The organism is Pseudomonas sp. MDT1-85 (assembly GCF_054898065.1).
Map to the genome: position 1 here is coordinate 624,006 of NZ_CM142715.1, position 115,343 is coordinate 739,348.

101 protein-coding genes and 2 pseudogenes (2 of these 103 cut by a window edge) are annotated in these 115,343 nt (G+C 59.2%); 53 read left to right on the forward strand and 50 right to left on the reverse strand.

Annotation, left to right across the window (positions count from 1 at the left end; genetic code table 11):
• The 5 genes from ntrC to glnA form a co-directional block, all read right to left on the reverse strand.
• A protein-coding gene (ntrC, locus tag ACYZT2_RS02910) for a nitrogen regulation protein NR(I) (protein ID WP_461969968.1) crosses the window boundary here: on the reverse strand, positions 1–1,431 show its 5' portion. Its footprint begins 6 nt before the window's first position; the window shows 1,431 of its 1,437 coding nt (coding positions 1–1,431); its start codon is at positions 1,429–1,431; its stop codon lies beyond the left edge, outside the window.
• On the reverse strand, positions 1,428–2,513 hold the full coding sequence (glnL, locus tag ACYZT2_RS02915) for a nitrogen regulation protein NR(II) (RefSeq protein WP_461969970.1): 1,086 nt from the start codon (positions 2,511–2,513) through the stop codon (positions 1,428–1,430). Before glnL ends, ntrC begins: the two co-directional genes overlap by 4 nt.
• A gap of 229 nt (positions 2,514–2,742) precedes the next feature.
• Positions 2,743–3,363 carry a DUF4124 domain-containing protein gene (locus ACYZT2_RS02920; protein WP_461969972.1) on the reverse strand — a complete coding sequence of 207 codons (621 nt, stop codon included), beginning with the start codon at positions 3,361–3,363 and terminating at the stop codon, positions 2,743–2,745.
• Complete coding sequence (locus tag ACYZT2_RS02925; RefSeq protein ID WP_461969974.1) at positions 3,360–3,875, reverse strand: DUF4124 domain-containing protein; 516 nt, start codon at positions 3,873–3,875, stop codon at positions 3,360–3,362. The genes ACYZT2_RS02920 and ACYZT2_RS02925 overlap by 4 nt, the downstream gene beginning before the upstream one ends.
• A gap of 298 nt (positions 3,876–4,173) precedes the next feature.
• Entirely contained in the window at positions 4,174–5,580 is a 1,407-nt protein-coding gene (glnA, locus tag ACYZT2_RS02930) for a glutamate--ammonia ligase (protein ID WP_461969976.1), read from the reverse strand.
• Positions 5,581–5,911: 331 nt separating this feature from the next.
• On the opposite strand from glnA, the gene thiI reads away from it, so the two are divergent.
• Together thiI and typA are read left to right on the forward strand one after the other, a co-directional pair.
• A complete protein-coding gene (thiI, locus tag ACYZT2_RS02935; RefSeq protein WP_461969978.1) occupies positions 5,912–7,366 on the forward strand; it encodes a tRNA uracil 4-sulfurtransferase ThiI in 1,455 nt (484 codons plus the stop codon).
• A gap of 139 nt (positions 7,367–7,505) precedes the next feature.
• Positions 7,506–9,326: a translational GTPase TypA gene (typA, locus tag ACYZT2_RS02940; protein ID WP_283182578.1), complete on the forward strand. Its 1,821-nt coding sequence runs from the start codon at positions 7,506–7,508 to the stop codon at positions 9,324–9,326.
• A gap of 219 nt (positions 9,327–9,545) precedes the next feature.
• Here typA and ACYZT2_RS02945 read toward each other — a convergent pair whose 3' ends face one another.
• On the reverse strand, positions 9,546–9,983 hold the full coding sequence (locus ACYZT2_RS02945) for a YkgJ family cysteine cluster protein (protein ID WP_461969981.1): 438 nt from the start codon (positions 9,981–9,983) through the stop codon (positions 9,546–9,548).
• 256 nt (positions 9,984–10,239) lie between these two features.
• Here ACYZT2_RS02945 and ACYZT2_RS02950 point away from each other — a divergent pair, with 256 nt between their 5' ends.
• The 5 genes from ACYZT2_RS02950 to ACYZT2_RS02970 all read left to right on the forward strand — a co-directional run bounded on the left by ACYZT2_RS02950 (position 10,240) and on the right by ACYZT2_RS02970 (position 19,682).
• A complete protein-coding gene (locus ACYZT2_RS02950) occupies positions 10,240–12,690 on the forward strand; it encodes a glycogen/starch/alpha-glucan phosphorylase (RefSeq protein WP_461969983.1) in 2,451 nt (816 codons plus the stop codon).
• A gap of 171 nt (positions 12,691–12,861) precedes the next feature.
• On the forward strand, positions 12,862–16,449 hold the full coding sequence (locus ACYZT2_RS02955; protein WP_461969985.1) for a DUF2339 domain-containing protein: 3,588 nt from the start codon (positions 12,862–12,864) through the stop codon (positions 16,447–16,449).
• Positions 16,446–17,813, forward strand: coding sequence for a DUF3999 domain-containing protein (locus ACYZT2_RS02960; RefSeq protein WP_461969987.1), 1,368 nt, complete (start codon positions 16,446–16,448; stop codon positions 17,811–17,813). The genes ACYZT2_RS02955 and ACYZT2_RS02960 overlap by 4 nt, the downstream gene beginning before the upstream one ends.
• A 252-nt stretch (positions 17,814–18,065) precedes the next feature.
• Complete coding sequence (locus ACYZT2_RS02965) at positions 18,066–19,076, forward strand: class 1 fructose-bisphosphatase (protein ID WP_461969989.1); 1,011 nt, start codon at positions 18,066–18,068, stop codon at positions 19,074–19,076.
• 3 nt (positions 19,077–19,079) lie between these two features.
• Positions 19,080–19,682 (forward strand): DUF924 family protein, encoded by a 603-nt coding sequence (locus tag ACYZT2_RS02970; RefSeq protein WP_461969991.1) that lies wholly within the window; start codon positions 19,080–19,082, stop codon positions 19,680–19,682.
• Between the two features lie 115 nt (positions 19,683–19,797).
• On the opposite strand, the gene ACYZT2_RS02975 is transcribed toward ACYZT2_RS02970, so the two are convergent.
• Complete coding sequence (locus ACYZT2_RS02975; RefSeq protein WP_370694726.1) at positions 19,798–20,562, reverse strand: methyl-accepting chemotaxis protein; 765 nt, start codon at positions 20,560–20,562, stop codon at positions 19,798–19,800.
• Between the two features lie 141 nt (positions 20,563–20,703).
• Positions 20,704–21,690, reverse strand: a pseudogene (locus ACYZT2_RS02980) (cache domain-containing protein); the annotation flags it as partial.
• A 281-nt stretch (positions 21,691–21,971) separates the two neighbouring features.
• Here ACYZT2_RS02980 and ACYZT2_RS02985 point away from each other — a divergent pair.
• Complete coding sequence (locus tag ACYZT2_RS02985; protein ID WP_461969993.1) at positions 21,972–22,226, forward strand: hypothetical protein; 255 nt, start codon at positions 21,972–21,974, stop codon at positions 22,224–22,226.
• A gap of 33 nt (positions 22,227–22,259) precedes the next feature.
• Positions 22,260–22,829, forward strand: a complete 570-nt coding sequence (locus ACYZT2_RS02990) for a lipocalin family protein (RefSeq protein ID WP_461969995.1) — start codon at positions 22,260–22,262, stop codon at positions 22,827–22,829.
• Between the two features lie 120 nt (positions 22,830–22,949).
• Here the strand turns inward: ACYZT2_RS02990 and ACYZT2_RS02995 are convergent, their stop codons facing one another.
• Complete coding sequence (locus ACYZT2_RS02995) at positions 22,950–24,314, reverse strand: formimidoylglutamate deiminase (RefSeq protein ID WP_461969997.1); 1,365 nt, start codon at positions 24,312–24,314, stop codon at positions 22,950–22,952.
• Between the two features lie 200 nt (positions 24,315–24,514).
• Here ACYZT2_RS02995 and hutC point away from each other — a divergent pair, with 200 nt between their 5' ends.
• The 18 genes from hutC to mdoH all read left to right on the forward strand — a co-directional run bounded on the left by hutC (position 24,515) and on the right by mdoH (position 47,746).
• Entirely contained in the window at positions 24,515–25,183 is a 669-nt protein-coding gene (gene hutC, locus ACYZT2_RS03000) for a histidine utilization repressor (protein WP_461972975.1), read from the forward strand.
• A 10-nt stretch (positions 25,184–25,193) separates the two neighbouring features.
• The gene (locus ACYZT2_RS03005) at positions 25,194–25,763 is read left to right on the forward strand and encodes a HutD/Ves family protein (protein ID WP_461969999.1); all 570 of its coding nucleotides are present in this window, start codon (positions 25,194–25,196) and stop codon (positions 25,761–25,763) included.
• A gap of 469 nt (positions 25,764–26,232) precedes the next feature.
• A complete protein-coding gene (gene hutU / locus ACYZT2_RS03010; protein WP_461970001.1) occupies positions 26,233–27,915 on the forward strand; it encodes a urocanate hydratase in 1,683 nt (560 codons plus the stop codon).
• Positions 27,916–28,056: 141 nt separating this feature from the next.
• Positions 28,057–29,529, forward strand: a complete 1,473-nt coding sequence (locus tag ACYZT2_RS03015) for a purine-cytosine permease family protein (RefSeq protein WP_461970003.1) — start codon at positions 28,057–28,059, stop codon at positions 29,527–29,529.
• 68 nt (positions 29,530–29,597) lie between these two features.
• Positions 29,598–30,566 (forward strand): ABC transporter substrate-binding protein, encoded by a 969-nt coding sequence (locus ACYZT2_RS03020; RefSeq protein ID WP_461970005.1) that lies wholly within the window; start codon positions 29,598–29,600, stop codon positions 30,564–30,566.
• Between the two features lie 70 nt (positions 30,567–30,636).
• The gene (locus tag ACYZT2_RS03025) at positions 30,637–31,488 is read left to right on the forward strand and encodes an ABC transporter permease (protein WP_461970007.1); all 852 of its coding nucleotides are present in this window, start codon (positions 30,637–30,639) and stop codon (positions 31,486–31,488) included.
• Entirely contained in the window at positions 31,485–32,336 is an 852-nt protein-coding gene (locus tag ACYZT2_RS03030) for a quaternary amine ABC transporter ATP-binding protein (protein WP_461970009.1), read from the forward strand. The genes ACYZT2_RS03025 and ACYZT2_RS03030 overlap by 4 nt, the downstream gene beginning before the upstream one ends.
• Before the next feature lie 140 nt (positions 32,337–32,476).
• Complete coding sequence (gene hutH, locus ACYZT2_RS03035; RefSeq protein WP_461970011.1) at positions 32,477–34,000, forward strand: histidine ammonia-lyase; 1,524 nt, start codon at positions 32,477–32,479, stop codon at positions 33,998–34,000.
• A 114-nt stretch (positions 34,001–34,114) separates the two neighbouring features.
• Positions 34,115–35,647, forward strand: coding sequence for a histidine ammonia-lyase (gene hutH / locus ACYZT2_RS03040; protein ID WP_461970013.1), 1,533 nt, complete (start codon positions 34,115–34,117; stop codon positions 35,645–35,647).
• A gap of 110 nt (positions 35,648–35,757) precedes the next feature.
• Positions 35,758–37,167: an amino acid permease gene (locus tag ACYZT2_RS03045; RefSeq protein WP_461970015.1), complete on the forward strand. Its 1,410-nt coding sequence runs from the start codon at positions 35,758–35,760 to the stop codon at positions 37,165–37,167.
• A 17-nt stretch (positions 37,168–37,184) separates the two neighbouring features.
• The gene (hutI, locus tag ACYZT2_RS03050; protein WP_461970017.1) at positions 37,185–38,390 is read left to right on the forward strand and encodes an imidazolonepropionase; all 1,206 of its coding nucleotides are present in this window, start codon (positions 37,185–37,187) and stop codon (positions 38,388–38,390) included.
• 10 nt (positions 38,391–38,400) lie between these two features.
• Entirely contained in the window at positions 38,401–39,204 is an 804-nt protein-coding gene (hutG, locus tag ACYZT2_RS03055) for an N-formylglutamate deformylase (protein WP_461970019.1), read from the forward strand.
• A 252-nt stretch (positions 39,205–39,456) separates the two neighbouring features.
• Complete coding sequence (locus ACYZT2_RS03060) at positions 39,457–40,404, forward strand: choline ABC transporter substrate-binding protein (protein WP_461970021.1); 948 nt, start codon at positions 39,457–39,459, stop codon at positions 40,402–40,404.
• A 210-nt stretch (positions 40,405–40,614) separates the two neighbouring features.
• Complete coding sequence (locus ACYZT2_RS03065; protein ID WP_461970023.1) at positions 40,615–41,535, forward strand: alpha/beta hydrolase; 921 nt, start codon at positions 40,615–40,617, stop codon at positions 41,533–41,535.
• A gap of 115 nt (positions 41,536–41,650) precedes the next feature.
• Positions 41,651–42,622: a prolyl aminopeptidase gene (gene pip, locus ACYZT2_RS03070; protein WP_008068824.1), complete on the forward strand. Its 972-nt coding sequence runs from the start codon at positions 41,651–41,653 to the stop codon at positions 42,620–42,622.
• Entirely contained in the window at positions 42,619–43,056 is a 438-nt protein-coding gene (gene dtd / locus ACYZT2_RS03075) for a D-aminoacyl-tRNA deacylase (protein ID WP_461970025.1), read from the forward strand. The genes pip and dtd overlap by 4 nt, the downstream gene beginning before the upstream one ends.
• A gap of 321 nt (positions 43,057–43,377) precedes the next feature.
• A complete protein-coding gene (locus ACYZT2_RS03080) occupies positions 43,378–45,183 on the forward strand; it encodes a glucan biosynthesis protein G (RefSeq protein WP_461970027.1) in 1,806 nt (601 codons plus the stop codon).
• Positions 45,176–47,746, forward strand: coding sequence for a glucans biosynthesis glucosyltransferase MdoH (mdoH, locus tag ACYZT2_RS03085; protein ID WP_461970029.1), 2,571 nt, complete (start codon positions 45,176–45,178; stop codon positions 47,744–47,746). The genes ACYZT2_RS03080 and mdoH overlap by 8 nt, the downstream gene beginning before the upstream one ends.
• 128 nt (positions 47,747–47,874) lie before the next feature.
• Here the strand turns inward: mdoH and ACYZT2_RS03090 are convergent, their stop codons facing one another.
• From ACYZT2_RS03090 to ubiE, 10 genes are all read right to left on the reverse strand, one after another.
• Complete coding sequence (locus ACYZT2_RS03090; RefSeq protein ID WP_461970031.1) at positions 47,875–49,791, reverse strand: methyl-accepting chemotaxis protein; 1,917 nt, start codon at positions 49,789–49,791, stop codon at positions 47,875–47,877.
• 187 nt (positions 49,792–49,978) lie between these two features.
• Positions 49,979–50,686, reverse strand: coding sequence for a 16S rRNA (uracil(1498)-N(3))-methyltransferase (locus tag ACYZT2_RS03095; RefSeq protein ID WP_461970033.1), 708 nt, complete (start codon positions 50,684–50,686; stop codon positions 49,979–49,981).
• Positions 50,683–51,477, reverse strand: a complete 795-nt coding sequence (gene tatC / locus ACYZT2_RS03100; RefSeq protein WP_461970035.1) for a twin-arginine translocase subunit TatC — start codon at positions 51,475–51,477, stop codon at positions 50,683–50,685. The genes ACYZT2_RS03095 and tatC overlap by 4 nt, the downstream gene beginning before the upstream one ends.
• Positions 51,474–51,899 carry a Sec-independent protein translocase protein TatB gene (gene tatB, locus ACYZT2_RS03105; protein WP_461970037.1) on the reverse strand — a complete coding sequence of 142 codons (426 nt, stop codon included), beginning with the start codon at positions 51,897–51,899 and terminating at the stop codon, positions 51,474–51,476. Before tatB ends, tatC begins: the two co-directional genes overlap by 4 nt.
• Positions 51,900–51,909: 10 nt before the next feature.
• On the reverse strand, positions 51,910–52,188 hold the full coding sequence (locus ACYZT2_RS03110; RefSeq protein ID WP_461970039.1) for a twin-arginine translocase TatA/TatE family subunit: 279 nt from the start codon (positions 52,186–52,188) through the stop codon (positions 51,910–51,912).
• 25 nt (positions 52,189–52,213) lie between these two features.
• Positions 52,214–52,546: a phosphoribosyl-ATP diphosphatase gene (locus ACYZT2_RS03115; RefSeq protein WP_007899279.1), complete on the reverse strand. Its 333-nt coding sequence runs from the start codon at positions 52,544–52,546 to the stop codon at positions 52,214–52,216.
• Positions 52,539–52,940 (reverse strand): phosphoribosyl-AMP cyclohydrolase, encoded by a 402-nt coding sequence (hisI, locus tag ACYZT2_RS03120; RefSeq protein ID WP_007899278.1) that lies wholly within the window; start codon positions 52,938–52,940, stop codon positions 52,539–52,541. The genes ACYZT2_RS03115 and hisI overlap by 8 nt, the downstream gene beginning before the upstream one ends.
• A 90-nt stretch (positions 52,941–53,030) precedes the next feature.
• Complete coding sequence (gene ubiB, locus ACYZT2_RS03125; RefSeq protein WP_461970043.1) at positions 53,031–54,635, reverse strand: ubiquinone biosynthesis regulatory protein kinase UbiB; 1,605 nt, start codon at positions 54,633–54,635, stop codon at positions 53,031–53,033.
• Complete coding sequence (locus ACYZT2_RS03130; RefSeq protein WP_461970045.1) at positions 54,632–55,255, reverse strand: ubiquinone biosynthesis accessory factor UbiJ; 624 nt, start codon at positions 55,253–55,255, stop codon at positions 54,632–54,634. Before ACYZT2_RS03130 ends, ubiB begins: the two co-directional genes overlap by 4 nt.
• A complete protein-coding gene (gene ubiE / locus ACYZT2_RS03135) occupies positions 55,255–56,025 on the reverse strand; it encodes a bifunctional demethylmenaquinone methyltransferase/2-methoxy-6-polyprenyl-1,4-benzoquinol methylase UbiE (protein ID WP_461970047.1) in 771 nt (256 codons plus the stop codon). Before ubiE ends, ACYZT2_RS03130 begins: the two co-directional genes overlap by 1 nt.
• Positions 56,026–56,178: 153 nt before the next feature.
• Here ubiE and ACYZT2_RS03140 point away from each other — a divergent pair, with 153 nt between their 5' ends.
• The 3 genes from ACYZT2_RS03140 (at position 56,179) to ACYZT2_RS03150 (ending at position 57,896) form a co-directional block, all read left to right on the forward strand.
• Positions 56,179–56,454, forward strand: a complete 276-nt coding sequence (locus ACYZT2_RS03140; RefSeq protein ID WP_461970049.1) for a polyhydroxyalkanoic acid system family protein — start codon at positions 56,179–56,181, stop codon at positions 56,452–56,454.
• 247 nt (positions 56,455–56,701) lie between these two features.
• Complete coding sequence (locus ACYZT2_RS03145) at positions 56,702–57,124, forward strand: phasin family protein (protein ID WP_253546992.1); 423 nt, start codon at positions 56,702–56,704, stop codon at positions 57,122–57,124.
• 10 nt (positions 57,125–57,134) lie between these two features.
• The gene (locus ACYZT2_RS03150; RefSeq protein WP_461970051.1) at positions 57,135–57,896 is read left to right on the forward strand and encodes a phasin family protein; all 762 of its coding nucleotides are present in this window, start codon (positions 57,135–57,137) and stop codon (positions 57,894–57,896) included.
• A 178-nt stretch (positions 57,897–58,074) separates the two neighbouring features.
• Here the strand turns inward: ACYZT2_RS03150 and ACYZT2_RS03155 are convergent, their stop codons facing one another.
• From ACYZT2_RS03155 to ACYZT2_RS03200, 10 genes are all read right to left on the reverse strand, one after another.
• Positions 58,075–58,695, reverse strand: coding sequence for a TetR/AcrR family transcriptional regulator (locus ACYZT2_RS03155; RefSeq protein ID WP_461970053.1), 621 nt, complete (start codon positions 58,693–58,695; stop codon positions 58,075–58,077).
• Positions 58,696–58,754: 59 nt separating this feature from the next.
• Positions 58,755–60,437 carry a class II poly(R)-hydroxyalkanoic acid synthase gene (gene phaC, locus ACYZT2_RS03160; RefSeq protein ID WP_461970055.1) on the reverse strand — a complete coding sequence of 561 codons (1,683 nt, stop codon included), beginning with the start codon at positions 60,435–60,437 and terminating at the stop codon, positions 58,755–58,757.
• Between the two features lie 129 nt (positions 60,438–60,566).
• The gene (gene phaZ / locus ACYZT2_RS03165; protein WP_030129227.1) at positions 60,567–61,421 is read right to left on the reverse strand and encodes a poly(3-hydroxyalkanoate) depolymerase; all 855 of its coding nucleotides are present in this window, start codon (positions 61,419–61,421) and stop codon (positions 60,567–60,569) included.
• Positions 61,422–61,555: 134 nt separating this feature from the next.
• Complete coding sequence (gene phaC, locus ACYZT2_RS03170; protein WP_461970058.1) at positions 61,556–63,235, reverse strand: class II poly(R)-hydroxyalkanoic acid synthase; 1,680 nt, start codon at positions 63,233–63,235, stop codon at positions 61,556–61,558.
• Positions 63,236–63,491: 256 nt separating this feature from the next.
• The gene (locus ACYZT2_RS03175) at positions 63,492–63,863 is read right to left on the reverse strand and encodes a gamma-butyrobetaine hydroxylase family protein (protein WP_461970060.1); all 372 of its coding nucleotides are present in this window, start codon (positions 63,861–63,863) and stop codon (positions 63,492–63,494) included.
• Between the two features lie 143 nt (positions 63,864–64,006).
• Entirely contained in the window at positions 64,007–65,347 is a 1,341-nt protein-coding gene (gene hslU / locus ACYZT2_RS03180) for an ATP-dependent protease ATPase subunit HslU (protein ID WP_253546978.1), read from the reverse strand.
• Between the two features lie 54 nt (positions 65,348–65,401).
• Positions 65,402–65,932 carry an ATP-dependent protease subunit HslV gene (gene hslV / locus ACYZT2_RS03185; RefSeq protein ID WP_007899242.1) on the reverse strand — a complete coding sequence of 177 codons (531 nt, stop codon included), beginning with the start codon at positions 65,930–65,932 and terminating at the stop codon, positions 65,402–65,404.
• Positions 65,933–66,161: 229 nt separating this feature from the next.
• Positions 66,162–66,869 carry an SPOR domain-containing protein gene (locus tag ACYZT2_RS03190; protein WP_038978602.1) on the reverse strand — a complete coding sequence of 236 codons (708 nt, stop codon included), beginning with the start codon at positions 66,867–66,869 and terminating at the stop codon, positions 66,162–66,164.
• Position 66,870: 1 nt separating this feature from the next.
• Positions 66,871–68,607: an arginine--tRNA ligase gene (gene argS / locus ACYZT2_RS03195; protein ID WP_052965061.1), complete on the reverse strand. Its 1,737-nt coding sequence runs from the start codon at positions 68,605–68,607 to the stop codon at positions 66,871–66,873.
• A 213-nt stretch (positions 68,608–68,820) separates the two neighbouring features.
• Entirely contained in the window at positions 68,821–71,040 is a 2,220-nt protein-coding gene (locus ACYZT2_RS03200; protein WP_461970063.1) for a primosomal protein N', read from the reverse strand.
• 286 nt (positions 71,041–71,326) lie between these two features.
• Here ACYZT2_RS03200 and rpmE point away from each other — a divergent pair, with 286 nt between their 5' ends.
• From rpmE to ACYZT2_RS03215, 3 genes are all read left to right on the forward strand, one after another.
• The gene (gene rpmE / locus ACYZT2_RS03205; RefSeq protein ID WP_282379923.1) at positions 71,327–71,560 is read left to right on the forward strand and encodes a 50S ribosomal protein L31; all 234 of its coding nucleotides are present in this window, start codon (positions 71,327–71,329) and stop codon (positions 71,558–71,560) included.
• Between the two features lie 14 nt (positions 71,561–71,574).
• Positions 71,575–72,375 carry a thermonuclease family protein gene (locus ACYZT2_RS03210; protein WP_461970065.1) on the forward strand — a complete coding sequence of 267 codons (801 nt, stop codon included), beginning with the start codon at positions 71,575–71,577 and terminating at the stop codon, positions 72,373–72,375.
• Between the two features lie 183 nt (positions 72,376–72,558).
• Positions 72,559–73,827 carry a malic enzyme-like NAD(P)-binding protein gene (locus tag ACYZT2_RS03215; RefSeq protein WP_461961664.1) on the forward strand — a complete coding sequence of 423 codons (1,269 nt, stop codon included), beginning with the start codon at positions 72,559–72,561 and terminating at the stop codon, positions 73,825–73,827.
• Positions 73,828–74,048: 221 nt separating this feature from the next.
• Here ACYZT2_RS03215 and ACYZT2_RS03220 read toward each other — a convergent pair whose 3' ends face one another.
• A complete protein-coding gene (locus ACYZT2_RS03220; RefSeq protein WP_461972977.1) occupies positions 74,049–76,493 on the reverse strand; it encodes a penicillin-binding protein 1A in 2,445 nt (814 codons plus the stop codon).
• A gap of 219 nt (positions 76,494–76,712) precedes the next feature.
• On the opposite strand from ACYZT2_RS03220, the gene ACYZT2_RS03225 reads away from it, so the two are divergent.
• The 11 genes from ACYZT2_RS03225 to hemE all read left to right on the forward strand — a co-directional run bounded on the left by ACYZT2_RS03225 (position 76,713) and on the right by hemE (position 92,504).
• A complete protein-coding gene (locus ACYZT2_RS03225) occupies positions 76,713–77,777 on the forward strand; it encodes a pilus assembly protein PilM (RefSeq protein ID WP_461970067.1) in 1,065 nt (354 codons plus the stop codon).
• Positions 77,777–78,343, forward strand: a complete 567-nt coding sequence (locus ACYZT2_RS03230) for a PilN domain-containing protein (RefSeq protein ID WP_253546965.1) — start codon at positions 77,777–77,779, stop codon at positions 78,341–78,343. Before ACYZT2_RS03225 ends, ACYZT2_RS03230 begins: the two co-directional genes overlap by 1 nt.
• Positions 78,340–78,963: a type 4a pilus biogenesis protein PilO gene (gene pilO / locus ACYZT2_RS03235; protein WP_461970070.1), complete on the forward strand. Its 624-nt coding sequence runs from the start codon at positions 78,340–78,342 to the stop codon at positions 78,961–78,963. The genes ACYZT2_RS03230 and pilO overlap by 4 nt, the downstream gene beginning before the upstream one ends.
• Complete coding sequence (locus ACYZT2_RS03240) at positions 78,960–79,487, forward strand: pilus assembly protein PilP (protein WP_461970072.1); 528 nt, start codon at positions 78,960–78,962, stop codon at positions 79,485–79,487. Before pilO ends, ACYZT2_RS03240 begins: the two co-directional genes overlap by 4 nt.
• Positions 79,488–79,500: 13 nt before the next feature.
• Positions 79,501–81,576 (forward strand): type IV pilus secretin PilQ, encoded by a 2,076-nt coding sequence (gene pilQ / locus ACYZT2_RS03245; protein ID WP_461970074.1) that lies wholly within the window; start codon positions 79,501–79,503, stop codon positions 81,574–81,576.
• A gap of 4 nt (positions 81,577–81,580) precedes the next feature.
• The gene (aroK, locus tag ACYZT2_RS03250; protein ID WP_032830073.1) at positions 81,581–82,099 is read left to right on the forward strand and encodes a shikimate kinase AroK; all 519 of its coding nucleotides are present in this window, start codon (positions 81,581–81,583) and stop codon (positions 82,097–82,099) included.
• Between the two features lie 150 nt (positions 82,100–82,249).
• Positions 82,250–83,350, forward strand: a complete 1,101-nt coding sequence (gene aroB, locus ACYZT2_RS03255; RefSeq protein WP_461970077.1) for a 3-dehydroquinate synthase — start codon at positions 82,250–82,252, stop codon at positions 83,348–83,350.
• A 10-nt stretch (positions 83,351–83,360) separates the two neighbouring features.
• Entirely contained in the window at positions 83,361–84,947 is a 1,587-nt protein-coding gene (locus ACYZT2_RS03260) for an AAA family ATPase (RefSeq protein WP_461970079.1), read from the forward strand.
• A gap of 350 nt (positions 84,948–85,297) precedes the next feature.
• Positions 85,298–89,743: a glutamate synthase large subunit gene (gene gltB, locus ACYZT2_RS03265; RefSeq protein WP_461970081.1), complete on the forward strand. Its 4,446-nt coding sequence runs from the start codon at positions 85,298–85,300 to the stop codon at positions 89,741–89,743.
• Between the two features lie 33 nt (positions 89,744–89,776).
• Positions 89,777–91,195, forward strand: a complete 1,419-nt coding sequence (locus ACYZT2_RS03270; protein WP_461970083.1) for an FAD-dependent oxidoreductase — start codon at positions 89,777–89,779, stop codon at positions 91,193–91,195.
• 241 nt (positions 91,196–91,436) lie between these two features.
• Complete coding sequence (gene hemE / locus ACYZT2_RS03275; RefSeq protein WP_429431622.1) at positions 91,437–92,504, forward strand: uroporphyrinogen decarboxylase; 1,068 nt, start codon at positions 91,437–91,439, stop codon at positions 92,502–92,504.
• A gap of 150 nt (positions 92,505–92,654) precedes the next feature.
• Here hemE and ACYZT2_RS03280 read toward each other — a convergent pair whose 3' ends face one another.
• The gene (locus ACYZT2_RS03280; RefSeq protein WP_461970086.1) at positions 92,655–93,929 is read right to left on the reverse strand and encodes an MFS transporter; all 1,275 of its coding nucleotides are present in this window, start codon (positions 93,927–93,929) and stop codon (positions 92,655–92,657) included.
• 119 nt (positions 93,930–94,048) lie between these two features.
• On the opposite strand from ACYZT2_RS03280, the gene ACYZT2_RS03285 reads away from it, so the two are divergent.
• On the forward strand, positions 94,049–94,942 hold the full coding sequence (locus ACYZT2_RS03285; protein ID WP_461970088.1) for a LysR family transcriptional regulator: 894 nt from the start codon (positions 94,049–94,051) through the stop codon (positions 94,940–94,942).
• Positions 94,943–95,034: 92 nt separating this feature from the next.
• Positions 95,035–95,478, forward strand: a complete 444-nt coding sequence (locus tag ACYZT2_RS03290) for a DUF2846 domain-containing protein (RefSeq protein WP_461970090.1) — start codon at positions 95,035–95,037, stop codon at positions 95,476–95,478.
• Between the two features lie 105 nt (positions 95,479–95,583).
• Here ACYZT2_RS03290 and ACYZT2_RS03295 read toward each other — a convergent pair whose 3' ends face one another.
• From ACYZT2_RS03295 to ACYZT2_RS03315, 5 genes are all read right to left on the reverse strand, one after another.
• A complete protein-coding gene (locus tag ACYZT2_RS03295) occupies positions 95,584–95,832 on the reverse strand; it encodes a bacteriocin immunity protein (RefSeq protein WP_461970092.1) in 249 nt (82 codons plus the stop codon).
• Positions 95,833–95,879: 47 nt separating this feature from the next.
• Positions 95,880–96,131 (reverse strand): bacteriocin immunity protein, encoded by a 252-nt coding sequence (locus tag ACYZT2_RS03300; protein ID WP_461970094.1) that lies wholly within the window; start codon positions 96,129–96,131, stop codon positions 95,880–95,882.
• The gene (locus ACYZT2_RS03305) at positions 96,131–97,456 is read right to left on the reverse strand and encodes an S-type pyocin domain-containing protein (protein ID WP_461970096.1); all 1,326 of its coding nucleotides are present in this window, start codon (positions 97,454–97,456) and stop codon (positions 96,131–96,133) included. The genes ACYZT2_RS03300 and ACYZT2_RS03305 overlap by 1 nt, the downstream gene beginning before the upstream one ends.
• 319 nt (positions 97,457–97,775) lie before the next feature.
• Positions 97,776–98,030 (reverse strand): hypothetical protein, encoded by a 255-nt coding sequence (locus tag ACYZT2_RS03310; RefSeq protein WP_461970098.1) that lies wholly within the window; start codon positions 98,028–98,030, stop codon positions 97,776–97,778.
• A gap of 37 nt (positions 98,031–98,067) precedes the next feature.
• Entirely contained in the window at positions 98,068–98,451 is a 384-nt protein-coding gene (locus ACYZT2_RS03315) for a DUF6124 family protein (RefSeq protein WP_461970100.1), read from the reverse strand.
• A 399-nt stretch (positions 98,452–98,850) separates the two neighbouring features.
• Between ACYZT2_RS03315 and ACYZT2_RS03320 the strand changes: the two genes are divergently transcribed.
• Positions 98,851–99,453, forward strand: a complete 603-nt coding sequence (locus ACYZT2_RS03320) for a helix-turn-helix transcriptional regulator (RefSeq protein ID WP_461970102.1) — start codon at positions 98,851–98,853, stop codon at positions 99,451–99,453.
• Positions 99,440–100,318: a queuosine precursor transporter gene (locus tag ACYZT2_RS03325; RefSeq protein WP_461970104.1), complete on the forward strand. Its 879-nt coding sequence runs from the start codon at positions 99,440–99,442 to the stop codon at positions 100,316–100,318. The genes ACYZT2_RS03320 and ACYZT2_RS03325 overlap by 14 nt, the downstream gene beginning before the upstream one ends.
• 54 nt (positions 100,319–100,372) lie before the next feature.
• On the opposite strand, the gene queC is transcribed toward ACYZT2_RS03325, so the two are convergent.
• Positions 100,373–101,068: a 7-cyano-7-deazaguanine synthase QueC gene (gene queC, locus ACYZT2_RS03330; RefSeq protein WP_461970106.1), complete on the reverse strand. Its 696-nt coding sequence runs from the start codon at positions 101,066–101,068 to the stop codon at positions 100,373–100,375.
• Positions 101,069–101,211: 143 nt separating this feature from the next.
• On the opposite strand from queC, the pseudogene ACYZT2_RS03335 reads away from it, so the two are divergent.
• Positions 101,212–101,328 (forward strand): annotated as a pseudogene (locus ACYZT2_RS03335) (LysR family transcriptional regulator); the annotation flags it as partial.
• 13 nt (positions 101,329–101,341) lie between these two features.
• Here ACYZT2_RS03335 and ACYZT2_RS03340 read toward each other — a convergent pair.
• Genes ACYZT2_RS03340 through ACYZT2_RS03350 form a run of 3 tightly spaced genes read right to left on the reverse strand, consistent with a single transcriptional unit; the run spans position 101,342 to position 102,877 of the window.
• Complete coding sequence (locus ACYZT2_RS03340; RefSeq protein ID WP_461970108.1) at positions 101,342–101,620, reverse strand: DUF6953 family protein; 279 nt, start codon at positions 101,618–101,620, stop codon at positions 101,342–101,344.
• 29 nt (positions 101,621–101,649) lie between these two features.
• Positions 101,650–101,961 carry a (2Fe-2S) ferredoxin domain-containing protein gene (locus ACYZT2_RS03345; RefSeq protein WP_461970110.1) on the reverse strand — a complete coding sequence of 104 codons (312 nt, stop codon included), beginning with the start codon at positions 101,959–101,961 and terminating at the stop codon, positions 101,650–101,652.
• A gap of 19 nt (positions 101,962–101,980) precedes the next feature.
• Positions 101,981–102,877, reverse strand: coding sequence for a DMT family transporter (locus tag ACYZT2_RS03350; RefSeq protein ID WP_461972979.1), 897 nt, complete (start codon positions 102,875–102,877; stop codon positions 101,981–101,983).
• Between the two features lie 900 nt (positions 102,878–103,777).
• Here ACYZT2_RS03350 and ACYZT2_RS03355 point away from each other — a divergent pair.
• From ACYZT2_RS03355 to ACYZT2_RS03370, 4 genes are all read left to right on the forward strand, one after another.
• Positions 103,778–104,686: a LysR family transcriptional regulator gene (locus ACYZT2_RS03355; RefSeq protein WP_461970112.1), complete on the forward strand. Its 909-nt coding sequence runs from the start codon at positions 103,778–103,780 to the stop codon at positions 104,684–104,686.
• A gap of 148 nt (positions 104,687–104,834) precedes the next feature.
• Positions 104,835–105,278: a DUF2846 domain-containing protein gene (locus ACYZT2_RS03360; RefSeq protein ID WP_461970114.1), complete on the forward strand. Its 444-nt coding sequence runs from the start codon at positions 104,835–104,837 to the stop codon at positions 105,276–105,278.
• A gap of 267 nt (positions 105,279–105,545) precedes the next feature.
• Positions 105,546–105,851, forward strand: a complete 306-nt coding sequence (locus ACYZT2_RS03365) for a type II toxin-antitoxin system RelE/ParE family toxin (RefSeq protein WP_461970116.1) — start codon at positions 105,546–105,548, stop codon at positions 105,849–105,851.
• Positions 105,848–106,135 carry an addiction module antidote protein gene (locus ACYZT2_RS03370; protein ID WP_461970118.1) on the forward strand — a complete coding sequence of 96 codons (288 nt, stop codon included), beginning with the start codon at positions 105,848–105,850 and terminating at the stop codon, positions 106,133–106,135. Before ACYZT2_RS03365 ends, ACYZT2_RS03370 begins: the two co-directional genes overlap by 4 nt.
• 357 nt (positions 106,136–106,492) lie before the next feature.
• Here the strand turns inward: ACYZT2_RS03370 and ACYZT2_RS03375 are convergent, their stop codons facing one another.
• From ACYZT2_RS03375 to ACYZT2_RS03420, 10 genes are all read right to left on the reverse strand, one after another.
• Positions 106,493–106,939 (reverse strand): excinuclease, encoded by a 447-nt coding sequence (locus tag ACYZT2_RS03375; protein ID WP_461970120.1) that lies wholly within the window; start codon positions 106,937–106,939, stop codon positions 106,493–106,495.
• Positions 106,940–106,968: 29 nt separating this feature from the next.
• Positions 106,969–108,195: a beta-ketoacyl-ACP synthase gene (locus ACYZT2_RS03380; protein WP_461970122.1), complete on the reverse strand. Its 1,227-nt coding sequence runs from the start codon at positions 108,193–108,195 to the stop codon at positions 106,969–106,971.
• Positions 108,195–108,923 carry a 3-oxoacyl-ACP reductase FabG gene (gene fabG, locus ACYZT2_RS03385; protein ID WP_461970124.1) on the reverse strand — a complete coding sequence of 243 codons (729 nt, stop codon included), beginning with the start codon at positions 108,921–108,923 and terminating at the stop codon, positions 108,195–108,197. Before fabG ends, ACYZT2_RS03380 begins: the two co-directional genes overlap by 1 nt.
• Complete coding sequence (locus tag ACYZT2_RS03390; RefSeq protein ID WP_007899158.1) at positions 108,923–109,381, reverse strand: hotdog family protein; 459 nt, start codon at positions 109,379–109,381, stop codon at positions 108,923–108,925. The genes fabG and ACYZT2_RS03390 overlap by 1 nt, the downstream gene beginning before the upstream one ends.
• The gene (locus tag ACYZT2_RS03395) at positions 109,378–110,574 is read right to left on the reverse strand and encodes a beta-ketoacyl-[acyl-carrier-protein] synthase family protein (protein ID WP_461970127.1); all 1,197 of its coding nucleotides are present in this window, start codon (positions 110,572–110,574) and stop codon (positions 109,378–109,380) included. Before ACYZT2_RS03395 ends, ACYZT2_RS03390 begins: the two co-directional genes overlap by 4 nt.
• Entirely contained in the window at positions 110,571–111,053 is a 483-nt protein-coding gene (locus ACYZT2_RS03400; protein WP_461972981.1) for a hypothetical protein, read from the reverse strand. The genes ACYZT2_RS03395 and ACYZT2_RS03400 overlap by 4 nt, the downstream gene beginning before the upstream one ends.
• 122 nt (positions 111,054–111,175) lie before the next feature.
• Positions 111,176–111,901, reverse strand: a complete 726-nt coding sequence (locus ACYZT2_RS03405; RefSeq protein ID WP_461970129.1) for a class I SAM-dependent methyltransferase — start codon at positions 111,899–111,901, stop codon at positions 111,176–111,178.
• Complete coding sequence (locus tag ACYZT2_RS03410; protein WP_461970131.1) at positions 111,898–113,145, reverse strand: NAD(P)/FAD-dependent oxidoreductase; 1,248 nt, start codon at positions 113,143–113,145, stop codon at positions 111,898–111,900. The genes ACYZT2_RS03405 and ACYZT2_RS03410 overlap by 4 nt, the downstream gene beginning before the upstream one ends.
• Positions 113,132–114,292 (reverse strand): sodium:proton antiporter, encoded by a 1,161-nt coding sequence (locus ACYZT2_RS03415; RefSeq protein WP_461970133.1) that lies wholly within the window; start codon positions 114,290–114,292, stop codon positions 113,132–113,134. The genes ACYZT2_RS03410 and ACYZT2_RS03415 overlap by 14 nt, the downstream gene beginning before the upstream one ends.
• Positions 114,289–115,343, reverse strand: the 3' end of a protein-coding gene (locus tag ACYZT2_RS03420; protein ID WP_461970135.1) for an MMPL family transporter. 1,285 nt of this gene lie beyond the right edge of the window; 1,055 of the gene's 2,340 nt are visible here — the last part of the coding sequence; its start codon lies off the right edge, out of view; its stop codon occupies positions 114,289–114,291. The genes ACYZT2_RS03415 and ACYZT2_RS03420 overlap by 4 nt, the downstream gene beginning before the upstream one ends.

Consider the following 115,343-nt stretch of genomic DNA (forward strand, 5'->3'; position numbering starts at 1 on the left):
CTCATCCCCCTCATCATCATCCCCGCCATCCACCTTCATCCCCAACTCCTTGATCTTGCGAGTCAGGGTATTACGGCCCCAACCCAGCAAAACGGCAGCGTCGCGGCGGCGGCCGGCGGTGTGTTTGAGGGCGGTTTCGATCATGATCCGCTCAAATGTCGGCACAGCGCTGTCGAGCAGGCTCGACTGACCGCGAGCGAGAGCCTGATCAGCCCACTGACGCAACGCTTGCTCCCAGTTGGTCACCGGCGCCGAATCTTGCGGCAGGCTCAGCAGCTCTGGCGGCAGATCGCTGATGTGCACTTCGCGACCCGAAGCCATCACGGTGATCCAGCGGCAGGTGTTTTCCAGCTGACGCACGTTGCCTGGCCACGGCAGGTTCTTCAGGTATTCCTCGGTTTCGCTTTTCAGCAGCTTCGGTTCCACCGCCAGTTCTTGCGCGGCGCGGCTGAGGAAGTGCTTGGCCAGGGTCGGGATGTCTTCGCGACGGTCCGACATCCTTGGAATGTGGATGCGGATCACGTTGAGGCGGTGGAACAAGTCCTCACGGAATTTTCCGGCATGCACCAGGGTTTCCAGATTCTGGTGAGTCGCGGCGATGATTCGCACATCGACCTTCACCGGCACATGGCCGCCAACACGGTAGAACTCACCGTCCGCCAATACCCGCAGCAAGCGAGTCTGAGTGTCCGCCGGCATGTCGCCGATTTCATCGAGGAACAGCGTGCCGCCGTCAGCCTGTTCAAAACGCCCGCGACGCAGGTTGGCCGCGCCGGTGAACGCGCCTTTCTCATGGCCGAACAGCTCGGATTCCATCAGGTCTTTCGGGATCGCCGCCATGTTCAGCGCAATGAACGGCGAAGCCGCACGCGGACTGTGACGGTGCAGCGCGTGTGCCACCAACTCTTTACCGGTACCGGATTCGCCGTTGATCAGCACGGTGATGTTGGAGTGGCTCAAGCGCCCGATGGCGCGAAACACTTCCTGCATCGCCGGCGCTTCGCCGATGATTTCCGGGGTGCGGGTCAGGGCGACCGGGACTTCCAGGCCTTGTTGTTCCTGGGCGTGCTGGTTGGCGCGCTTGACCAGTGAAACCGCTTCGTCGACGTCGAACGGCTTGGGCAGGTATTCGAATGCGCCGCCCTGATAGGACGCGACAGCGCTGTCCAGATCGGAGTGCGCGGTCATGATGATCACCGGCAGCCGTGGGTGTTGTTCGCGAATCCGTGCCAGAAGGTCCAGACCGCTGGCACCCGGCATGCGGATGTCGGAGATGATCACGTCCGGCTGCTGGCGCGCCAGGCGGCTCATCACGCCATCGGCGCTGTCGAAGCTTTGCGTGGTCATGCCTTCCTGCTGCAAGGCTTTTTCCAGGACCCAACGGATAGAACGGTCGTCATCGACGATCCACACGGTTTCACTACGGCTCATGTCGATGTGGCTCCTTGTTCCAGTGGCAGAAAGATCGAGAACGTGGTGTGGCCTGGATGGCTGTCACATTCGATCAGGCCCTGGTGCTGGCTGATGATGTTCTGGGTAATGGCCAGGCCGAGCCCGGTACCGTCCGGGCGGCCGCTGACCATGGGGAAGAAGATGGTTTCCTGCAGCTCGGCGGGGATCCCCGGGCCGTTGTCGATGATTTCGATCTTGGTCACCAGGCGATGGCGCACATGGCCGATGGTGAACTGGCGCATGGCGCGGGTCCGCAAGCTGATACGGCCAAGGCGCAGCTCGTTCTGGCTGCTGATGGCCTGCATCGCGTTGCGCACGATGTTCAGGACGGCCTGAATCATCTGTTCGCGATCAATCAACACATCCGGAATGCTTGGGTCGTAGTCGCGCACCAAAGTGATGCAGCCCTGACTCTCGGCCTCCACCAACTGACCCACGCGCTCCAGCACTTCATGGACGTTGCACATGGCCAGTGACGGCAATTTGTTGGAGCCGAGCATGCGATCCACCAGATTGCGCAGGCGATCGGCTTCTTCAATGATGACGTTGGTGTAATCGCGCAGGCTTTCTTCCGGCAATTCACGGGCGAGCAACTGCGCCGCGCCGCGAATCCCGCCGAGAGGATTCTTGATTTCGTGAGCGAGGCCGCGCACCAGCATCTTGCTGGTTTCCTGCTTCGACAGCTGCGCCTCTTCCTTGGTGATCCGCAGCAAGCGGTCACGGGGGTGGACTTCCAGCAGCAGCATGGTGGCGCCGTTGGCCAGGATCGGTGTTACCGCGTAGTCGACGGTCAGCGTCTGGCCGGTGAGGGCGGTAAGCATTGCTTCGCGCTTGGTGAACGGGTGCGCCTGCTCGACTGCCTGGCGCAGGGAGTTCAGCGCCTCGGTGGATTCGGTGAACAACTCACTGATGAACTGCCCATGGCTACGCTGGCCGCTGATGGCCAGCAGCATCTCCGCCGCCGGGTTCATGTACTCAAGGCGCAGTTCGGCGTCGAGCAGAATGGTTGCGGTGGTCAGGTTGTCGAGTAGCAAGCGGTGTAGTGCGTCGCTAATGGTCATCAGGACCTCTTTGGGAGCGAGCGTGCGCAAGAATCAAGCGCTGATACGAGGAAAATGCAAAAACCAAACCAAGGCTCCGAAAAGAAGCGTTTAAGGCCTGAAACGGACGTTTGACGCTCGTTTGCGTGGCGTTCTGCCGGCTTTATCGGGTACTTTCGAACCAAAATGGGTTGGAATGTGGGTACGGTGCAGTCTATTGCACCAATATTGTGCGCTTAGCTGAACGGCGTTAGAAGAAACGCAGGAAGGGATTTTTTGGCTCGATGGGTTTGTCTTTGAGCGGACATTCCGGTCGTTGGCCGTAATCGACGAGGGCGCAGGGATTGACCTGGCGCTTCTGCGCGAGGGAGATGCGCAGCATGTGGAACGGCTGGTTGGCTGTGCGCTCAACGATGCGGCCCTGCTCGTCGAGGATTTCCACAGAGAGGTTATGGCTGCCGCGATCGATGTTGCTCAGGGCGAATACCGGGCTTGGGGCGGGCTCTGCGGTGGGTTGGCCGTCGAGTAGCAGTCGGTAGCGATGGTCCCGTTGCAGGCCGGGTTCGCTGGTGACACTGACGATTAGTTCTCCGGCGCTGCTGCGGACAGTGGCGTCTGGCTCCGGCACCAGTACGCGGAGCATGTCGTAGTGGAAAAACGGTTTTGTTTCGGTCTTTTTACCGGCAATGACCGGCGTTGCACCGGTGGGGTTGGCGGACATGCGATTGCTCGGTGCTATCGGCACACGCTTGGCCTTGCCGGAGCCTGGCTGATCGGTGAAGACTCGATTGCCCTGGGCGTCGACGTAGGTGAACACCTCGGCCGTGACCGGCAGGGCGATCAAGCAGGCGATCAGTAGCCACACCCTCACGGCTTATGCACCCGTTGTACGGTAAACGTCACGGTGGGACTTTGCTGCACCAGATTTTCCCCATCGATCACCTGCACCGCGAGGCTGTGTTCGCCGCGATCGACGTTCACCAGTTGCAGGATCGGCACGTTGCTCGGTTGGCCGTAGGGCTGATCATCCAGCAGCAACCTCAATAAATGAGGCCCTTGCAGGCGCGGCTTGATCAGTACGCTGACGGTGAAAGTGCCGTTGTTGGCGCGCAACGCCTCTTCGGTGGGCAGGCCGGTCAGTTCCAGTACCTCGTAGGCGCTGCGAGGTTGCTCACGGCCGTTGGCTTCGGCAGGCGGTGCAGATTCGCCCGACGGCTGACTTTCGACACGGTTGAGCGGAGGCAATTCGACCGGTTGAGCTTTAACACCGTCGGGCGGTTGATTGCTGTAGGCGGTGTTGCCGTCGACGTCGGTGTACTTATAGATCTGCGCTGCGGCGGGCAGGGCGATCAGCAGCAAGATGAATAGAAAACCACGACCCATAAAATCGACCAGAAACGAAAGCGTTGGATTGCAGCATAGGTCAGGGGCGGCGGTTGCCCAATACATAAACATCTGGGAATGATTTCCCGAAATCGCCCAAACACCATAAACCCCTGTGGGAGCGAGCCTGCTCGCGAAAGCGCCGGCTCAATCAATATCAATGTTGAATGATCAAACGCCTTCGCGAGCAGGCTCGCTCCCACATTGGTTCATCGTCGGTCGCAGAATTGTGCCCATAAAAAAGGCCTCCCGAAGGAGGCCTCTCTTTTGTCACGCCGCGTAGCGCGGCGCTACCGGATCAGCAGCTGTAGTACAGCTCATATTCCAGTGGGTGTACGAAGGTACGAACCTTGATTTCTTCTTCGCTTTTCAGAGCGATGTAGGCGTCGATGAAATCGTCGCTGAAAACGCCGCCTTTGGTCAGGAACGCACGACCTTTGTCCAGCTCCTCCAGGGCTTCTTTCAGGCTGCCGCAAACTTGTGGGATCTCTTTCGCCTCTTCAGGCGGCAGGTCGTACAGGTTTTTGTCAGCAGCGTCGCCTGGGTGGATCTTGTTCTGGATGCCGTCCAGGCCAGCCATCAACAGTGCAGCGAAGCCCAGGTACGGGTTAGCTGCCGGATCCGGGAAGCGAGCTTCGATACGGCGAGCGCGAGGGCTGGACACGTAAGGAATACGGATCGAAGCCGAACGGTTGCGAGCCGAGTAGGCCAGCATCACTGGCGCTTCGAAACCTGGGACCAGACGCTTGTAGGAGTTGGTCGACGGGTTGGTGAAGCCGTTCAGAGCCTTACCGTGCTTGATGATGCCGCCGATGAAGTACAGAGCGGTGTCGGACAGACCGGCATAGCCTTCGCCAGCGAAGGTGTTCTTGCCATCTTTGGCGATGGACAGGTGAACGTGCATACCCGAACCGTTGTCGCCGTACAGAGGCTTAGGCATGAAGGTCGCGGTGCGGCCGTATGCGTCAGCAACGTTGTGTACGCAGTACTTCAGGGTTTGAACTTCGTCAGCCTTGGCAACCAGGGTGTTGAACTTCACGCCGATTTCGTTCTGACCGGCAGTCGCCACTTCGTGGTGGTGAACTTCGATGATCAGGCCCATTTCTTCCATGGCGTTGCACATGGAGGTACGGATTTCGTGGTCGTGGTCGAACGGCGGAACAGGGAAGTAGCCGCCTTTGACACCTGGACGGTGGCCTTTGTTGCCGCCTTCCACGTCCTGGTCGGACATCCACGAACCTTGTTCGGAGAAGATTTTGAACATCGAACCGGAGATGTCGGACTTGAACTTCACTTCGTCGAAGATGAAGAACTCAGGCTCTGGACCCACGAATACGGTGTCACCGATACCGGTCGACTTCAGGTATTCCTCGGCACGCTTGGCGATCGCACGTGGGTCACGGTCGTAGCCTTGCATGGTCGAAGGCTCGATCACGTCGCAAACCAGGATCAGGGTTGGCTCTTCGGTGAACGGGTCGAGAACGGCAGTGCTGTCGTCCGGCATCAGGATCATGTCGGAAGCTTCGATGCCTTTCCAGCCAGCGATGGAGGAACCGTCGAACATTTTGCCTTCTTCGAAGAAAGCTTCATCCAGCCCATCGCGAGCCGGCATGGTCACGTGGTGCTGAGTGCCTTTGGTGTCCGTGAAGCGCAGATCAATCCACTTGACGTCATGATCTTTGATGAGTTGAACCGACTTCGACATAGTGTCCTCCGGGTGGCTTCGGGCTTGGTAGTGGATGGCCCTTGGAATGTGGGTGATGCCGGCGCGAATACTCTGCCAAGGCAACCTGCCTCACAAGGGAGCAAATTGCATGCCAGTGCCCCACCATGGGTTTTTTGCCCCAATATCACGCTTATAAAGGTGCAAAGCCTCGAAAAGCGCCAAACCTCGCCCTGTAATGTAGCGTCGAATTCTATAAATGACCTGTTTTGGTGCGCGCAAAACCTTCTACACATTAACTGGTTAAACCTTGAGCAATTTCCGCTATAATCCGCGCCCCCCTTTTTCGGCTGGCCCAGCGCGCGCTGTTTTCATGAAACTAATCGTAAAAGTCTTCCCCGAGATCACCATCAAGAGCCGCCCGGTACGGATGCGTTTCATCCGCCAGTTGGCCAAAAACATCCGTACCGTGCTCCGCGATCTGGACCCGGCTGTGGTGGTGAACGGTGTGTGGGACAACCTCGAGCTGGAAACCCGCGTCAGCGAGCCGAAAGCCCTGAAGGAGATGACCGAGCGCCTGAGCTGCATGCCGGGCATCGCGCATTTCCTGCAGGTCGATGAATACCCGTTGGGCGACTTCGACGACATCGTCGCCAAGTGCAAACAGCATTTCGGTGACGCCTTGGCCGGGAAGATTTTTTCGGTGCGCTGCAAGCGTGCCGGCAAGCACGAATTCAGCTCCATGGACGTCGAGAAATACGTCGGCAGCCAACTGCGTCGTCAGTGCGGCGCCGCCGGAATCTCGCTCAAAGAGCCTGAAATCGAAGTTCGCATCGAAATTCGCGACAAACGGTTGTTCGTGATCCACAGCCAGCACAACAGCATCGGCGGTTATCCGCTGGGTGCCCTGGAACAGACGCTTGTGCTGATGTCCGGTGGCTTCGATTCCACCGTCGCCGCCTACCAGATCATGCGCCGCGGGCTGATGAGCCATTTCTGCTTCTTCAATCTGGGCGGACGAGCCCATGAACTGGGCGTTATGGAAGTCGCGCATTTCATCTGGAAGAAGTACGGCAGCTCCCAACGCGTGTTATTTGTCAGTGTGCCGTTCGAGGAAGTACTGGGAGAAATTCTCGGGAAAGTCGATAACAGTCATATGGGCGTAGTTTTGAAGCGTATGATGTTGCGCGCTGCTTCCCGTATTGCCGATCGGCTGGAGATCGAAGCGCTGGTCACCGGCGAAGCGATTTCCCAGGTGTCGAGCCAAACGTTGCCGAACCTGTCCGTGATCGACTGCGTGACCGACAAGCTGGTCTTGCGTCCGCTGATCGCCAGTCACAAGCAGGACATCATCGACCTGGCCAACGAAATCGGTACTGCCGACTTCGCCAAGCACATGCCGGAATACTGTGGGGTCATCTCGGTGAACCCCAAGACCCACGCCAAGCGTCCACGCGTGGAGTACGAAGAACAACAGTTCGACATGGCAGTACTTGAGCGTGCGCTCGAGAACGCCAAACTGGTGCCGATCGATCGCGTGATCGACGAATTGGGCCAGGACTTGCAGATCGAAGAAGTCAGCGAAGCGCTGGCTGGTCAGATCGTCATCGATATCCGTCATCCGGATGCCGCTGAAGACGACCCGCTGGGCCTCGTTGGCATTGAGGTACAAGCGATGCCGTTTTATGCATTGAACGCTCGTTTCAAGGAACTGGACCCTACTCGCCAGTACCTGCTGTATTGCGACAAAGGCGTGATGAGTCGCCTGCATGCCCACCATTTGCTCAGTGAGGGGCATGCCAATGTGCGCGTTTATCGACCGAGCTAAGAGCCCGGGGCTGTATGCCTGTGGCCTGCGTCACCGGCCCCCCGACTCTGCCGTCAAGCTGTAACGGCAAGGCCTGACTCTACTGTAAATCGCTGCCAAGACTTGTCAGCACACCGAATCCTCTGATCGAGATACACAAGTGATCGAAAATCTACGCAACATCGCCATCATTGCTCACGTTGACCATGGTAAGACCACCCTGGTAGACAAACTCTTGCGTCAATCCGGCACCCTGGAGCGCAACGAGCTTAACGACGAGCGCGTGATGGACTCCAACGACCAGGAGAAAGAACGCGGTATTACCATTCTGGCGAAAAACACCGCCATCAACTGGAACGGCCACCACATCAATATCGTGGACACCCCGGGCCACGCCGACTTCGGCGGCGAAGTTGAACGCGTAATGTCGATGGTTGACTCCGTTCTGCTGCTGGTTGACGCTCAAGACGGCCCTATGCCGCAAACCCGTTTCGTGACCAAGAAGGCTTTCGAAGCCGGCCTGCGTCCAATTGTGGTGATCAACAAGGTTGACCGTCCAGGCGCGCGTCCGGACTGGGTTCTGGACCAGATCTTCGACCTGTTCGACAACCTGGGTGCTACCGAAGAACAGCTGGACTTCAAAGTCGTCTACGCCTCGGCCCTGAACGGCATTGCCGGTCTGGAACACACCGACATGGCTGAAGACATGACCCCGCTGTACCAGGCGATCATTGACCACGTACCGGCTCCACAAGTTGACCGTGACGGTCCGTTCCAGATGCAAATCTCGGCACTGGACTACAACAGCTTCCTGGGTGTTATCGGCGTTGGCCGTATCGCCCGTGGTCGCGTCAAGCCGAACACTCAAGTTGTGGCTATCGACGCTGACGGCAAGCGCCGTAACGGTCGTATCCTGAAGCTGATGGGTCACCACGGTCTGCACCGTATCGACGTTGACGAAGCAGCTGCCGGCGACATCGTCTGCATCAGCGGCTTCGACCAGCTGTTCATCTCCGACACTCTGTGCGACCCACTGAACGTCGAAGCGATGAAGCCGCTGACCGTTGACGAACCCACTGTTTCCATGACCTTCCAGGTTAACGACTCGCCGTTCTGCGGTCGTGAAGGCAAGTTCGTCACCAGCCGTAACATCAAAGAGCGTCTGGACAAAGAACTGCTCTACAACGTTGCTCTGCGCGTTGAAGAAGGCGACACCGCCGACAAGTTCAAAGTCTCCGGCCGTGGTGAGCTGCACCTCTCGGTACTGATCGAAACCATGCGTCGCGAAGGCTTCGAAATGGGTGTTGGTCGTCCGGAAGTGATCATCCGCATGGTTGACGGCGTCAAGCACGAACCGTACGAAAACGTGACCATCGACCTGCCGGAAGAATCGCAAGGTTCGATCATGGAACAGATCGGTATCCGTAAGGGCGACCTGACCAACATGGTTCCGGATGGCAAGGGCCGTGTGCGTCTTGAGTACAACATCCCGGCTCGTGGCTTGATCGGTTTCCGTAACGAGTTCCTGACCCTGACCTCCGGTGCAGGCATCCTGACCTCGATCTTCGACCGTTACGACGTGATGAAGTCCGGCGACATGTCCGGCCGTCAGAACGGCGTGCTGGTTTCGGTTGCTACCGGTAAGGCTCTGACTTACTCGCTGGAAACCCTGCAAGCTCGCGGCAAACTGTTCCTGGGTCACGGTGAAGACGTGTACGAAGGTCAAATCGTCGGCATCAACAGCCGCGACAACGACCTGGGCGTCAACCCAACCAAAGGCAAGAAGCTCGACAACATGCGTGCTTCGGGTAAAGACGAAACCATCGCTCTGGTTCCGCCTATCCGCTTCACTCTGGAGCAGGCTCTGGAATTCGTTCAAGAAGACGAATTGTGCGAAGTCACTCCTAAGTCCATCCGTCTTCGCAAGAAGATCCTGGGCGAAAGCGAGCGTACCCGCGCTGCCAAGAAAGCCGGTAACTGAGTTTCGACTTAGTTAGCGCTTAAAAAAAGCGCCCCCGACCGCAAGGTCGGGGGCGTTTTTGTTTGTCTGGGTTTTTTGCGGTGTTTGTGCCGGCCTCATCGCGAGCAGGCTCGCTCCCACAGGGGATTTGTGGCGGGCAATTAATCTATGCTCAACACCCATCCAATGTGGGAGCGAGCCTGCTCGCGATGAGGTCCCGTCAGACAGCGGGATTCTGAATCAGAACTTGTCCAGCGTCCGCGGATTGCTCTCGCGCACCACTTCTTTGGGCTTGTACGCGCAATACCCCGGCCGCGGCCCGATCTTCGGGTGGTTGCGGCAGGTGTCCGGACGCTTATCATAAATAGTGCACAAACGGCTCTTGCGATCCAGGTACAGGCAATCGTTGTTACTCATGCGCTGAAGGGTGAAGATCTCGGACTTCTGGTTATAGCGCTCGACGATCCCTTCCTTTTGCAAACGCTTGGCGATGTTCTTCGGCGGATCGCCACGCTCGAACTCATCGACGATGCCGATACGGATCAGATCCTTGATCTTGACCTCGACCGGCAAGGTGCAGCAGCTGGACACGCAGGAACCGCACATCGGGGCAGAGTACTTGGCCCAGGTATCGAGGCGATCGATCTCCGCGGCGGCGATCAGGTTGGACTTCATCATCGGTTGTTACCAGCGTGTGCATCAGGGCGCGCGATCATACCGGGACTGGTGGATTTTTGAACAACCTTTCGCCAGATTTTTTCGCCAGGCCCAAAATAATCCCTGTGTCCGGCACGGCCCCTGCATTGTTTCTGGCACGCGACAACGTAATGTCGATCTATCTCGCACTAACAGGGAAAACTGCCGAACCAGAGTCTCAATGGTCTGTCAGACCGACTAGGCTCAGACAACTTCACGCTCGCTCGAGGTCTTATCGATGACTCAAGAACCACTTGTTCGCGAAGCAGAGGTGGCCGCATTCCGCGACGCCGTCTTGACCAAGCTTACCTACGCGGTGGGCAAAGACCCTGATCACGCCTTCGACCACGACTGGTTCGAAGCCATCGCCCTGGCGGCGCGCGATCACATGGTCGAGCACTGGATGGACCACACCCGGCAGATCTATCGTAAAGGCCAGAAACGGGTCTATTACCTCTCCCTTGAATTCCTTATCGGCCGCTTGCTCTACGACAGCCTGAGCAACCTCGGCCTGCTCGATGTGGCCCGCGAGGCCATGACCGAACTCGGCGTCGACATCGAACGCATCCGTCTGCTGGAGCCCGATGCGGCGCTGGGTAACGGCGGTCTCGGTCGTCTGGCCGCGTGCTTCATGGAAAGCATGTCGACCCTCGGAATCGCCGGCCACGGTTACGGCATTCGTTACGAGCACGGTTTGTTCCGCCAGGCCATCGTCGACGGCTGGCAGCAAGAGCAGACCGAACACTGGCTGGATTTCGGTAACCCGTGGGAGTTTGAACGGCCGGAGGTCGCCTATCCGATCGGCTTCGGCGGCAGTGTCGAAACCGTGACCGATGAAAATGGCAAATCCAGGCAAGTCTGGTCCCCGGCGGAAACCGTGCGGGCCATCGCTTATGACACCCCGGTGGTCGGTTGGCGCGGCGCGAGTGTCAACACGCTGCGACTGTGGCGTGCCCGGGCCATGGAAGATTTGCACCTGGAGCGCTTTAACGCTGGCGACCACTTGGGCGCGGTAGCCGAAGTGGCCCGGGCCGAAAGTATCTCCCGCGTGCTCTACCCGGCGGACAGCACCGATGCCGGCCAGGAACTGCGCCTGCGCCAGGAGTACTTCTTCGTTGCCGCGTCCCTGCAGGATTTGCTGCGCCGCCATCGCAACATGCACACCTCGGTGCTGACCCTGGGCGATCACGCGGCCATTCAACTCAACGACACTCATCCCTCGATCGCCGTGGCCGAGCTGATGCGTCAGTTGGTCGACGTTTATGACGTGGCGTGGGATGCGGCGTGGCAAGTCACCGTCGACACGCTTTCATACACCAACCACACGTTGTTACCGGAAGCGCTGGAAACCTGGCCGGTCGGTTTGATGGAGCGGATGCTGCCACGGCACATGCAGATCATTTATTTGATCAACGCCCAGCACATCGACTCATTGCGGGCCAAGGGCGTTCACGATTTCGACGTGTTGCGTGCGGTGTCGCTAATCGAGGAAGACAACGGTCGTCGCGTGCGCATGGGTAACCTGGCGTTCCTTGGCTCTCACAGCGTCAACGGCGTATCTGGCCTGCACACGCAACTGATGCGCAGCACCGTGTTTTCCGAGTTGCATAAACTTTATCCGGAGCGGATCAACAACAAGACCAACGGCATTACCTTCCGCCGCTGGCTCTATCAGGCCAACCCCGAGTTGACCTCGATGATGGTCGACGCCCTCGGCCCGGATCTGCTGGATAACCCCGAAGAAAGCCTGATAGGGCTGGAACCGTTCGCCGACAAACCTGCATTCCGTAAACAGTTCGCCGAGCAGCGGCTGCACAGTAAAAAAGCCCTGGCGTACCTGATTCATGAACGGCTGGGGATCGCGATCAACCCGGCGGCGATGTTCGACGTGCAGGTCAAGCGGATCCACGAATACAAACGTCAGTTGCTCAACCTGCTGCACACCGTCGCCCTGTACCAAGCGATTCGTGCCGAACCGGAAATCGACTGGGTACCGCGGGTGAAAATCTTCGCCGGCAAAGCGGCGGCCAGTTATCACCAGGCCAAGTTGATCATCAAGCTGACCAACGACATCGCTAGGGTGGTCAACAATGACCCGACCGTGCGTGGTTTGCTCAAAGTGGTGTTCTTGCCCAACTACAACGTCAGTCTGGCCGAAAGCATCATTCCGGCGGCGGACTTGTCGGAACAGATCTCCACTGCCGGCTTCGAAGCCTCAGGCACCAGCAACATGAAATTCGGCCTCAACGGCGCGCTGACCATCGGTACCCTGGACGGGGCCAACGTGGAGATGAGCGAGCGCATTGGTGTCGAACACATGTTCATCTTCGGCCTTAGCGCCGAGCAAGTGGAGGCGCGCAAACTCAACCATGAATTCAGCGCGGCACCGGACATTGCCGCCTCCCATCGACTCAACGATGTGCTGCAAGCGATTCGCGGCGGCGTGTTCTCACCGGACGATCCGTCCCGCTACACCACGCTGATCGATTCGCTGGTGGACTATGACCGCTTCCTGGTCTGCGCCGATTTCGACTCTTACTGGAACGCCCAGATGCGCGTCGAGGCTCATTGGCACGACTCCAAAGAGTGGTGGCGCTCGGCGGTATTGAGCAGCGCGCGGATGGGGTGGTTCTCGTCCGACCGGACCATTCGCGAGTACGCCACGGATATCTGGAAGGCGTTGGAGTAAGTCTTCGACCGGCTCGATATACTGGCGCGCCGGAAAAGATCGCAGCCTTCGGCAGCTCCTACAGAATCGCGTACTACCGCGCTTTTGTAGGAGCTGCCGAAGGCTGCGATCTTTTTGGAACTGGCTGCGCTAATCTTCCTGGATTGGCCAATGCGCTTAGGGATATCGACCATGCAATGGATGTTCATGCTGATTGGGCTGCTGCTGGGCTGGCTATTCGATGAGTCGTTCAGCGGTGCGCTGTTGGGCGCTTTGCTCGGGCTGGGTATTGGACAGGCCATTCGCATCGGCCGCTTGAGTACTCAAACCGCCGAGCAGCGACGCTTGCTCGATCAGGCGCAGGTTGCGCTGAATGCGGTCGAGCAGCGATTGGTATTGTTGGAAGTGTCGGGTGTCAAAACACCTGAAGCCAGTGAACCTGCGGCCAGCGAACCGGTTCCATCCCCTGAAATCATTCTTGAGCAAACGCCTGTCGCCTCCCCGGAGCTGATCTGGGAGCTGCCGCCTGAATTTGAACCCATCACGGCGGCCGCCACCGAAGCCAGTCGCCCGCCGTCCGCTGATGCGTGGAAACCCGAACCGGTTGCCCGTGAACCCCAACAACCGGCGGCGCCGCGTGGCCCGAACTTCATCGAGCGCGCCATCAGCGGCGCGCGCAACTGGTTGTTCGGCGGCAATACCGTGCTGCGTGTCGGCGTGGTGCTGTTGTTCCTCGGCCTGGCCTTCCTGTTGCGCTACGCCACCGAAGGCATGGTGGTGCCGGTCGAGTTGCGTTACGCCGGTGTCGCGGCGGCGGCCTTGGGCTTGCTCGCGCTGGGCTGGTTGCTGCGTCTGCGCAACAGCAATTACGCGCTGATGCTGCAAGGCACCGGGATTGCAGTGTTGTACCTGACAGTATTTGCCGCGATGCGCCTGCATCCATTGCTCGACCCTACGGCGGCGCTGGGGCTGCTGGTGGTGGTAACAGTGTTCTCGGCGATTCTCGCCATTACCCAAAACGCTCTGGGCCTGGCGGCTGCCGCCGCACTGGGTGGTTTCGCCGCGCCGATCCTGACCTCCACCGGCGCCGGCAACCATGTCGCGCTGTTCAGCTACTTCGCCTTGCTCAATGCCGGCATTCTCGCCATCGCGTGGTTCAAGGCCTGGCGGTTGCTCAACCTGATCGGTTTTGTCGGCACCTTCGGCATTGGATTGGCTTGGGGCCTACGTTCCTATACGCCAGAACTGCTGTGGAGTACCGAGCCGTTCCTGATTCTGTTTTTCCTGATGTACCTGGCCATCGGCCTGTTGTTCGCTCGGCGCAAGTTGCTGGAAATGAGCGATGCACCCGAGGACGACAGCCGCGATGCACTGCTGCACTGGTCGGCGCGCAAGGGTGATTACGTCGACGGTACGATGCTGTTCGCGCCTCCGCTGGTGGGCTTCGGCTTGCAGTTCGCGCTGGTGGAGCATCTGGAATTTGCCGCGGCTTTCAGCGCCTTGGCACTGGGCATGATTTACATGGGGTTGGCCCGGTTGCTGATGGGTGGACGTGCGCTGTTGTTGGCGGAAACCTGTTTGGCGCTCGGGGTGATTTTCGCCAGCCTGGCGATTCCCTTGGGGCTCGACGCGCGTTGGACCGCAGCCGCCTGGGCGGTGGAAGGCGCGGGGATTTTCTGGCTCGGCCTGCGTCAACAACGACCGCTGGCACGAGCCTTTGCCTTGCTGCTGCAACTGGGCTCGGCACTGGCCTTCCTCTGCGAGCTGCGGATCGGCAAGAACAGCCTGCTCGATGGCGCGCCGCTGGGGGCGTTGATGCTCGGTGTGGCGCTGCTGTTCAGCTTCTACCAATTACGCAAAGCGTTGCCTGAACAAGCCTCAAAGTGGGAACGTCAAGGGCTGCCGGTATTGGCCTGCCTGGGGCTGACGTTCCTTTATCTGCTGGCGCCGCTGTTCTTCTTCACTCACGGAACGGCGATCAGTTGGGCGCTGGCTGGGTTGGCGACGCTGTTCGTTGGCCTGCGCCTGCAATCGCGGACGTTCCTGTTCACCGCCTTCGCTGTGCAACTGCTCGGCGGTGCATTGTTCCTGTTGCGGCTGCAAGGGGCGGGTGGTGAGTCTGCCGCGGTGTTCAGCGCCGGCTGGAGCGGTTTGCTCAGCGCGTCCCTGATCGGGCTGGCGTTGATCGCCGGCATGTTGCTGGCGGCCCGCGACGACATGGTGCGCAGCGACGTGCGTTTGCTGCGCGGTTTGTCAGTGGTGTTGCTGGCCGGTCTGGTGCTGATCAACCTCGCGGTGTTGTTCGTGTTGCCATGGCAAACCGCGAGCGCGGTATGGGCCGCCAGTGGTTTGTTCATCATCTGGCTGAGCCTGTACCTGAAGCAGCGCGTGAGTTTTGTCTTTGGTCTGTTGTTGCAGGTGATCGGCGGCGCTGCGTTCCTGTTCGCCGGGCCAGACCTGCTCGGCCCGCTGCTAAGCGAAGGGTTACGGCCGCTGGCGCATAGCGGTTTCTGGACACCGCTGGTGCTGGGGCTGGCCGCATTCGTCGGGGCCTGGCGTCTGCAGCTTGGCAACCATGCTTCGGCCTTCGATGGGCTGAGTCTGCAACGCATGTCCGAAGTGTTGCTGGTGTGGGGCGCGGGTTGGTGGGCGCTGGCATGGGTCAGCGAAGTACTGCGCTTTGCGCCGTTGAATCTGCAAGCCACCTTGTTGCTGGCCGTTGCCGCCGTGAGTGTCGCGCTGTGGGCTATGTTGGCGCTGCGCCTGAAGTGGTCGTCGCTGGGCTTGCTCTGCACGTTGCTGATTCCCGCCGCCGGTTTGGTGTTGCTCGCTGCCTGGCATTCGCGTTATCACCCGGCCGCCAACTTCGGCTGGCTGGTCTGGACCGCGGTATTCGTCGTGCATTTCATCTCACTGCGACGCTTGGCGGCGATGCTGCCCGCCAACGCCCTGAGCACCGCCCATGTACTCGGCTGCTGGCTGTTGATCGGCGTGTTGGCCCTGGAACTGCGTTACGGTTTGCTGCTGTTGTCGGAGCAGTACAACGCCTGGCGCTGGCTGGGCTGGGCGATTCTGCCGAGCCTGTATCTGGTGCTGATGGCTGCACCGCGTGCGTGGCCATGGCCGGTGTCAGCTTATCCCCGCGAGTACCGGCTCTATGCCGCTGCGCCGTTGGCGTTGTTGATGCTCGGCTGGTTCTGGCTGGCGAACATCGCCAGTGACGGCACCGCCGAGCCATTGCCGTATGTGCCGCTGATCAACCCGCTGGAATTGGGTCTGTTGTTCGCCCTGTTCGGCGTTTATGTCTGGTCTCGCAGCGCGGTCACGCAACTGGCGATTCGCAAGGAGTACGCCGATAACGCCACGCAAGTGATTGCCGGTGTTTCGCTGTTCGTCTTTTTCACTGCGCTGGTGATGCGCGCGGCTCACCATTGGGGTGGCGTGCCGTACGCGCTGGACCTGCTGCTTGGGTCGATGTTGGTGCAGGCTGGCCTGTCCATCGTCTGGACCCTGATGGCCCTGAGTCTGATGATCGGTGGGCATCTGCGTCATCGCCGCGAAGTCTGGCTGATCGGCGCGGCGCTGATAGGGCTGGTGGTCGCCAAGTTGTTCTTCGTTGAATTGAGTAACCGCGGCGGGCTCGCGCGGATCGTGTCGTTTATCGGCGTTGGCGTGTTGCTGTTGGTGGTGGGCTATTTCGCTCCATTGCCGCCCAAGCGTGCCGAGGCTGTGCCGGATATTGAAAAACCGGCCCCTGAAACCGAAGGAGTGTCGTCTTGAGTCAGAAACTGAACCTTGGCTGGTGGGGGGCTGTGGTGCTGGGCGTGACGCTATCGGCCGGCGCGCAGGAAAAACCGGCGGACTTTGCCACACAGGTACCGTTGTCGGTGAGTGGCGAGGGCCCGTGGTATCGCCTGGAATTACCCTTGGGCGTGCAACTGAAAGCGCGGCAAACCGATCTCAGCGATCTACGCGTGTTCAACGCCGCCGGTGAGCCTCAGGCTTATGCTCTGGCCCGAGAACCCGCGCAGACCCGCGAAAACCGCACGCTGAACGACGTGAAGTGGTTCCCTTTGTACAACTCGGCGGATGCCACCGAACGCGCGCCGAGTGTGCGCGTGCAATCGAACACCAACGGCACGTTGATCGAAGTGCAGCCGTCCAGCCAGTTGGAGGCAGGCGAAGAAGAGCTGCGCGGCTGGTTACTCGATGCCAGTCGCATCAAGGCGCCGTTACAGCAATTGATCCTCGATTGGACCAGCGATCGCGACGGTTTCCAGCGTTTCAGCATTGAAGGCAGCGATGATTTGCAGCATTGGCAATCGTGGGGCGAAGGACAGGTGGCGCGCCTGACGTTTGCCGACGAGCGGGTCGAGCAACATGAAGTCGGCCTGCCGGGGCAATCGGCGCGCTACTTGCGCTTGCTGTGGAGTTCACCGCAAGCGGCCCCAGTGCTGACTTCGGCGCAACTGGAAAGCACCAACCCTCGCACCTTGCCGCTGCCGTTGGTCTGGTCGCAACCGTTGGCTGGCACCAGCGTGAAGGCCGGTGAGTACATCTGGCAATTGCCGATGGGGTTGAACGTCCAGCGCTTGCAGATCGAACTGAATCAGCCCAACAGCCTCGCCCCAGTGACATTGTCGGGTCGCCGGGAAACCAGCCTGCCGTGGCAAACGCTGACCAGCGGTTTGCTCTACCGCTTGACCCAGAATGGCCAAGACGTGGTGCAGAACGAATTGCAGCTGCCGGGCCAGACCGTGCAGCAATTGAAGCTGACGGTGGATGAGCGCGGGGGTGGCCTGGGCGCCGAAGCGCCGACCGTCCGATTTGCCGTGCGCTCCACGCAACTGGTGTTCCTGGCGCGCGGCGCCGGGCCTTATACGCTGGCGCTGGGGAGTGCGACGGTGAAGGCCGCGAGCTTGCCATTGTCGACGCTGATCCCGGATTACAGCGCGGCGAAGCTGGCGGCGTTGGGCAAGGCGACGGTGGAGGGTGGGGGCGTGGTGACTCCGGCGGCGACCGTGCAAACGGTGGCGGACACGAACTGGAAGAAATTCGGGTTGTGGGCGGTGCTGTTACTCAGTGTGCTGTTTTTGGGGGCCATGGCGTTCAGCTTGCTGCGCAAGCCACCAATCAAACCCTGAAGGTGGTGCTTTGCACCCCAATCGCGAGCAGGCTCGCTCCCACAGGGGATTGCGATCAGTGTGGGAGCGAGCCGGCTCCGGGCGGCGATCCGACGATAGCGGTTTATCGGTCGGTAAAAATGCCCATTTCCAACTACGCTCAACCCCGCACATGAACTCTATTGGCTGCATCACGTCTGATAGGAGGAAATGCGCCCCGACTCGCGTTAAACTGCGCGGGTTTTTAGCCCCCCCATTCCACCGGAGCCTTCCATGTCCCGCGTTACCTTGAGTCGCTATTTGATTGAGCAGACCCGCAGCAACAACACTCCTGCCGATCTGCGCTTCCTGATCGAAGTGGTGGCGCGTGCCTGCAAGGAGATCAACCACGCCGTGTCCAAAGGCGCCCTGGGTGGCGTTCTGGGCAGCATGGGCACTGAAAACGTCCAGGGCGAAGTGCAGAAGAAGCTCGATGTGATCTCCAACGAGATCCTGCTCGAAGCCAACGAATGGGGCGGCCACCTGGCCGGCATGGCGTCCGAGGAAATGGACAATGCCTACCAGATCCCGGGCAAATACCCGAAAGGCGCGTACCTGCTGGTATTCGACCCGCTGGACGGTTCATCGAACATCGACATCAACGCCCCGGTCGGCACCATCTTCTCGGTACTTCGTTGCCCGAACGAATACCTGAGCCAGAACGAGCCCTTGAATGAAAAGGCTTTCCTGCAGCCAGGTACCCAGCAAGTGGCCGCCGGCTACGCGATCTACGGTCCGCAGACCATGCTGATCCTGACCCTGGGCGACGGCGTGAAAGGCTTCACCCTGGACCGTGAAATGGGCAGCTTCGTCCTGACCCATGAAGACATCACCATTCCTGAAGCCACCCAGGAATTCGCCATCAACGCGTCCAACCAGCGTCACTGGGAAGCTCCGGTACAACGCTACGTCGGCGAATTACTGGCAGGCGAAGAAGGCCCGCTGAAAAAGAACTACAACATGCGTTGGGTCGCCGCGATGGTGGCCGACGTGCACCGCATCCTGACCCGCGGCGGTCTGTTCATGTACCCACGCGACAGCCGCGAGCCGTCGAAGCCGGGCAAACTGCGCCTGATGTACGAAGCCAACCCGATGTCGTTCCTGGTTGAACAAGCGGGTGGCGCATCCACTGACGGCCACCAGCGCATCCTCGACATCCAGCCCGAAGGCCTGCACCAGCGTGTTGCGGTGTTCCTCGGTTCGAAAGAAGAAGTTGCCCGCGTCACGGCTTACCACAAGGAATAAACCATGACCGCGCCCTGGCAGCCGTTGCTCGAATGGTGGTTCGGATCTTTCGAATCACCCAACGAAATAGCGGCTGACAAGGGCAAGTTATGGTTCGGCAAGCGCGACAGCCAGGACCTCGAAGCGTGCGAGCGTTTCGGGGACCAGGTCGAGCAGGCACTGGCTGGCGGATTGACTGAATGGGTGCAACACCCTGAAGGTTGGCTGGCCCTGGTGCTGCTGCTCGATCAACTTCCGCGAATGATCTTTCGCGATACCCCCAAATCCTTTTCAGGCGACCTCAGGGCTCAGGCACTGGTAGCGCAAGGCATTGCTGCGGATTTCGATCGGCAACTGCGACCGATCCAGCGGGTGTTTATCTATCTGGTATTCGAGCACTGCGAAAATCCGGCAGTGCAGAACGAAGCGGTTTCGCGGTTTCTTGATCTGGTTGAACAGCAACCGGAGGCGGATCGGGCGGTGTTTGCCGACAACCTGGATTATGCCGAGCGGCATCAGAAGATCATTGCGCGATTTGGACGGTTTCCCCATCGCAATGCGGTGCTGGGGCGCGAATCTACGGCTGAGGAAATTGAGTTTCTTTCAGGGCCTGGATCCCGGTTCTAGCTTTGCATTGCCACTGATACCGCCATCGCGAGCAGGCTCGCTCCCACATGGATCTTTGCCGCACTGGAGATCCACTGTGGGAGCGGGCTTGCTCGCGAAGAGGCCCGCAAAAGCACTAGATCCGGAAACTGCCCACCAACTGCTTCAACCGCGCTGCCTGCTGCTCAAGATCAGCACACGCACGCAACGTCGACTGCAAGTTCTCCACCCCTTCCTGGTTCAGCGTGTTGATCTCGGTGATGTCGACGTTGATCGACTCGACCACGGCCGTCTGTTCTTCGGTCGCCGTCGCCACGGACTGGTTCATCCCGTCGATCTCACCGATGCGCTGCGTCACGCTGCCCAGGCGTTCGCCGGCCTGGTTGGCGATGCCGACGCTGCTTTCGCTCTGGCGCTGGCTGTCGGTCATGGTGCTGACCGCTTCCCGGGCGCCGACTTGCAGTTCTTCGATCATCTTCTGCACTTGCTGCGCCGAGTCCTGAGTGCGGTGGGCGAGGTTGCGTACCTCATCCGCGACCACGGCAAAACCACGGCCGGCTTCACCGGCACGGGCTGCTTCGATGGCGGCGTTGAGCGCCAGCAGGTTGGTTTGCTGCGAAATGCTGGTGATCACTTCCAGAATCTGGCCGATGTTCACCGTGTTGCTGTTCAGGGTTTCGATGTTGCCGCACGAATCGCTGATTTTTGCCGACAGCTGCTGCATCGCGGCGATGGTTTTATCCACCACTTGCTGACCGTCTTCGGCCAAGGCACGGGCGTCGCTCGAATGCTGCGAGGCGAGGGCGGCGTTCTGGGCGATTTCCTGAGCGGCGGCGCCGAGTTCGTTGATCGCCGCAGCCACGCTGCTGGTGCGTGAGGCTTGCTGATCGGAGTTGAACATCGAAGAGTTCGATGCAGCCACTACGCGCAGGGCCACTTCGTTGACTTGGCCAGTGGCCGAGGACACTTCACGGATCGAGGTATGAATACGTTCCACGAAACGGTTGAACGAGGTGCCCAATGCACCGAATTCGTCCTGGCCGTGAATGGTCAGACGCTTGGTCAGGTCACCTTCACCCTCGGCGATGTCATGCATGGCGCGGCCCATGGTGAGCAGCGGTTGCATCAACACGCGGATCAACATGCTCAGCAGCGCGATGATGATCACCACGGCAATGATCATGGCGATGATCGCCGAGGTGCGGAATTCGCTGAGCATCGAGAACGCGGTGTCTTTATCCAGCACCAGCGCCACGTACCAGTCTGCAGACGGTACACCGTTGACGTGAGTGAAGGAGATGAACTGGGTTTTGCCATCCAGTTCGACTTCCTTCAAGCCCGGGCTGATTTTCGGCGCGCCGTTGGGGTAGGCGTCGGCCAGGTTCTTGAGCACCAGTTTGCTGTCCGGATGGATCAGGATCTTGCCGTCGGCGCTGACGATAAATGCATGGCCATGACCGCCAAAATTCAGCGAGTTGATGATCGCGCTGACGCTGGACAGATCAATGTCTGCACCGGCGACGCCAATCATCTGGTTCTGGTGCTTCACTGGCGTGGCAACGGTGATCACCAGTTTGCCCGACGATGCCGCAAGGTAGGGTTCAGTGACGATGGTCTGTTGCGCATTGTTGGCCGCCTTGTACCAGCCCCGAGCGCGCGGGTCGTAGTCTGCGGCGCGATTGCCGGCCGGGACCGAGAACATCACACCATCGGTGCCGCCGAAGTAGCTCAGCTGGAAGTTGCTGGTGTAGGCCGGCAGGTCGATGGCGCGCTTGAGGTTGGCCTGGGCGCTGCCGTCCACGGTGATTTGCTGGGACAGCGATTGCAGCAACTGGATGCGGCTTTCCAGCCAGGTCTGGATGTTGCTGGTGGTCAGGCTGCCGAGTTCCTGCATCGAGGACTCGGTACTGCTGAGCAAGGTCTGCCGCTGGCGGTAATCGTTGAACAGGATGAAACAGGCGAATGCAACGGCCACCACGAGAGCGGCTGCCAACAGGATTTTGTGGCTGAACTTCATGTTTCTGGTCATTAAATGAGCTACCGCGAAGGGGCTGGTCAACAAGGGGTGTCAATTTGCCACAGTGGAAGGCTTTGCGCTGCCTCTATGTCGACTGGCCGGCGCCAAAGATTAGACGACTTCTGCGAAAACCGACGAAATACTCAGCGGCGCGAAAAAGTGGCTGATTTATCGTCAAAAGGCTGACGGGCGATCAAACAAATAGCCGGATGCTCAGGGAACCAGACAGGGGTTTTCTCTTCTAAGCTTCAGCTTGGCAGCCATGCCATTCCCTTCGCCCCAGGAGTTACGCCATGTCGCTGCGTTCTATCGCTTTGCTCTCGTTCTGCGTGTTGTTGGCAGCGTGCGGCAAGATCAATCAGGAAAATTACTCGAAGCTGTCGACCGGCATGCCCAAGGGCGAGGTTGAAACCTTGCTGGGCAAACCGACCGATTGCTCGGGCGCGCTCGGCATGTCCAGTTGCACTTGGGGCGACCAAAACAGCTTTATCAGCGTGCAGTATGCCGGTGACAAAGTGCTGATGTTTTCTGGCCAAGGCTTGAAGTAAACCGGGGCTGTTCGCCCACGGGAGAAAAAAATAATGAAGCGGTTACTGATCGTTCTTTTTGCCGGCCTGGTACTGGCCGGCTGCGCCACTTCTGGCGTTGATCCGTTGGCACCCAAGACCGTCAACACGGTCAACCTCAAGCGTTACCAGGGAACCTGGTACGAGTTGGCGCGTCTGCCGATGTATTTCCAGCGCAACTGCGCGCAATCCGAGGCCCATTACACCCTCAAGCCTGACGGTGACATGGCGGTACTGAACCGCTGCCTGACGTCGGACTGGCAATGGGAAGAGGCCAAAGGCACGGCTTATCCACAGGTGCCCGGCAAGGCCGACAAGCTGTGGGTCGAGTTCGATACCTGGTTCTCGCGACTGATCCCGGGTGTGGCGAAGGGAGAGTACTGGGTGTTGTACGTCAGCGATGATTACAAGACCGCGATTGTCGGCGACCCGAGACGCCGTCATCTTTGGTTGCTATCACGCACCCCGACAGTCAATGGTGTAGTGCGAGAAGAGCTGCTGAGCAAGGCGCGTCAGCAGGGTTATGACACGACGCGGCTGATCTGGCGCACGTCGGATACCAAGATGGCGAAGACTTCGAATTAACAGTCGCCGTAGATCAAAAACTGTGGGAGCGAGCCTGCTCGCGATAGCGGAATGTCAGTCAACACTTCTGTTGAATTGGACGGCCCTATCGCGAGCAGGCTCGCTCCCACTTTTTTTGCGTCAGCCCAAGAGGTCGCGCAGAACCTGGGTAAAGGCGCGGTTGCTTTCTTCTTCCCCGGCATGCCGCCCATCACGCACCACCCACTGGCCGTTGACCAGCACATCGCGCACCTGACGATCACCACCGGCAAACAACCAGCGATTGAGAATCCCGTCGCCACTGGCCGTCGCCAGGTACGGATCGTTGCCATCGAGCACCAACCAATCCGCACGCTTGCCGACTTCCAGGGCGCCAATCGGTTGCCCCAGCGCCTGGGCGCCACCCTCCAGCGCGGCGTCGTACAGTGTGCGGCCGACCATCGGCTGATCCGCGCCATACAAACGATTACGCCGCTGATCGCGCAGCCTCTGGCCGTATTCCAGCCAGCGCAATTCTTCCACCACGCTTAACGAGACATGGCTGTCGGAACCGATGCCCATGCGCCCGCCCTGGGCCAGGAAGTCCACCGCCGGAAAAATCCCGTCGCCGAGATTGGCTTCGGTGGTCAGGCACAGGCCGGCGATGGCGCGACTCTTGGCCATGAGCGTGACTTCTTCCGGGTTGGCGTGAGTCGCGTGGACCAGGCACCAGCGCTGATCGACCTCAGTGTTTTCGTACAGCCATTGCAGCGGACGACGACCGCTCCAGCTCAGGCAGTCATCGACTTCCTTCTGCTGTTCGGCAATATGAATATGTACCGGACACTGCTTGTCGCTGGCCGCCAGCACTTCACTGATCTGCTGCGGGGTGACCGCGCGCAACGAGTGGAAACACAAACCCAGGGCCTGGGCCGGTTGCTGTGCCAGAATCGGCTGCAAGCGCGCCTGAAGTTTCAGGTAGTTTTCGGTGCTGTTGATAAAGCGGCGCTGACCTTCGTTCGGGGCCTGGCCGCCGAAACCGGAGTGGCTGTAGAGCACTGGCAGCAGGGTCAAACCGATACCGGCGGCGCTGGCCGCCTGGCTGATGCGCAGCGCCAGTTCGGCCGGGTCTGCGTACGGTTGGCCGCTCGCGTCGTGGTGTACGTAATGAAATTCCGCGACCGAGGTGTAACCGGCCTTGAGCATTTCGATGTACAGCTGACGGGCGATGACACCGAGTTGGTCCGGGCTGATTTTTCCGACGAGCCGGTACATCAGATCGCGCCAGGTCCAGAAACTGTCATTCGGATTACCCGCCACTTCCGCCAACCCGGCCATGGCTCTCTGGAAGGCATGGGAGTGCAAATTCGGCATTCCCGACAGTAGCGGACCGCTCAGCCGTTCGGCGTCATCTGCGTGAGAATCGGCCTGGATATGGGTCAGTACGCCATCGGCACTGACCTCAAGACGTACATTGTTGGCCCATCCACTAGGCAGCAGCGCGCGTTCGGCAAAGAAGGCGGACATGGTTCAGCACCCCATCGTGTGTTATTTGTATATACATATACAGACGTTTGCCTGCTCGGTAAACTCCGGCAAGCTAGCAACCTCTAATAGATGAACAAGGATTAACCGTGCCGACTCCCTCTGCCACATTGCCGCCGAATGCCAATCTGAGCGCCAATCTGGGCGACAGTCCGGCGCCCTTGTACGCCCGCGTCAAACAGATGATCACCCAGCAGATCGACAGTGGAAACTGGCCGCCGCACTACCGCGTTCCGTCGGAAAGCGAGTTGGTCAGCCAGCTGGGTTTCAGCCGCATGACCATCAACCGCGCCCTGCGCGAGATGACCGCCGACGGTCTGCTGGTGCGCATGCAGGGTGTCGGCACGTTCGTCGCCGAGCCGAAAAGTCAGTCTGCCTTGTTTGAAGTGCACAACATCGCCGACGAGATCGCCTCCCGTGGCCATAGCCACACCTGTAAGGTGATCACCCTCGAAGAAGAGGCCGCCGGTTCCGAGCGGGCCGTGGCCCTGGACATGCGCGAAGGCCAGAGGGTTTTCCATTCGCTGATCGTGCATTTCGAAAACGATATTCCGGTGCAAATCGAAGACCGTTTCGTCAATGCGCTGGTGGCGCCGGACTATCTCAAGCAAGACTTCACCCTGCAAACGCCCTACGCCTATCTGAATCAGGTCGCGCCGTTGACCGAAGGCGAGCATGTGGTCGAAGCGATTCTCGCCGAACCGTCTGAATGCAAATTGCTGCAGATTGAAAAGGGCGAGCCCTGCCTGCTGATTCGTCGCCGCACCTGGTCCGGCCGTCAGCCCGTGACCGCCGCCCGTTTGATCCACCCCGGTTCCCGTCATCGTCTGGAAGGACGGTTCCATAAATAAAGAGCCCTGAATGAGCCAGTTGAAAGTTTTACGCGCGGCCGATTACCCGCGCATGCCGTGGAAAAACGGCGGCGGCAGCACCGAAGAAATCACCCGTGATGGAGGTGCTGGCCTTGAGGGTTTCGGCTGGCGTCTGTCGATCGCCGACATCGGCGAGTCGGGCGGGTTTTCCATCTTTGCCGGCTATGAGCGGGTGATCACCGTGCTGCAAGGCGAGGGCATGACCTTGCGTGTCGATGGTCAGGACACGCCGCCGTTGTTACCGCTGGACCCGTTTGCTTTCAGTGGTGAGAGTCATGTGTCCTGCACATTGCTCGGCGGACCGATTCGCGACTTCAACCTGATTTATGCGCCGGACCGTTACCGCGCGCGGTTGCAGTGGCTGGAGGGCGAGCAGCGGTTTTTCAGCTCTGCCGGCACGGTGTTGGTGTTCAGCGTGGCTGAACAGCTTGAAGTGACGGTGGGTAACAGCGCCTCTCAGCTAGGGCGCCATGATTGTCTGCAGCTGGACGGTAACGTTGGTCTGCTGGATGTCTCTATCAAGGGTCAGTGCTGTGTGATTGAGCTGATCGCACGCTGATCGAAAATCCTCAAAAGATCGCAGCCTTCGGCAGCTCCTACGAGTTCGATTCTCATCCGCAATATTTGTGGTGAACGCGATCACTGTAGGAGCTGCCGAAGGCTGCGATCTTTTGCTTTTAAGCGTTCCCCATTGCGCACCAACTTGTTACCGAACGCCCCAGCGTGGCGCAAAACCACGCTCAAGTAACAGCCATCGTCCTCGCGCAAAATCCCCCAAAAAAATTTCATCTTCCTCAAGGCCCTTGATCTACAGCCTTTCCAGCCCTTTCAAAACTTTTCTTGAGCACCCATCCAGCAAGTTGGCCGCTTGATTGCATATGCTTGTATGTACAAGTAAAGACGTATGCGTATGAGTCGTTCGAGACTCCTCGCAGCGTCCACTGATTCGCTTGTGGCGCTTTGTCGCGCACAGGCTGGCTTGCCCACCGCCAGGGTTGGTTTGAATTGATCGCTGAGGAGTCTTTTTCGTGACTGACAATAAGCCCACTAAGTACCGCAATGTCGAAATCCGTGCTGCCCGCGGTAACAAGCTGACCGCCAAGAGCTGGCTGACTGAAGCGCCGCTGCGCATGCTGATGAACAACCTCGACCCGGAAGTCGCCGAGAACCCTAAAGAACTGGTGGTTTACGGTGGTATCGGTCGTGCGGCGCGTAACTGGGAATGCTACGACAAGATCGTCGAAAGCCTGACCAACCTGAACGACGACGAGACCCTGCTGGTGCAATCCGGCAAGCCGGTCGGCGTGTTCAAGACCCACAGCAACGCCCCGCGCGTGCTGATCGCCAACTCCAACCTGGTGCCGCACTGGGCGAGCTGGGAACACTTCAATGAACTCGACGCCAAAGGCCTGGCCATGTACGGCCAGATGACCGCCGGCAGCTGGATCTACATCGGCAGCCAGGGCATCGTCCAGGGCACCTACGAAACCTTCGTCGAAGCCGGTCGCCAACACTACAACGATGACCTGAAAGGTCGTTGGGTCCTGACCGCAGGCCTCGGCGGCATGGGCGGCGCGCAACCATTGGCCGCAACCCTGGCCGGCGCTTGCTCGCTGAACATCGAATGCCAGCAGGTCAGCATCGATTTCCGCCTGAACAGCCGCTATGTCGATGAGCAAGCCACCGACCTCGACGACGCGCTGGCCCGCATCGCCAAATACACCAAAGAAGGCAAAGCGATTTCCATCGCTCTGCTGGGCAACGCGGCTGAAATCCTGCCGGAACTGGTCAAGCGCGGCGTGCGCCCAGACATGGTCACCGACCAGACCAGCGCCCACGACCCGCTCAACGGTTACCTGCCAGCCGGCTGGACCTGGGAAGAATACCGCGCTCGCGCCAAGACCGAGCCTGCTGTCGTGGTCAAAGCCGCCAAGCAGTCCATGGCCGTGCACGTTAAAGCGATGCTCGAATTCCAGAAAATGGGTATTCCGACCTTCGACTACGGCAACAACATCCGTCAGATGGCGCAAGAAGAAGGCGTTGAAAACGCGTTCGACTTCCCTGGCTTCGTACCGGCTTACATCCGTCCGCTGTTCTGTCGCGGCATCGGCCCATTCCGTTGGGCTGCGCTGTCGGGCGACCCGCAGGACATCTACAAGACCGACGCCAAGGTCAAAGAACTGATCCCGGACGACGCCCACCTGCACAACTGGCTGGACATGGCCCGTGAGCGCATCAGCTTCCAGGGTCTGCCGGCACGTATCTGCTGGGTTGGCCTGGGCCTGCGCGCCAAGCTCGGTCTGGCCTTCAACGAAATGGTTCGCAGCGGTGAATTGTCCGCGCCAATCGTGATCGGTCGCGACCACCTGGACTCCGGTTCGGTAGCCAGCCCGAACCGCGAAACCGAATCCATGCAAGACGGTTCCGATGCCGTGTCCGACTGGCCACTGCTCAACGCTTTACTCAATACCGCGAGCGGCGCGACCTGGGTTTCCCTGCACCACGGCGGCGGCGTCGGCATGGGCTTCTCCCAGCATTCGGGCATGGTGATTGTCTGCGACGGTACTGACGAAGCGGCCGAGCGTATCGCTCGCGTGCTGCACAACGACCCGGCTACCGGTGTCATGCGTCACGCCGATGCCGGTTACCAGATCGCAATCGACTGTGCCAAGGAGCAGGGCCTGAACCTGCCGATGATTACCGGCAAATAAAACAGGCTTTGGCCTGATGCAAAACCTGTAGGAGCGAGGCTTGCCCGCGAACCGCGGTGTGTCAGAAAAGACGCCTTCGCGGGCAAGCCTCGCTCCTACAGGAGCAACCAACACCGACAAACAATCCACAGAGGTTGAACAATGGCTGTTAATGACGATCGTGCAGGCAGTAAACCGTTGATCGAGAAACGTTCGATCGACTACATCCCGGAAGCGGAGAGACACGGTCGTCTGTTGAGCCAGTTTACCCTGTGGATGGGGGCCAACCTGCAAATCACCGCGATTGTCACCGGGGCCCTGGCCGTGGTGCTGGGCGGTGACGTGTTCTGGTCGTTGATTGGTCTGTTGATCGGTCAACTGCTCGGCGGTGGCGTGATGGCGCTGCATGCCGCGCAAGGCCCCAAGCTTGGCCTGCCGCAGATGATCTCCAGCCGGGTACAGTTCGGCGTGTACGGCGCGGCCATCCCGATCGTGCTGGTGTGCCTGATGTACTTGGGCTTCACCGCAACGGGCACCGTGCTTTCCGGCCAGGCGCTGGGCCAGTTGTTTGGCGTCAGCGACAGCGTCGGTATCCTTATCTTCGCCAGCGTCATCGTGCTGGTCACGGTGCTCGGTTATCGGGTGATCCATTTCATCGGCCGTGTCGCCAGTATCATTGGCGTGATTGCCTTCGTTTACCTGTTCAGTCGCCTGATGAGCCAGACTGACGTTGGCGCACTCCTGCAAATTCGCCACTTCAGCTGGAGCAGCTTCCTGCTCGCGGTATCGCTCGCCGCGTCCTGGCAGATCGCCTTCGGCCCCTACGTGGCTGACTACTCACGCTACCTGCCGAGCAGCACGTCCTCGGTGAAAACCTTTTTCGCCGCCGGCGCCGGTTCGGTTATCGGCGCACAGGTGGCGATGATCCTCGGTGTGTTTGCCGCCGCCATGGCCAACGGGCAATTCGCCGGCCACGAAGTGGCTTACATCGTTGGTTTGAGCGGCAGTGGTGCCACTGCTGCGCTGCTGTACTTCAGCATCGCGTTCGGCAAGGTCACCATCTCCACGCTGAATTCCTACGGCAGCTTCATGTGCATTGCGACCGTCATCAGCGGTTTGCGTGGTGACCTGCGGGTAACGCACTTGCAGCGCCTGGTTTTCGTGCTGGTCATCGTCGGCACTGCGACCCTGATTGCCTTGCTCGGTCAGCACTCGTTCCTCGGTGCGTTCAAGTCCTTCATCCTGTTTTTGCTGGCTTTTTTCACGCCATGGAGCGCGATCAACCTGGTGGACTACTACTGCATCACTCGCGAGCGCTATGACGTGCCGGCGCTGGCCGATCCGAACGGTCGCTACGGCCGTTGGAACCCCCTCGGTATCAGCGTCTATGTTTTCGGTGTGCTGGTGCAACTGCCGTTCATTTCCACCAAGTTCTATACCGGTCCGCTGGTGGCTGCCCTCGGTGATGTGGATATTTCCTGGATCATCGGTCTGGTGCTTCCCGCAGCCCTGTATTACGTGTGCGCGAAAAAATGGCACAGCGCGGTACCCGATCACCTGATTCTGCCAGTCGAGCAGGACAGCGATGCAGCACCTATAACAAGCGGGGCCGGTCGCGCTGCGGCGCAGGCCTGATTGGACGTGGACAGGGCTGGATGCCTCTTGACTGCCGTAAGCCAATTCATGATTAGGAGCGTCACACAATGAAATCGAACAAGACCCTGCTGACCACATTGCTTTCCATGGGCCTGCTGGCCAGCGCCAGCGCCACTCAGGCGGCGGGTTGGTGCGAGTCAGGCAAACCGGTGAAATTTGCCGGCCTGAACTGGGAAAGCGGCATGCTGCTGACCGACGTGATGCAAATCGTGTTGGAGAAGGGCTACGACTGCAAGACCGACAGCTTGCCGGGCAACTCCATCACCATGGAAAACGCCCTGAGCAGTAACGATATTCAGATCTTCGCCGAAGAGTGGGTTGGTCGTAGCGAAGTCTGGAACAAGGCCGAGAAGGCCGGCAAAGTTGTCGGTGTCGGCGCGCCTGTCGTGGGTGCTGTCGAAGGCTGGTACGTGCCGCGTTACGTGATCGAAGGCGACGCCAAGCGCAAGCTGGAGCCTAAAGCTCCGGACCTGAAAGCGATCGCCGATCTGGGCAAATACGCTGCAGTGTTCAAGGATCAGGAAGAGCCATCCAAGGGCCGTTTCTACAACTGCCCGGCCGGTTGGACCTGTGAGCTGGACAATAGCGAAATGCTCAAAACCTATGGTCTGGAAAGCACCTACACCAACTTCCGCCCAGGCACCGGCCCGGCGCTGGATGCGGCGGTGCTGTCGAGCTACAAGCGTGGCGAGCCGATCCTGTTCTACTACTGGTCGCCAACCCCGCTGATGGGCCAGGTCGACCTGGTCAAGCTCGAAGAGAAACCAGGCGTGGACAAGAGCGTAACCATCAAGGTCGGCCTGTCCAAGACCTTCCACGAGCAAGCCCCGGAACTGGTGGCTGTGCTGGAAAAGGTCAACCTGCCAATCGACCTGCTGAATCAGAACCTCGGGCGCATGGCCAAAGAGCGGATCGAATCGCCAAAACTGGCCAAGATCTTCTTGAAGGAACATCCTGAAGTCTGGCACGCATGGGTGAGCGAAGACGCAGCCAAAAAGATCGACGCGGCCTTGTAGGTCGAGCCTCTCCGACTGCCCTGAGCGGCATTCGGATGCTTGATCGCAACCCCTTGATTGAGAGCCTCTTATGTTTCCCGAAAGCTTTACCTTTTCCACCGCCGACTGGGTCAACAGTTGGGTCGATTCACTGGTCACCAACTACGGCGATGTGTTCCGCAGCATCTCCGACACCCTGTTGTGGGCCATCGTCAACCTTGAAGGCCTGCTGCGTGCGGCACCCTGGTGGTTGATGCTCGCCATCGTCGCGGGCGTTGCCTGGCACGCGACCCGCAAGGTCGTGACCACTGCCGTGATTGTCGGCTTGTTGTTCCTGGTGGGGGCGGTCGGCCTCTGGGACAAACTGATGCAAACCCTGGCGCTGATGATGGTGGCGACCATCATTTCGGTGATGATCGGCATTCCGCTGGGTATTCTTTCGGCGCGCAGCAATCGCCTGCGTTCGATATTGATGCCGTTGCTGGACATCATGCAGACCATGCCGAGTTTCGTGTACCTGATCCCGGTGCTGATGCTGTTCGGCCTGGGCAAGGTCCCGGCGATTTTCGCCACCGTGATCTACGCCGCACCACCGCTGATCCGCCTGACTGATCTGGGTATTCGCCAGGTCGACGGCGAAGTGATGGAAGCGATCAACGCCTTCGGTGCCAATCGCTGGCAGCAACTGTTTGGCGTGCAACTGCCGCTGGCCCTGCCGAGCATCATGGCCGGGATCAACCAGACCACCATGATGGCCCTGTCGATGGTAGTGATTGCCTCGATGATCGGTGCCCGTGGCTTGGGTGAAGATGTGTTGGTGGGGATTCAGACCCTCAACGTCGGACGTGGGCTTGAGGCCGGTCTGGCGATCGTGATTCTGGCGGTGGTCATCGACCGCATTACTCAGGCGTATGGTCGGCCACGGCATGAGGTGAGCAAATGAGCAGCGAAGCCATTAGCAAGAGCAAAGAAGCCATCAGCAAGATCGAAGTCAAAAACGTCTTCAAGATTTTCGGCAGCCGTTCAAAGGATGCGCTGGGCATGATTGGCCAGGGCAAAACCAAAGACCAGGTGCTGGCCGAAACCGGCTGCGTGGTCGGCGTGAACGACCTGTCGCTGAGCATCGGCACCGGCGAAATATTCGTGATCATGGGCCTGTCGGGTTCCGGCAAGTCGACCCTGGTGCGCCACTTCAATCGCCTGATCGACCCCACCAGCGGCGCGATCCTGGTGGACGGCGTGGACATCCTGCAATACGACATGGAAGCCCTGCGCGAATTTCGCCGGCACAAGATCAGCATGGTGTTCCAGAGCTTCGGCCTGCTGCCGCACAAGACTGTGCTGGATAACGTCGCCTACGGGCTGAAAGTGCGTGGCGAGAGCAAGCAAATGTGTGCCGAGCGCGCGCTGCACTGGATCAACACTGTGGGCCTCAAGGGCTACGAAAACAAATACCCGCATCAGCTGTCCGGCGGTATGCGCCAGCGTGTGGGCCTGGCTCGCGCCTTGGCGGCGGACACCGACATCATCCTGATGGACGAAGCCTTCAGTGCCCTCGATCCGCTGATTCGCGCCGAGATGCAGGACCAGTTGCTGGAACTGCAAAAGACCCTGCACAAGACCATCGTCTTTATCACCCACGACCTCGACGAGGCCGTGCGCATCGGCAACCGTATTGCGATTCTCAAGGATGGCCGCCTGATTCAGGTGGGTACGCCACGAGAGATCCTGCATTCGCCGGCGGATGAGTATGTCGACCGGTTCGTTCAGCGTCGGGCTGCGGTAGTTTGAGAGATTGCGGTGACGTTGCCGGCCTCATCGCGAGCAGGCTCGCTCCCACAGGGGTACGCATTCCAATGTGGGAGCGAGCCTGCTCGCGATAGCGTCGGTAAAGCTGCATCAATATTCAAGTTGTACGCACGAGGTCAATGATGTCCCAGGCTGAAAAAATCGTTATCGCCGACGCCCCGTTGCGTTGGCAGGATGTGGTTGCCGTAGCCCGTCATGGCGCACAGCTTGAGCTGTCACCACAGACCTGGGCGCGGATCGAAAATGCCCAGGCGATCGTCCAGCGCATCGTCGCCAGCGGCGAGCGCGCCTATGGCGTTAACACCGGCCTCGGCGCGCTGTGCAATGTCTCGCTCAAAGACGAACAGCTCAGCCAATTGTCGCGCAACACCCTGCTCAGTCACGCCTGTGGCGTTGGCGCGCCACTGGCCGATGAACAGACCCGCGCAATCATCTGCGCCGCTATTCGCAACTACAGCCACGGCAAATCCGGCATTCATCGCCGGGTGGTCGAAGCGCTGTTGGCGCTGCTCAATCGCGGCATCACCCCGCAAGTGCCGTCCCAGGGTTCGGTGGGTTACCTGACCCACATGGCCCACATCAGCATCGCGCTGTTGGGTGTCGGTAATGTCAGCTATCGCGGGCAGATCGTTTCCGCGCAGCAGGCCCTGGCCGAAGAAGGTCTGCAACCGGTTCAGCTGGGCGCCAAAGATGGCCTGTGCCTGGTCAACGGCACGCCGTGCATGTCCGGCCTCAGCTGCCTGGCACTCGCCGACGCCACGCGTCTGGTGCAATGGGCCGACGTGATCGGTGCCATGAGCTTCGAAGCGCAGCGCGGTCAAATTGCTGCATTCGATGCCGAGATCATCGCGCTCAAGCCGCATCCAGGCATGCAGCAAGTCGGCATCAACCTGCGGGCACTGCTTGATGGCAGTGAAGTGATCGCCAGCAGCAAAGGCATTCGTACTCAGGATGCGCTGAGCATCCGCTCGATTCCGCAAGTTCACGGCGCCGCTCGCGATCAGCTTGAGCACGCGAAAAAGCAGATCGAAACCGAACTCAACTCTGTCACCGACAACCCGATGCTGCTGGGCACGCCGGACAACTTCCGAGTGGTGTCCCAGGCCAATCCGCACGGTCAGTCAGTGGCATTGGCGGCGGATTTGCTGGCGATTGCCATGGCCGAAATCGGCTCCATCGCCGAGCGTCGGCTGGACCGCTTGATCAACCCGCACGTCAGCGGTCTGCCGGCGTTTCTGGTGGCCAATCCCGGGGTGAATTCCGGGATGATGATCGTCCAGTACGTTGCCGCGTCCCTGTGTGCGGAAAACCGTCAACTGGCGCAACCGGCGGTGCTCGACAACTACGTCACCTCGGGCCTGCAGGAAGATCACCTGAGCATGGGCACCAACGCGGCGCTGAAGCTGCATCGCGCGCTGGAAAACTGCACGCAGATCCTCGCTATTGAATATTTGCTGGCAGCCCAGGCGTTTGAATTCCTCAAAGAGCAACGCTTTGGCGCTGGCACCGATGCCGCGTGGCGTCTGCTGCGTGAGCGAGTCCCGGTCTACGACCAGGATCGCTGGCTGGCACCGGACATTGCTGCCGCTGCCAGTGTGTTGAAAGACCCGATTTTGCTGCACAAGGCTTTACCGAATCTGAACTGATTTCCACAACACCAGCGTGCCAAGGCGCAGCCCCCCAAAGACGGGAAGCGACGGACAACGGACATCTCCGGAGCGTCTGGTGAGTTAACAACAAACTCTCAAAAGGAGCACAAAATGACTGCGCTTAACCTGATTCCCGGCCAACTGAGCCTTGCCCAACTGCGTGATGTCTATCAGCAACCAGTCAACATCACCCTCGACGAAAGCGCTTCGGCGCAAATCGAGGCCAGCGTTGCCTGCGTGGAACAGATCCTCGCCGAGAACCGCACTGCTTATGGCATCAACACCGGTTTCGGCCTGCTGGCTTCGACCCGTATCGCCAGCGAAGACCTGGAAAACCTCCAGCGCTCGCTGGTGCTGTCCCACGCCGCCGGTGTTGGCGAGCCGATCAGCGACGCCTTGGTGCGGCTGGTCATGGTGCTCAAGGTCAACAGCCTGAGCCGTGGTTTTTCCGGCATTCGCCGCGTGGTGATCGATGCACTGATCGCGCTGATCAACGCCGAGGTTTACCCGCACATTCCACTGAAAGGTTCGGTGGGTGCATCCGGTGACCTGGCGCCTCTGGCCCATATGTCCCTGGTGCTGCTGGGCGAAGGTAAAGCTCGCTACAAAGGCGAGTGGATGGAAGCAATCGAAGCGCTGAAAGTCGCCGGTCTGACCCCGTTGACCCTGGCTGCCAAAGAAGGTCTGGCGCTGCTCAATGGCACTCAGGTTTCTACCGCTTATGCATTGCGCGGTTTGTTCGAAGGCGAAGACCTGTTTGCTGGCGCCCTAGCCATTGGTGGCATGACTGTTGAGGCGGTGCTGGGCTCGCGCTCGCCATTCGACGCACGCATTCATGCAGCACGTGGTCAGAAAGGCCAGATCGACGCCGCTGCCGCTTACCGCGACCTGTTGGGTGAGCGCAGCGAAGTGTCCGACTCGCACCAGAACTGCGACAAGGTCCAGGACCCGTACTCCCTGCGCTGCCAGCCGCAAGTCATGGGCGCCTGCCTGACCCAGTTCCGTCAGGCCGCCGAAGTGCTCGCCATCGAAGCCAACGCCGTTTCGGACAACCCGTTGGTATTCGCCGCAGAAGGCGACGTGATCTCCGGCGGTAACTTCCACGCCGAACCGGTCGCCATGGCCGCCGACAACATGGCGTTGGCCATCGCCGAAATTGGCTCCCTGAGCGAACGCCGTATCTCGCTGATGATGGACAAGCACATGTCGCAACTGCCGCCGTTCCTGGTGGCCAATGGCGGCGTGAACTCCGGCTTCATGATTGCCCAGGTGACCGCTGCGGCATTGGCCAGCGAGAACAAGGCGCTGTCCCATCCGCACTCGGTGGACAGTTTGCCGACGTCGGCAAACCAGGAAGACCACGTGTCCATGGCTCCGGCGGCGGGCAAGCGTCTGTGGGAAATGGCGGAAAACACGCGCGGGGTTCTGGCGGTGGAATGGCTGGCGGCGGCTCAGGGCCTCGACCTGCGTGAAGGTCTGAAAACCTCGGTCAAACTGGAAAAGGTCCGAGCGATTTTGCGGGCTGAAGTGCCGTTTTATGAGAAGGACCGGTTCTTTGCTCCTGATATCAACGCAGCGAGCGAGTTGTTGGCGACCCGTTGCCTGAGCGAACTGGTCTCGGCGAAGTTGCTGCCGAGCCTGTAATGGCCTCATCGCGAGCAGGCTCGCTCCCACATGGGATTGCGTAAACCCTGTGGGAGCGAGCCTGCTCGCGATTCGATTTTGCGTCGGATAAGAATAATTAAGGACGAGAAATGCAACAGCCAACAAAAGGTTTGAAACGCGGGCTCTCTGCCCGACATATTCGCTTCATGGCGCTGGGGTCGGCAATCGGCACCGGGCTGTTTTACGGTTCTGCCTCGGCCATTCAAATGGCCGGGCCCGCGGTCCTGCTCGCTTACCTGATCGGTGGCGCGGCGGTTTTCATGGTCATGCGCGCCCTCGGCGAGATGGCGGTGCACAACCCGGTGGCCGGTTCTTTCGGCCACTACGCCAGCACCTACCTGGGGCCGATGGCGGGCTTCATCCTCGGTTGGACCTACGCGTTTGAAATGGTCATCGTCGGCATGGCCGACGTCACCGCGTTCGGTATTTACATGGGCTTCTGGTTTCCGGAAGTCGCCCGCTGGATCTGGGTACTGGGCATCGTTTCGGTGGTCGGCGGCTTGAACCTGTGCAATGTCAAAGTCTTCGGTGAAATGGAGTTCTGGCTGTCGCTGCTCAAGGTCGCTGCCATCGTCGCGATGATCCTGGGTGGCTTCGGCATCATGCTGTTCGGCATCAGCACCGCGCCCGGCGCCCAGGCGACCGACATCAGCAATCTCTGGAGCCATGGCGGCTTCATGCCCAATGGCGTGGGCGGCCTGATCGCTTCGTTTGCGGTGGTGATGTTTGCGTTTGGCGGCATTGAAATCATCGGCGTAACGGCCGGTGAAGCCAAAGACCCGCAGCGCGTGCTGCCCAGGGCGATCAATGCCGTACCGTTGCGTATCCTGCTGTTCTACGTGCTGACGATGTTCGTACTGATGTCGATCTTTCCATGGCAGCAGATCGGCAGCCAAGGCAGTCCATTCGTGCAGATTTTCGACAACCTGGGGATCAGCTCGGCGGCGACCATTCTCAATATCGTGGTGATCTCGGCGGCGGTGTCGGCGATCAATAGTGACATCTTCGGCGCGGGCCGCATGATGTACGGTCTGGCCCAGCAAGGGCATGCGCCCAAGGGCTTCGCCCGCTTGTCGCGCAATGGCGTGCCATGGATGACTGTGGTGGTGATGAGTGCCGCGCTGCTGCTGGGCGTGCTGCTGAACTACCTGATTCCGGAAAACGTATTTCTGTTGATCGCCTCTATCGCGACCTTTGCGACGGTGTGGGTCTGGTTGATGATTCTGTTCACCCAAGTGGCCATGCGTCGTTCCATGAGCGCGGAGCAGGTCGCCCAACTGAAATTCCCGGTGCCGTTCTGGCCCTATGCGCCAATGGCGGCGATTGCCTTCATGCTGTTCATCTTTGGCGTGCTGGGCTATTTCCCGGACACCCAGGCGGCTGTGATCGTCGGCGTGGTCTGGATTGTATTGCTGGTGCTGGCCTACCTGACGTGGGTGAAACCGGCGGCAGGCAAGGCAGTACCGGTGGAGCGGGAACCTTCTTTTACTCATCGATAACCTAACGGAGGCCACGGATGAAAACTCTCTGGCAACACTGCCACGTCGCAACCATGGCGCAAGGCGCCTACTCGATCATCGAGGATGCGGCCATCGTGACGTCAGGAGCGCACATTGAGTGGATCGGCCCACGCGCTGAACTGCCGTCGGGCGAGTACCCGGCAGTCAATGATCTTAAAGGGGCCTGGGTGACGCCGGGCCTGATCGACTGCCACACCCACACGGTGTTCGGCGGTAACCGCAGCGGTGAATTCGAGCAGCGTCTGCAAGGCGTCAGCTATGCAGAAATCGCAGCGGCCGGTGGCGGCATCGCCAGCACCGTGCGCGCCACTCGCGCGGCCACTGAAGACGAGCTGTTCGTCAGCGCCGCCAAGCGTCTGAAGAGCCTGATGCGCGACGGCGTGACCACGGTCGAAATGAAATCCGGCTACGGCCTCGACCTGGCCAGCGAACGCAAAATCCTGCGGGTCATCCGCCGTCTCGGCGCCGAGCTGCCGGTCAGCGTGCGCAGCACCTGCCTGGCCGCCCACGCCTTGCCGCCGGAGTACGCAGACCGCGCGGACGCTTACATCGACCACATCTGCAACGAAATGCTCCCGGCCCTGGCGACCGAAGGGCTGGTGGATGCGGTGGACGCTTTCTGCGAATACCTGGCGTTTTCGCCGGCGCAAGTCGAGCGGGTTTTCATCGCCGCGCAGAACCTTGGCTTGCCGGTGAAACTGCATGCCGAGCAATTGTCATCGCTGCACGGTTCGAGCCTGGCGGCGCGTTACCACGCACTGTCTGCCGATCATCTGGAATTCATGACCGAAGACGACGCCATCGCCATGGCCGAGTCCGGCACCGTCGCGGTATTGCTGCCCGGCGCGTTCTACTTCCTGCGGGAAACCCAGTTGCCGCCGATGGAAGCCCTGCGCAAACACGGCGTAAAAATCGCCATCGCCAGCGATCTCAATCCCGGCACTTCGCCGGCGCTGTCGTTGCGCTTGATGCTGAACATGGCCTGCACCTGTTTCCGCATGACCCCGGAAGAGGCCTTGGCGGGCGCAACGATTCATGCCGCCACCGCGCTGGGCATGGCCCAGACTCACGGTTCGCTGGAAGCCGGCAAAGTCGCAGATTTCGTCGCCTGGCAAATCGATCGTCCGGCCGACCTGTCGTACTGGCTGGGCGGTGACCTGGAAAAACGCGTCGTGCGTCACGGCGTTGAAGTGAGCATTTAGGAGAACAGTTGTGGATAAGGTTCTGAACTTCAAACAAGGTCGCGCACCGCTGCTGATCAGCATGCCCCACGCCGGCCTGCGCCTGACCCCAGCAGTCGAAGCCGGATTGATTCCCGACGCGAAAAGCCTGCCGGACACCGACTGGCACATCCCAAGGCTTTACGAATTCGCCGCCGAGCTGGGCGCCAGCACCCTGGCAGCCGAGTACTCGCGGTTTGTCATCGACCTGAACCGACCGTCCGACGACAAGCCTTTATATGTCGGCGCCACCACCGGTCTGTACCCGGCGACGCTATTCGACGGTATTCCATTGTTCCGCGAAGGGCTGGAGCCATCGGCCGCAGAACGAGCGACTTATCTGGAGCACATCTGGACGCCGTACCACCGCACCCTGCAGGAGGAACTGGCGCGACTGAAAGCCGAATTCGGCTACGCGCTGCTATTCGATGCGCACTCGATCCGCTCGATAATCCCGCACCTGTTTGACGGCAAGCTGCCGGACTTCAACCTCGGCACCTTCAACGGCGCCAGTTGCGATCCACAATTGGCCAGCCAATTGGAAGCCATCTGCGCGCGACACGGCGATTACAGTCATGTGCTGAACGGTCGCTTCAAGGGCGGGCACATCACCCGGCATTACGGCAATCCGGCCGAAAACATCCATGCCGTGCAACTGGAGTTGGGTCAGTGCACCTACATGGAAGAGTTCGAGCCGTTCCGCTATCGCCCGGACTTGGCGGTGCCGACGCAAGTGGTGCTCAGGGAATTGCTGCAAGGGCTGCTGGCGTGGGGCGAGAAACACTACAGCGCATAACCCTGTGGGAGCGAGCCTGCTCGCGATGAGGTCATAGCATTCAATATCTATGTTGACTGTTACACCGCAATCGCGAGCAGGCTCGCTCCCACCGTTCGGGGTTCTTCTCGATACCTTTCTGGAACAGTCGCCACCGTGCAAAACACGGTCGCTACAGTTCGCTTTTACCCTCTCGACGCTGCGTAATGTTCCGGACACGGTGCACAAAGACACCGGCCCGACAATAATCCGCTGCCGCACGAGATCCTCCCAATGAAAAGACTGTTCACCCGCTGTCTCTCTATCCTCTGCGGCACTGCTCTTCTGAGCACCAGCGTTCTGGCCAATGACGACGCTTCCTGCAAGGCCGTACGCATGGGCGTGGTCAACTGGACCGACGTGATCGCCACCAGTGGCGTGGCCGATGTGCTGCTCAACGGCCTCGGCTACGAAAGCAAGCAAACCAGCGCCGTGCAGCAAATCATCTTCGCCGGCATTCGCGACAAACGCCTCGACATCTTCCTCGGTTACTGGAAACCGGCGATGGACAAAAACATCGCGCCATTTGTGGCCGCCAATCAGGTGAAGGTTATGGACAAACCGAGCCTGGCCGATGCTCAGGCAACGCTCGCCGTACCTGAGTACGTCGCCGAAGCGGGCCTGAAAACCTTCGCCGACATCGCCAGATTCAAGGATCAGCTCGGCGGCAAGATCTACGGCATCGAGCCGGGCAGCGGCGCCAACACCACGATCAAAACCATGATCGAGACCAATCACTTTGGCTTGAAGGACTTCAAGCTGATCGAGTCCGGTGAAGCCGGGATGCTCGCCGCCGTGCAGCGGGCGGTGAATCGCAAGGAGTTCGTGGTGTTCGTCGGCTGGACCCCGCATCCGATGAACATCAACATGAACATCGCCTACCTGACCGGCAGCGAAGACGTCTACGGGCCGAACGAAGGTGCGGCGACCGTTTCCACCGTGACCGCGCCGGACTATGCCGAACGCTGCCCGAACGTGAACCGCTTGCTGGAAAACCTGACTTTTACCGCCGCTCAGGAAAGCCAGTTGATGGTACCGATCATGGAGCGCAAGACGCCCCAGGATGTCGCCAGGCAATGGCTGCGTGATCATCCCGAAGATCTTCAACGCTGGCTGGCGGGTGTCAGCAGTTTTGATGGCAAGGAGGGTGTGGCAACCGTTCAGGCCAGTTTGAAAAACTGACTGGTCGAGCGGGATCACTGTGGCGAGGGGGACGCAGAACCTGTAGGAGCGAGGCTTGCCCGCGAAGAACGATGACGCGTAATACCTGAAAAACCGTGGCGCATTCTTCGCGGGCAAGCCACTCTCCCACAGGATTTCCGTCGTTCTTGACTTGCCGGCAAGTCCCCTTGCCACAGACCCCCATTCCATTATTTGGCTGACTGCAGGCTCATGGCTCCTTATCCACTCTCCGAACACATGGCGGCTTTCGTCGAGAAAACCCTCAGCTTCAACAGCACCGACAGTAGCCTCACCGCTTTGCGTCAGGCCTACAGCGAGATGAGTCGGGCGTTTACCCCGCCATGTCCCGCAGGGCTTGAGGTGGTCGATTTCGAGTTGGCAGGCGTGGCCGTACGCTCCTGGCAACCGCCGGTCACGCCGCCGACCAACGGTTGGCCGTGCATTGTGTACCTGCACGGCGGCGGTTGGGTGGTGGGGGATCTGGATTCCCACGCCTTCATCTGCGCTGAATTGGCGTTGGTGCTCGGCGTGTTGGTAATCGCCGTCGATTATCGGCTGGCACCGGAGCATCCGTTTCCGGCGGCGTTCGATGATTGCCTGAGTGTCTGGCGCGCGTTGCGCACAGGACCGTTTCAGCTCGACCCTGCGCGGACACTGGTGGCAGGCGACAGCGCTGGCGGCAATCTCGCCGCTGCGTTGTGCCTCGCTTTGCGCGATGCCGACGAGCCAATGCCCTGCGCGCAGGTTCTGATCTATCCGGGACTGGGCGGCGATCACCGATTGCCGTCACGCAGCGAATGCGCCGATGCGCCACTGCTCAGCAGCAGCGATCTGGATTGTTATCACGCGTTGTATTTAGGCGGTACCAGGCAACCGAGCGCCTATGCGATGCCCTTGCTCACCGACGATTTGAGCGGTCTGCCTCGGGCATTGATCGCCGTGGCGCAGTTCGACCCGCTGCGCGATGACGGCGTGCTTTACTCCGGGCGACTCAACGCAGCAGGCGTGAGCGCAACGCTTTATTACGGGGAGGGACTGGTTCACGGCTGTTTACGGGCGAGGGGGCAGGTCGCCGAGGTCGACCGACTCTATGAAACCCTGCTCGGCTATTTGGCTGAGAAGACGGGCTGACAAACGCTGACGCTCCAAGGGGCATGCTCATTGAAGTAATTCGGGTTTATGATGCCGGACGGCAGAATAATAGAAGTCCCCCCAGGGATGACCTCGACCCCTTACGGAGCGCGCAATGCAGACTTTGTACCCGCAGATCAAACCCCACGCCCGGCACGATCTGGCCGTCGATAAAACCCACACGCTGTACGTCGACGAAAGCGGTTCGCCGGAAGGTTTGCCGGTGGTGTTCATCCACGGCGGCCCCGGCGCCGGATGTGATGCCCAGAGCCGCCGGTATTTTGATCCGAACCTGTATCGCATTGTCACCTTCGACCAGCGCGGTTGCGGTCGCTCCACGCCCCACGCCAGCCTGGAAAACAACACCACCTGGGATCTGGTCGCCGACCTCGAGCGGATTCGCAAACACCTGGGCATCGACAAATGGGTGCTGTTCGGCGGCTCCTGGGGTTCGACCCTGGCCCTGGCCTACGCGCAAACCCATCCGGAGCGCGTGCACGGTTTGATTCTGCGCGGGATTTTTCTTTGCCGTCCCCAGGAAATCGAGTGGTTCTACCAGTGTGGCGCCAGTCGTCTGTTTCCTGATTACTGGCAGGACTACATCGCGCCGATCCCGCAGGACGAACGTCACGACTTGCTCTCGGCGTTCCATAAACGCCTGGTCGGCAACGATCAGATCGCCCAAATGCATGCGGCCAAAGCCTGGTCCATGTGGGAAGGACGCACCGCGACCCTGCGGCCAAATCCGCTGGTGGTCGACCGTTTCTCCGAGCCTCAGCGTGCGTTGTCCATCGCCCGTATCGAGTGCCACTACTTCACCAACAATGCTTTCCTCGAGCCGAACCAACTGATTCGTGACATGGCCAAGATCGCCCACCTGCCCGGCGTTATCGTCCATGGTCGCTATGACGTGATCTGTCCGTTGGACAACGCCTGGGAACTGCATCAGGCGTGGCCGAACAGCGAATTGCAGGTGATTCGCGACGCCGGCCATGCGGCGTCCGAAACAGGTATCACCGATGCCTTGGTACGCGCCGCTGATCTGATGGCCCGTCGTATGCTCGACTTGTCGCCTGACGAAGCATGAAAGGCCTGCTGCAACGCGTGCGTGGCGCGCGAGTCGAGGTTGCGGGGGAGGTGGTTGGCGCGATCGATCAGGGGTTGCTGGTGTTGGTCGCAGTCGAGCCCGGCGATACTCGGGCCAGCGCCGACAAACTTCTGCATAAACTGCTTAACTATCGAGTATTCAGTGACGCCGAGGGCAAGATGAATCTGTCCCTGGCGGACGTAGGCGGCGGGTTGCTGTTGGTCTCGCAGTTCACCTTGGCCGCCGACACCAAAAACGGGTTGCGCCCCAGTTTTTCGACTGCGGCTCCTCCGGATTTGGGTGAGGAGCTGTTCGACTATCTAACAGGCAAAGCGAAACAGATGCATGGCACTGTGGCATCAGGTAGATTCGGCGCGGATATGCAGGTGCACCTGGTCAATGATGGCCCGGTAACCTTCCTGTTACAGACGTGAAAGCGCTTGAAACATCTTTTTAAGGGCATTTCGGCTGAAAACAGAGGCTTTTCCCGATAAATACTTGGTTCCACCTGATGCGTTGTAACGCGGCCTACTAGATAATCGCGCGCTACGGGGATCAGCGTTCGTTGGTCCGTTTTGACTTAGGTAGAGACTTGTCCGGTACCTGTTGGGGAATCATTTTGCCCCATAGGAGTCGGAACAATGCTCGCCAACTTGGCAAGAGTGGTTCGCAGGGTCGGTTTTTTTCCACCGCTCACCGTGCTGGCACTTTAACTGGCCGTTGGTTTTTTGATCTGTTTTCGGCGAGGGTTGCTCGTGATTGTTAGTCCCTGTAATGCACCAAAATTGTCTGCCAAACGGTTTCGAAGCGCTCTGGTAGCAGGCTCTGCACTGCTCTGCCTGTTCAGCGCCGGCCAACTTTGGGCATTCAATCTGGATGACGTATCGGTCAAGGCAAAAGAGCTGGCCGGGCAAAAGTACGAAGCCCCGCGCAGTAACCTGCCGAATGAATTTCGCGAGATGAAATTCGCGGACTATCAAAAAATTCGGTTCCTCACGGAAAAAGCCGAATGGGCGAACCAGAAAACCCCCTTCAAGCTTTCGTTCTATCACCAGGGCATGCACTTCGATACGCCGGTGAAAATCAACGAAATCACGGCCAACACCGTCGAAGAGATCAAATACGACCCAAGTCGTTTCGATTTCGGCGACGTGAAGTTCGATCCTAAAGCCACCGAACAGCTGGGTTATGCCGGTTTCCGTGTGCTGTACCCGATCAACAAGGCCGACAAGCAAGACGAAATCATGACCATGCTCGGCGCGAGCTACTTCCGCGTCATCGGCAAGGGGCAGACCTACGGGCTCTCCGCTCGCGGCATGGCCATTGATACCGCGTTGCCATCCGGCGAAGAGTTCCCGCGCTTCACCGAGTTCTGGATCCAACAGCCGAAGCCGGGCGACAAGCACCTGGTGATCTTCGCCCTGCTGGATTCGCCGCGTGCCACCGGTGCCTATCGCCTGACCGTGCGTCCGGGCAGCGACACGGTCGTCGACGTCAAGGCCAGGATGTTCCTGCGTGACAAGGTCACCAAACTCGGCGTTGCGCCGCTGACCAGCATGTTCCTGTTCGGCGCCAACCAGCCGTCGAAAGTGCTGAACTACCGTCGCGAACTGCACGATTCCAGCGGCCTGTCGATCCATGCCGGCAACGGCGAATGGATCTGGCGCCCACTGAACAATCCGAAACACTTATCCGTGAGCAACTTCTCGATCGAGAACCCGCGCGGTTTCGGCTTGCTGCAACGTGGCCGTGACTTCAGTCACTACGAAGACCTCGATGACCGCTACGACAAGCGCCCAAGTGCCTGGATCGAACCCAAAGGCGATTGGGGTAAAGGCTCCGTCGATCTGGTAGAGATTCCTACGGCCGACGAAACCAACGACAATATCGTCGCTTTCTGGAGCCCGGAAAAACTGCCTGAGCCTGGCCAGTCCCTGGACGTTGCCTACCGCATGCACTGGACCCTCGACGAAGCCTCCTTGCATTCGCCGGACAGCGCCTGGGTTCAACAGACCCTGCGTTCCACGGGTGACGTCAAGCAGTCGAACCTGATTCGTCAGCCGGACGGCAGCGTGGCCTATCTGGTGGATTTCGAAGGCCCGTCCCTGCAAGTCCTGCCGGAAGATGCTGAAGTGCGCAGCCAGGTGAGTGTTGGCGACAACGCAGAACTGGTCGAGAACAGCGTCCGTTACAACCCTGAAACCAAGGGCTGGCGCCTGACTTTGCGGATGAAGATCAAGGATCCGAGCAAGGCCACCGAAATGCGGGCTGCGCTGGTCAAGCACATCTCGCCTGCCGAGGCGCTCAAGACCGCGGCGCCAGCGTCCAGTTCTTCCGTTGCCAAGGCCGACAAGATCGCCGCCCGCCAGCAGGAGAAGAAGGACAAGCAGGTTGAAGCACACGCCCAGGCCCAGCAAGTCAAGGATACCAAGGAAAACAAGGACAACAATGACGCCAAGCAGCCTGTCGCTGCCGAAGCGGCCCCAGCCACAACGGAATCGGCACCGACTGAACAAGTCCTGACCGAGACCTGGAGCTATCAGTTGCCCGCCGATGAGTAATTCACACGTACAGCCACAAACGCTTGCCGAGTACCTGGCGCATTTGCCGATGAGCGACAAGCAGCGCGCGGAACTCGCGGGCTGCAAGTCTTTCAGTGAACTGCACGAACGTCTGTCGTCCTCGACGTTCGACGCGCCGACCGAGGCTGCTCAAGCCTCGGTCGGCCGGCGCCTGACCCTGAACTCCGCCGAAGAACTGGCGGATGCGCAAATGCTGGTGCTCGACGCCAGTGGTCGGGTTTGCCTCAAGGCAACCCCGCCAATCCGCCGGACCAAAGTCGTGCCCGAGCCGTGGCGCACCAACATTCTGGTGCGTGGCTGGCGTCGGCTGACCGGTCGCACCAATCCGCCGGCCCCGCCCAAAGATGAGAACGTGCTGCCGGCGGCTCGCTGGCGCACCGTCGGTTCGATTCGCCGTTACATTCTGCTGGTGCTGATGCTCGGTCAGACAATCGTCGCCGGCTGGTACATGAAAGGCATCATGCCGTACCAGGGCTGGTCGTTCGTCGATCTTGAAGAAGTCCTGCATCAACCTCTGACCCAAACTGCCACGCAAGTGCTGCCATATGCCTTGCAAACCAGCATTCTGATTATGTTCGGGATTCTGTTTTGCTGGGTCTCGGCGGGCTTCTGGACCGCGCTGATGGGCTTCCTCGAGTTGATCACCGGCCGTGACAAGTACCGCATTTCCGGCGCCAGCGCCGGCAACGAGCCGATCGCCAAGGACGCACGCACCGCACTGGTAATGCCGATCTGCAACGAAGACGTGCCGCGGGTGTTCGCCGGTTTGCGGGCGACCTTCGAATCGGTTGCGGCCTCGGGTAACCTGGATCGCTTCGACTTTTTCGTACTCAGCGACAGTAACGACGCCGACATCTGCGTTGCCGAGCAGCAGGCCTGGCTGGACGTCTGCCGTGAAGGCAAAGGCTTCGGCAAGATCTTCTATCGTCGTCGCCGCCGCCGCGTAAAACGTAAAAGCGGCAACCTCGACGACTTCTGCCGTCGTTGGGGCGGTGACTACAAGTACATGGTCGTGCTCGACGCCGACAGCGTGATGAGCGGTGAATGCCTGAGCAGTCTGGTGCGCCTGATGGAAGCCACGCCGGACGCCGGGATCATCCAGACCGCGCCGCGTGCGTCGGGCATGGATACCCTTTATGCGCGTATGCAGCAGTTCGCAACCCGTGTGTACGGTCCGCTGTTCACCGCAGGTCTGCACTTCTGGCAGTTGGGCGAATCCCACTACTGGGGTCACAACGCGATTATCCGCATGAAGCCGTTCATCGAGCACTGCGCCCTGGCGCCGTTGCCCGGTAAAGGCGCGTTTGCCGGTGCGATTCTGTCCCACGACTTCGTCGAAGCTGCGCTGATGCGCCGTGCCGGCTGGGGCGTATGGATTGCCTACGACTTGCCGGGCAGTTACGAAGAACTGCCACCGAACCTCCTGGACGAACTCAAGCGCGACCGTCGCTGGTGCCACGGCAACCTGATGAACTTCCGGCTGTTCCTGGTCAAGGGCATGCACCCAGTGCACCGTGCGGTGTTCCTGACCGGCGTGATGTCGTACCTGTCTGCGCCGTTGTGGTTCTTGTTCCTGGTGTTGTCGACGGCCTTGCTTGCGGTCAACACGTTGATGGAGCCGCAATACTTCCTGGAACCGCGTCAGCTCTATCCACTGTGGCCGCAATGGCAGCCGGACAAGGCAATTGCGTTGTTCTCGACGACCATTGTGCTGCTGTTCCTGCCGAAACTGCTGAGCATCATCCTGATCTGGGCCAAGGGCGCGAAAGAGTTCGGTGGCAAGTTCAAGGTGACGCTGTCGATGCTGCTGGAGATGTTGTTCTCCATGCTGCTGGCGCCGGTGCGGATGATTTTCCACACCCGTTTCGTACTTGCCGCGTTTCTCGGCTGGGCTGCGACCTGGAACTCGCCGCAACGTGACGACGACTCCACGCCATGGAGTGAAGCGGTCAAACGCCACGGTCCGCAAACCTTGCTGGGCTTTTTCTGGGCGCTGTTGGTGATCTGGCTGAACCCGAGCTTCCTCTGGTGGCTGGTGCCGATTGTCGGTTCGCTGATGCTGTCGATCCCGGTATCGGTGATCTCGAGTCGTGTCGGTCTGGGCCTCAAGTCCCGTGACGAAAGCCTGTTCCTGATTCCTGAGGAATATTCTCCGCCACAGGAGTTGCTGGCGACCGATCAGTACACCCACGAAAACCGTTGGCATGCACTGAACGACGGCTTCGTCCGGTCGGTGGTCGATCCTCAGCAGAACGCTTTGGCGTGTGCGCTGGCGACGTCCCGTCACCGTCAGGCCGAGCCGATCGAATGGCTTCGCATCGAGCGGGTTCGCCATGCGATGAAGGTCGGGCCTGCCGGGCTGACCAATGACGAGCGCGTGGCCCTGCTGAGTGATCCGGTGGCACTGGGTCGCTTGCATGAGCAAGTCTGGAACGAAGGCCACGCCGAGTGGCTGCAAGCCTGGCGCACATCGGTGGATGCCGATCCCCATGCGCCGCTATTGCCCCTCAAGCCTGTGAGCGTGCAGCCTCAGTTGGCATAACGAAAAGCCCCGCTTGCGGAAGGAAACGGGGCGCTTCTAAAAGATCGCAGCCTTCGGCAGCTCCTACAGGTGTACACATAACCCTGTAGGAGCTGCCGAAGGCTGCGATCTTTTCGTTTTACGCGGTGTTAAACCTTGAATCGCCCCACCAGCATCTGCAAATGCGTCCCCAACCGCGCCAGCTCGACGCTGGAGGCCGCGGTCTCTTCACTGGCGGCCGAGGTCTGCTCGGACACATTACGCACGTTCAGCACGCTACGGTTGATCTCTTCAGCCACCGCGCTCTGTTGCTCGGCAGCGGCGGCGATCTGCTGATTCATCGACTGGATTGCCGACACGGTGCGGGTGATGCTTTCCAGCGAGCTGCCGGCGCGGCGGGTCAGTTCGACGCTGCTGTCGGTCAGGCTGCGGCTGTTGTCCATGATGGTCGCGACTTGCTGAGTGCCGGTTTGCAGGCCGACGATCAGCTCTTCGATTTCTTCGGTGGACTTCTGGGTACGCTGGGCCAGGCTGCGGACTTCGTCAGCGACCACGGCAAAACCGCGCCCGGCTTCACCGGCGCGGGCGGCTTCGATGGCGGCGTTAAGCGCCAGCAGGTTGGTTTGCTGGGCCACGGATTTGATCACGTCGAGCACGCTGCCGATCTTGTCGCTTTCGCGTTTCAGGTCGCCCATGGCGGCGGTGGAGTTGCCGACTTCGACGGCCAGGCGCTCGATCTGGGCGATGGCTTCGCCGACCACTCGGTCACCCTCGCGGGCCTGTTGGTCGGCGGCGACGGCAGCTTCGGAGGCTTCTTCGGCGTTGCGCGCGACTTCCTGCACGGTGGCAGTCATTTCGTGCATGGCGGTGGCCACCTGATCGGTCTCGACCTTCTGGCTGTTGACCCCGGCGCTGGTTTGCTCGGTGACGGCGGACAGCTCTTCAGCGGCGCTGGCGATTTGGGTCACGCCATCGCTGATGCCGCCGATCAATTCCCGCAAGCCCAGGGTCATGCTCTGCATGGCGCGTTGTAGCTGACCCAGTTCGTCCTGGCGTTCGGAAGTCAGGTTGTGAGTCAGATCGCCCGCGGCGACACGCTCGGCCACTTTGAGGGTCTGGCTCAAAGGAATGACGATCTGGCGAGTGATGGCCCAAGCCGCGAACAAACCAAAGGCCGACGCCAGGACGGTGGCCATCAGCAGCAGGTTTTTGGCGTGTGCCGCATCGGTGTCACGCACGACGGTTTGCGAGGCGGTGAGCTTTTTGCTGACGTCGAGCAGAATGTCGCCTTGCGTGCCCATGCGTTTGAGGGCGGCAGCGCTGGCGACCTGGGAGTCGCGGAACTGGCTGACGGCCGCGCGATAGGCTTTGAGTGAGTCGGTCGCCTGTTGCAGGTTGGCGATGTGTTGTTCCGGCAGTTGAGACGGCAGGCTTTCGAGGTTTTTCAGAGCGTTGCCGATGGCGTCCAGCGCAGGCTGTTCGGCCTCGGGTTTGCCGCTGTAGGTGTAACCGCGGACCTGGAAACGCGCTTGCTGGATCAGCTTGCTCAGGTCGATCACGCTGTTGAACTGAGCGACGCTGTCGCCTTGCAACAAGGATTTTTCGACTTCAGCGACACGGGCCACGGCATTATCGGCGGTGGCGCCCAGTTTGCTGCGAGCGTCTTCGCGAGAGGCGGTGGCCTGTGTCATGTCGGCGAAGGCGCGTTTGTACTCGCTGATGGCGGCCAATTGCTGGTCGATCATCGCCACGTCGGCAGGCTGTTCGATCAGCGTGCGGGCGGTTTTCAGGCCGGTATCGAGTTGGCCGATCAGTTCGTTGACGGCGCCCGGGCCTTGTTCGCCACGGCGCGTGTCGTAATCCAGGCGGGCGAGGCGCAGGTCTTTGGTCAGCTCATTGAGGCTGGAAATAAACCCAAGCGTATCGCCACGGCTGATCACACCGCTCAGGCCTGTCCAGCCGGTGAAGGTGATCAACAAGGTCAGAAGCAGCACCAGACCGAAGCCGATACCCAGTTTGCGATTGACGCTTACGTTTCCCAGTTTCTCGGCTAGCCATCGGTACATGCTGCAACTCCCCTAGGACCTAATCGGTTTTATGGGAACTGTATCGGCCGGCAAACGGCATTCTGTAGGCGCCAAGGTACGATCCCGTAGGAGCTGCCGAAGGCTGCGATCTTTTGATCTTGATTCTAAAAATCAAAAGATCGCAGCCTTCGGCAGCTCCTACATGGGGAGGTGTGATCCGGAAGGGTTAAAACAAACGAGAGAGCAGCGCAGTGACGGCGGTTTCGACCCGCAGGATGCGGTCGCCGAGTTGCACCGGTTGCAGGCCGGCCTTGCCCAGCAAATCGATTTCGTAGGGAATCCAGCCGCCTTCGGGGCCGATGGCCAGGGTCACGGGTTCGTCCAGGCCACGAGGGCAGGGCGGGTAGTTACCGGGATGGCCGACCAGGCCTAAGGTGCCTTCGGTAATGGCCGGCAGACGGTCTTCGACAAAGGGCTTGAAGCGCTTCTCGATGACGACCTCCGGCAGGACGCTGTCCCGGGCCTGTTCAAGACCCAGGATCAACTGCTCGCGAATCGCCTCGGGTTCCAGGAACGGGGTTTGCCAGAAGCTCTTCTCGACGCGATAGCTGTTCACCAGCACGATGCGCGGCACACCCATGGCCGCCACGGTCTGAAACACCCGGCGGAGCATTTTCGGTCGCGGCAGGGCCAGCACCAACGTCAGTGGCAGCTTGGCCGGTGGCGGCTGGTCGAGGGTGACGCGCAACTCGGCTTCATCGGCGTCCAGGCGCAGCACCTCGGCTGTGCCCATCAGTCCACCAATACGCCCGACGCGCATGCTGTCGCCGACCACCGAGCGATGGACTTCCTGCATATGAGTCAACCGGCGATCGCGCAGGATCACCCGGTCGGCCGCAATGAAGTCGGCCTCTTCGAGGAGCAGCAGGTTCACGCTTGGGTCGCTGGCGGCTGGTCGTTGTGATCGTCAGCCGGCTGGTCGTCCGGATGCTCGCCGCGCTTGTTGATCAGGCTGCCGAACAGGATGCCGATCTCGAACAGCAGCCACATCGGTACGGCCAACAAGGTCTGCGAGAAGATGTCCGGCGGCGTCAGGATCATGCCGACCACGAAGCAGCCGATGATCACATACGGACGAATCTTCTTCAGGTAGGCGACGTTGACCACGCCGATCCATACCAGCAGCACCACGGCCACCGGAATCTCGAACGCCACGCCGAAGGCGAAGAACAGCGTCATGACGAAATCGAGGTAGCTGCTGATGTCGGTCATCATCTCCACGCCGGCCGGGGTGGCGGCGGCGAAGAATTTGAAGATCAGCGGGAACACCAGGTAATAGGCGAACGCCATGCCGGCGTAGAAGAGCATGATGCTCGATACCAGTAAGGGCACGGCGATGCGTTTTTCATGCTTGTACAGGCCCGGTGCGATAAAGCCCCAGATCTGATGCAGGATCACCGGGATCGCCAGGAACAGCGAGACCATCATGGTCAGTTTCAGCGGCGTCAGGAACGGTGACGACACGTCGGTGGCGATCATTGTCGCACCGGCCGGCAGATACTGGCGTAGCGGCGTGGAGACGAAGGTGTAGATCTGCTGGGTGAAGGCGAACAGCCCGGCAAAAATGATGAACACCGCCACGACACAACGCAGCAGGCGAGTGCGCAACTCGGTGAGGTGCGAAACCAGCGGCATGTGCTGGTCGTTTTCCGGAAGTTCGCTCATGGGGCTCGCGGCGGCAATGTTGGATCGTGAGGGGCTGGCGCAACAGGCGTAGCCGCAGGAGGAGCAGGTTCTACTGGAGTAGCAGGTTCAGCCGTTGCAACCATCGGCATAGCCTCAGCCACCGGCGCATGAATAGTCTGCGTCGCGACAGGTTCCACCGGCGTCGGCTCCTGTTGAGTTGGCGTGAAGATCTTCCGCGCCTCCTGCTCCAGGGACAGAATGTGCTCGTTGTGCAGTTGCCGGCGGATCTCGTCGGCACCGATTTCACGTTCAACTTCCTGTTTGATCGCGTTGAAGCTGCGCTTCAGCCGCCCGACCCACAGGCCAGCGGTGCGTGCAGCACCCGGCAGACGCTCGGGGCCCAGCACCAGCAGGGCCACGAGGCCGACGAGCAGCAGTTCAGGGAAGCTGATACCAAACATTAGTCAGTGCTCACACGTCTTTGCGGATCGGCTCTTCGACTTTTTGCGCCTGCACGTCGATGGTGTGCGGCGGGTTCACGGACTGTGTGGCCTGTGGCTGAACAGGTGGCACCGGTTGGGCCGGGGTCACCGTCGGATCGGCCGGTTTCTCGTCGTCGTTCATGGCTTTACGAAAGCCCTTGATCGACTCGCCCACGTCAGTGCCGAGGTTCTTCAGCTTCTTGGTGCCGAACACCAGCACCACGACAACCAGGATGACGACCCAGTGTTTCCAGTCAAAAATGCCCATGTTGCTGCTCCTCTCTAATAGTTGTTCAGGCGGACGGACGCGAGGCTTTCTCGGCGTGTCCGGACAGACCGAAGCGACGGTCCAGTTCATCGAGTACAGCCTGTGGATGCTGCCCTAACTGGGCGAGCATGACCATGCTGTGGAACCACAAATCGGCGGTCTCGTAGATCACATCGCTACAGTCACCGCTGATGGCGGCATCCTTGGCGGCAATGATGGTTTCGACCGACTCTTCGCCGACTTTTTCCAGAATCTTGTTCAAGCCCTTGTGGTACAGACTGGCGACATACGAGCTGTCGGCAGCGGCGCCTTTGCGCTCTTCGAGTACCTGGGCCAGACGGGTCAGAGTGTCACTCATGTGTGTGTCCTGCGGAGTAGATAGCGTGCGGGTCTTTCAGCACCGGGTCGACGGTTTTCCAGTCGCCGTTCTCGAAGACGCGGTAAAAGCAGCTCTGACGGCCGGTATGGCAGGCGATGTCGCCGATCTGCTCAACCATCAGGATGATCACGTCGGCATCACAGTCCAGGCGCATCTCATGCAGGGTCTGCACGTGGCCGGACTCTTCGCCCTTGCGCCACAGTTTGCCACGGGAACGTGACCAGTAAATGGCGCGGTTCTCGGCAGCGGTCAGTTCCAGCGCTTCACGGTTCATCCAGGCCATCATCAGGACGCGTCCGGTCTTGTGATCCTGGGCAATTGCCGGCACGAGGCCATCGGCGTCCCACTTGATCTCGTCCAGCCAGTTTTTCATCTTCGACTCCGACAGCGGGCCCTACTTCAATAGTTGAGGCCGACGTTCAATTCAGCGTTCAAACAGTGTGCCAGCCGATCACCCGGCTGGCTATCGGCGAACGACCAGATACAAACCGACCGCCACCATGATTGCGGCGGGCCAATGCCCCAGTTCGTTCAACGGACCACCGGCGGCGAGTATCGTGCCTCCGGCCAAATGAGCGGTGCCGAGCAACCGCAGGAACCAGTCGTCCTTGCGCTTGTGCCAAGGGGGCGGTGGGTCGTTGGCGTGGGGCTGGGACATGCGCTCGAGCAGGTCGCGGGCCATGTTGGCCAGATGCGGGATCTGCTCGAACTGGCTCTGCACGTTGCCTAATAAGGCTTTGGGGCTGACGCGCTCGCGCATCCAGCGTTCGAGGAACGGTTGGGCTGTGTTCCATAGATCGAGGTCCGGGTACAGCTGACGGCCCAGGCCTTCGATGTTCAACAGGGTTTTTTGCAGCAACACCAACTGCGGTTGCACTTCCATGTTGAAGCGTCGAGCGGTCTGGAACAGGCGCATCAGCACCTGGCCGAACGAAATATCTTTTAACGGTTTTTCGAAGATCGGCTCGCACACGGTACGGATCGCTGCTTCGAATTCGTTGAGTTTGGTTTCCGCCGGCACCCAGCCCGAATCGATGTGCAACTGCGCGACACGCCGATAATCACGCTTGAAGAACGCGAACAGGTTGCGCGCCAGATAGTCCTGGTCTTCCGGGGTCAGGCTGCCGACGATGCCGCAGTCGATCGCGATGTACTGCGGGCTCCACGGTTGCACGGTGCTGACGAAGATGTTGCCGGGGTGCATGTCGGCGTGGAAGAAGCTGTCGCGGAACACCTGGGTGAAGAAGATCTCCACGCCACGCTCGGCGAGCATTTTCATGTCGGTGCGCTGGTCGGCCAGGGTCGCGAGGTCGGTGACCTGAATCCCGTAGATACGCTCCATCACCAGCACTTTCGGCCGGCACCAGTCCCAATAGACTTGCGGCACATAGAGCAGCGGCGAGCCCTCGAAGTTGCGCTTCAGCTGGCTGGCGTTAGCCGCCTCGCGCAGCAGGTCGAGTTCGTCGTAGATGGTTTTTTCGTAGTCGCTGACCACGTCCACCGGGTGCAGCAAGCGAGCGTCGGCCGAGAGCTTTTCGGCGGCGCGGGCGAGGATGAACAGCCATGCCAGGTCTTGGGCAATGATCGGTTTGAGACCCGGGCGGATCACTTTGACGACGACTTCTTCACCGGTTTTCAACTGCGCGGCATGCACTTGCGCCACCGAGGCCGAGGCCAGCGGTTCAACGTCGAAACGGCTGAAGACTTCGCTGATTTTTTTGCCAAGCTGCTCTTCGATCAGCCGGATCGACACTTGCGAGTCGAACGGCGGCACGCGGTCCTGCAGCTTCATCAGTTCATCGGCGATGTCTTCGGGCAGCAAGTCGCGGCGCGTCGAAAGGATCTGGCCGAACTTGATGAAAATCGGTCCAAGGTCTTGAAACGCCAGGCGCAATCGCGCGCCACGGCTCAGGCCCAGCGTCTTGCGCGGGAACCAGCGCCACGGCAAGGCATAGCGCAGCGCCAGCAGAAACCAGGGTAGCGGCAGGGCGAACAGCAGGTCATCGAGGCGGTAGCGGATCACGACGCGCTGGATGCGCAACAAACGGCGGACGGCAAGCAGCTTCATGCGTTATCGCTTGGGTCGAGGGATCGGGAAAGGCGCTCGAAACGCGCCTCGAGACGTTCCAGATCGAGCTTGATCTGGTCCAGTTCATTAAAACGGGCATCAGCTTCGCGCTGACCGACGAGGGCGCGCGATTCTTCGGCCAGGTACTCGCCAAGATTCTGGTTCAGGCTGGCGAACCCTTGCTGATACCAGCGTGCGCGAGTGCGTAGATGACCGCCGACCAGTTGCGTGGCCACAGGTCCCAGCACGCGTGCGAGTTCGTACTCCCAGTCCAGTTCGAGGTCCTGAAGGATCGCCGCCAGTTCCAGCAGCACGCCACTGTCGCCGTCGAGTTCGACTTGCGGGGCATGCAGAACCGCAGTCTTGTCCTTGCTCGTCGCCAGTTTCAGCAGGCTTGAGGCCGGTGCGCGCAAGGTGCAATCGGCACCGGTCTCCCACTGGGAGGCGAGCATCAGGCCTTCATCGCTGGGCAAAATGAACAGTTGCAACGCCGGGCTGCGACAGTCGACGGCAATCACCTTGCCACTCAAATGCGCCAGCCGCGGCAGCGCCGTGCTGTCGAGACGCAGCACCCGGTTCAGGCCGAGCTCAACGCTGGCAAGCAGGCCGGCCAGCCACATCAGGGCTTGATGCCACGGTGCAGGGCGACGATGCCTGCGGTCATGTTGTGGTAGGTCACGCGGTCGAAACCGGCCTCGACCATCATCGACTTCAGGGTTTCCTGATTTGGGTGCATGCGGATCGATTCGGCCAGGTAGCGATAGCTTTCCGAGTCGTTGGTGATCAGCTTGCCCATCAGCGGCATGAAGGCGAACGAGTAGGCGTCGTAGGCTTTGGACATCAGCGCGTTGGTTGGCTTGGAGAACTCCAGTACCAGCAAACGGCCGCCCGGTTTCAGCACGCGCAGCATCGAGCGCAGGGCGTCTTCTTTGTGCGTGACGTTGCGCAGGCCGAAGGCGATGGTGACGCAATCGAAATGGTTGTCCGGGAACGGCAGCTTTTCAGCGTCGGCCTGGACGAATTCGACGTTGCCGGACACACCCAGATCCAGCAGGCGGTCACGACCGACCTTGAGCATGGATTCGTTGATGTCGGCCAACACTACCTGACCAGTCGGTCCCACAAGGTGCGAGAACTTGCGGGTCAGGTCGCCAGTGCCGCCGGCGATGTCCAGCACGCGGTTACCGGTACGCACGCCCGACAGCTCGATCGCGAAACGCTTCCACAGACGGTGCATGCCGCCCGACAGGAGGTCGTTCATCAGGTCATACCTGGCGGCTACCGAGTGGAAAACCTCAGCGACTTTTTCCGCTTTCTGGCTTTCCGGAACGTTTTTGAAGCCGAAGTGAGTGGTGGGTTCGGCATCGCTGCCTTTGCGCTGATCAGTCATATCGCTGTCACCAAAAGAGAATGCGGGACATTCTAATCCCGGTGGCCTGCTTTGTCTTGGCAAGGCTGAAGGTAAGATAGGCAATCACCGGGACGTTTTGACGCAGTAACGGTCAAGATCTTCAGGAAGTATTCATAAAGCAGGAGTCATTCGATGGCCCGTATTAGTGTTGAGCGTACCCACGGCCTGGGTAAGGAAGCGGCCCGCGAGAAAGCCGACAAGCTGGCGCAGAAACTGTCCGAACAATATGGCCTGGAACCGCAGTGGTCCGGCGACACCCTGAATCTCAGACGCTCGGGTGTAAAAGGGGCCGTGTATGTGGGTGAGGACTCGATCAAGGTCGATGTCGAACTGGGCCTGTTGATGTCCGCCATGAGCGGCACCATCAAATCGGAAATCGAAAGGGCCCTCGATAAAGCACTGACCTGATCCACTTCCTTCTGTGAAATGCGGTCCCTGTGGGAGCGAGCCTGCTCGCGAAAGCGGTCTTTCAGTCGACATCAATGTTGAATGTGCCTGCCTCTTCGCGAGCAGGCTCGCTCCCACATTTGTTTGTGGTGTGCCCAAAAGTTTATGTTGCTTGTTAGGGTGCCGTTTCTAATTATTCTCACTACTTTGTGCCTGCGCCCGACTTTTTGTGGGCAGTTCCTCGACCCTTCTGCGCGTGAGGTGCACCATGGCCAAAGTTATTTTGAAGAAAAAAGTCGACGTTGAGACTAACGCCCTGGGCGACGTCAAATCGTATGCCCGCAAGATCTGGCTGGCTGGTCTGGGTGCTTACACCAGGGTCGGCCAAGAGGGTGGCGAGTACGTTCAAGAGTTGATCAAGGCTGGTCAAGCTGTTGAAAATAAAGGTAAAAAAGTTATCGATGAGAAGCTCGAAGCGGCCAATGCCGAAATCGATGAAGCCAAGAGTGAAGTGAGCACTTTCAAAGGCAAAGTCGAACTTCAACTCGACAAAGTCGAAAGGGCTTTCGATACACGTATCGCAAGTGCCTTGAATCGTATCGGCATTCCGTCTAAACATGACGTTGAGACACTCTCTGCTAAGCTCGATGAGCTGACGGCATTGCTCGAACGTGTCGCGCGTAAATCTTAAGGAGAACGGGATGGCTGGTAAAAAGAATACTGAAAAAGAAGGCAGCTCGTGGATCGGGAAGGTCGAAGACTACTCCCGCAAGATCTGGCTGGCTGGTTTAGGCGTGTACTCGAAGATTGACACTGACGGCAGCAAACTCTTCGATACATTGGTTAAGGACGGCGAGAAAGCCGAGAAGCTCACCAAGAGCGCTGTCGGCAAAAAAGTCGATGCTGCCAAGGACTCCGCTTCGTCGGCCAAGTCGCGCATCAGCGGCGTGAAAGATCGCGCACTGGGCAAATGGGATGAGCTGGAAGGGGCTTTCGACAAGCGTCTGAACAGCGCCATTTCGCGCCTGGGTGTACCGAGCCGCAATGAGGTCAAGGCACTGCATAGCAAGGTCGATACCCTGACCAAGCAAATCGAAAAACTCACCGGTGCCAAGGTTGCGCCTGTTGCGGCGAAAACCGCGGCGGCCAAACCAGCGGCCAAAAGCGTAGCCAAACCATTGGCCAAGGCTGCTGCTAAACCGGCAACCAAAACTGCCGCGGCAAAACCTGCAGCCAAAGCGGCCGCAAAACCTGCAGCTAAAACCGCAGCGGCCAAACCCGCCGCAGCGAAGAAGCCAGCGGCGAAAAAGCCGGCAGCCCCGAAAGCGGCTGCACCGAAACCAGCAGCGGCTGCCGCCAAACCGGCAACCCCGGTCAGCACGGCGAACTCCGCCGCTGCGCCGACCCCTGCTGTAACCCAGACTGCCGCGCCGGCTCCGTCGACGCCAACCAGTCAGTCCTGATTTTCAGGGCTCAAAAAAACGCCCGACCCTGCAAAGGTCGGGCGTTTTTGTTTGCGCACGGTTCTAGAACACGCCGTAGTTTCAATGTGGGAGCGGGCTTGCTCGCGAAAGCGGTTCATCATTCAACATTGATGTCGACTGACACACCGCTTTCGCGAGCAAGCCCGCTCCCACATTTCTATTCGTGTTCTTCCAGATATTGGAGCGCCAACCGCTCGGTCGCAACCTTGATCGGCGGTAGCAAATGCGGCGCCACCAGCATCATGATCTGATAAACCACCAGTCGCACTTCACCTTCACGGTCGAGAATTCGCTGATAGTCCAGCGAGAACAGCAACGTCATGGTGATTTGTTCCACTAGCTGCCCCAGTGCCTGGGTGTCACTGACCAACTGACCTTGAGCTTTCAACTGTGCCAGCAATGAAGCCAGTGTGCGCTTCAACGCGTTGAGCAGGTTGCGTATCCCTTTGGCCAGTTTCGGCAGGCGGCCGGCAAGGTTCGACAGGTCCTGGAACAGAAACCGGTAATGGGCCAGGCGTTCGATGATCAGGTGCAGGAACAGCCAGTAATCTTCGGGCGCCAGTTCCACATCGGACGGTGGATCGAGCAAGGGCGTCAACTCGGCCTGGAAGCGCTCGAACAACCCGAGGATCAGCGGTTCCTTGCCATGGAAGTGGTAATAGAGATTACCCGGGCTGATGCCCATTTCATTGGCCACTTCCATGGTGGACACGTTCGGTTCGCCCTTCTGATTGAACAACTGCAGGGCACATTCGAGAATCCGGTCGCGGGTTTTCATCCAGTCTTCTTAATGGTCGAGTCATGCCACGGCCATTGGCGGCCGTGGTTCGTTGAACGTCAGCGCACGCGCACGTAAGTACCGGGTGCCGCCTCCATCGGTGGATAGTTCTGGTTGCCGAGGGCCATCTGGGTTTCGCGTTGCGCGCCGGAGCGTTCCTGAATCCAGCCCAGCCATTGCGTCCACCAACTACCGTCGACGCGCTTGGCGTCGTAATACCAGGCCCGCGGGTCGCTGCTCAGTTTCGGATTCTCGACGTAGTTGGCTTTCGGATTGTGGGGCGGGTTGAGAATGCTCTGCACATGACCGCTATTGGACAGCACAAAACGCCGCTCGCCACCCAGCAGCAATGTCGAGCGATACACCGCATCCCACGGGGTGATGTGATCATTCATGCCCGCCACGCTGAAACTGTCGACGGTGACTTTCTGCAGGTCGATCGGCGTGCCGCACACCTCCAGCCCACCAGGATGACTCAGCGGGTTGTGCTTGAAGAAGTCCAGCAGGTCGCCATGAAACGCCGCCGGCAGGCGCGTGTTGTCATTGTTCCAGTAGAGGATGTCGAACGCCGGCGGCTCCTTGCCCATCAGGTAGTTATTGACGAAGTAATTCCAGATCAAATCGTTGGGACGCATCCAGGCAAACACCCTGGCCATGTCACGACCTTCCAGAACGCCCTTCTGATACGAGCGGCGCTTGGCCGCTTCCAGCGTCTGTTCGTCGGCGAAGAGGGTGGCTGGGCTGTCTATCTGGCTGTCGAGCATGCTGACCAGGTAGGTCGCGCTGGACACCCGTCGTAGCTGCCGCTTGGCCTGCAGATGCCCTTGTAGCGCAGCGATGGTCAGCCCGCCGGCACAGGCCCCCATCAGGTTGACCTCGCGAGCGCCGGTGATCGCCCGGCACACATTCATCGCTTCTTCGACGGCTTCGACGTAAGACGACAACCCCCATTCGCGATGACGCACATCGGGATTGCGCCAGCTGATAACGAAGGTCTGCAAGCCGTTTTTAAGGGCGAACTGCACGAAACTGTTATTGGGGCTCAAGTCGAAAATGTAGTACTTGTTGATCTGTGGCGGCACGATCAGCAACGGCTTTGAATACTGCTTTTCGCTCATCGGCTTGTACTGGATCAGCTCCAGCAGCTCATTGCGAAACACCACGGAGCCGGTAGTGGTGGCAACCGTTTTGCCCACCTCGAACGATTGCTTGGTGACCTGTCTGGGCAGGCCGTCGTTGTGCAGGAGGTCGTCGAGCAAATGGCCGATACCCCGAACCAGACTGTTGCCGCCGGAGTTGAAAAATTCCTTGATCGCCAGCGGATTGAGCAGAGTGTTGGACGGCGCCACGGCGTCGTTGATCAAGGCGAAGGCGAAGTGGGCGCGGGCACGATCGTCCGGGCTCATGTTGCTCTCGTCGATCCAGCTTTTGACTTCTTTCTGCCAGCTCAGATAGGCCTGCAGGCTGCGGCGATAAAAAGGATTGAGGCTCCACGTCGGGTCGGCAAAGCGACTGTCCTGCGGGTTGGTCGGGTGCAAGGTTTCACCCAACAATACGCGGCCCAACTGGCCGCCCAGCTTCAAGGCATGCCGGGCCGTATACACCGGGTTGCGCAGGCCGTGGGTGGCCAGGCTGCGCAAGGTCGAAAGCAGGTCCCGGCCGCGCAGACCGGTAACCGCACTTTGTGCATTGATGAATGCAGCGGGAGTGGGCAAAGAGCCCTTCGCTGGTTTGTCGCGCATGAGTCAACACTCCTTCGTCATCAGGCCAAAAACAAACACCCCGAAACAGAACACCATAGACGTTGTTGCGGGTTGTTGCGCGGCACGGCCTCCTGCCGACTCCTTTTCATAAACAAAAGTCGGGATCGGTTAACCCCCCGATGGCGCCGGATGTGGATGCATTACTGCGCGCTGACGTTCCTCCTCAAGGAACTTCATGATGATCGGTGCCACCGCTTCGGCCCGGGTAATCAAAAACAGATGGCCGTCGTCGATGATATGCAATTGGGCATTGGGAATTCGCCAAGCCAGCATGCGCATGTTGATCAGCGGGATCAGTGGATCGTCGTCGCCGGCCAGCACCAGGGTCGGTTGGTTGATCTTGTGCAGCCAGTGAATGCTGGTCCAGCCGAGGCCGGCGAACAGTTGCCAGTAATAACCGAGTTTGCCTGCCGAGCGGACCCTGGCGGCGTGACTGGCAGCCAGGGTCGGATCGCGACGGAACGAGCCGCCATAAATCATCGGTGCGATGCGGATCACATGGGATGGCTGGATGTAGCGCCTGGGGCTTGCCATCATCCACAGCACTTTCGGCTTGCCCGGAACCATCACGGCGCCGGCCGCCGTGGCCGCCAGCACCAGCTTCTTGCAGCGCTCGGGATAGTCATGGGCGAACTGCTGCGCCAGGGCGCCACCCCACGAAACGCCAATCACGTTGACTTGCCCGTAATCGAGATAGTCGAGCATTCGCGCCGTGAGTTTCGCCAGGCCCGAAAAGCGATACGGGCGGTTGGGAGTCGATGAACCGCCGACGCCGGGTACGTCGAAGGCGATGACTTCCAGGTCCGGATCCAGAGCCTGGACGAACGGAAATATCAGCTCCAGGTTGGCGCCGATGCCGTTGAAAATCAGCAAGGGCGTCAAGTGAGGCTTGCCGGGGCGTACCGCGGTGCGGAGGGTCTGGCCATCCAGGTTGACGGTACGAAAGACGAACGGTTGCGGCATGCACAGAGCCCTGTAGTTTTTAAACGCTGATCGAGCCGTCCCGGGCCGTCGCAGAATGTTCGAGGCTGGCCTCGAGAGTAATCGATAGAGATCGCGGCACCTCCCAGTGCCGCGGACTACGAGTTATTTGAAGCTCAACGTTCATGCACGTAAGTACCCGGCGAAGCTTCACCCGCTGGATAGGCCTTGTTGCCAAGGTTGGCGGGGGATTTCTTCAGTTTGCCCGAGCGCTCGGCTTGCCACGCCTGCCAATGCAACCACCAGGAATCGGTGTGCTTGGTGGAGTTTTCCATCCACTCTTCAGCTTTGACCGGCATGTCGGTGCTGGTCATGTAGCGCGCTTTTGGATTGCCCGGAGGGTTCAGAATGCTCTGGATGTGCCCGCTGCTGGACAGCACGAACTCGACTTTGCCGCCGAACAGTTGCGCGGATTTGTAGCAAGACTTCCACGGGGTGATGTGATCGTTGGTACCGGCCAGGGAAAAGATGTCGGCGGTCACCTGCTTGAGGTCGATCGGCGTGCCGCACACTTCCAGGGCGTCGGAGCGGATCAATGGGTTGTTTTTGAACATCTCGATCAGGTCGCCATGGAACGCCGCCGGCAACCGTGTGGTGTCATTGTTCCAGAACAGGATGTCGAAAACCGGCGGCTCATTACCCAGCAGGTAGTTGTTGACCCAGTAGTTCCAGATCAGGTCGTTGGGGCGCATCCAGGCGAAGACTTTCGCCATGTCGCGACCTTCCAGCACACCGGCCTGGTAGGAATGGCGCTTGGCGGCTTCGAGGGTCTGCTCATCGACGAACAGGGCCACATCGCTGTCCAGGGTGGTATCCAGCACGCTGACCAGCAGGGTGAGGGCGTTGACCTTCTTTTCGCCGATCGCTGCGTAGTGACCCAGCAGGGCGGTGCAGGTGATGCCGCCGGAGCAGGCGCCGAGCATGTTCACGTCTTTGCTGCCGGTAATCGCGGTGACGACATCGACCGCTTCCTTGAGCGCTTCGATGTAGGTCGACAGACCCCACTCGCGCTGTTCCTTGGTCGGGTTGCGCCAGCTGACGATGAACGTCTGCACGTTGTTGCGCAGGCAGAAGCGCGCCAGGCTCTTGTCCGGGCTCAGGTCGAAAACGTAGAACTTGTTGATCTGTGGCGGCACCACCAGCAGCGGGCGTTCATGCACCTGCTCGGTGATCGGTCGGTACTGGATCAGCTCCAGCACGTCGTTGCGAAACACCACTGCGCCTTCCGTCACGCCCAGACTCTTGCCGACTTCGAACGCGCCCATGTTGACCTGGCTCGGCATGCCGCCGTTGTGCACCAGATCCTTGGCCAGATGGGAGAGACCGTCGAGCAGGCTTTTGCCACCGGTTTCGAAGAAGCGTTTGACCGCCGCCGGGTTGGCCGCCGTGTTGGTCGGGGCCATGGCTTCGGTCATGAGGTTGATCACGAAATGACCGCGAGCGACGTCCTTGGGCGAGAGGTTGCTGTCATCGATCCACGCGTGAAGCTCCTTGCGCCACGCCAGATAAGTTTGCAAATAACGTTTGTAGAGCGGGTTCTGACTCCACGCCGGGTCAAGGAAGCGACGGTCATCACTTTGCGGTTGAAGCTCGGATTTTCCCAACAGCACGTTCTTGAGTTCGATGCCGAAATGGGCGACATGCCTGACACTGTGGATGGGTTGTCTGATGGCCTGGCTCAGCACCATGCGGGCTGAGCCCAAGAGATCCTTTCTACGTAGTCCAACAACAGGATTCAGCCCCAAGGTATTTTCCGAAGCCTGAAATTTCAAGTCATCGTTAAGCTTGTTACTCATCTACGACGCTCCATTGTCCTGAGGCGAGTACCTGAGTCCAGCTGTGTAGTCACACAGCACGCCAGGTACTACTGCTCGGGTGACTGTAAATTGCGCATCGCTGCTTTTTAGTTCAGAGAGCACTGCACGGAACTTGCCAGCTCCATTGGTTACCCGAGTTTAATTTTTTTCGCAAGCGGGCCAATCATTGACACCGCAGCGGAGCATTCAAACAGATGGAATTAGAAAATGCCCTCTAAATAGCCAGAGGCCTGAGCTAGAGCATCAGCTTGACGACCGACTCATTCGGATCGCGGGTCTTTCCAGCCGCTTTGAGTTCAGCAAGATAATCGTTCCAGAGATCTTCTTGGCGCACTGCCAGCTGGTACAGATACTCCCAAGTGAACAGGCCGCTGTCGTGGCCGTCGTCGAAGGTCAGTTTCAGTGCGTACTGACCAGCCGGTTCGACCTTGCTCAGGCCTACGCCGATCTTGCCAAATTGCAGGATAGGTTTGCCGTGGCCCTGGACTTCGGCGGAAGGAGAGTGCACGCGAAGGAACTCGGCGGGCAGGTGATATTCCTCGCCGGACGCGTATTTGAGCGTCAGGGTTTTTGAGGCTTTGTGGAGTTTGATGTCGGTGGGGATCATGACCGGGTATCCGTTTTGTGCGGAACCTTGTGGGAGCGAGCCTGCTCGCGATTGCGGTGCAACAGTCAACACAAGGGTTGAATGTACCGCCGTCATCGCGAGCAGGCTCGCTCCCACAGTTCCACTACATCTGTAAGGGTTGCTTACAGGATATAACGGGACAGGTCTTCGTTCTGCGCCAATTCGCCCAGGTGACTGTTGACGTAATCGGCATCGATCAGGATCGGCTTGTCCTCGTGGGTGCTGGCCAGATCGCCGGCGCTGAACGACACCTCTTCGAGCAGACGCTCGAGCAGGGTGTGCAGGCGACGTGCGCCGATGTTTTCGGTTTTCTCATTGACCTGCCAGGCGATCTCGGCGAGACGCTTGATGCCGTCCGGCAGGAATTCGATGAGCAGCCCTTCGGTTTTCAGCAGTGCACAATACTGCTCGGTGAGCGATGCATGCGGTTCGCTGAGGATGCGTTCGAAATCTTCCGGGCTCAGGGCCTTGAGCTCGACCCGAATCGGCAGACGACCTTGCAGCTCCGGCACCAGATCGCTCGGCTTGCTCAGGTGGAACGCACCGGAAGCGATGAACAGGATGTGGTCAGTCTTGACCATGCCCAGTTTGGTGTTGACGGTGCAGCCTTCGATCAGCGGCAGCAAGTCGCGCTGTACGCCTTCGCGGGACACGTCGATGCCGCCGGAATTGCCGCGCTTGGCGACCTTGTCGATTTCGTCGATGAACACGATGCCGTGCTGCTCGACGGCTTCCAGGGCCTTGGCCTTCAATTCTTCTTCGTTCACCAGGCGACCGGCTTCTTCGTCGCGTACCAGTTTCAACGCTTCCTTGACCTTGAGCTTGCGGTTTTTGCGCTTGCCCTTGCCCATGTTGGCGAACAGGCTCTGCAGCTGGTTGGTCATTTCTTCCATGCCCGGTGGCGCGGAGATATCGACGCCGGACACTTCGGCCACTTCGATTTCGATCTCCTTGTCATCCAGCTGACCTTCACGCAGGCGTTTGCGGAACAGCTGACGGGTGTTGGAATCCGCGGACGGCGCGGAGTCCTCGTTGCTGAAGCCCATGCGTGCCGGTGGCAGCAACGCGTCGAGGATGCGCTCTTCGGCGGCGTCTTCGGCGCGGTGGCGAACCTTGGTCATTTCCTGTTCGCGCAGCAGCTTGATCGCAGCGTCGGCCAGATCACGAATGATCGATTCGACATCGCGGCCGACGTAGCCCACTTCGGTGAACTTGGTCGCTTCGACTTTGATGAACGGCGCGTTGGCGAGCTTGGCCAGGCGACGGGCAATCTCGGTTTTACCGACACCGGTAGGGCCGATCATCAGGATGTTCTTGGGGGTGACTTCGACGCGCAGCTCTTCGGGCAGCTGCATCCGGCGCCAGCGGTTGCGCAAGGCAATGGCGACGGCGCGTTTGGCATCGTCCTGGCCGATGATATGGCGATTGAGTTCGTGGACGATTTCACGGGGGGTCATGGGCATAATAATTGGCGGTCCTCAAGCAAAAGTGAGCCGTGGCGCTAGGCCGGAACAGGCTTACTCAGCGAGATCCTGCTCCTCAATGGTGAAGGTGTGGTTGGTGAATACGCAGATGTCGCCGGCGATGCCGAGCGCTGTCTCGACGATTTCCCGCGCCGACAAATCGGTTTTCTTCAACAGGGCACTCGCGGCAGCCTGGGCGTAACCACCGCCGGAACCCATGGCGATCAGGCCTTCTTCGGGCTCAACCACGTCACCGTTACCGGTGATGATCAGGGAGGCATCTTTGTTGGCGACCGCGAGCATGGCTTCGAGGCGGCTCAGTGAGCGGTCGGTGCGCCATTCTTTGGCGAGTTCGACGGCGGCGCGAACCAGGTGACCCTGATGTTTCTCCAGCTGGCCTTCGAAACGCTCGAAGAGGGTGAAGGCGTCAGCGGTGGCCCCGGCAAAACCGGCGATAACCTGGCCGTGGTAGAGGCGGCGAACTTTCTTCGCGTTGCCTTTCATCACGGTATTACCGAGCGAAACCTGGCCGTCGCCGCCCATGACGACTTTGCCGTGGCGGCGAACTGAAACGATGGTGGTCAAGGGAGAGTCTCCACGCAGCGGGGCGAAAATGCCCATGCCAACTCATATGGGGGTGGTGGAGCGTTTTTCAACTGTGGAGCGGGAGAGGGGACGAGCGGTGTAGGGCGGGGGTGGGGATGTTGTCTGTTCGGGCGCCTTCGCGGGCAAGCCTCGCTCCTACAGAGATTTACGTGATCCTGTAGGAGCGAGGCTTGCCCGCGAAGAACGATGACGCGGTGTCCTGACGGGATCAGCGACTCTGGCGTTGTTGTAACAACAGGTTGCTGAAACCGCTTCCAGCCAGTTGCTTCTGGGCGGTGGTCAGCTGTTCGCGGTTGCTGAACGGGCCGACCAGAACCCGATACCAGGTTTCGTCCTTCACAGTGCCGGATTCAACCGCCACGGCCTGACCCAGCAGAATGATCTGCGCACGAACCTTGTCGGCGTCGGCTTCCTTGCGGAACGAACCGGCCTGCAAGAAGAACTTGGTTACCGGCGCAGCTTTTGCCACGGGTGGCGCTGGCGGCGGGGTGATGCCAGCCAATGCCGCTTGAGCCCGGGCCGTATCGATCTTCGCCGCTTCCGCTGGCGTCACCGGCGTGGTCGGAATGGCCGGCACTTGTGGTGTCGGCAAGGTTTTTTCCGGTACCGCGTCCGGCGGCACGATGACTTCCGATTCCGGCAGCAAGGTGTAGAAGTCGTACTTCGGCTTTACCGGTTGCGTCGGGCTCGGCGGGGTCTTGTTGGCCTCGGCGATCTTGCTGGCTTTCTGCTGTTCGATCTTCTCGCGCTTGACGGTATCGCTGCCCTTGCCCGGCTCCAGCTTCATCAGAAACACAATGAACGCGCCGACTGTCAGGCCGATGGCCATCCACAGCCAGCCCGGGATCGGTTGCTTCGCAGGAGCTTGGTAACGGCTGGCGCCACGCTTGGGTGCAGGTTTTTTCTTGGCAGCCAACTTACATACGCTCCAGAGTTTCCAGACCCAAGAGTTCCAGGCCTTGCTTGAGAGTGCGGCCGGTCAGCGCGGCGAGGCGCAGGCGGCTCTGCATTTGCGCCGGGGTGTCGGCGCCGAGGATCGGGCAGTTCTCGTAGAAGCTGGAGAACAGGCCGGCAACATCGTACAAGTAGGTGCAGAGAATGTGCGGCGTGCCTTTGTCGGACACGTTATTCAGGATTTCGCCAAACTGCGCCAGTTTCGCCGCCAGCTCATGTTCGTGCGCGGCTTCGAGGACGATCTGCCCTTCGACTTCGCTGAAATCCTTGCCGAGTTTGCGGAATACGCCGGCCACACGGGTGTAGGCGTACAACAGGTACGGCGCGGTGTTGCCTTCGAAGTTCAGCATCAGGTCGAAGTTGAAGCTGTAGTCGCTGGTGCGGTGCTTGGACAGATCGGCGTATTTCACGGCGCCGATGCCCACGACCTTGGCGATGTTGCGCAACTCGTCTTCGGCCAGTGTCGGGTTCTTCTCTTTCACCAGCGTGTAGGCGCGTTCCTGGGCTTCGGTCAGCAGATCGATCAGCTTCACGGTGCCGCCGTCACGGGTCTTGAACGGGCGGCCATCGGCGCCGTTCATGGTGCCGAAGCCCATGTGTTCCATTTCCATCGGGTGCGTTACGAAGCCGGCCAGACGCGCGACCTGGAACACTTGCTGGAAGTGCAGCGCCTGGCGCTGGTCGACGAAGTACAACGCGCGATCAGCTTTCAGGACGCCGCTGCGATAACGCACGGCCGCCAAGTCGGTGGTGGCGTAGAGGTAGCCACCGTCAGCCTTGACGATGATCACCGGCAGCGGGTCGCCGTCGGCGTTCTTGAATTCGTCGAGGAACACACACTGGGCGCCGTTGCTTTCGACCAGCAGGCCAGCGGCCTTGAGGTCGTTGACCACGTTGATCAGGTCGTCGTTATAGGCACTTTCACCCATTACGTCGGCCATGGTCAGTTTGACGTTCAGCAGTTCGTAGATTTTCTGGCAGTGCGACAGCGAGATGTCTTTGAACTTGGTCCACAGCGCCAGGCAGTCCGGGTCGCCGGCTTGCAGCTTGACCACCAGGCCACGGGCGCGATCAGCGAATTCTTCGGATTCATCGAAGCGTTGCTTGGCGGCGCGGTAGAAGTTTTCCAGGTCCGACAGCTCGTCGCTGGTGATCGGGTTTTCCTGCAGATAAGCCATCAGCATGCCGAACTGGGTGCCCCAGTCGCCGACGTGGTTCTGGCGGATCACTTCGTCGCCGAGGAATTCCAGAACCCGGGCCACGCCGTCGCCGATGATGGTCGAGCGCAAATGGCCGACGTGCATTTCTTTGGCCAGGTTCGGCGCCGACAGGTCTACCACGGTGCGCTGCACCGGGCCGGCCTTGCGCACGCCGATGTGGTCGTCGGCCAGCGCCGCGTCCAGGCGGGTCGCCAGGGCTTGAGTATTCTGGAAGAAGTTCAGGAAGCCAGGACCGGCGATTTCGGCTTTGGAGACGTTCTCGTCAGCCGGCAGCGCGGCGATGATTTTCTCGGCCAGGTCACGGGGTTTCATGCCCGCCGGTTTGGCCAGCATCATGGCGATGTTGCTGGCGAAGTCGCCGTTTTTCTTGTCGCGAGAGTTTTCCACCTGGATCGCCGGCGACAGGCCTTCAGGCAACACACCTTCGTTGACGAGTTGGGTGATGGCTTGTTGGATCAGCTGGCGAATGGTGTCTTTCATGGTGTTCTCTGTCGACCGCAAGCGCGGCGGCGCTTCGATGCGCTGGTGGAAAAACTGGGCATTATCCGTTGCGAAGGCGGGCTTGCCAACTATAGCGGGCAGGTTATGGATATGTGGTGACAAATCGATCGCCTTCGCGGGCAAGCCTCGCTCCTACAGAGATTTGCGTGATCCCTGTAGGAGCGAGGCTTGCCCGCGAAGGCGATCTCTAAATCAATACAAATCCACCGGATCCACATCCAGCGACCAACGCACCGCCCGCCCACTCGGCATCTGCTCCAACACCAGCAACCAACTGCTCAGCAATCGATGCAGCGGCGCCCGGGCCGTGGCTTGCAGCAGCAACTGTGCTCGATAACGCCCGGCTCGGCGCTCCATCGGTGCCGGCACCGGCCCCAGCAACTCAATCCCGGTCAGATTCTGCTCGGCCAGCAAACGCTCGGCCTCGCTGCACGCCTCATCGAGGAAGCCTTCGGCTTGCCCCGGTTTATGCGCTTCGGCCCGCAGCAGCGCGAGATGCGCAAACGGCGGAAGCCCTGCGGAGCGGCGTTCGCTCAACGCCTGTTCGGCAAAGGCGAAATAGCCCTGTTCGGTCAGTTGCACCAGCAGCGGATGGTCCGCCAGGTGCGTCTGGATAATCACTTTGCCCGGCTCTTCGGCCCGCCCCGCGCGCCCGGCGACCTGGACGATCAACTGCGCCATGCGTTCGCTGGCGCGGAAGTCTCCGGAGAAAAGTCCGCCGTCGGCATCGAGAATCGACACCAGGGTCACCCGTGGGAAGTGGTGCCCTTTAGCAAGCATCTGTGTGCCGACCAGAATGCATGGCTGGCCTTTCTGAATGGTGGCGAACAGTTGATTCATCGCATCTTTGCGCGAGGTGCTGTCGCGGTCAACCCGCAGCACCGGGACATCCGGGAACAGAATCCCCAGGCGTTCTTCGGCACGCTCGGTGCCAGCACCCACGGGGCGCAAATCGACTTTGCCGCATTTTGGGCAATGGCGGGGCACTCGTTCGACTTCGCCACAATGGTGACAACGCAATTCGCCTGAGCGCTGGTGCACAGTCATCCGCGCGTCGCAGCGCTTGCACTCGGACATCCAGCCGCAGTCGTGGCAGAGCAGCGTCGGGGCGAATCCGCGGCGGTTGAGGAACACCAGCACCTGCTGACCGGCGGCCAGGGTCTGGCCGATGGCTTGCTGCATCGGTCCGGAAATGCCGCTGTCCAGCGGGCGACTTTTCACGTCCAGGCGCAGGAAACGCGGTTGCTTGGCGCCACCGGCCCGCTCATTCAGGCGTAAGAGGCCGTAACGACCGGTGTAGGCGTTTTGCAGGCTTTCCAGCGAAGGGGTGGCAGATCCGAGGACAATCGGGATGTTTTCCTGCCGGGCGCGGACCAGTGCCAGGTCGCGGGCGTGGTAGCGCAGGCCTTCCTGCTGTTTATAAGAGCCGTCGTGCTCTTCATCGATGATGATCAGACCGGGGTTCTTCATCGGCGTGAACAGTGCCGAACGGGTACCGATAATAATGTCGGCCTCGCCATCCCGTGCCGCCAGCCACGCTTCCAGGCGTTCGCGGTCATTGACTGCCGAGTGGATCAGCGCGATCCGTGCATTGAAGCGCTGCTCGAAGCGCGCCAGGGTTTGCGGGCCGAGGTTGATCTCCGGGATCAGCACCAGGGCTTGCTTGCCGGCCTCGAGGGTTTCACGGATCAGCTGCAAATAGACTTCGGTCTTGCCGCTGCCGGTGACGCCGGCCAGCAGGAACGCGTGATAACTGTCGAACCCGGCGCGAATTGCCTCATAAGCGGCGCTCTGCTCCGGGTTGAGCGGCAATTCCGGTTGCGCCAGCCAGTGTTCGTGGCGCACACCGGGCGCGTGTTTGCGGATTTCTACCTGCACCAGATCCTTGGCGAGCAACAGATCGAGGCTGTCCTTGCTCAGCATCAGTTTGCTCAACAACTGATGAGCGACGCCGTGGGGATGCTGGGCCAGGGTCGCCAAGGCTTCACGTTGTCGCGGGGCGCGGGCGATGCGTGGGTCATCGAGGCTGGCGCCTGGCGCGGCGGACCAAAAGCGCTCCTGACGAGCCTCGGCCAGTTCACCCTGACGCAACAATACCGGCAGCGCCCAGCTCAAGGTGTCGCCGAGGCTGTGCTGGTAATACTGAGAGGTCCACAGGCACAGCTTGAACAGCGCGGGGGGCAGCGGCGGCGTGGCGTCGAGCAGCGCCAGGGCCGGTTTGAGCTTTTCTACCGGCACTTCACTGGTGTCGGTGATCTCCACCAGAATCCCGATCATCTCCCGCCGACCGAACGGCACCCGCAAGCGCATGCCCGGGTGCAACTGGGCACGCAGGACTCCGGCCGGGGCACGATAATCGAACAGGCGGCGCAGGGGCGAAGGCAGGGCGAGGCGCAAAATGGCGTCGGGCACGCGGGGGGATCTCGATCAGCGGAAAATAAACAGCAGGGCCAAGACCTGTGGGAGCGAGCCTGCTCGCGAAGAGGGAGTGTCAGTCAGCATTCATGTCGTCTGACACACCGCTTTCGCGAGCAGGCTCGCTCCCACATGGATGGCGCTTTGGGCCGGGAGCCTAGCAGACGGTCGGTGTAAGGGACAGCTTGCGTGATTGCAAAGGTCTGGTAGAATCCGCGGCCTAATTACGTGCGGTATTCAACAATAGTGTTGAGTGGCGGCACGCCAGCCTGAGGAATACACCATGAAAGCCGATATCCATCCAGCGTACGAAACCATCGCAGTAACTTGCAGCTGCGGCAACAAGTTCGAAACTCGTTCGAACCTGTGCAAGCCACTGGGTACTGACGTATGCAACGAGTGCCACCCGTTCTACACCGGTAAGCAGAAGACTCTGGATACTGGCGGCCGTGTACAGCGCTTCGCAGACCGTTTCGGTGCTTTTGGCAAAGCCAAAGCTCCTGCTGCTGCAGAGTAAGGTTGCAAAGCCCGATGGGCTTTACCTTGCTGATGAAAAAGGCGTCCCTTGCGGGCGCCTTTTTTGTGTCTGCGATTTGGCTTTCCGGTGCCCAGGCCTTCTGCCCGGCGCCGAGCGGGCTGACGCCCGTTGTGGTGCAGCGGGTGGTGGATGGTGACACGCTGCGCCTGAGCGATGGCCGCAGCGTGCGCATGATCGGTTTGAATACGCCGGAACTGGGCAAGAAAGGCCGCTCCGACGAGCCGTTCGCGGTGGCGGCACGCCAACGCCTGGAAGCACTGGTGGCTGCCGGCGACGGACGGGTCGGTTTGTTGCCCGGTAAAGAAAGCAAAGACCATTACGGTCGCACCTTGGCCCATGTCTACAGCGCCGATGGCGCCAACCTTGAAGCGCAGATGCTCGCTGAAGGACTCGGTTTCCAGGTAGCGGTCGCGCCGAATGTCGATCTGGTCGACTGCCAGCAAGCGGCGGAACACAGTGCTCGTCAGGCCGGACTCGGGTTGTGGCGTCAATCCCCTGTACTGAAAGCGGAGCAGATCAACACTTCCGGTTTCGCTGTACTCAGCGGTCGTGTGAGCAAGGTTCAGCGCAATCGCGGCGGGGTATGGATCGAGTTGCAGGATTCGGTTGTACTGCGCGTTGCACCCAATTTGCTGGGGCAGTTCGATGTGGCGAGTCTCGAGCGGCTGAAGGGCAGGCAGATCGAGGCCCGTGGCTGGGTGCTGGACCGTTCGCGGCGTGGCGGACTGAAAGAAGGGCAGGCGCGCTGGCTTCTGCCATTGACCGACCCGGCGATGCTTCAGATGGCGCAGTGATAAAAAATTGTAGACATTTTTAATGTTGATTGTGAACAGTATATCCCTTGTGTTCCGTGGCTCTTGGCCCAAAGTCGTAGGGCCGGGCGCTTGACAGGGGTGACTGGTCAGTCTTGTGAGGACTTTGCGAGGCGAGTATCCTCGGCGGTCCGTCTGTCCAACAGTAAAAAGCGGAATGCCCCTATGTCTGATCTGAAAACTGCCGCTCTCGAATATCACGCCCATCCCCGTCCAGGGAAGCTGAGTGTCGAGCTCACCAAGGCCACCGCTACCGCCCGCGACCTGTCGCTGGCCTACAGCCCCGGCGTAGCCGAACCAGTACGCGAAATCGCCCGCGATCCTGAACTGGCCTACAAATACACCGGCAAGGGCAACCTGGTTGCAGTCATTTCCGATGGCACCGCGATTCTCGGCCTGGGTAACCTTGGCCCATTGGCTTCCAAGCCGGTTATGGAAGGTAAAGGCGTGCTGTTCAAGCGTTTCGCCGGCATCGACGTGTTCGACATCGAAGTCGACTCCGAAAGCCCGCAAGCCTTCATCGACACCGTCAAGCGTATCTCCATTACCTTCGGTGGCATCAACCTGGAAGACATCAAGGCACCTGAGTGCTTTGAGATCGAACGCGCTCTGATCGAGCAGTGCGACATTCCGGTATTCCACGATGACCAGCACGGCACCGCGATTGTTACTGCGGCCGGCATGATCAACGCCCTGGAAATCGCTGGCAAAACCCTCGCTGACGCCAAGATCGTCTGCCTGGGCGCCGGTGCTGCCGCCATCTCCTGCATGAAATTGCTGGTGAGCATGGGTGCCAACATCGAAAACATCTTCATGGTTGACCGTACCGGCGTGATCCACTCCGGCCGTGACGACCTGAACCAGTACAAGGCTGTTTTCGCTCACTCGACTGAAAAACGCACGCTGGCCGACGCCCTGAAAGGCGCGGACGTGTTCGTTGGCCTGTCCGGCCCGAACTTGCTGAGCGCTGAAGGCCTGAAATCCATGGCGGCCAACCCGATCGTGTTCGCGTGCTCGAACCCGGATCCGGAAATCTCCCCGGAACTGGCTCATGCCACCCGTGACGACGTGATCATGGCCACCGGCCGTTCGGACTACCCGAACCAGGTCAACAACGTACTGGGCTTCCCGTTCATCTTCCGTGGTGCCCTGGACGTTCGCGCCAAGCGCATCAACGAAGAAATGAAAGTGGCTGCCGCCAACGCCCTGCGTGAACTGGCCAAGCTGCCAGTGCCACAGGAAGTGTGCGACGCCTACGGCGGCATCAAACTGGAATTCGGTCGTGAGTACATCATTCCGAAACCAATGGATGCCCGTCTGATCACCCTGATCTCCGATGCCGTGGCCAAGGCTGCGATCGAGACCGGTGTAGCGACCCTGCCGTATCCGAAGAACTACCCGCTGAAAAGCGTGGATGACGTGTTCAACGGCTAAGCCGTTGTAGCGCTTCAACCAAAAGCCCCGGCTCACTCTGAGTCGGGGTTTTTTTATAGCTGCACTGGCGCCATCGCGAGCAGGCTCGCTCCCACATGAAACCTGCGAACACAGATCAAAGGTGGGAGCGAGCCTGCTCGCGATGGCGATCTGACAGGAAACCCGGATGTAAAAAAGCCCCGCCCTCTAATGAAGAACGGGGCTTTTTGTTGGCGCTGTGATCAGAACAAATCGATCGGCGCTGCCTCATCCGCTGGCAATGGGCTGCCTGGCACATTGCCGTTACCCAGCTCACTCACCGACGGTGGTGTGTCTTCGGCCTTGAACAGTTCGAAGTAGGCACCTGGCGTGCCTGGGGTGGCTGCGCGGCCGCTGATCGGGTCGACGCGCAGGCTGAGAATGCCTTCGGGTTCCGCTTGGGTGTGGGGCGGTTTGTCTTTAAGGGCCGCCGCCATGTAGTTCATCCAGATCGGCAAGGCAACGGTGCCGCCGAACTCGCGTTTGCCCAGGCTTTCCGGTTGGTCGAAGCCGGTCCAGACGGTGGTCACGTAATCGGCGTTGTAGCCGGAGAACCAGGCGTCCTTGGATTCGTTGGTGGTACCGGTCTTGCCCGCGATGTCGCTGCGACCCAGAGCCAGCGCACGGCGGCCGGTACCGAGTTTGATCACATCCTCAAGCATGCTGTTGAGGATGTAAGTGGTGCGCCCATCGACGATGCGCTCGGCCACGGCTGGCGTTTGTGGTGCTGGCTGGGCGCTTGGTGTTTCGCCTGGGGTGGCGTTGACCGTGAAGGTGTCGGAGACCGGCATGGCGATGCCATCGCCGGCTACGGTGCCTTTCGGAACGCTCGGCGGGTTGGCGACGAATAACGTGTCGCCGTTGCGGCTTTCGATTTTGTCGATGATGTACGGGGTGATCTTGTAGCCGCCGTTGGCGAAGGTGGCCCAGCCGGTGGCGATTTCCATTGGCGTCAGGGTTGCGGTGCCCAGGGCCAGGGACAGGTTGCGCGGCAGATCCTGCTTGTTGAAGCCGAACTTGCTGATGTAGTCGATGGTGCGGTCGACACCCAGCGCTTGCAGCAGGCGGATCGATACCAGGTTGCGCGACTTGTAGAGTGCTTCACGCATGCGGATCGGGCCGAGGAAAGTGTTGGTGTCGTTCTTCGGGCGCCAGACCTTGTCCAGGTACTCGTCAACGAACACGATCGGTGCGTCGTTCACCAGGCTGGCGGCGGTGTAGCCGTTGTCCAGGGCGGCGCTGTAGACGAACGGCTTGAAGCTCGAACCCGGCTGACGCTTGGCCTGCATGGCGCGGTTGTAGTTGCTCTGCTCGAAGGCGAAACCGCCGACCAGCGAACGAATGGCGCCGTTCTGCGGATCGAGGGAAACCAGCGCGCCCTGGGCCTGCGGAATCTGGCTGAATTTGAGCGAACCGTCTGGCTGACGCTGCACGCGAGTCAGATCACCGACCTGTGCGACATCCGACGGCTGCTTCGGATTGGCGCCCATGCTGTTGGTGTTCAAGAACGGACGAGCCCACTTCATGGTGTCCCAGGCGACGTGCTCTTCGCCGGTACCCGTGCGGGTCAGCACCTGCACGCCGTCCTTGTCCACCTTGGTCACGATCGCCGGTTCCAGGCCGCTGATGATTCGCTGTTTGGTCAATTCCTGAGTCCAGGCCTCTCGGGTTTTACCCGGCAGGCGTGACTCGGGGCCGCGATAACCATGCCGTTGGTCGTAGGTCATCAAGCCTTCGTGAACCGCGGTGTTGGCCATCTCCTGCAAATTGCTCGGGACTGTGGTGGTGACACGGAAACCTTCGGTGTATGCATCGCTGCCATAGCGGCCGACCATTTCGGCACGGGCCATTTCGGCGACGTATGGCGCGTTCACTTCCGGGGTCGGCACATGGTAGCTGGCGTTCAGCGGCTCATTGATCGCAGTGGTGTAGTCGGCTTCGGTGATTTTGCCGAGCTTATACATGCGCCCCAGGATCCAGTCGCGACGCTCCTTGCTGCGGGTCGGGTTGGCGAGTGGGTTGAAACGCGACGGGGCTTTTGGCAGGCCGGCGATCATCGCCATCTGCGCCAGGCTGACATCACGAATCGACTTGCCGTAATAGACCTGCGCTGCTGCCTCGATGCCGTAGGCGCGGTTGCCCAGATAGATCTTGTTGACGTACAGCTCGAGGATTTCGTCCTTGGTCAACTGCCGTTCGATCTGCAGGGCCAGGAGGATTTCGGTGGTTTTGCGCGAGAAGCTGCGCTCGCTGGTCAGGAAGAAGTTTTTCGCCACCTGCATGGTGATGGTGCTACCGCCGGACTGAATGTGTCCGCTCTTGATCAACTGCGTGGCGGCACGCATCAGGCTGCTGGGATCGACGCCGTAGTGGTTGGCGAAATTGTCGTCTTCAGCACTTAGTAACGCATTGATGAAATTGGGGGGAATGTCGGCGAAACGGATCGGAGTCCGGCGCATTTCGCCAAATTCTGCGATCAACTTGTTGTCGCTGCTGTACACCCGCAAAGGAATCTGCAACTGAATACTTCTCAGCGCCTCCACGGACGGCAATCCAGGGCTAAGGTAAAGAAAAGCGCCGCTCAGACCCAGGAGCAGTCCGCAGAAAACGGCGACGATGGACCAACCGAAAAATTTCAGCAGACGAATCAAGGCTTTTGGATATCCAGGGTAAAGAATGAATTAGGCATCAGGGGTTCAGGCTATACAGAAAATGACCCGCGCTTGCAGTGAAAGCGGAAAAAACGCTCAGCATTATAAGCATTTTTCCGTCGGGGGCGTCATTTGCGCTTCTGTCAAGACGGGGGGTATTGAACGCAATGGATATTACAGAGTCCGTAACTCACGGATAGTCATAGGGAATTGGTAGTGCTAGGACTCTTCAATAAAAAAGCCAATACGCTTCTGGGGATCGACATCAGCTCCACGTCGGTGAAGCTACTGGAGCTAAGTCGCCAAGGCGACCGGTACCGGGTCGAGGCCTATGCGGTCGAGCCGCTGCCTGCCAGCGCCGTGGTCGAGAAAAATATCGCCGAGCTCGAAGGGGTGGGGCAGGCTCTTGCGCGGGTACTATCCAAGGCCAAAACCAACCTCAGGAACGTTGCCGTGGCGGTGGCCGGATCGGCGGTGATCACCAAGACCATCGAGATGGACGCCGGTCTTTCCGACGACGAGATGGAAAACCAGCTGAAGATCGAGGCTGATCAATACATTCCTTATCCACTGGACGAAGTGGCGATCGATTTCGAAGTGCAAGGCGTGTCGGCGCGCAACCCCGAGCGGGTCAATGTGCTGCTGGCGGCGTGTCGCAAGGAAAACGTCGAGGTCCGTGAAGCGGCCCTGGCTCTGGCCGGGCTGACCGCGCGCGTGGTCGATGTCGAAGCCTATGCCCTGGAGCGATCGTTCGGCCTGCTGGCAACCCAGTTGGCCGCTTCTCAGGAGCGTCTGACCGTGGCGGTGGTCGATATCGGCGCCACCATGACCACCCTGAGCGTGTTGCATAACGGTCGGATCATCTACACCCGCGAACAATTGTTCGGTGGCCGTCAACTGACGGAAGAGATCCAGCGTCGTTATGGACTGACGGTCGAGCAGGCGGGGTTGGCAAAGAAGCAGGGCGGTTTGCCGGACGATTACGTCAGTAAGGTCTTGCAGCCGTTTCGGGATGCGTTAGTGCAGCAGGTGTCGCGTTCATTGCAGTTTTTCTTTGCCTCCGGCCAATACAACTCGGTCGATCACATCCTGCTGGCTGGCGGTACCGCTTCGGTCCCGGGGCTGGATCGGTTGATCGAACAGCGATTGGGTACGCCGACTCAGGTCGCCAATCCTTTCTCCAACATGACCCTGAGCAGCAAGGTCAACGCCGGTGCCCTGGCAAGCGATGCTCCGGCACTGATGATCGCCTGCGGGCTGGCCCTCAGGAGTTTCGACTGATGGCGCGGATCAATCTTTTACCGTGGCGTGAAGAGTTGCGCGAAGGGCGTCGCAAACGCTTTTTGCTTGCATTGGTCGGTGTGCTGGTGGGCTCGGTGGGAGCGCTGCTGATCGCGGACCAAGTCATTGACAGCGCGATTAATCGGCAAGTCGCTCGTAATGATTACATCGGCAAGCAGATTGCCGTGGTCGACGAGCGGATCAAGCAAATCAGCGACTTGAAGGCCCGTCGACAGCAACTCGTGGAGCGCATGCGCATTATTCAGGACCTGCAGGGCAACCGGCCGATCAGCGGCAGAATTTTCGATCAGTTGGCGCGTACTTTGCCGGATGGGGTTTATTTCACCGAAGTGAAAATGGTCGGTAAAACCGTGTCCATCACCGGCGCGGCGGAATCCAACAACCGTGTTTCGGATCTGATGCGTAATCTCGATGCGTCCGACTGGTTCGATGCGCCCAACCTCACGGAAGTCAAAGCGACCACCGCCGGCCAGCTGGATCAGGCCAATGTTTTTCAGTTGACCGTCCGTCAGACCCAGCCCGCAGTTGTGGGGGGCGCCAAATGAAACCGTCCGAATGGCTCGAAGGGTTGCGTCATATCGACATCAACGACCTGGACACCAACAACATGGGTTCCTGGCCGCCAGCAATCAAGGTCCTGGCGAGTGTCCTGCTGATGGTCCTGGTGCTGGCTCTGGGCTACAGCTTCCTGATCAGCGATCTGCAAAACCACCTGGAACTCAGGCGCGAGGAAGAGTCGACACTCAGGGAGCAATTCGCGACCAAAGCCCATATGGCGGCGAATCTGGAGCTGTATACCCAGCAGATGAAGGAAATGGAGAACTCCTTCGGCATGCTATTGCGGCAATTGCCCAGCGACACCGAAGTGCCCGGCTTGCTGGAGGACATTACCCGCGCCGGCCTGGGCAGCGGTCTGGAGTTCGAAGAGATCAAGCTGCTACCGGAGGCCACCCAGCAGTTCTATATCGAGCTCCCTATCCAGATCACCGTCACCGGTGCTTATCACGACCTGGCCACTTTCGTCAGCGGCGTAGCCGGGCTACCACGGATCGTCACACTGCATGACTTCGACCTGGCGCCGGCCAATCCCGACGGCGGTCCGAAGTTGCGCATGAGCATCCTTGCCAAGACTTATCGCTACAACGACAAGGGGTTGCAGAAATGAGCCCGATTCGTTGCCTGTCGATGATTATGTGCCTGGTCATCCTGGGCGGTTGTGGCGGCGACAGTGATTTCAGTGACCTGGACGCCTACCTGAACGAAGTGCGCCTGCGTGCACCCGGCAAGATTGAACCAACGCCGACATTTCGGTCTTACCCGACATTCACTTACAACGCTGCCAACCTGCGTAGCCCGTTCTCCCGGCAGGTCAGAGTCGATCTGGCCGGCCAGAAGCACGGCTCGCGTAACGTCACACCCGACCCCAATCGGGTCAAGCAGTACCTTGAAGGTTTCAACATCGAACAATTTGAAATGGTCGGCACAATCTCCAATGCAACCGGCTCCTTTGCGCTGCTGCGTGGGGCGGGCGGCGTGCATCGGCTGAAAGTCGGCGATTACCTGGGGCGTAACGATGGGCGGATCGTCGCTATCAGCGGTTCGCAAGTCGACGTGGTCGAAATCGTTCCCGACGGCGAAGGTGCCTGGCTGGAACGGCCGCGGACCATCCCTTTGAAAGAGCACTCATAGTGGAACTCGAATAATGAACAGGATTTTCTCAACCTTCGGTATTTCGCTATGGATAGCGTTTCTGTCGCCGATGGTAATGGCGGCCAACCTCAAAGCGCTGGATGTCGCCGCGCTGCCCGGTGACCGCGTCGAGTTGAAGTTGTCGTTCGATGGGCCGCCGCCGCAGCCTCACGGTTACACGACAGAGCAGCCTGCGCGGATTGCGCTGGACCTGCCAGGGGTCACCAGTCAGCTGGCGAACAAGAATCGGGAGCTGGGCGGCGGCAATGCCCGCAGCGCCACGGTCGTGGAGGCCAAGGACCGTACACGGCTGATCATCAGCCTGACTCAATTGACTCCGTACAACACTCGCGTCGAAGGCAACAATTTGTTTGTGGTCGTCGGGCAAGGGGCCGGTAGCAAGGCGCCCAAACCGGCCGCCAGCGCACCGCGCACAGCCACTGCGACGCCAGCACCTGCCAGGGTCAATGCGTCTGTGGGCAAGGCCATTCGGGGCGTGGATTTCCAGCGCGGCACCCAGGGCGAGGGCAATGTGGTCATCGATCTGTCGGATCCGTCCATCGCCCCGGACATCCAGGAGCGCGATGGCAAAATCATCGTCGGTTTCACCAAGACCCAACTGCCTGAACGGTTGCGTGTACGCCTCGACGTCAAGGATTTCGCCACGCCGGTGCAGTTCGTCAACGCCAGCGCCACGGGCGATCGGGCTATTATCAGTATCGAACCCAGTGGCGCCTTCGATTATTCGACCTATCAGACCGACAACAAACTGACCGTCAGCATCCGGCCGATGACTGTCGATGATCTGCAGAAACGCAACGCCGAACGCTTTGCCTACACCGGCGAAAAACTCTCGCTGAATTTTCAGGACATTGATGTGCGCTCGGTGCTGCAACTGATCGCCGATTTCACCAACCTCAATCTGGTGGCCAGCGACACGGTGCAGGGCGGCATCACATTGCGTCTGCAGAATGTGCCATGGGATCAGGCGCTGGACCTGGTGCTGAAAACCAAAGGCCTGGATAAACGCAAGATCGGTAACGTGCTGCTGGTGGCGCCGGCTGATGAAATCGCAGCCCGGGAGCGCCAGGAGCTGGAGTCGCAGAAGCAGATCGCCGAACTGGCGCCGCTACGTCGCGAGCTGTTGCAGGTCAACTATGCCAAAGCCGCCGATATCGCCAAGCTGTTCCAGTCGGTGACCAGCGCCGAGGCGAAAATCGACGAGCGAGGGTCAATCACGGTTGATGAGCGAACCAACAACATCATTGCCTACCAGACCCAGGATCGGCTCGACGAACTGCGTCGCATCGTTGCGCAACTGGATATTCCGGTGCGTCAGGTGATGATCGAGGCGCGCATCGTCGAGGCTAACGTCGATTACGACAAAAGCCTTGGCGTGCGATGGGGCGGTTCGGTGCAGAAGGGTAACTGGAACACGTCCGGGGTCAACGGCTCTTCGACCACCATTGGTACGCCGGGCAGCACCAGTACCAACTCGCCGTTCGTCGACCTTGGGACCTCTGCCAATACCTCGGGGATCGGCATCGCCTTCATTACCGACAATGTGCTGCTGGACCTTGAACTTTCGGCCATGGAGAAAACCGGCAACGGGGAAATCGTCTCGCAGCCCAAGGTGGTCACGTCCGACAAGGAAACCGCGAAAATCCTCAAGGGCACCGAGATTCCCTATCAGGAAGCCAGCTCCAGCGGCGCCACCTCGGTGTCGTTCAAGGAGGCTTCGCTGTCCCTGGAAGTGACCCCGCAGATCACGCCAGACAATCGCATCATCATGGAGGTCAAGGTCACCAAGGACGAACCGGACTACCTGAACAAAGTGCAGGATGTACCACCGATCAAGAAAAACGAGGTCAACGCCAAGGTGTTGGTTAACGACGGCGAGACCATCGTCATTGGTGGGGTTTTCTCAAATACTCAGAGCAAGGTTGTAGATAAGGTGCCATTTCTCGGGGATGTGCCGTATCTTGGCCGCCTTTTCCGGCGTGACGTGGTTTCGGAGAAAAAATCCGAGCTGCTGGTATTTCTCACTCCGCGTATCATGAACAATCAGGCGATTGCTGTGAGTCATTGATTCTGTGCGAAATTTGATTCTTGTTGGACCGATGGGGGCTGGTAAAAGCACCATCGGCCGGTTGCTGGCCAAAGAGCTGCGCCTGCCATTCAAAGATTCCGATAAGGAAATTGAATTGCGCACGGGCGCCAATATCCCGTGGATATTCGATAAGGAAGGCGAACCGGGCTTTCGTGACCGCGAGCAGGCGATGATTGCCGAGCTGTGCGCGTGCGACGGCGTAGTGTTGGCGACTGGCGGTGGCGCGGTGATGCGCGAAGCCAATCGTCGAGCGCTGCACGCCGGTGGTCGAGTGGTGTATCTGCATGCATCTGTCGAGCAGCAGGTCGGCCGAACGGCTCGCGATCGCAATCGGCCACTGTTGCGCACCGCCGATCCGGCCAAGACCCTGCGGGACTTGCTGGCGATCCGTGATCCGCTGTATCGGGAAATCGCCGACCTGGTGGTGGAAACCGATGAGCGGCCACCGCGGATGGTGGTGCTCGACATCCTCGAACGCTTGCAGCAGCTACCGCCCCGTTAATGCGCGGCGCGAAATGCGCTATCCTCGGCGTCCTGTCGCAGCCGCTCAAGGTTGTGGCGGCAGGCTACCGAACGGCGTCATACCAGCAGACGCCGTGGAATTCGTAAACTCAAGGCAGGACGCCTGATTCCATCTTCACTGTGGGGACACATGCAGACACTCAAGGTCGATCTAGGCGAGCGCAGCTACCCGATTCATATTGGCGAAGGTTTGTTGGATCAGCCTGAGCTACTGGCCCCGCATATCCGCGGGCGGCAAGTAGCGATCATCTCCAACGAAACCGTTGCGCCGCTCTATCTCGAACGTCTGACCCGCAGCCTCGCGCAGTTCTCGGTGATTTCCGTTGTGCTGCCCGACGGCGAAGCCTTCAAGACCTGGGAAACCCTGCAACTGATTTTCGACGGCCTGCTGACTGCCCGGCACGATCGCCGCACCACGGTAATCGCCCTCGGTGGCGGCGTGATCGGTGACATGGCCGGTTTTGCGGCCGCCTGCTACCAGCGAGGCGTCGATTTCATCCAGGTGCCGACCACGTTGTTGTCGCAAGTCGACTCCTCGGTGGGCGGCAAGACCGGGATCAATCACCCGCTGGGCAAGAACATGGTCGGCGCTTTCTATCAGCCCAATGTGGTGCTGATCGATACCGCCACCCTCAACACCCTGCCATCCCGCGAACTGTCCGCCGGGCTGGCGGAAGTCATCAAATACGGGCTGATCTGCGACGAGCCATTCCTCACCTGGCTCGAAGAAAACGTCGATCGCCTCCGAGCGCTGGACCAGACCGCCCTGACTTGCGCCATCGAACGCTCCTGCGCGGCCAAGGCTGCCGTGGTCGGTGCCGACGAAAAAGAGACGGGCGTGCGCGCCACGTTGAACCTGGGCCACACCTTCGGCCACGCGATCGAAACCCATATGGGCTATGGTGTCTGGCTTCATGGTGAAGCAGTCGCTGCTGGCACCGTAATGGCTTTGGAAATGTCCGCGCGCCTGGGCTGGATCAGCGAACAGGAGCGTGATCGCGGTATTCGCCTGTTCCAGCGTGCCGGCCTGCCGGTCATCCCGCCGGAAGAGATGACCGAAGCCGATTTTCTCGAACACATGGCAATTGACAAGAAAGTGATCGACGGTCGTTTGCGCCTGGTGCTGCTGCGCCACATGGGCGAAGCAGTGGTGACCGACGATTATCCGAAAGAGGTTTTACAGGCCACGCTGGGAGCGGATTACCGCGCCCTGGCTCAGCTTAAAGGTTAATAAGATCCCGATGACTAGTTTGCATGCCGACGAGGCTTTCCTCGGCCATTACCAGTTAAGTCATGACCCTTTCGCTCCACGGGTGCCTGGCTTCAAATTTTTCCCGGCCCAACGCAAACCGGTGCTGGGGCAACTGCATCACCTGGCCCGCTACAGCCAGTTGTTGCTGGTGGTCACTGGCCCTCAAGGCAGCGGCAAAACCCTGTTGCGTCAGGCCTTGGTGGCCAGCACCAACAAACAGTCAGTGCAGAGTGTGGTGGTTTCCGCCCGTGGCGCCGGCGATGCCGCTGGTGTGCTGCGTCAGGTGGCTCAGGCGCTGAACGTCGAACAGGCCGAAATCGGCGCGATCCTTGCCCAAGTGGTACAGCTTGCCCTCACGGGGCAAGAAGTCTATTTGCTGGTGGATGATGCCGAGCAACTCGACGAATCCGCGCTGGAAGCCTTGTTGGCTTTGGCCGCGGGTGCGCCGGAAGGTCGCCCGCACGTGTTCCTGTTTGGCGAGTCCTCGCTGATTGCTCAGCTTGACGCGTTGAGCCTCGAGGAAGAGCGTTTCCACGTCATCGAATTGCAGCCTTATACCGAAGAAGAAACCCGCGAATATCTGGAGCAGCGTCTAGAAGGCGCCGGCCGGGGGATCGAACTTTTCACCGCGGATCAGATCTCTGATATTCACGAAAGCTCCGACGGTTGGCCTGGCAACATCAATCAGGTCGCCCGCGATGCAATGATCGAAGCCATGATTGCCAGCCGCTCAGCGGTCAAGCGTCCAAGTATGGGGTTCAACATGCCGAAGAAACACGTATTGGCGATTTCCGCCGTAGTCGTGGTCGCGGTAGCCGCCGCCTGGTTGATGCCGGGTCGCAGCAAAGCACCGACCACCGGCGCACCTGCCAATGAACAGGCACAACTGCCGCTGGGCCAGGGCACGCCACAACCTGATAGCGATGGCGCTCCCGCCGTGGAATTCGCCGGTAACTCGCAGCCAATGCCATTACCACTGGTCGGCAATTCGCAGCCGGTGATGCGTGGTCCATTGGCCGAAGCGGCCGGTGGTATCACCGAAGGCGACGACGGCGTGCCGGTCGAAGGTTCCAGCGCTACACCACCAACCGTGACCACGACTGCGCCGCCTGCCGGCATCCAGCCGGGCCCTGCGCCAACGCCTGCCGCCAAACCGGTTCCAGCGCCGACTCAGGTCGCGACCGCCAAGCCAGCGCCTGCACCTGTTGCCAAACCGGCTCCAGCGCCTGCCAAGCCCGCCGCCGCCGTCAAACCTGCCGAGAAACCGGTCACCGTGGCCAAAGCCACCGGTGGCAGCTGGTACGCAGGCCAGGCACCGGGTAACTACGTGGTGCAAATCCTCGGGACCAGCTCTGAAACGGCCGCACAATCCTTCGTCAAGGAGCAGGGCGGCGAGTACCGTTATTTCAAGAAAGTCCTCAACGGCAAGCCGCTTTACGTCATCACTTACGGCAGCTTTGCCAACCGCGATGCAGCCGTTACCGCCATCAAGGCCTTGCCAGCGAAGGTTCAGGCTGGTAAACCTTGGCCTCGCACTGTCGCCAGCGTCCAACAGGAACTGGCAACAACTCGCTGAAGATTCGGCGGCCTTACCCAGGCCGCCTCTCCAAGCACCTCAAAATTTCTGCAAGCGCATGCCGTCTCTCAAGACCGCGTGCCTTGTGGTGTCTGCGTTACAGTAGTCTTTGAGTCGTTGCGGTCAAAATTAAAAAAGTTTTGACTAGCACAGCAGATCGCTTTAAACCTTTCACAAATGCGACATAGATTTGCGACAGTTCGTCGTCAGATTTGTGAGCCTCTGTGTCGCTGTGTACAATGACCACCCTTTTGCCCCCGCTAAGCCGGCGTACGTTCGGCGCGGATCGCAAGTGGTTGAATTGAAAAGAAATTTGCCTCGAAAAGAGGCAGCCTGGTGAGAAAGTGTCTATGAAAGCAGGTCTGTACCAACCAGATGAATTCAAGGATAACTGCGGTTTCGGCCTGATAGCCCATATGCAGGGCGAGCCCAGTCATACCCTTTTGCAAACGGCCATCGAGGCCCTGACCTGCATGACCCACCGCGGCGGGATCAACGCCGACGGCAAGACCGGTGACGGTTGCGGTCTGCTGATTCAAAAGCCGGATGTATTCCTGCGTGCGATTGCCCAGGAAACCTTTGGCGTCGAACTGCCCAAGCAATACGCCGTGGGCATGGTCTTCTTCAACCAGGACCCGGTCAAAGCCGAAGCCGCTCGCGAGAACATGAACCGCGAGATCCTCGCTGCTGGCCTGACCCTCGTCGGCTGGCGCAAAGTGCCGATCGACACCAGTGTCCTCGGTCGCCTGGCCCTTGAGCGCCTGCCGCAGATCGAGCAAGTGTTCATCGCCGGTGATGGCCTGAGCGATCAGGACATGGCCGTCAAGCTGTTCACCTCCCGTCGTCGCTCGTCCGTGGCCAACGCCGCCGACGCCGATCACTACGTCTGCAGCTTTTCGCACAAGACCATCATTTATAAAGGCCTGATGATGCCGGCGGATTTGACCGCCTTCTATCCAGACCTGAGCGACCAGCGCCTGCAAACCGCAATCTGCGTTTTCCACCAGCGCTTCTCCACCAACACCCTGCCGAAATGGCCGCTGGCTCAGCCGTTCCGCTTTCTCGCCCACAACGGCGAGATCAACACCATCACCGGCAACCGCAACTGGGCCGTGGCCCGTCGCACCAAGTTCACCAATGATCTGATGGACCTGGAAGAACTCGGCCCGCTGGTCAACCGTGTCGGTTCTGACTCCTCCAGCATGGACAACATGCTTGAGTTGATGGTCACCGGTGGTATCGATCTGTTCCGTGGCGTGCGGATGATCATTCCGCCAGCGTGGCAGAACGTCGAAACCATGGACCCGGATCTGCGTGCGTTCTACGAATACAACTCGATGCACATGGAACCGTGGGACGGCCCGGCCGGCGTGGTAATGACCGACGGTCGCTACGCGGTGTGCCTGCTCGACCGTAACGGTCTGCGTCCGGCGCGTTGGGTTACCACCAAGAATGGTTTCATCACCCTGGCCTCGGAAATCGGTGTCTGGAACTACCAGCCTGAAGACGTGATCGCCAAGGGCCGTGTGGGACCTGGCCAGATCTTTGCCGTGGACACCGAAACCGGTCAGATCCTCGACACCGATGCCATCGACAACCGCTTGAAGTCGCGTCATCCGTACAAGCAATGGCTGCGCAAGAATGCCCTGCGCATTCAGGCGACCATGGAAGACAACGATCACGGTTCGGCTTTCTACGACGTCGATCAGCTCAAGCAGTACATGAAGATGTATCAGGTCACGTTCGAAGAGCGCGACCAGGTGCTGCGTCCGCTCGGCGAACAAGGCTACGAAGCCGTCGGCTCGATGGGCGACGATACGCCGATGGCCGTGCTGTCCCAGCGCGTGCGCACGCCGTACGACTATTTCCGTCAGCAGTTCGCGCAGGTGACCAACCCGCCGATCGACCCGCTGCGCGAAGCGATCGTCATGTCGCTGGAAGTCTGCCTCGGCGCCGAGCGCAATATCTTCCAGGAGTCGCCGGAACATGCCTCGCGCGTGATCCTCAGTTCGCCGGTCATTTCTCCGGCCAAGTGGCGCTCGCTGATGAACCTCGACCGCCCAGGCTTCGAGCGTCAGATCATTGACCTCAACTACGACGAGAGCGTCGGCCTCGAAGCTGCGGTGCGCAATGTTGCCGATCAGGCTGAAGAAGCCGTTCGCTCCGGTCGCACCCAGATTGTATTGAGTGACCGTCATATCGCCCCGGGCAAGTTGCCGATCCACGCTTCGCTGGCGACCGGCGCGGTACACCACCGCTTGACCGAAAAAGGCCTGCGTTGCGACTCCAATATCCTTGTGGAAACCGCTACCGCTCGCGACCCGCATCACTTCGCGGTGCTGATCGGTTTCGGTGCTTCGGCGGTCTATCCGTTCCTGGCTTACGAAGTGCTGGGCGACCTGATCCGAACCGGTGAAGTGTTGGGCGACCTCTATGAGGTGTTCAAGAACTACCGTAAAGGCATCACCAAAGGCCTGCTGAAGATCCTGTCGAAGATGGGCATCTCCACCATCACCTCTTATCGCGGTGCGCAACTGTTCGAGGCCATCGGCCTGTCTGAAGAAGTCTGCGACCTGAGCTTCCGTGGCGTTCCGAGCCGCATCAAAGGTGCGCGTTTCGTCGACATCGAAGCCGAGCAGAAAGCCCTGGCAGCCGAAGCCTGGAGCCCGCGCAAGCCAATCCAGCAGGGCGGTTTGCTGAAGTTCGTCCACGGTGGCGAATATCACGCCTACAACCCGGACGTGGTCAGCACTCTGCAAGCCGCTGTGCAGCAGGGCGACTACAGCAAGTTCAAGGAATACACGGCGCTGGTGGACAACCGTCCGGTGTCGATGATCCGCGACCTGTTCAAGGTCAAGACTCTGGATACGCCGCTGGACATCAGCGAGATCGAACCGCTGGAATCGGTGCTCAAGCGCTTCGACTCCGCGGGCATCTCTTTGGGCGCATTGTCGCCGGAAGCTCACGAAGCCCTGGCCGAAGCCATGAACCGCCTCGGCGCGCGCTCCAACTCCGGCGAAGGCGGCGAAGACCCGGCGCGCTACGGCACCATCAAGAGCTCGAAAATCAAGCAGGTCGCCACTGGCCGTTTCGGTGTGACCCCGGAATACCTGGTCAACGCTGAAGTGCTGCAGATCAAGGTCGCTCAGGGCGCCAAGCCGGGCGAAGGTGGTCAGTTGCCGGGTGGCAAGGTTAACGGTCTGATCGCCAAGCTGCGTTACGCAGTGCCGGGTGTGACCCTGATTTCGCCTCCGCCGCACCACGACATCTATTCGATCGAAGACCTGTCGCAGCTGATTTTCGACCTGAAACAAGTCAACCCGAAGGCACTGGTCTCGGTGAAGCTGGTTGCAGAAGCCGGCGTAGGCACTATCGCTGCCGGTGTGGCCAAGGCCTATGCGGACTTGATCACCATTTCCGGCTACGACGGTGGTACCGGTGCATCGCCGCTGACCTCGATCAAATACGCGGGCGCACCGTGGGAGCTCGGCCTGGCCGAAACCCACCAGACCCTGCGCGGCAACGACCTGCGCGGCAAGGTCCGGGTGCAGACCGACGGCGGCCTGAAAACTGGCCTCGACGTGATCAAGGCAGCGATCCTCGGTGCTGAAAGCTTCGGCTTCGGCACCGCGCCAATGATCGCCCTGGGCTGCAAATACCTGCGTATTTGCCACCTGAACAACTGCGCCACCGGCGTCGCGACTCAGAACGAGAAGCTGCGCAAGGATCACTACATCGGTACCGTCGACATGGTGGTGAATTTCTTCACCTACGTCGCCGAAGAAACCCGTGAGTGGCTGGCCAAGCTGGGCGTGCGCTCCCTCGAAGAGCTGATCGGCCGTACCGATCTGCTGGAAATCCTCGAAGGCCAGACCGTCAAGCAGAACCACCTGGACCTGACCCCGTTGCTGGGCAGCGATCACATCCCGGCAGACAAGCCTCAATTCTGCCAGGTCGACCGCAACCCGCCGTTCGACAAAGGCCTGCTGGCCGAGAAAATGGTCGACCTGGCCACCTCAGCCATCAACGACATGAGCGGCGCCGATTTCGCCCTGGATATCTGCAACTGCGACCGTTCCATCGGCGCACGGATCTCCGGTGAAATTGCTCGCAAACATGGCAACCAGGGCATGGCCAACGCGCCGATCACCTTCCGCTTCAAAGGCACTGCGGGTCAGAGCTTCGGTGTGTGGAACGCGGGCGGCCTGAACATGTACCTGGAAGGCGATGCCAACGACTACGTCGGCAAAGGCATGACCGGCGGCAAGCTGGTCATCGTTCCGCCGAAGGGCAGCATCTACAAGACTCAGGACAGCGCCATTATCGGCAACACCTGCCTGTATGGCGCCACCGGGGGCAAGCTGTTCGCCGCCGGTACAGCGGGCGAGCGTTTCGCGGTGCGTAACTCCGGTGCTCACACCGTCGTGGAAGGCACTGGCGATCACTGCTGCGAGTACATGACCGGTGGTTTCGTCTGCGTGCTGGGCAAGACCGGTTACAACTTCGGCTCAGGCATGACCGGCGGTTTCGCCTACGTGCTCGACCAGGACAATTCCTTCGTTGACCGGGTCAACCACGAACTGGTGGAAATCCAGCGGATCAGCGGTGAGGCGATGGAAGCCTATCGAAGCCACTTGCAACGCGTGCTGAACGAATACGTCGAGGAAACCGACAGCGAGTGGGGTCGTAACCTCGCTGAAAACCTCGATGACTATCTGCGTCGTTTCTGGCTGGTCAAGCCCAAGGCTGCCAACCTGAAATCGTTGCTTTCCAGCACCCGTGCCAACCCGCAGTGATATGCGCCTGAAGAGTTTGATGAGGTTTTAACAATGGCTGAACGTCTGAATAACGACTTCCAGTTCATCGATGTCGGGCGCAAGGATCCGAAGAAGAAACTGTTGCGTCAACGCAAGAAAGAGTTCGTGGAAATCTACGAACCCTTCAAACCCCAGCAGTCGGCCGACCAGGCCCACCGCTGCCTGGGTTGCGGTAACCCGTATTGCGAATGGAAGTGCCCGGTGCACAACTTCATTCCCAACTGGCTCAAGCTGGTGGCCGAGGGCAACATCCTCCAGGCCGCCGAGCTGTCGCACCAGACCAACACCCTGCCGGAAGTCTGCGGCCGTGTGTGCCCGCAGGATCGTCTGTGCGAGGGTGCCTGCACCCTTAACGACGGCTTCGGCGCGGTGACCATCGGTTCGGTCGAGAAGTACATCACCGACACCGCGTTCGCCATGGGCTGGCGCCCGGACATGTCCAAGGTCAAACCGACCGGCAAGCGTGTCGCAGTGATCGGCGCGGGCCCTGCCGGCCTGGGTTGTGCCGACGTGCTGGTACGTGGCGGCGTGACCCCGGTGGTGTTCGACAAGAACCCGGAAATCGGCGGTCTGCTGACCTTCGGGATCCCCGAGTTCAAGCTGGAAAAGACCGTGTTGAGCAATCGCCGCGAAGTCTTCACCGGCATGGGCATCGAGTTTCGCCTGAACACCGAAATCGGCAAGGACGTGACCATCGAGCAACTGCTCGAAGAATACGATGCCGTATTCATGGGCATGGGCACTTACACCTACATGAAGGGCGGCTTTGCCGGTGAAGATCTGCCGGGCGTGCATGATGCGCTGGACTTCCTGATCGCCAACGTCAATCGCAACCTGGGCTTTGAAAAGTCGCCGGAAGATTTCGTCGACATGAAAGGCAAGAAGGTCGTGGTACTGGGCGGCGGCGATACAGCGATGGACTGCAATCGGACCTCGATTCGTCAGGGCGCCAAAGCAGTGACCTGTGCCTATCGTCGTGACGAAGCGAACATGCCAGGCTCGCGCAAAGAGGTGAAGAACGCCAAGGAAGAAGGCGTGAAATTCCTCTACAACCGCCAGCCGATCGCGATCGTCGGTGAAGATCGTGTCGAAGGCGTGAAGGTGGTCGAGACCCGTCTCGGCGAGCCGGACGCCCGTGGCCGTCGCAGCCCCGAGCCGATCCCGGGTTCCGAAGAGATCATCCCGGCCGATGCCGTGGTTATCGCTTTCGGTTTCCGTCCAAGCCCGGCGTCGTGGTTCGAGCAGTTCAGCATCCGGACCGACAGCCAGGGCCGCGTCGTGGCGCCGGAACAAGGCCAGTACAAGCACCAGACCAGCAACCCGAAAATCTTCGCGGGCGGCGACATGGTGCGCGGTTCCGACCTGGTGGTAACGGCGATCTTCGAAGGCCGCAATGCCGCTGAAGGGATCCTGGATTACCTGGGCGTTTAACCGAACAACGCAAAAACCTGTGGGAGCGAGCCTGCTCGCGATAGCGGTAGACCAGTCAGCAGAGATGTTGAATGTGAAGCCCTCATCGCGAGCAGGCTCGCTCCCACATTGGTTTCAGGGTGTTACCAAAAACGGTATTCCACCGCGACAAATTGACCCGATAGACAAAAGGTGCGGCGCTTGCCGTGCCTTTTGCGTCGCGCTCTGAGAAAATGCCCGCACTTTTTTTCCGGATGCCGACATGACTGCCCTGAAGAACGACCGTTTCCTTCGCGCCCTGCTCAAGCAACCCGTAGACGTCACCCCTGTGTGGATGATGCGTCAGGCCGGTCGCTACCTGCCTGAGTACCGCGCCAGCCGCGCCAAGGCCGGTGATTTCATGAGCCTGTGCATGAACCCGGCGTTCGCTTGCGAAGTCACGATGCAGCCGCTCGACCGCTATCCGCAACTGGACGCGGCGATCCTTTTCTCCGACATCCTCACCATCCCCGATGCCATGGGCCAAGGCCTGTACTTCGAGACTGGTGAAGGTCCGCGCTTCAAAAAAGTCGTCAGTACCTTGGCCGACATCGAAGCCCTGCCGATTCCTGATCCGCACAAAGACCTCGGCTACGTCATGGACGCGGTCAGCACCATCCGTCGCGAACTGAACGGCCGCGTGCCGCTGATCGGCTTCTCCGGCAGCCCATGGACCCTGGCCACCTACATGGTCGAAGGCGGCTCGTCGAAAGACTTCCGCAAGACCAAAGCCATGCTCTATGACAACCCGCAAGCCATGCACCTGCTGCTGGACAAGCTCGCGCAGTCGGTCACCAGCTACCTCAACGGCCAGATCATGGCCGGCGCGCAAGCGGTGCAGATCTTCGACACCTGGGGCGGCAACCTCTCCGCAGCGGCCTACCAGGAATTCTCCCTGGCTTACATGCGCAAAATCGTCAGCGGCCTGATCCGCGAACACGAAGGCCGTAAGGTTCCGGTCATCCTGTTCACCAAGAACGGCGGCCTGTGGCTGGAAAGCATCGCCGACGCCGGCGCGGACGCGCTGGGCCTGGACTGGACTTGCGACATTGGCGAAGCCCGCCAACGCGTCGGCAACAAAGTCGCCCTGCAAGGCAACATGGACCCGACCGTGCTTTACGCCAAGCCAGAAGCCATCCGCACCGAAGTCGGCCGGATCCTCGCCAGCTATGGCAAGGGCAGTGGTCACGTGTTCAACCTCGGCCATGGCATCACGCCTGAAGTTGATCCAGAGCATGCGGGTGCGTTCCTGCGTGCGGTGCATGAATTGTCGGCGCAGTATCACGAGTAATCGTCGCGGGTTAACAGACACCCGGCTTTTCTGTGGGAGCGAGCCTGCTCGCGATGAGGCCATAACATTCAACATCTCAGTTGGCTGTTATGCCGCCATCGCGAGCAGGCTCGCTCCCACAGTTGTTTATGGATGACTGGATATTTGTGTTTAAGCCTTTACACCGCCGAGCGGCGGCAACTTCGCCAGTTTCAACGCCACCAACAACGCAATCACCAACAACCCACCAATAAACAACCCGATCCCGTTCCACCCACCCAAATGCCAGGCCACACCGCCCGCCGTACCCGCAATACTCGACCCGGCGTAGTAGCTGAACAGGTACAGCGACGACGCCTGTCCTCTGGCCTTGATCGCACGACGGCCAATCCAGCTACTGGCCACCGAATGCGCACCGAAGAAGCCGAAGGTAAAGATCAGCATGCCGAGAATCACCAGGGGTAACGGCGTGAACATGGTCAGGGCGATGCCCGCAAGCATGACCACAATGGTTGCCCAGAGCACTTTGCGCCGGCCGAGCTGGTCGGCCAGGGCGCCGATTTTCGCCGAGCTGTAGATGCCCGACAGGTACACCACCGAGAGCAGCCCGACGAAGGCCTGATCCATGTGATACGGCTCGGCCAGCAAGCGATAGCCGATGTAGTTGAACAGCGTGACGAACGCGCCCATCAGCACGAAAGCCTCAAGGAACAGCAGTGGTAGACCAGCATCGCGAAAGTGCATGGTGAAGCCGTCCAACAAGCTGCGCGGATGCAGCGAGCGAGCGCGGAAGTTGCGCGACTCCGGGAGGATTTTCCAGAACACCGCTGCGGCAATCAGCGCCAGGCCACCGATGACCAGCATCGCCGTGTGCCAGCTGACGAAGTCGATCAATACCCCGACGATTAACCGTCCACACATGCCACCGATAGCGTTGCCACCGATGTACAAGCCCATGGCCAGGCCAAGGTGCTGCGGGTGGATCTCTTCGCTCAGGTAAGTCATCGCGACCGCCGCCAGACCACTCAACGACAGCCCCACCAGCGCCCGCATCACCAGCACGCCTTGCCAGCTCGGGATCATTGCGCTGGCCATGGTGCAGAGAGCGGCGGCGAACAGCGCGGCGACCATCACCGGTTTACGCCCGATGCGATCAGAGATAGGACCGGTGATCAGCAAGCCGATGGCGAGCATGCCGGTGGCGACCGACAGGATCAGGCTGCTCTGGGCTGCGTTGATGGAAAACTCGTGTGACAGCAGCGGCATCATTGGCTGCACGCAATACAGCAGGGCAAAGGTCGCGAAACCGCCCGAGAACAGCGCCAGCACCGTGCGCATGAACATCGGCGTGCCTTTTTCGATATAGATCTCGCTGAGCTCGGCGACGACATCGTCCAGCGGAGTGGGCGGAATTTCATGGGCGAGTGGGGCGAGAGCAGTTTTCACTTCAGACCTCGGAGGGGCGCAGCCGGTCAGGCAATGAAAAAATCATATAGCTGCCTAATGATTCAATCCAATATATTGTTCGACCTGTTTGATAGGTTTTACGACCTAATGGAGTTTTCATGGAATTGCGCCATCTGCGCTACTTCATCGCCGTCGCCGAAGAACTGCATTTCGGCCGCGCCGCCCAAGTGCTGGGCATCTCGCAACCACCCCTGAGCCAGCAGATTCAGGCGCTGGAGCAGGAGGTCGGCGCGCGGTTATTCGAACGGACCAATCGTCGGGTCGAACTCAGCGAGGCCGGTCGGCTGTTTCTGGAGGAGGCGCGGTTGGTGCTGGCTCAGGTCGACAAAGCGGCGGACGTTGCACGACGGGCACAACTCGGCGAGTTGGGTGAGCTGAAGATCGGCTTCACCTCGTCGGCGCCATTCAACTCGACCATTCCTCAGGCGATTTTCTCGTTTCGCCAGCGTTTTCCGGCGGTGCACCTGCACCTGCGGGAAATGAGCAGCACCCAAGTGGCCGATGCATTGGTGGACGAATCAATCGAAGTCGGCATCATGCGACCGCTTGGCTTGCCGGACTCCCTCAGCGTGGTGGAACTGATGCGCGAGCCGCTGGTGGCGGTGCTCAGCTCCAAACATCCGCTGGTGAGCGGCAGCGAAGACGGTTTATTCCTCTCGGCACTGGCCCTCGAACCATTCGTATTTTTCCCACGTAGTTATGGCAGCGGTCTGTACGCACAGCTGCTCAGCCTGGCGCGAGATGCCGGGTTCAGCCCGCACTTTGCCCAAGAGGCTGGCGAGGCGATGACCATCATTGGGCTGGTGGCGGCAGGTTTGGGGGTGTCGGTATTGCCGGCTTCGTATCAGCGGATGCGTATTGATGGCGTGGTCTATCGCCCTCTACTCGATCCGGCGGCCGTGTCGGCGGTGTGGCTGGTACAGCGCAAGGATCAGAAGTCGCCGATGGCCAAGGCGTTTGTGGAGTTGCTGACGCGTAAGCTGACGTCATAGGGCTTCAAGGTTTTTCTTGGATGCAGCCCTAGGTCTTTTATCGTATTGGCCGATACCGTCATTGGACTCATCACAAACTATGGAGATACAGGATGTTCAAGCAGTTAACGTTCACCGCATTGCTGGCATTGATTGCTCTGACCGGTGGTTGTGCTTCGGTAAAAATGGCTGATGAACTCCAGGACGCTCAAGCAAAGACGTTCCAGGTGAGCCCTGACAAAGCCAATATCTACGTTTATCGCAACGAGAGCATGGGCGCCGGGGTGAAAATGCCGGTTACCCTCAATGGCAAGCCTGTAGGGCAGACAGTCGCCAAGTCCTACCTGATGTTAGCCGTCCCGGCCGGCCAGCAGACTCTGGTGTCTTCGGCGGAAAACGACTCGGAGCTGAAACTCACCGCAGAAGCCGGCAAAAACTACTTTGTCTGGCAGGAAGTGAAAATGGGTTTCATCAAAGCGCGTAACAACCTGCAAGTCGTCGACGACAAGACAGGCCGCGCTGGCGTCGCTGAAAGCAAGTTGATTCAAGCTCAGTAAACGTCTGGACGGCCTCGGCGCGGAACGTGGGGGCTGTCCCGTTCACTTGAGCCCATATCTATAAGCTCAACCTCGGGCAATATTGCCAATTGGGGTCACTCATCTTTAGAATCCCGGCAGGCCCTGAGCTGCACGCCATTCCTTCACAGTCTGTGTGATGCCTTGATTTGAGTTGTCTGCGCCTTCTTCGGGATAGTAAATGAGGTCGGTTCCGTCAGGATGCTCTGTAATCTCGCAAAATTGTTTTAGCAAAGGATCGAGAGTCTCGTCCGGTGAGTTCTTGTTCGCGGCCCGGATTTTCTGCATAAGTTGAAGAAACTCTGCTTCGGCGTAGTCACTGAATCTGCTTTGCATTTTTTTGCTTATTTGCGGGTGGTTGAGTACGACTTCAGTTCTCTGGATCAGTCCCTGAAACCTGGCAAGCCTTTGGACGCGCAATAGTCTTCGATCGTCTGCACGACTCCTTCCGGCGAGTCATCTGCTCCATCCTCTGGATAGAACAGCAAGTCGCTCCCTGCTGGATGCGGCACGATCTTGTTGAAGTGCTCCACCAACTTCCCCCGGTCTTCCTCTATTTCAGCATCGTCGATAGCGCCAATCAGCGCTTTGAATTCCTGTTTTGTGTACTCGGCAAGATTGCTCTTCAAATCCATTATTCAGCCCTTCTGTGTATGTCGATATGGCGCCTTGGCGTGACAGCTCGCAGATTGTCAGCATCGTATACGGCGCCACCATCCTTGATTGGTTCCACGTGGTGCAATTCGAATGCAATTCGTTTTCCCACATGCTCGATTTTGGGGGCGGCAGGGGCCAAGCCTTTCGCCATGCTGGACAGGTTGCGTGAATTGAATTGCTGACTTAGCTCTACGTCATTGGCTACGGCTATCCAGAACGCTTTCCTGAATGCGTCGAAGCTACTGAACTGTTGGCCACGAAGCTGACCAACAATTCGCGTCGGTATAGGAGCGCCTAACCCAGTGCCAGCCCCAGCAAGCCAAACCCCCGACACATCTTCTCCCACCCCCGTAACCCCACCGGGTTCAAACCTGGCATTGAGCACGATGTAGATCGGCTCAAGCCCCGCATCCGCAGGGAACCAGATGATCGCGTCCTGATACTCCGGCGGATGCTCCGGGTTCACCAGGACCTTTTCGGCTTGTTCGGTGGACGGATATACCCATATCGTCGGCAGGGACGGGGCGCCTTCGAGTACTGGAATGCGCGGCAGATCGTCGGGACTCGCCGCGGGCGTCCAGATCAGGCCGATGCCGTTGCCGATGTCGGCGACAAACGTCTCTCCCTCTTGGGTGGCTTTGATGACCGGGACAAATTCCCAGTCTTTTTTCCCGCCGGTGTAGAAGCCGTAGGCGCTGACGGAGCCGTCGGGCAAGCTCTTCACGTTGATGCGGACACGGGTTCGACCGGTATCCAGCTCCGCGTATTGTTCTTTCTTGTAGAAGGCACTGTCGGGGGCAAGCTGGGTGTTCGGCATCAAGAGTGCCACGGTCCCGACCGCAGCACCGGCTGCCACTATCATGGAGTCTGATAGCAGACCGAGTGCAAGGGATCCGCCGAGACGTTGGGTAATGACGCCCCCTGTGGTCGAACCTCCCACCAGTTTCAGGGGTATGCCTTCGGCCGTGATTGCTGCGCCAGTGCCAAGCACGGCCCACAACCCGTAGTTAGCCAGCTTCTCGAGGGGGACGAAACCGGTCGGGTTGCTGTGATTGATGACGCCATCAGGGAGGTTGCAACTCTTGGCGAACACGCAACCCTGCGAATCGGGCTGAGTGTTGAGTGCGTCCTGTTGTTTTTTTTGATGCGTCTCCCAGCGTGCATTGGCGTCCAGTTCATTCTTACGGTTAGTGGCGGCTACCGCTGTACCGGCGTCCTGGAAGGCTTGTATCTGCTCCTTGGTGGGTTGTCGCCTTGGAATGGGCAGAAAGTCCGGGGTTTCCGGGAAACCGAGCTTTTTCATCTGGATTTCTTGTTCGTCCTTGGGGAATCCCAGCGTGTAACCGGGGGAGGATCGAACCTATCCCGGGCGCTCAGGTGCTGGCGTTAGGACGTTTCCCTAATATCGCGCTGAAATTTCCTATTTCGTGTTGTTACTACGGCGGGAAGGGGGCATCTGTTCGGTTTGACCGCTGTACTGTTTCCACTGCGCCCAGGTGTCGGGATTTTTGCATCAAAATGCTGTTGCCCTGAAGGCTACGCAACCTGGCGTCGTTGCCCATAGCCGCGGCAACAAAAAATGGGTGACCTCAATGAGATCACCCGTTTTTCTTTCCTAAGCACTACACCGAAACCTGCACCTGCAATCGTCGGCCAATGACATCCATCAAATCGCAACCATCGCGCAATGAAGTCACTAGCACTCGCGCCAACTCACTGTGAATGCCTTCGCCAAACGCGAAATTTTCCAGCAGTTGGGTCGCGGTGCGAATGCGATAGGCCGCTGTTTCGTGCAACACGTCCAGCGGCGCTTCGGTGTCGATTACTAACGATGCGATGGTGCAGTCGACGCCGGTGATAGGCATGTATCGATCCATGACAAGAAACCTCCATTTGGTAACAAAACGGGACTACTCAGCGTTGGCTGTTCGACGGAGCTTCAGACGACCCTACGGGCGGTTCCAGGTTGTCTAGCGCTCGATTTACCAATAACTCGCCCAGTACGGCCAGCTGCTGAATTGCCAGCGCCACATTGCGGCGCGAGCCTTCCAGTTCGCAGGCGAGATCGGTGGTCATGACATTCAGCGAGGCAAGGGTTTCGCAGGCGTGACAGAGCAGGGATGCCGTGTCGGCATTCGGGACGATGGTGAAGAAGTGGCTGACCGGGTCAGGGCGGTCTGGTTTGCGCAGACGGGCGCTGACTCGGCGTTCGATGATTTCGGAGAGTTTGGATAAATCGACGGTGTCGTCGGTTGGAAGGTTTGAGGATTCTGGGGAGTTTGGATTGGTCTTTTTCATGGCGAAGCTCCTTGCAAGGTTTGAGAAGGTGCCAGTCCCTTGGCGGCGTTACGTGAATTGACGGCTCGGTAGAATTATTACCAGAGAATTCAATTTTATTAATCAAATAAATGAACATCTATGTAATTAAATGATTCATTCAAGACCGAATTGTTTTTGTAGGAAGTTGCTGTAAGAAATGGTTGTGGGAAGTTTCGCTAAGTTGAATGGTCATTTGCAACAGAACGACCACCTGAAGAGTTGGAAGCGAAATATTATTTAACGATTGTTTGTCGTGTTCACGATATTGATTTTTGTGAAGCTCCCAGAGGTGTAGGATGCTATATCACGCAGAGATGCTTCTGTGTTTTCATCGAGGGCGTGCAGTTTGCTCAAGCTATAAGAAATGGTAGATATGTAATGTACAAGAAAGAAAAAACGGAAAACTTGAAGAGTAATATTAAGTATTTGATAAAAAGTCGTGGAGAGACACAGCTATCCTTATGCAATGCGAGCGGACTAACCCGGACTACGATATATAATATCTTGGAAGGGCGGGTAGTAAATGTTCAGCAATCTACGATTCGAAAAATTTCTGATTTCTTTGGTGTGTCTTACAAAGAAATAGAGACTGTTGATTTTGAAGAAAAGGAAACAATTGAGAGTAGTATCTCTTTGCTTGGAAATATGAATCCGGCGGCAGTTCCTATAATTAAAGAGAGTTTGCTGATTCAGAACTTAGACAAACGAATCGGTGAGCTAGCTACGATTCATCCTCTTACTTATTACTTTGGTTCTGCCTGCAACGTAATAGGCGTGCTGTTAGAGACTGAGGTGGGTGGTATGAATGAGCCGGGAGACCTGTTAATCGTCAAAAAAGGTTTTTTCAACAGCGATAAAGAAAAGTTGGTGTACGACAAAATAACAAAAAAAATATCTATAACCAATGGCTCTTGTTTTGATTCTGATGTTATTTGTGTTGTTGGAGATGTGTTGGAGGAGAGATTTAATGGTCAGCGATAACGAGGTCGAAAACAGCAAATATAAATTGTTAGGGTTTGAAAATACTAAAAATCTTGCTGTCATCATGGTGATCTCAACAGGGAAAGTTGTTAAGTTAAAGTTGAGTGATCTGTTGAAAAGTGAAGTGTTGGATAATTTAAGTAAAGGGGAGATAAAGGATGTGTACAGGAAGTTTTATTCCGGCGGAGCTGCATTAACCGCATACGAAGTAAATGATCGTCATGAACGGTCTTGGATGACTTACGTTGCGCTCAATCTGGTTTTGTTTGCGCTTTATATCTTCACGAACGTTGCTGCCACAAAGCTTGTTTATTTAGAACGATTTGATGTTGTGGTTACTCCGGGTGTGTTTCTATATCCGCTGACGTTTTTAATAGTCGATTTATTGAATGAGTCTTATGGGCTTAGACTTGCAAGAAAAGCTATATTATTTGCTTTTGCGAGTAATGCTTTTATCATCGTCTTGCTAAGTATCACCAGCTACCTCCCAGGATTACCCGGTTGGAAACTGGATATGCACTATGGTGAGGTTATTGGTCATGTTTCCTCTGTATTAGTCGCGTCCTCTATTTCTTTTCTTTTTTCCGAGTATGTTAACTCTTATTTGCTGTGTAAAATAAAAGAGCTTACGAACTCCAGATTTCTATTTTTGCGAGTGTTTTTTAGTACTTTTTTTGCGGTGATAATAGATAGCTTTATTTTCTGCTTTATTGCATTTTATGGAGTCATGCAAAATGATGACATACTTAATATAATCTATCTTCAGATAGCTATAAAAATGTGTTTCGCTGTTTTTAATATCTTGCCCGCTTACGGAGCAAGGTCGTTGTTTAAAAGATATATAGCAGGGTCCCAGTCTGCATGAAAATGGGGATGAGCTGGGCTGTCAATAGCCCGCTCCCCTGTAGTAGGTTGTTCTTTATAATTTCAGTTTTGTTTTTAGACTGTTAGTGATCTCTGTTCTGTTTGCCATAAATGCCTTCAACCCTTTTGCGCGAAGATTACAAGCATCACAATTGGCGCACCCACTTCCCTTAATTCCGTTGTAACAAGACAATGTGTGGTCGCGGATCAAGTCCAGTTTTTTGTGGTGATCGGCCAATGCCCAAGTCTCTGCCTTATTCAGCCACATAAGCGGGGTTTCAATGTGCAGCTTATAGTCCATTCCCAATTCAATGGCGTTATTCAGCGTCTTGATAAACTCATCCCGACAATCCGGATACCCAGAGAAATCTGTTTCACAAACACCCGTGATTACAGTTTCAGCGCGTACTTGATAGGCGTAAATAGCGGCTAAGGTTAAAAACAGAATATTTCTGCCTGGTACGAAAGTGTCCGGCAGGCCTTCTGCAGAGCTGCTTATGCTCGGAGCTGGGATGTTGTCACGAGTTAAGCTGCTGATGGCTAATTCATTGAGTAACGACGTATCCAATACTTTATGAACTTCCACGCCAAGCTTCTTTGAGAGTTGTTGCGCCACTTCAATGTCTGCGCGATGGCGCTGACCATAATCAAAGGTAATGCAGTGTATTTCATCATAGGTCGGCAAAGCATGGATCAAGCAGGTTGTTGAGTCTTGTCCACCACTGAAAACGATGACTGCCTTGTTATTCATTCTTTTCTCATCCTTGGGGTAATCCCGACATGTAGCTGGGGGACATTGACCCTACCGGGAAGCTAAGGCTCTGGCTGTGGGACGTTTCCGAAATGACATGCTCCGTTTTCTCTTTGTCTCATTTATTTACCGAGGACGTAGGTGTGGCGAGCCCGTTGCTTGAGTCAGAGGAGGTGCCGGTAGTGTGACTGGAGCAGCGCAAGGATCAGAAGTCGCCGACGACCAAGGCTTTTGTGGAGTTACTGACGCGTAAGGTTGAATCGGGATATCTCGTCAGCGGCTCACGCGCATGCCCGCTGGATCTTGTGCGGTTCTTTGCCTCCATAGTTGAAAGCTTCGGCTCCATACCACGTACTCAGCAGTCAGAGCTTTAAAGGCTTCGAGGATTGGTTTGTTCACGGCCCAGTTGCCGTGGCAATTTTGGTACACATGAGCTTCGCCGAACATCAGACGGATCTCCCGCACGGCGAAGGCTTGCGGTAGATAGTCTTGTTTACGGTACTCGGCCAACATCCATTGGGCGATGCGCATGTCTTCATCTGTCCAGGTCATGACGTGGATTCCTGCTTAGGCCACTTGGGTCACAATGGCTTATCGGGACGGAAGAGGTGTTGATTGAGAATGCGTTCAACCTGTTGCGGCGTCTTGCACGAGAACCACAGGTTAGCTGGGTAAATCACCATGACCGGGCCGTGGTCGCAACGGCCCAGGCAGCCGGATGCATTGGCGCGCGATGTTCCCTGTTCACCCATTTGGGCGAGCTTGCGTTTTGCTGCGCTGAGCAGTTCATGAGCGCCTGAGCCCGAGCAACTGCGGCGGCCATAGGGGCGCAGGTTGGTGCAGATCAGCACATGGTGTTCGTAGGCCAGGGTCGGATTTTCTGCATCATTCATAGGTGGTCACGATCTCTGTTCAAACTTTGTCGGCAGGAACCGCTACTTGCGATGGTTCCAGATTGAGGGCGAGTACGCTTGTCAGCACTATGACCGTTCCGACGATGACCATGGCCGAAGGGCGTTCACTCAGAACCAACGAGGCCATCAACATGGCTGTGGGCGGTATGAGGTAAAGCGAAATGGAAGCGCGACTCACGTTGCTGTGAGCCAGTACGTATGCCCAGGCGAGGTACGCAAGGGCGCTGGGGAAGATGCCCAGAATGAGCACCGCCAAGTTGACTGAAGTTGAGGCGTTTTGCGCTTCGCTCCACAGGCCCGGGACATACACAAGGAGCAGTACCGTGCCCGACCAAATGGTGTAACACACCATCGTCAGCCCGTCATAACGTTGGGAGTGGCGTTTTTGCAAGGCGAAATACAGACTCCAGGACAACGCCGCCAGCAGGATCAGCAGCCCGTGCACGTCCAGCTCACCAAAACCACGGTCCCCAGTGACTACCACAGCGGCGCCGATCAGGCCGCACAGCACACAGATCCATTGCCAGCCGTTGACCCGGTCCTTGAACGCGAAATGCGCCAATAACGTGCTGAACAGCGGCGTGGATTGTGCCAGTACGCTGGCGGCCCCGGCGCTAACGCCTTGTTGGCCGTAGTTGAGGGCTATGTGATGCAGGCTGACGGCAAGGAATCCCAGCACGGCCAGCAGTGGCAAGTCTTTAAGGCGGGGCAGGGAAATACGCATCACCAATGCGACCCCGGCCATGAACGTTGAGGCGATGAGAAATCGCATCAGCGCGAGATGACCGGGCTCATAAGCCTTTAACCCTATGTGGATTCCAATGGGGGAATAGGCCCAGCAAAGGATTACAAAAAACGCCGCCAAAGCGATTTTTACGCTGGGCCTTTTATTCATCAAATCGTCATCCTGGACGCAACACGACTTTGCACACTGGGCATTGGCACGGGCTATACCGTTCCAGTACTGCTCGGTGATGACCAGGAAGCGGTTGAACGACGCTCTGACTTCCTCTATGTGCTGGTCGGTGGTGCATTCCTGGGTGGCGGCTTTCACGGCTTGGATCTTGTGTTCTTTTTCCGCATCCCCGATGTGGATGTAGAAATATTCGCAGTGCTCATGAAAGTCGTCGTTATTGGCATACAGGTGCTTATAGTTACGCGCTCCTTCGTACAAACGGATGAGCATCGAATAGGCCAGCCACTCCTGAGCCAACAACGTGCCGAGCACATGGCGCGGATTGTTGTTGTCACCACCGTCGGTGTAAAGATTCAACTGCTCGCGGCTGAACGCGATAGTGCTTTCAAGCACAGGCACAGCCATGAGTTCATCCATGCTGTACGGCCGGTCAGCGAGACGGCTGAGAAGGTCGATCAAATAGCTTTCCAGTAGGGCGAGGGCTTTTTCCGGGGTGTCGCAGCGCATCTTGGCGTACAGATTTTTGACAATGTCGACCTGAGCGTGCAGGACGAAAGTACCCATAAATGACAGGGCGTCCATATGAGAGGTTTGTCCGATACGGGCCAGATAGTTTCGAGCAAACACCTCAACGTCGGCGAGGGGGAGCGAGCCTCCCACCCATCGTTGGCAGAATGCGTTTTTTAAAACTTTATGGGTGAGCACACTTTCGGCGAGGGACTGGATTTTTCGCTCAACTAACTCCATAAAAAACTCCTGCTCATCAAGGGAAATGAAAGGGCAACGGCGTCACGCAACGCGCGCTAATTGGAGTATCAAAAACACGTCACCTCACTACAAGTGACTTAAACTGATCTGAACATTCACTCTGGGTGAGCCATGGAATTGTCCCAACTGCGCATGTTCAAGACGGTTTACGATCTTGGCAGCATCGCGCGCGCCGCCGAGTTGCTGCACTGTGTGCCGTCCAATATCACCGCACGCCTCAAGTCCCTGGAGCGGGAGCTTGGCACGCCACTGTTTTTCCGCGACGGTCGAGGGTTGCGGATTACTCCTGCCGGGGAGATATTTCTTGATTACGCGACGAAGATCCTGGGTTTAGCTGATGAGGCCCGGCGCGCGGTAGCGCCCACCAGCACGCCTGGCGGTCCTCTGCGCATCGGCGCCATTGAATCCAGTGCTACGGGACGGCTGCCCCGATTATTGGCCAAGTACCATGCGCTGTACCCGCAGGTGTCGCTGGAGTTGAGCACCGGCACTTGGGCTCAACTGCTGGACGATACTCAGCATCACCGACTTGATGGGGTGATCGTGGCGGTGAACATTGAACGCCCCGGGCTCAAGCGTGCAGTGATGTACCGCGAAGATTTAATCCTCATCGCGTCTGCGTCCCATGGGCCTTTACGCAAGGCGGCGGATCTGCAAGGTAAGGAAATTTTCATGTGGCCCCCGGGGTGTCCATACCGCTTCGCGCTGGAGCAGTGGTTGTTGCGCCATGAGCAGGTGTTGCCGATCGTCAGCATCGCAAGCTATGGCGCCATAGTCGGATGTGTCAGTGCAGGTGCCGGCGTTTCGCTGGTACCTCGCGGGATCTATGAGCAATACCGCCACAGTGCAGGTTGGCAAGGATACGAATTCCCGGAACTGACGAGTATCGACAACCTGTTTTACTGGCATGAAAACGCAGGTCGACACCCCGCTCGAGAGGCTTTTTTGGCGCTACTGCAGACAGAGTTCGAGGGTCCTGCGGCATTGGAAGGGGAGACCCATGCACCAGAACCAGACTGACCGGAATTTGCCCATGCCATTGGCGTCGACGTTCTTCGTCGCTTGGTGCAAGCAGACTCCATAGAGGTTTTATTGGATGCGGCTCTTGGTCTTTCGTTGTATCGGCCGATAACCGCATTGGACTCATCACAAACTATGGAGATACAGGATGTTCAAGCAATTAACTCTCACCGCTTTGTTGGCATTGATCGCTCTGACAGGTGGTTGTGCTTCGGTAAAAATGGCCGATGAAACCCAGGACACTCAGGCCAAGACCTTCCAGGTGAGCCCTGACAAAGCCAATATCTACGTTTATCGCAACGAGAGCATGGGCGCCGGGGTGAAAATGCCGGTGACCCTCAATGGCAAGCCTGTAGGGCAGACAGTCGCCAAGTCCTACCTGATGTTAGCCGTCCCGGCCGGCCAGCAGACCCTGGTGTCTTCGGCGGAAAACGACTCGGAACTGAAACTCACCGCAGAAGCCGGCAAAAACTACTTTGTCTGGCAGGAAGTGAAAGTGGGCTTCATCAAGGCGCGTAACAACTTGCAAGTCGTCGACGACAAAACAGGCCGCGCTGGCGTCACTGAAAGCAAATTGATTCAAGCTCAGTAAGCGTCTGGACGGCCCCTGCACCAAGTGTGGGGGCTGTCCCGTTTACTGAGCCCGCACCGATAAGCTCAACCTCGGTCAATCGTTTTTGAATCCAGGCAGGCCCTGAGTTGCACTCCCGCTCACATGCGACGCGGTTCCTCTTTTGACGCGAGCAAAGTGATCAAAGGCAAGCCTTTACCTTGCCGATGCAAGGGATGTAGACACCGCACATCACCTCAGAAGAAATCCACGTTGAGTGTCTGTAGCTCAAAGGCTACACTCTGGCGCATGACTGAGATCCTTCGAAGTTCAACTTTCTCTAGCTGGTTATTGAAGCTGGCCGATAGCCGCGCCAGGATGCGTATCCAGGTGCGAATCGACCGTATGGCAGATGGGAATTTTGGTGATATCAAAACCATCGGAGAAGGGGTTAGTGAAGCACGTATTGATTATGGCCCAGGGTATAGGGTCTATTTCATGCAGCAAGGCCGTCAACTGGTCATCCTCCTCTGCGGTGGTGACAAAAGCAGCCAAACCCGAGACATCAAACAAGCCAGGCTAATTGCGAAATCCTGGCAGGAGCAAAATCCATGACCGAACAATTCACTCGCTGGGACTCTGCCGAGTACCTCAAGACCGAGGAGGACATGGCCAATTATCTTGACGCTTGTATGGCAGAAGCGGGAGATGATCCAGCATTCATCGCCAAGGCTCTCGGGACCATTGCACGTGCTCGCGGCATGACTCAGGTCGCGCGGGATGCGGGGCTTTCTCGGGAAAGTCTTTACCGTGCCCTGTCAGGTGAAGGGAATCCAGAGTTCGGTACCATCCTTAAAGTCGTGAAAGCTTTAGGATTGAAGTTACACGCCAGTACCTGAGCTAAATTAAAAGAAAAAATGAAGATACGATTTTGAGCATTACTAGCGGCGTTCCCGAAAGGGGCTTGTAAGGCTCTGAGGATCCTGGACAACCAGCCATCGCAGAGCCAGACAGGTACAAGGCGATGACAAGCCTACCTGTTTGTAAAAAGGGCGCCGAAAGGCGCCCTTTGTCATTGTGGCGAGGGAGCTTGCTCCCGCTTGAGTGCGTAGCACTCACAAAAATCGGCAATGGCTGTCAGATTTTTTGGGGCCGCTGCGCAGCCCATCGTCGGAACGCCGCCCGGAGCAAGCTCGCTCGCCACAGTTCATCAGCCTCTGCCGGTCGGTAATGAGGCGATCCTCTCACCAGTGCCTTTACTGAACCTTCGCCAAATCCCCTTTCAACGCAACCCCCGCCATGAGCGCCCCGGCGTGGCACTCATAGGTCTTGGCATCCTTGCGCTCATTTTTCTTGTAGAAGCTGACGATGTTGGTGACGGCGTTGGCGCCGGCGTTCTTCGCTGCCTGGTGCAGGCTGATGATTGCCGATTGGGCGACCCATTCGCAGGCCACTTCGTCAGACTTGTTGAAGGCGTTGGTTTTCTTGTTGGTCACGGCACCCGTGCTGAGGACGGTGACGTTGCCGGCCGGTGTATTGCCCGCCAGGTAGAATTTCACGCTGCCATCGATTTTGCCGGCGCGGGTTGCTTCGGCGACTGCTTTGTCAAAAGGCAGATACACCGCGGTGTCACGGGCCTGGCTGATGCCCGGCAATGCGCAGATCAGCAAGGTGGCGGCGGCAGCGAGTTTCTTGAAATGCATGGAGGTCTCCTTGACCCTGAGTAATTCGATTACGACCAGCGGCGGAAAATCAACGAGGTGTTGACCCCACCAAAAGCGAAATTGTTGTTCATCACGTACTGGTTGCTCATCTGCCGGAATTCACCGCGCAGGTAATCGAGCTTGCCGCACTGCGGATCGACCTCATCGAGGTTGAAGGTGTGCACGTACTGATCGCGGTTCATCATTTCGATGCTGAACCAGGACTCCAGCGCACCGCAGGCTCCCAGGGTGTGACCGAGGAAACTCTTCTGCGAACTGATTGGCATGTGTTCGCCGAACAACGCGCTGGTGGCCAGTGTTTCGGCAATGTCGCCCTGTTCTGTGGCGGTGCCATGACCGTTCACATAGCCGATGTCCGAAGGCTGCAGTCCGGCGTCTTCCAGGGCGAGTTCCATGGCCCGGCGCATGGTGAGTTGCTCCGGACGGGTGGCGTGCTGACCGTCGGCGTTGCTGCCGAAACCGACGATCTCGGCGTGGATATGTGCACCGCGCGCCAGGGCGTGTTCGAGTTCTTCGAGCACCAGCATGCCGCCGCCTTCACCGATCACCAGGCCATCGCGGCCGGTGTCGTAAGGGCGAGGGCTGGTTTGCGGGGCATCGTTTTTCAGGCTGGTGGCGTAGAGTGCATCGAACACCATGGCTTCGGTCGGGCACAGCTCTTCGGCGCCGCCGGCGAGCATCAGCGGCAGGCGGCCGAACTTGATCGATTCATAGGCGTAACCGATGCCTTGGCTGCCGCTGGTGCAGGCGCTGGAGGTCGGGATCAGTCGGCCGGTGAGGCCGAAGAAGATGCTGATATTCGCCGCTGTGGTGTGGGGCATCATCCGCACGTAGGAGTTGGCGTTCAGGCCTTCGGCCACCGAGTTGAGCAGCATTTTGCCAAACGCCTTGATCTCGTCGGTGCTGCCGGTGGACGAGCCGCAGGAAACGCCCATGCGTCCGTCCTTGATCGAGTCGTCGCCCAGCAGGCCGGCGTCCGCCAAAGCCTGTTCAGCCGCGCCCACGGCCAAGCGTGAGACGCGGCCCATGCTGCGCAGTTGCTTGCGGGTCCAGTGGCTCGGCACTTTGAAGTCATCGATCGGCCCGGCCAGGCGCGTGTTGAGCTCGGTGAAACGATCCCACTCGTCCATGCGGCGGATGCCGCTGCGGTTGGCGGCGAAGTTGCCGGCGATGGTGTCCCAGTCGCTGCCCAGTGAGGTGATGCCGGCCATGCCGGTGACGACGACGCGCTTCATCAGCACAGGCCTCCGTTGACGGCCAAAACCTGCCGGGTGATGTACGACGCTTCCGCCGACATCAGGAAATTCACCGCGCCGGCCACCTCTTCAGGGGTGCCCATGCGTTGTGCGGGGATCATTTTCATCAGTTCTTCCACCGGCACGTTTTCGTCGAGCATCGCCGTGTCGATCAGGCCGGGTGCGACACAGTTGACCGTGATTTTGCGCTTGCCCAGTTCGATCGCCAGCGCCTTGGCCGCGCCGATCAAACCGGCCTTGGACGCGCTGTAATTGACCTGGCCGCGATTGCCGATCAGGCCGGAGACGGAGGTGATGCAGACAATCCGTCCGGCGGCGCGACGACGGATCATCGGCATCATCACCGGGTGCAGCACGTTGTAGAAACCGTCGAGATTGGTGCGCATCACCATGTCCCAATCCTCCTCGCTCAGGGCCGGAAAAGCACCGTCGCGGGTCAGGCCGGCATTGAGCACCACGCCATAATAGGCGCCGTGGGTTTCGACGTCGGCTTCAAGAATAGCTTTGCAACGGGCACGATCAGACACGTCGAATTGCAGGATGCGAGCGTTGCGGCCCAGGGCTTCGACTTCGGCCTTGACGGCTTCGGCGTCCGCCAGGCCGCTGCGGCAGTGCAGCACGATGTCATGCCCGGCCCGGGCCAGACGCAACGCAATGGCGCGGCCGATACCACGGCTGGAGCCGGTGACCAGTACGGATTCAGTCATCACTCGACTCCTTGGGGTTCATGAAGATATTGCGCGGCCTGAGGCGGGCGAAACACGTTCAGCCGGGCGGTGGCGTGGATGCCGGGGGCAGTGAGGTGGCATTCGAACACACCCATGCCATTGTCGTCTTCCAGCGAGCGTATCCCATGAATGGTCAACTCGGTGCCGGCGGGGAAGTGTTCCACGTTGCATTCGAATTTTCGGGTGCCGAGCAGGAAACCCAGTTCCACTGCATTGCCTTTCTGACGCGCATGGCAGCCGGCGTACGCGGCGACGCTCTGGGCCATCAGCTCGATGCCGACCCAGGCCGGCAGGCTGCCGTCGGGGCGATTGAACAGGCCGCCGGGTTTGACGGTGAGTCGGGTGTGAATCTGCTCGTCATCGAACGACAGGATCTGCTCGATCAGGATCATGTCGCCAGCATGCGGCAGCAGTTCGGCGAGCGGCCAGGTAATCATGGGGCGTCTCCGATAATCAGGCTGACGTTATTGCCACCGAAGGCAAAGGAATTGCTCATCAGGTAGCGAGGTGCAATGGACGTCAAGTGGTCAGTCGGGGTCACCCAATGCAGGGCCGGTAATTCGGGGTCGGGCTGGCCGTCCCAGACGTGGGGCGGCAAGGAATGCTCGCGGTTGTCCGCGCTCAGGCTCAACCAGCAGAACGCCGCTTCCAGGGCACCGGCAGCGCCGAGGGTATGGCCGGTCATCGGTTTGGTCGATGAGCAGGGCACGCCTTGTGGGAACAGTGTCGTCACGGCCAGGCTTTCCATGGCGTCGTTATGTTGCGTGGCGGTGCCGTGCAGGTTCAGATAGCCGATCTGCTGCGGTTGCAGGCCTGCTCGGCTCAAGGCTTTGCGCATCGCTTGCAGGGCGCCACGGCCGGTCGGCTCTGGCGCGGAAATATGGTGTGCATCGGAGCTGGCGCCACTGCCGAGCAGGGCAATCGGTTGGCTGTTGCTGGCGCTTTTGCTCATCAGAAACAGCACCGCCGCTTCGCCGATATTGATGCCGTTGCGGTTGGCTGAAAACGGATTGCAGCGCTGTTCGGACACCGCTTCCAGGGCCGAGAAACCGTTGAGGGTCAGCTTGCATAAGCTGTCGACACCGCCGCACAACACGGCGTCGCACATGCCCAGATCGAGCAGTCGTTGGGCACTCATCAGCGCGCGGGCGCTGGAGGTGCAGGCGGTGGAAATCACATAGGCCGGGCCGCTCAATTGCAGCCAGTCGGCGAGAAACGTCGCCGGCGCGCCGAGTTCCTGTTGTTGATAGTCATAATCGGCAGGGAACTGATGCTCTCGGATGTAATGGGCCAAGCCGCGGCTGGCCTCGTCGATGCCCGAGGTGCTGGTGCCCAGAATGACGCCGATACGGTCGCGGCCGTAGGTCTGGATTGCTTGCTCGATGTCTTCGCGAATTTGCAGTGCAGCCTCTAGCAACAATTGATTGTTGCGACTGCTTTGATGCGCCAGCTCAGCCGGAATCGGCGCCAACTCACCGCGCACCGCCGCGACCGGCAGCGTGCGATCCACCACCCAGCCGGCCTCGCCGCGCATGCCCGAGCAATCGCCGGCAAACAGGTTGCGGGCGACTTCCTGCTTGTCGCGGCCCAGGGCGCAGATCACCCCGAGGGCGTTCAGATAGGCCGTCATGGCGTGTGCTCGCCTAACGGAGTGACGCGATAGTGCGGGCCTTGGGACACGTTCAATTCAAAGCTCAGTGGTTGTGAGTAACGGACGATCCAGCGGGGTGACAAGGAGCGTTGCCCGTCATCCTGCCGGGCGGCGGGATAGTTGCCATGCAACTCGCCCGCAGGGGTCAACGCAAACAACAAGGCGGCGAACAGCTCCCGTGCTTCCGGATTGGGCGGCAGCAGGCCGTCGGCCTGCCATTGGCCATCGATCAGTTTCTGCCGTGCCACGGGAATCCCCAAAGGGTCCATCATCGACCAGCGAATGCCTGGGCCTTCGCGCTGGATCACCAGCAGCCAGTCCTGACGCTGTTCGGCCATCTGCCGTTCGATGTGCAGTTGCAGCGGCAACGCCAGATTCGGGGTTCGCTCGGGCAGCGGTGCCTGGCTGGCGCAAGCGCTCAGCAACAGAAGGCAGCTGAGCAGCAGAAAACCGATCAGCACCGCAGACCCGGTGGGAGCGAGCCTGCTCGCGAATGCGTCGGCACATCCAACACTTTTGTTGACTGATACACCGCTTTCGCGAGCAGGCTCGCTCCCACAGGTTTGGGTTGCGCTAGACATCAATCAGCACCTTCAAGAGGCTTACGCGCGACTACATTGACCAAGGTTTCTTCGCGTTGGCCAATGGGTTTCGGCTGGCGCAGGCCGAAGCGTTCGAGCAGGCCGAAATCCTTGGCGCGACTCCACCACAAGTAAGGGTAAGACACGTTCTGCGGGCCGAATTCAAAACCCTGCCGACGAATCATGTCCAGGTAGCCGGCGGCGCTCTTCTGCACGTGCATCGGGTGGCGGAACAGCCAGCGAATCACCCACGTATCAATGTAAGCCTCGGTGGACTCGGCGAACAGCAAATAGCCGCCCGGCTTGAGCACTCGATAGAACTCGGCCAGGGCCTGATCCTGCTCGACAAGGTGATGGAAAGTCTGGTGACAGAACAGCAGATCGACGCTGGCGTCCGGCACTTTGATGCTCGCGCAGTCACTGCCGATCAGCTCTACATCCATGCCCTGGCGGGCTGCTTCTTCGCCGCTCAGATTCAGGCTGTGAGGGTCGGCATCCAGCCCGATCAGGCGCTGCGGTGTGAAGGTCTGGCGCAGGTACTGGAACGACTTGCCCTGGCCGCAACCGGCATCCAGCAATACCGGGTTGTCGGGCAATGGCGCGCTGAACAGATCGCGCAAATCATTGATCGCTACCCGCAGTACATGGTGCTGCCAGGTGTGACTGCGCAGGAACCAGAAACCAAAACGGGTCTCTTCGACGTAGTTATCGCTCAAGTAGCTCATGTCGGATCCTGGGCGCACAGGTCCGAAATCATCCGCAGTCGACGTTTGGGTTCGCTGACAAACGGGTTGCGCTCATCCCAGGCGTAACCTGCGAGTATCGAGCTGATCATGCGGCGGATTTCCGCTGTGCCGCCCTGATAGAAAATCACATCCTGAAAGGTCCCCGCGTACCAGCCTTCGACGTAGCAACGGAAGGTGTCGACGCCGCGCTTGAGCGGTTCGGCGAACTCGGTCTGCCAGTCGACGCTTTCACCTTGCAGTTGGCGGTGCAGCACCCCGGCGGCCATGCTCGCCGAACGCATGGCGATGGTCACACCGGAAGAAAACACCGGGTCGAGAAATTCCGCCGCATTGCCCAATAGGGCGAAACCGGGACCGTGCAGGGTTTTGACGTTGGCCGAATAGCCGCCGATGGTCCGCGCGGGCGTATCCCACACGGCATTGTTCAGCACACCGGCCAAGCTTGGGGTTTCAGCAATGAAGCCGCGCAGGCAGTCGTCCAGATTATCGGTGCGGCCTTCGAAGTGTTCGGCGGCCGCCACTACGCCCACCGAGCAACGACCGTTGCTGAACGGGATGGTCCAGAACCAGATATCACGCTGGGTCGGATGGGTGGTGATGAGAATTTTCTCCCGGTCGAAAGCCGGGCTGTCGATACAGTCTTCGACGTGGGTGAACACGGCCTGGCGCACTGGGAAGTTCGACGGCGCTTCAAGGTCCAGCAAGCGCGGCAGCACACGACCGTAGCCGCTGGCATCGAGCACGAAGTCGGCCTCGACGCGGTATTGGCTGCCGTCTTCGCGAAGCACATCGAGCTGCGGTTTCGGCAGGCTGAAATCGGCGCTGACGATGGCTTCGCCGTAACGGACATCGACACCTTGCAGTTCAGCCTGATCGGCCAGCAGCTTGTCGAAGTCGGCGCGCTGAACCTGGAACGTCGTCGGCTTGCCGTTGCTGAACGTGTCGCCGAAATCGAAGGCGCTGTATTGATCGCCCCAAGCGAACGCCGCCCCGTTCTTGCGCTGGAAACCAGCAGCATTTACCGCCTCGAGCATGCCGGCTTCTTCGACAAAGTCCAGGCAGTGGGACAGCAGGCTTTCACCGATGGAAAATCGTGGGAAATGCTGGCGCTCGATCATCAGCACATCATGACCTTTACGCTTGAGCAGCGCGGCGGCGATGGCGCCCGAGGGGCCGGCGCCGATTACCAGTACCTGACGACGTTCCATTTCAACTGTTGGCACGGGTGCTCCTTGCCGGGGCGGCGATGTTCAAAGGGGTTCGGTGCATGCCGGCCAGTGCCGGCAGCAGGGTTGCGATCAGGCCCATCAGCATCAGCGCGAAATACAGCGCCGGGCTGATGAGCTGTTGTTGCAGCAGCAGGTTGAGAAAGACGATCTCGCTCAAGCCGCGAATATTCAGCAGCAGACTTTCCCGCCAGCGACTGGCACCTTCAAACGAGGCGCCAGCCCAGCCGAGGCCCAGCCAGTTGCCCAACAGTTTGCTGGCGATCGGCAATAGCAGGAGCGCGGCCAGTTGCACGCCGCTGAGGCTGTCGATGGCGCTGTGCACGTTGATCTGCACGATGCCGAACGTGAGGATCAGCGGGATGGCGATCCAGGTCTGCAAACGGTTCATCCACGCCGCCGACAATGGCAACACCAATGGCACCTTGAGCGCGGCCATGCACAGCAGGTAGCCGATGCCGAAGATCAGCGCATTGAGTTTGAAGTGTTCGGCGACCACCAGCAGCGCGAAGAAGCAGCCGCTGTGCAGCAACGGTTGGCGCAACCCGAGCAGTCGCAGCAACAACGGCAAGCAGGCGCCGGCCAGCGGCAGCAAAAGGCTGCTCAGGTGCAGGCTGCCTTGGGCGAACGCGAACAGGGTCCAGCAGGTCAGGTCGATCAGGATCGCGGTCTGCACCAGGCGTCGGGTGGCAGCGGGTGGGTAGTTGATGTGTCGCAGGTACAGATACAACACCGGAATCGCGGTGATGGCGAACAGCAGACCGACCGCCAGCGAGCTGATCCACGGCTGTGGCGGCAACAGCCAGACTGCCGTCGCCAGCCCGCAGGCAAACGGAATGCAGAAACTCGGCAGGGCGATTTTCAGGCTCTGACGTTCCAGCCGCAGGTCGATCACGTCGCTGAGGATGTGCCCCAGCAGCAAGGCAAAACTCAGGCTGTAGAGGTTTTTCAACCAGTCCGGCGAGATCAGGTCGGCACCGCTCAGGTGCCAGCCCGGTTCGATCCAGAAGTACATCAGCAGTGGCAGGCCGAAGGTCGCCAGCAGCAACTGGCTGACGATCGGAATCAGACCGAAATGACGACCGATACGGGTGGCCACGGCGAACAACACCAGGGCCATCGCCCAGAACACCGCGACCGTCATGCTGCCGGCTCCACGACCGGGGCGGCATGGACTTGGCGTCCTGCCCACGGCGCCAGGATGAAACTGAACGCCAAGCCGAGGCTCACCGACAGGCCGAAGTTGCTCACCGCCGGCGTGCTGGACACTGCCAGCAGGCCAAACGACAGCCAAGTGGTCACCGCCGCCAGCAAGGTGCCCAGCAGGCTCGCCGCCGCGCCGCCGATCTGTTCGCGCATGAGGATCGCGTAATCGACGCTGATCGCCGTCACCAGCAACAGGCCGAACAGGCTGAACAGCGTCAACGGCTGACCGAGCCAACCGAGGCTTGCCAGACTGCACAGGGCCGCCAGCAACGGCAGAGAGACAATTCGCAGCGCGCCACCGAAACCGAATGGCAGGATCAGCACCAGCACGATCAACACGCAGGAAGCGAGTTTCAATTCAGCGGCGCTGATTTGAGTGTCGGCGAACACCTGGTTCAGTTCGCCGAGACGGTCCACCAGTTCCACACCCGGCAAGTCCAGCGCCTGGACCCGCAACAGCGTAGGATTGTTCAAGCCTTGCAGGCTGACCATTGCAGCCACGCCGTCATCGGTCGGCCCCAGCCACAGCGTGCGATAGGGTTCCGCCAATGGGCCGGCCAGCGCGGCGTCGATGTCTTCGATGGGCAGCGCCTGCAACGTTGCCAACTCGGCCTGCAACGCGACGGCCGGCACGCCGAGGGCGAGCAACGGTTGCCAGAACTGCGGCAGCTTGTTCAGCGCTTCACGCACTTTGCGCTGTTCGCTCGGTTGGCTGACCAGTTGATTGAGCGACAGATAGCCCTGAAGTTTTTCCAGGTTGACCAATTGATCCAGGCGTTCGCTCAGTGCTGTTTGGCGTTCGAGCAACTCCTGCTGATTGGCCGCGCGCACCAGAAAGAACTGGCTGGTAGGTTGATAGCCGGTGATGCGCGCGATGGCTTGGGCTTCGTCAGTCAGTTGCTGCGGCGTGCCGACCCATTGGCGAATATCGTTTTTGCTCTGCAGCTGCAACAGACCACCGACACAGAAGGCGATCAGCAGCGCCAGCA

Excerpts from the sequence above, each read along its gene's own strand:
- ACYZT2_RS03045 (WP_461970015.1), top strand. The coding sequence starts at position 35,758 with ATGCAACAGCCAACAAAAGGTTTGAAACGCGGGCTCTCTGCCCGACAT.
- ACYZT2_RS03175 (WP_461970060.1), bottom strand. The coding sequence starts at position 63,863 with ATGATCCCCACCGACATCAAACTCCACAAAGCCTCAAAAACCCTGACG.
- ACYZT2_RS03285 (WP_461970088.1), top strand. The coding sequence starts at position 94,049 with ATGGAATTGCGCCATCTGCGCTACTTCATCGCCGTCGCCGAAGAACTG.
- ACYZT2_RS03380 (WP_461970122.1), bottom strand. The coding sequence starts at position 108,195 with ATGAAGCGCGTCGTCGTCACCGGCATGGCCGGCATCACCTCACTGGGC.
- fabG (WP_461970124.1), bottom strand. The coding sequence starts at position 108,923 with ATGACTGAATCCGTACTGGTCACCGGCTCCAGCCGTGGTATCGGCCGC.
- tatB (WP_461970037.1), bottom strand. The coding sequence starts at position 51,899 with ATGTTTGGTATCAGCTTCCCTGAACTGCTGCTCGTCGGCCTCGTGGCC.
- ACYZT2_RS03370 (WP_461970118.1), top strand. The coding sequence starts at position 105,848 with ATGACCGAACAATTCACTCGCTGGGACTCTGCCGAGTACCTCAAGACC.
- ACYZT2_RS03110 (WP_461970039.1), bottom strand. The coding sequence starts at position 52,188 with ATGGGCATTTTTGACTGGAAACACTGGGTCGTCATCCTGGTTGTCGTG.
- ACYZT2_RS03325 (WP_461970104.1), top strand. The coding sequence starts at position 99,440 with ATGGTCAGCGATAACGAGGTCGAAAACAGCAAATATAAATTGTTAGGG.
- hutH (WP_461970011.1), top strand. The coding sequence starts at position 32,477 with ATGTCCCAGGCTGAAAAAATCGTTATCGCCGACGCCCCGTTGCGTTGG.
- ACYZT2_RS03390 (WP_007899158.1), bottom strand. The coding sequence starts at position 109,381 with ATGATTACCTGGCCGCTCGCCGAACTGCTGCCGCATGCTGGCGACATG.
- ACYZT2_RS03155 (WP_461970053.1), bottom strand. The coding sequence starts at position 58,695 with ATGAAAACCCGCGACCGGATTCTCGAATGTGCCCTGCAGTTGTTCAAT.
- ACYZT2_RS02975 (WP_370694726.1), bottom strand. The coding sequence starts at position 20,562 with ATGTTCAACTCCGATCAGCAAGCCTCACGCACCAGCAGCGTGGCTGCG.
- pilO (WP_461970070.1), top strand. The coding sequence starts at position 78,340 with ATGAAACCGTCCGAATGGCTCGAAGGGTTGCGTCATATCGACATCAAC.
- ACYZT2_RS03290 (WP_461970090.1), top strand. The coding sequence starts at position 95,035 with ATGTTCAAGCAGTTAACGTTCACCGCATTGCTGGCATTGATTGCTCTG.
- ACYZT2_RS03405 (WP_461970129.1), bottom strand. The coding sequence starts at position 111,901 with ATGAGCTACTTGAGCGATAACTACGTCGAAGAGACCCGTTTTGGTTTC.
- argS (WP_052965061.1), bottom strand. The coding sequence starts at position 68,607 with ATGAAAGACACCATTCGCCAGCTGATCCAACAAGCCATCACCCAACTC.
- ACYZT2_RS03130 (WP_461970045.1), bottom strand. The coding sequence starts at position 55,255 with ATGTGGCTGGCCGGCCTGCTTGCCAGCGTTGAGCTCGGCCTGAACCGG.
- hslU (WP_253546978.1), bottom strand. The coding sequence starts at position 65,347 with ATGCCCATGACCCCCCGTGAAATCGTCCACGAACTCAATCGCCATATC.
- ACYZT2_RS03375 (WP_461970120.1), bottom strand. The coding sequence starts at position 106,939 with ATGCATTTCAAGAAACTCGCTGCCGCCGCCACCTTGCTGATCTGCGCA.
- ACYZT2_RS02925 (WP_461969974.1), bottom strand. The coding sequence starts at position 3,875 with ATGGGTCGTGGTTTTCTATTCATCTTGCTGCTGATCGCCCTGCCCGCC.
- aroB (WP_461970077.1), top strand. The coding sequence starts at position 82,250 with ATGCAGACACTCAAGGTCGATCTAGGCGAGCGCAGCTACCCGATTCAT.
- ACYZT2_RS03340 (WP_461970108.1), bottom strand. The coding sequence starts at position 101,620 with ATGACCTGGACAGATGAAGACATGCGCATCGCCCAATGGATGTTGGCC.
- ACYZT2_RS03360 (WP_461970114.1), top strand. The coding sequence starts at position 104,835 with ATGTTCAAGCAATTAACTCTCACCGCTTTGTTGGCATTGATCGCTCTG.
- ACYZT2_RS03115 (WP_007899279.1), bottom strand. The coding sequence starts at position 52,546 with ATGAGTGACACTCTGACCCGTCTGGCCCAGGTACTCGAAGAGCGCAAA.
- thiI (WP_461969978.1), top strand. The coding sequence starts at position 5,912 with ATGAAACTAATCGTAAAAGTCTTCCCCGAGATCACCATCAAGAGCCGC.
- ACYZT2_RS02955 (WP_461969985.1), top strand. The coding sequence starts at position 12,862 with ATGCAATGGATGTTCATGCTGATTGGGCTGCTGCTGGGCTGGCTATTC.
- ACYZT2_RS03025 (WP_461970007.1), top strand. The coding sequence starts at position 30,637 with ATGTTTCCCGAAAGCTTTACCTTTTCCACCGCCGACTGGGTCAACAGT.
- ACYZT2_RS03005 (WP_461969999.1), top strand. The coding sequence starts at position 25,194 with ATGAGCCAGTTGAAAGTTTTACGCGCGGCCGATTACCCGCGCATGCCG.
- ACYZT2_RS03345 (WP_461970110.1), bottom strand. The coding sequence starts at position 101,961 with ATGAATGATGCAGAAAATCCGACCCTGGCCTACGAACACCATGTGCTG.
- phaC (WP_461970058.1), bottom strand. The coding sequence starts at position 63,235 with ATGAGTAACAAGCTTAACGATGACTTGAAATTTCAGGCTTCGGAAAAT.
- ACYZT2_RS02945 (WP_461969981.1), bottom strand. The coding sequence starts at position 9,983 with ATGATGAAGTCCAACCTGATCGCCGCCGCGGAGATCGATCGCCTCGAT.
- glnA (WP_461969976.1), bottom strand. The coding sequence starts at position 5,580 with ATGTCGAAGTCGGTTCAACTCATCAAAGATCATGACGTCAAGTGGATT.
- ACYZT2_RS03270 (WP_461970083.1), top strand. The coding sequence starts at position 89,777 with ATGGCTGAACGTCTGAATAACGACTTCCAGTTCATCGATGTCGGGCGC.
- ACYZT2_RS03260 (WP_461970079.1), top strand. The coding sequence starts at position 83,361 with ATGACTAGTTTGCATGCCGACGAGGCTTTCCTCGGCCATTACCAGTTA.
- ACYZT2_RS03365 (WP_461970116.1), top strand. The coding sequence starts at position 105,546 with ATGACTGAGATCCTTCGAAGTTCAACTTTCTCTAGCTGGTTATTGAAG.
- tatC (WP_461970035.1), bottom strand. The coding sequence starts at position 51,477 with ATGAGCGAACTTCCGGAAAACGACCAGCACATGCCGCTGGTTTCGCAC.
- hutH (WP_461970013.1), top strand. The coding sequence starts at position 34,115 with ATGACTGCGCTTAACCTGATTCCCGGCCAACTGAGCCTTGCCCAACTG.
- ACYZT2_RS03065 (WP_461970023.1), top strand. The coding sequence starts at position 40,615 with ATGGCTCCTTATCCACTCTCCGAACACATGGCGGCTTTCGTCGAGAAA.
- ACYZT2_RS03210 (WP_461970065.1), top strand. The coding sequence starts at position 71,575 with ATGGGCTTTACCTTGCTGATGAAAAAGGCGTCCCTTGCGGGCGCCTTT.
- phaC (WP_461970055.1), bottom strand. The coding sequence starts at position 60,437 with ATGCGCGACAAACCAGCGAAGGGCTCTTTGCCCACTCCCGCTGCATTC.
- ubiE (WP_461970047.1), bottom strand. The coding sequence starts at position 56,025 with ATGACTGATCAGCGCAAAGGCAGCGATGCCGAACCCACCACTCACTTC.
- ACYZT2_RS03395 (WP_461970127.1), bottom strand. The coding sequence starts at position 110,574 with ATGACGGCCTATCTGAACGCCCTCGGGGTGATCTGCGCCCTGGGCCGC.
- ACYZT2_RS02995 (WP_461969997.1), bottom strand. The coding sequence starts at position 24,314 with ATGTCCGCCTTCTTTGCCGAACGCGCGCTGCTGCCTAGTGGATGGGCC.
- rpmE (WP_282379923.1), top strand. The coding sequence starts at position 71,327 with ATGAAAGCCGATATCCATCCAGCGTACGAAACCATCGCAGTAACTTGC.
- ACYZT2_RS03310 (WP_461970098.1), bottom strand. The coding sequence starts at position 98,030 with ATGGATCGATACATGCCTATCACCGGCGTCGACTGCACCATCGCATCG.
- dtd (WP_461970025.1), top strand. The coding sequence starts at position 42,619 with ATGAAAGGCCTGCTGCAACGCGTGCGTGGCGCGCGAGTCGAGGTTGCG.
- ACYZT2_RS03240 (WP_461970072.1), top strand. The coding sequence starts at position 78,960 with ATGAGCCCGATTCGTTGCCTGTCGATGATTATGTGCCTGGTCATCCTG.
- hutC (WP_461972975.1), top strand. The coding sequence starts at position 24,515 with ATGATCACCCAGCAGATCGACAGTGGAAACTGGCCGCCGCACTACCGC.
- mdoH (WP_461970029.1), top strand. The coding sequence starts at position 45,176 with ATGAGTAATTCACACGTACAGCCACAAACGCTTGCCGAGTACCTGGCG.
- ACYZT2_RS03350 (WP_461972979.1), bottom strand. The coding sequence starts at position 102,877 with ATGAATAAAAGGCCCAGCGTAAAAATCGCTTTGGCGGCGTTTTTTGTA.
- phaZ (WP_030129227.1), bottom strand. The coding sequence starts at position 61,421 with ATGCCGCAACCGTTCGTCTTTCGTACCGTCAACCTGGATGGCCAGACC.
- ACYZT2_RS02965 (WP_461969989.1), top strand. The coding sequence starts at position 18,066 with ATGTCCCGCGTTACCTTGAGTCGCTATTTGATTGAGCAGACCCGCAGC.
- ACYZT2_RS02985 (WP_461969993.1), top strand. The coding sequence starts at position 21,972 with ATGTCGCTGCGTTCTATCGCTTTGCTCTCGTTCTGCGTGTTGTTGGCA.
- pilQ (WP_461970074.1), top strand. The coding sequence starts at position 79,501 with ATGAACAGGATTTTCTCAACCTTCGGTATTTCGCTATGGATAGCGTTT.
- ACYZT2_RS03315 (WP_461970100.1), bottom strand. The coding sequence starts at position 98,451 with ATGAAAAAGACCAATCCAAACTCCCCAGAATCCTCAAACCTTCCAACC.
- ACYZT2_RS03305 (WP_461970096.1), bottom strand. The coding sequence starts at position 97,456 with ATGAAAAAGCTCGGTTTCCCGGAAACCCCGGACTTTCTGCCCATTCCA.
- ACYZT2_RS03150 (WP_461970051.1), top strand. The coding sequence starts at position 57,135 with ATGGCTGGTAAAAAGAATACTGAAAAAGAAGGCAGCTCGTGGATCGGG.
- ACYZT2_RS03300 (WP_461970094.1), bottom strand. The coding sequence starts at position 96,131 with ATGGATTTGAAGAGCAATCTTGCCGAGTACACAAAACAGGAATTCAAA.
- ACYZT2_RS02970 (WP_461969991.1), top strand. The coding sequence starts at position 19,080 with ATGACCGCGCCCTGGCAGCCGTTGCTCGAATGGTGGTTCGGATCTTTC.
- ACYZT2_RS03295 (WP_461970092.1), bottom strand. The coding sequence starts at position 95,832 with ATGCAAAGCAGATTCAGTGACTACGCCGAAGCAGAGTTTCTTCAACTT.
- ACYZT2_RS03140 (WP_461970049.1), top strand. The coding sequence starts at position 56,179 with ATGGCCCGTATTAGTGTTGAGCGTACCCACGGCCTGGGTAAGGAAGCG.
- ACYZT2_RS03030 (WP_461970009.1), top strand. The coding sequence starts at position 31,485 with ATGAGCAGCGAAGCCATTAGCAAGAGCAAAGAAGCCATCAGCAAGATC.
- ACYZT2_RS03230 (WP_253546965.1), top strand. The coding sequence starts at position 77,777 with ATGGCGCGGATCAATCTTTTACCGTGGCGTGAAGAGTTGCGCGAAGGG.
- pip (WP_008068824.1), top strand. The coding sequence starts at position 41,651 with ATGCAGACTTTGTACCCGCAGATCAAACCCCACGCCCGGCACGATCTG.
- ACYZT2_RS03060 (WP_461970021.1), top strand. The coding sequence starts at position 39,457 with ATGAAAAGACTGTTCACCCGCTGTCTCTCTATCCTCTGCGGCACTGCT.
- ACYZT2_RS02950 (WP_461969983.1), top strand. The coding sequence starts at position 10,240 with ATGACTCAAGAACCACTTGTTCGCGAAGCAGAGGTGGCCGCATTCCGC.
- queC (WP_461970106.1), bottom strand. The coding sequence starts at position 101,068 with ATGAATAACAAGGCAGTCATCGTTTTCAGTGGTGGACAAGACTCAACA.
- ACYZT2_RS03145 (WP_253546992.1), top strand. The coding sequence starts at position 56,702 with ATGGCCAAAGTTATTTTGAAGAAAAAAGTCGACGTTGAGACTAACGCC.
- ACYZT2_RS02990 (WP_461969995.1), top strand. The coding sequence starts at position 22,260 with ATGAAGCGGTTACTGATCGTTCTTTTTGCCGGCCTGGTACTGGCCGGC.
- glnL (WP_461969970.1), bottom strand. The coding sequence starts at position 2,513 with ATGACCATTAGCGACGCACTACACCGCTTGCTACTCGACAACCTGACC.
- ACYZT2_RS03090 (WP_461970031.1), bottom strand. The coding sequence starts at position 49,791 with ATGTACCGATGGCTAGCCGAGAAACTGGGAAACGTAAGCGTCAATCGC.
- ACYZT2_RS03015 (WP_461970003.1), top strand. The coding sequence starts at position 28,057 with ATGGCTGTTAATGACGATCGTGCAGGCAGTAAACCGTTGATCGAGAAA.
- ACYZT2_RS03020 (WP_461970005.1), top strand. The coding sequence starts at position 29,598 with ATGAAATCGAACAAGACCCTGCTGACCACATTGCTTTCCATGGGCCTG.
- ACYZT2_RS03415 (WP_461970133.1), bottom strand. The coding sequence starts at position 114,292 with ATGACGGTCGCGGTGTTCTGGGCGATGGCCCTGGTGTTGTTCGCCGTG.
- ACYZT2_RS03215 (WP_461961664.1), top strand. The coding sequence starts at position 72,559 with ATGTCTGATCTGAAAACTGCCGCTCTCGAATATCACGCCCATCCCCGT.
- hisI (WP_007899278.1), bottom strand. The coding sequence starts at position 52,940 with ATGAAAAACTGGCTGGACGAGATCAAGTGGGACGCCGATGGCCTCGTG.
- gltB (WP_461970081.1), top strand. The coding sequence starts at position 85,298 with ATGAAAGCAGGTCTGTACCAACCAGATGAATTCAAGGATAACTGCGGT.
- hutI (WP_461970017.1), top strand. The coding sequence starts at position 37,185 with ATGAAAACTCTCTGGCAACACTGCCACGTCGCAACCATGGCGCAAGGC.
- ACYZT2_RS03320 (WP_461970102.1), top strand. The coding sequence starts at position 98,851 with ATGTACAAGAAAGAAAAAACGGAAAACTTGAAGAGTAATATTAAGTAT.
- ubiB (WP_461970043.1), bottom strand. The coding sequence starts at position 54,635 with ATGAAGCTGCTTGCCGTCCGCCGTTTGTTGCGCATCCAGCGCGTCGTG.
- ACYZT2_RS03355 (WP_461970112.1), top strand. The coding sequence starts at position 103,778 with ATGGAATTGTCCCAACTGCGCATGTTCAAGACGGTTTACGATCTTGGC.
- hemE (WP_429431622.1), top strand. The coding sequence starts at position 91,437 with ATGACTGCCCTGAAGAACGACCGTTTCCTTCGCGCCCTGCTCAAGCAA.